The following is a 112,430-nucleotide window of genomic DNA, read 5'->3' as shown; positions in this document are numbered from 1 at the left end:
CTGCCCCCTCACATTTCGTGGCTTCTATCCCTGTGCCGGGGTGCCCGGTGCAGTGACAGCAGCCGCAGCCGGCGCAGCGCCATCTTCCAACCAGTTGTAGTTGGTGGTGCTGAGCAGGATGAAGTGGATGGTGAACGCCAGGACGGCGAGACCAACGTGCAGCGCCACCAGGACGCGGCGGATGCCAAAGTAGAACCAAATTCTCCACATGGTGAATTCCTTCGAATGTTTCGCAGATAGACAGGGTGTCAGCTGAGAGCTGCGGGATCACCCGCGGCGCCCGGCCGAAATCCGGTCTTCGATCAGAGCGGCAGCCAGGGCTTGTTGGCCCAGACCAGCGCATGGGCGACGAGCGCGATCACCACGTAGATGGTGAAGGTGCCCACGAAGCCCTTGTGGATTTCCTGAGCCTCTTCAGGGGTCAGGTGAGTCCCGATGCGTTCATTCATTGGGTTGTCTCCGTTCAGTTGGGTGTGAGTGGGAGCCCGAAGGCCCCCGTCGGCATCCCCGCGTGATCCCCCACGTGGATTGGAGAGCCCCCTGTGGAAGGGGGGCATGGGCTTGTGCCGATGCGGGGATCACCCGCAGCAGCGACAAAGGGTGGTGAAGGGCCGGTTGCATCATCGTCATGCTCCCGTTCCTTCGAGCAGTGCCTCGGCGAGGCAATCTGCCGTAACTGTGGTCTCGCCGCGCTGGCGCGCGGTCCGCTCGGCCGCGTCACGCAAGCGCTTGGCGGCGGAGATGCGGATCAGCACCGGCTGGGCCTCGACAAGCTGGTCGAGCTTGGCCTTGGCGTCATTGTCCCAGGTCAACTGGGCCTCGTTCCTGACCGGCGTCGCATCGACCTTGTCCATGTCGGTGCCGAGCGGGAGGATGTGGAACAGCGCGTCGAACAGCGCATTGCACACTTCCTGCACCAGATAGGTCGCGCCCGAATAGCCCATGAAGGGCGTGCCGGTGTGGCGGCGGATCGCGGCGCCCGGGAAGCTCGCCGGGATATACATCCCGCGCGCGCCGCACTCGGCCATGTACATGCGCTCGTTGTAGCTGCCGAACATGACGAGCGGCGGGTTGGCGCGGATTGCGGCGCGCACGTCCTCGTTCTTCGGCTTCACCCCCGCACAGCGCGAGAAGGCGAAGGCGCAGGGCAGGCCCATGTCGTCCTCGAGGAAGTGGCGAATGCCGCGGGCATAGGTCTCGTTGGCGACGATGCCGAAGCTTGCTGTGCCGAAGAAGTCCTGCGTGACCGAGCGCCACAGGTCCCACAGCGGCTTGATGGTGGTGTGCTTCTCGCGCTCGATGAAGGGCTCGGGATCAAGCCCGAGCTCGGCGGCGAGTGCGCGCAGGAACTTGGTGGTCTGCGACAGGCCGACGGGGGCCTGGAAATAGGGCCGCTCGAGCGTTTCGCACAGGTTGCGGCCGAACTCGCGGTAGAGACACACGTTCGCGTCCGCGTTCGCCAGCTTGGCGATGTCGGCAAGGTGTGTGCCCAATGGGAAGACCACGCCGACTTCCGCGCCGATGCCTTCGACCAGACGGCGGATCTCGGCCAGATCGCTCGGCATGTTGAACATGCCGTAGGAGGGCCCGATGATGTTGACGACCGGCTTCTCGCCCTCGCGGCGTTCGCGGCGGGCGGGCATCTTCTTGGGGCCGAATTCGGTCCACAGCCAAGTCAGCGCGCGGTCGGCGCTCTGCCACTGGTCCTCGTCGATGGTGCGCGGCAGGAAGCGCTTGATATTGGTGCCCTCGGGCGTGACGCCGCCGCCGATCATCTCGGCGATCGAGCCCGTTACCACCACAGCGGGCAGCTCGGGATCGAGGGTCTTCCATGCGCGCTTCATCGCGCCTTCGGTGCCGGTCTTGCCGAGCTCTTCCTCGCCAAGGCCGGTGACGACGATGGGGAGCTCATGCGGAGGCAGGGCGTCGGTGTAGTGCAGCACCGAGGTCACGGGCAGGTTCTCGCAGCCCACCGGGCCGTCGATGATCACCTGCAACCCCTTCACCGCGGTGAAGACGTAGGTGGCGCCCCAGTAGCCGCCTGCCCTGTCGTGATCGAGGACCAAGGTCATGCCTTGCCTCCCGCGCAACGTGACGAGAGCACGACGAAACCAATAAAGCCGTGATCGAGGACGAGCGTCATGTGCCGATCGCCTCCGATGCCTTGCGCGCGGCCTCGTTCAAGGCAGCGTATTTCTTGCGGAACTTGGGCCGGTCGACGGGGAGGTCTTCCCACACGCCCGCGGCATGTTCGGTGCCGACGCCCTCGAAGAAGTCGCGCATCGCATCGAAGCGCGCCTTGTTGCCCATCGCGGCGTTGATGACCGTGGCGAGGCTGCCCGCGCCCGCCGGGCCCATCAGGGGGCGGGCGGAGATCAGGTTGGTGAAATAGAGCGCGGGGATGGCGCGCTGCTTGGCGTGCTGCACCACCGGGGTCGTGCCGATGGCGAGATCGGGGCGGTATTCCTCGACCGCGGCGATGTCCTGTTCGAGGCTCGCGCGGAACTGCACCTGCACGCCGCGCGCCTCGAGCCATTCGCGGTCGGCATCCGACCACTTGGTGCGCGGGCAGGCGGAGCCGACATAGCGCACGTCCGCGCCGCTTTCGACCAGCAGGCGGGCGACCAAAAGCTCGGAGCCTTCATAGCCCGAGACGGTGATGCGCCCCTTGATCGGCATGTTCGCGAGCGCGCCCTTGCAGGCGGCAACCATCGCGTTCTTTACGCCGTCGACCTTGGCTTGCGGCAGGCCCATCACATCGCCCAGCGATTGCAGCCAGGCGGCGGTGCCATCCGCGCCCACCGGGGCCGAGCCGATCACCGGGCGTCCGGCGGCTTCGAATTCGCGGATCGAGGCGGTGTAGAAGGGATGGATCGCGGCGACGACGGCGCAATCGAGCGCGGCATAAAGCTCGCGCCATTCGCGGGTCGGAACCACGGGGCCAGCGGCAAGGCCGAGGGGCGCGAGCATCTGGCCGATCACCACGGGGTCGGCCGGGAACATCTCGCCCAGCAGCGCCACCGAGGGCAGGTCGGAGCGTTCACGCGGGGCGGCCACGGGGCCGGACATCACTTCCTCGCGCGCATATTGCAGCATGGCGCCCGCCAGCACGTCCTTGGCTTCCGCGTGGGTCGGGATGCCGAAGCCGGGGACATCGATGCCGATGATCCTGACGCCGTTGATCTGCTTTCCGAGCAGCCGCAGCGGCACGCCGCTCGCCGTGGGGACGCACAGGTTGGTGACCACGATCGCGTCGTAGTTTTCCGGATCGGCGAGGCCCTCGACCGATTCCTTGATGTCCTCGAACAGCTTGCCGGTGACCAGCGTTTCCGAGGAGAAGGGCACATAGCCAACCGTCCGCCGCGCGCCGTAGAAGTGCGAGGTGAAGGTCAGGCCATAGACGCAGCAGGCCGAGCCCGAGAGCACGGTCGCAGTGCGCCGCATTCTCAGGCCCACCCGGAGTGACCCGAACGCGGGGCACATGGACTGGGGTTGGTCATGCGGGCCGACGGGGTAGTCGGCCGCATATTGATCGAGGATCTCGCTCTTGCCGGCGGCGCGGGCGGCCTCGTTCATGGTGTCCTTCGAGGCGCAGGCGCCCGCACCGGGATCGAGATCGATCCGGTCGGCGGAGCGCTGGGGCGCGTCAAAGGCGGAATGGTCGCTCATGCCTCGTCGTAGACCACTTCGAGGCTCGGGCGGGTTTCGAACACGCCGCCGCGCATGTCGGCCTGGGTCGCAGGAACGAGCTCGACATTGCCGCCGACTACGTCTGCGCTGAACAGGCCGAGCAAGCCGTCCTGATCGAGCGGATTGGGGCGCAGCGGGGGAGCGGTGGCGACATTCTCGGCCAGAGTTTCAAACAGGCTGCCCCATTCGCCGCCGGGGATGCCGATGATCTGGTAATTCGCGCTCTTGCGGCGGATGTCTTCGTTGGCGGGGATCGCGGTCAGAACCGGAATGCCCACGGCCTCGGCGAAGGCATGCGCCTCGCCCGTGCCATCGTCCTTGTTGACGATCATGCCCGCCACGCCGACGTTCCCGCCCATCTTGCGGAAGTATTCGACCGCCTGGCAGACGTTGTTCGCCACGTAGAGCGATTGCAGGTCGTTCGAGCCGACCACGATAACCTTCTGGCACATGTCGCGGGCGATCGGCAGGCCGAAGCCGCCGCACACCACGTCGCCGAGGAAATCGAGCAGTACGTAGTCGAAGCCCCAGTCGTGGAAGCCGAGCTTCTCGAGCGTTTCGAAGCCGTGGATGATCCCGCGACCGCCGCAGCCGCGCCCGACTTCAGGGCCGCCGAGTTCCATCGCGAAGACGCCGTCGCGCTGGAAGCACACATCCTCGATGCGCACTTCCTCGCCCGCGAGCTTCTTGCGGCTGGAGGTCTCGATGATCGAGGGCGTTGCCTTGCCGCCGAACAGGAGGCTGGTGGTGTCGCTCTTGGGATCGCAGCCGATCAGCAGCACGCGCTTGCCCTGCTGGGCCATCATGTAGGAGAGGTTGGCGAGCGCGAAGCTCTTGCCGCTGCCGCCCTTGCCGTAGATCGCGATGATCTGCGTCTCGCTCTTCACCTCGCCGGTGTGGACCGGATCGGGTTCGTGCGAGGCCTCGTCGCGAAGGTTGGCCGCCTGGGTATCAAGCACGGACATCAGCATTCGCTCCAATCGAGAACCATCTTCAGGCAATCGGGATCGCTGAAGGCTTGGGGGTAGGCGTCGAGCGCCTCGCCGGCAGGGCGCCGGTTGGTGACGAGGCCCTTGAGATCGAGCCTCCCGCATTCGATCAGCGCCCGCGTTTCGGCGAGGTCGCCCGGCTGCCATTCGGCGGCGACGCGGAAATGCGCCTCGCGCATGAAGGCGGCGGGGAAGGCGAAGCTGACGCGCTCGGAATAGAAGCCCGCCAGAACGATCTCCCCGCCCTTGGAAAGGCGCATGATGAGATCGTCGATCAGGCCCGCATCACCGCTCGCGTCGTAGATCGCGTGGTAATCGCGGCGCTCGTCGGCGGCGGGGTCGATGACATTGTAGCCCGTGGCACCCGAACGGCGGGCGGGATTGGTTTCCCACACGGTCGGCGCCGCGCCGCCCAATGCCAGCGTCAGCCGGGCGAGAAGACGACCGAGCACGCCGTGGCCGATGATGAGGTCGGGCAGCGCCTCGCGGCGGGCAAAGCCGCCCTTGATCGCGTGTAGTGCCGTCGCCGCGAGGGCACAGAGCACCCCGGCTTCACCGAGGTGCTCGGGGATCGGCAACGCCCGCGCCGACGGCACTATCACGCGGCGCGCGGTGCCCCCGAAGAGGCCGCGCGCATCGGTGTAGCAATTCGCTCCCGGAACGAAGACCCAGTCGCCGATCCGCGCGCGGGCTTCGGGCCCTGCGTCCACGATGCGGCCGACGGATTCGTAACCCGGCACGAGCGGATAGCCGAGGCCCGGGAAGGGCGGCATGCGGCCTGTGAAGAGCAGTTTTTCGGTGCCGGTGCTGATCCCGCTCCAGGCGATCTCGACGAGAACGTCCGAGGCCTCCACCGGCTTCATCTCAAGCGCACGCAGAGCGAGGCGCTCCGGTGCTTCGAGAATGACGGCCAGCGTGTTCATGTCCTCGGTCTCCCCTGAGGTGGAATTCGAGGCGCGAACGCCGAGTCGAAAACCCCGCAGCTACGTTCTCCCAACTGTGTGCTACGCCTTACGTTCCCAACTGTCAAACTGACTGGACAACTTTTCGTCACGCGGTGGCGATAATCACGCTTGCGTTGACCGGTTGCGCGGTTGCGACGAAGCGTGCGGCGGTAAAACCCGCGGCGCGCGTCATGGCGATGATCTCGGCCGGGCTGCGCGGGCGGCCCGATCCCATTGCCCACAGGTAGAGCCCGAAAAACGCCTCCCCCATCGCCTCCGCGCCGGGGATGCGCGCCATCGGCTCGGCGATCAGCAGGCGGCTGCCGGGGGCGAGGCTCTTGCGGATATTGGCGAGGAGGGCCTGCGCAGGCGCATCGTCGTGATCGTGGAGGATCCGGATCAGCGAGACCATGTCATACCCTTGCGGTATAGAATCACTGAAAAAATTGCCCGGATGCGGAGTGACGCGCGCCCGGCCTACCGCCTCGCCGAGCACCTTGGCGCCGGTCTCGACCACCTCCGGCAGGTCGAACAGGCCGAGCTGCAGGTGCGGCCAGGCCGTGCCGATGTGCCGCAGGAAGGCCCCGTGCCCGCCGCCGACATCGAGCAGGCGTTCGACATCGCGGAAAGCCACCGTCGCCAGCACCTCGTCTGCGACGAAGTGCTGCGAGGCGGCCATCAGCTCGGAATACTCCGCCGTATCCTCCCCCCGCTCGGTCGCGCCCTGGAGCGCGCCTGCATAGGTCCAGAAGCGCGAGAGCGACGTCGGCTCGGCGCGGTCGGTGCGCAGCAGCGCCATCGGATCGGCGAGATCGGCATAGAGCAGCCGGTGGTGACGCACCATCGCCTGCACGCCGGGATTGGTCGCGAATACAGCGCCTTGCTCGCCGAGCATCCAGTGATCGGGGGCAGGCTCCTCCGACAGCATCAGTGGGCGACCCGCGCGCAGCAGGGTAAGTGCGGCGGCCTCCGACAGGCCGAGGCGCGGGGCGATCGCGGCGGCGGAGAGCGGCCCGTCCTTCAGCACCTCGAACAGCCTGCCTTCCACATAGGCGCGCAGCACCTGCGAATAGGCAAAGCCCGCCAGAAGGTCGAAGGCCCCCGCCGCGCGGCGCGTCGCGATCCAGCGGATCACCGGCAGGCGCGCGGCCCAGTGCTGGAACTTCGGCGAGGAGAAGACGCGGTTGCGTCTGGCGACATAACCCAGCTTGAGATCGGCCCAGAGGCTCACTTGCGGGGCTCTTTACACATCATATGTCTAAATAATTGGACAGATGGAGCCGTAAGGTCAATGATAATCGCGAGGATCGACGGGAGCGAGGGCAAGTGAACGCGCGAGTCGCCGTGATCGGAGCAGGCATTGGCGGTCTTACCAGCGCCGCCCTGCTGGCTGCGCGCGGCGCGGATGTCACCGTCTTCGAGAAGGAGACCTGGGTCGGCGGCAAGGCACGCCGGGTCGAGGTCGATGGCGCGCCGGTCGATGGCGGGCCGACCGTGTTCACTTACCGGGCCGTGTTCGACGAGATCTTCGCCGCCTGCGGGAACGCGCGGCTCGAGGACCATGTCAGCGTCCGCAAGGCCGAGGTGCTCGCCCGCCATGCGTGGGACGATAGCGGCACGCTCGACCTTTTCGCCGATCCCGAAGCGAGCGCCGAGGCCGTCGGCCGCTTCGCCGGAGCCGAGGCGGCGCGCGGCTACCGCGCCTTCACTGCCGAGGCAGCGCGCATCTTCAACGTGCTCGAGGAGCCCTTCCTGCGCGGCGACAAGGCCAGCACGCCGCTGCCGATGATGTGGCGCATGGGGCTCACCAAGCTCCCCGAGATGCTGGCGATGCGGCCCTTCGACGGGATGTGGAAGGCGCTCGGCGAGCATTTCAAAGACCCGCGCCTGCAACAGCTGTTCGGGCGCTATGCGACCTATTGCGGCTCCTCCCCCTTCAGCGCACCCGCTACGCTCATGCTGATCGCGCATGTCGAGGCGCGCGGCGTGTGGCTGATCGAGGGCGGGATTCATGCGCTCGCCAAGGCGCTGGCGGGTCTGGCCGAGCGGCAGGGTGCGCGGGTCCGCACGGGGGCAGGGGTGGCCGAAGTGCTCACCGCCAGGGGCCGCACCAGCGGGGTGAGGCTCACGAGCGGCGAAGTCGTCCCTGCCGACATCGTGATCTGCAACGGCGATCCATCCGCGCTCGCCACCGGCCGCTTCGGCGAGGCGGCGAGCCGCGCGGTGCCGGCGATCCCGCCCGCCAAACGCTCGCTCTCGGCGCTGGTGTGGTATGCCCATGCCGAGACGCGCGGGTTCGACCTCACCCATCACAACGTCTTCTTCTCGCGCGATTACGCGCGCGAGTTCCGCGAGATCGGCGCCGGGGCCACGCCCTCCGAGCCCACCGTCTATGTCTGCGCCATCGATCGCGGTGCCGACCATCATGCGCCGCCACCAACCGGTCGCGAGCGCCTCCAGATCATCGTCAACGCCCCCGCCGATGGAGACGTTCACACCTATACCCCCGAGGAGAGAGAGCGATGCACGCGAAGCATGATGGCGACGCTCAGGCGCTGCGGCCTGACACTGGAAGACGCCTTCCCGCATCGGCTCATGACCCCGCAGGACTGGGAGCACCTCTTCCCGGCCACGGGCGGCGCCCTCTATGGCAGAGCGTCGCACGGCTGGGCGGCCTCCTTCCAGCGGCAGGGGCCGAAGACCCGTCTGCCAGGGCTCTACTGCACGGGCGGGGCGACCCATCCGGCGGCCGGCGTCCCCATGGCAGCCTTGTCCGGGCAGCTGGCCGCGCGGGTGATCGCGAAGGACCTCGCTTCGACGAGGACATCCCCGCGGGCGGCTACTCCTGGTGGTATGTCGATGCCATCAGCGACGACGGGCAGCACGGGCTGACGATCATCGCCTTTCTGGGCAGCGTGTTCTCGCCCTATTACAAGAAGAGCGGGCGGGGCGATCCGCTCGATCACTGCGCCCTCAATGTCGCGCTCTACGGCCCGCAGGCGCGCTGGGCGATGACCGAGCGGCGGCGCGACACGGTTGCACGCGATGCCTCCAGCCTCGCCATCGGCCCCTCCAACGTGCGCTGGGAGAACGGCGCGCTCACCATCGACATCGTCGAGGGCGACACGCGCCTGTTCGTGCCGTGGCAGCGTCCGGTGCGGGGCACGGTGCGGGTGTTCCCCGAAATGCTCAACCGCGCCGCCTTCGCGCTCGACCGGAACGAGAACCACATCTGGCACTGCCTTGCCCCCTGCGCGCGGATCGAGGTCGCCATGACCTCGCCCGGCATCAGCTGGAGCGGCAAGGCCTATCTCGACCACAACCGCGGGGCCGAGCCGCTGGAGACCGGCTTCAACACCTGGCACTGGTCGAGGGCGCATCTCAAGGAAGGCGCGCTGGTGTGCTACGAGGGCGAGCGGGGGGACGGATCGCTGTTCGCCAGCGCCTTGCGGTTCGACCGCCACGGCGTGCCCGAGCCGGTGGAGCTGCCGCCGATTGCGGCGCTCCCCGACAGCAAGTGGGGCATCACGCGCCGCACCCGCTCCGACATCGGCGTCGCCGAGGTGCGCCGGACATGGGAGGATACGCCTTTCTACGCCCGCTCCGAGCTTGCCTCGCGCTTCCTCGGCGAGGAGGTGGTCGCGGTGCAGGAGAGCCTCGACATGCGCCGCTTCTCCAGCCGCCTCGTCCAGTTCATGCTCCCCTACCGGATGCCGCGCCGCAAGCGCTAGGCGGCGGGCCTGACGGCGTAGAGCCTGCCTTCGCCCGCGACCGGCACGGGGGTCAGCCCGGCAGGGACGGGCATCGCGGGCGGCAGTTCGCCGACGATCCAGACATGGGTGAAGGCCCCGAGCGGCAGCGCGGCGAGCGTGCGCGACAGGGTGCGCGCCGGATCGGCCGGGCAGCCATCGGGCAGCACCGCCTGCGAGGGATCGCGCGCATAGGGTTCGGCAGCGGGATAATGCACCCTGAGCGGGTTCATCCCGGGCACGTCCCACTGGTCGTTGGCGAAGACATTGCGCCGCACCAGCGCGAGGCTGCCGAGGTGGTCGAGCACGGGGAGCGGCCAGCCTGCCTCGCACGGTTTCACCACCAGAAACGCCACCCGCGCGCCTTCCGGCATGGCATCGAGCGCGGGCAGATGCGCGGCGACCTCGCGCTCCTGCGCGCTGTAGGCGAGCCCCGTCGTCACCATCCGCAGCGCGAAGAAGCTGAGCGCGAGCGTGCCCACCACCTGCCGCGCGCGCGGGGTGAGGGCGGCAGGGGAGAGCGCCAGCAGAGCGACGATGAAAGCGTAGGGGGCAAGCCGCATGTCGGCGAAGGCTGATCCGAACACGTTCATCGGCAGGACCATGAAGCCCATCGCGCAGAGCAGCGCCGCAACGCCCATGCGCGGGTTGATCGCTCCCGCATGCCGCCGCGCTGTCCAGTAGATCAGCCCCGCAAGGAACAGCGCTCCGCCAAGGTCGGGCACCATCCAGCGGGTGCGCAGGACCGAGATCAGCCACACCAGCTTCATCCCCGCCGACCAGTCGCCCGTGACCGCTCCGCCGCCCGCATCCGCACCCGCGCGCCACAGCAGCATCGGCACCAGCGGCAGCAGCAGCGGCCAGCACGCGGCAAGGATGCGCAGGACCGCGCGGAAGGGAGGCGTGCGCGCCGCCCAGACCTCGGCGAGCATTGTTGCACCGGCAAGCAGGCCAAGGAACACCCAGCCATAGGTATGGCACAGCCAGATCGCCGCTCCCGCCAGCGCCAGCCACACGCCCGCGAGCACGCCTCGTCCGTCCGCGCGCAGGGTCAGCCATCCCGCAAAGGCGAGCAGCGCCAGCGCCATGCCGAGCGAGAAATTGAGGAAACCGAAGTTGAAGGGATAGCCGTAGATCAGCGGCAGCGCGGCGATGGCGAAGGGCGTGATCCGCCCGTGCACCGCGCGGCTCACCGCCAGCACCCCCGCGCTCGCCAGCAACTGGGTCAGCAGCACCGCGGCGCGCACCGATCTCTCGAGCCCCAGCAGCGGGTGCAGAGCCTCGACCAGCAGATCGCTGCCGAGGTTGCCGATCAGCTTCCAGTCATAGGAAAAGAACGGCTGGAGCGCGGGGCGCTGCGCCAGTTCGGTCTGGATCGCGAAGCGTCCGAGGTGGCCGTAAAGGTCGGTGAGCGGCGGCAGGCCCACCAGCAGCAGCGACGCAAGCGAGGCGAGGCACAGCAGCGCAAAGCCCGCCCATGCCGGTAGCGCGCGGGCGGGGGCGGGGGACGGGAAAGCGGGCGCTTCGGACATCGTCAGGGGATCAGGCGGCGGGGCCTTCACCCTCGCGCTCGGCAGCATCCTTCGCGGCTTTCTCCGCGCGGGTCTTCTTCAGCATCCGGTCCATCTTGAGCCATTGCCACACGCCGAAGGTGATGGCGCCGCCATAGAACAGCACGATCTCGATCCAGCCGTAGTTCATGGCGCTCCCTTGTCTAATGCGCAGCCGCAAGGAAGGCCGCGATGTGAGCGGCCGCCTTAGCGGGATCTTCCTCGTGCGCCAAATGGCCGAGGCCGGGGAGAAGTTCCAGCCGCGCGGCGGGCAGCCAGCTTGCGGCATCGCGCGCCCAATCGGGCGGGATGGCGGGATCGTTGGCGCCGTGGAGCAGCAGCACGGGATTGCGCACCTCAGCCATCCGCTCTCGCAGGGCGGGCAGGTCCCAGTTTGCCATCATCGCCAGCGCCCCGCCCGCATGGCCGGGATGTTTGAGCAGCGTGCGGTAGCAGGCGAGCCCCGCGGCATCGATCCGCGAATGGGTCGAGCGCCACAGGAACTTCTCGGCCCCGCCGACCAGATCGATGCTGCCGGTAAAGATGCGCGGCACCAGCGGGTTGACGAACAGCGTCTTGGCGATGGCCGGGAAGATTTGGGCCATCGCGCCGGGGAAGGGGCGCAAGGCGGCGCTGAGGCCGACGATCGGCCCGCTGTGGCCGTGATCGAGCGCCAGTTGCAGCGCAATCGCCGCGCCAGCGGAATGGCCGATGATGGCGTCCGGCGTCACCTCCAGCGCCTCCAGCACCCGCGCGACCTCACGCGCCATTGCAGGCAGACTCATGGCATAGGCATCGTGCCCGGTGGTAAAGGCGTGACGGGGGAGGTCCATCGCAATGACGTCATGGCTTCGCGCGAGGATCGGCATGAGGCCCCGCCACGAATGGACCGAGGCGCCTGTGCCGTGGAGGAGGAGTAGGGGCGTGCCGGAGCCCATCCGCTGCACATGCCAGCGTGCGCTGCCGGTGCGGATGAACTGGCTTGTCTCGCGGTGGGGCCAGATCAGCCCCTCACGCCCCCAGTCGAGCGCGCTCATGCCGCGCGGGCCGAGGGTTGAACGGCGTCGATCGCCTGCTTGAGCATCCGCGCGTCGGCGCAGGGGAGGGCGAGGAAGCGGCCGTCCAGTGCCTGCGCAAGCGCGGCGCCCTCGGGGCCCGGGCGGGCGGAGATGTCGACCACGAGACTGTCGATCCCCCTTGCGGCGATGGCTCTGGCGGCAGTCTCGGCATCCTTGGCGGCCTGTGGCCTGCCGGGGGAGCCATCGGCGGTGATATTGGCTCTGCCATCGGTGAGGATCACCAACGCGGCGCTCCTCCCCTTGGCGATCACCGCCTCTGCCACCTCGCGCGCGGCGTTGAGCCCGAGCGCCAGCGGCGTCCCCCCGCCGCCGGGCAGTTCGGCCAGCGTCCGGCGCGCGCGGGTCAGGGAGCGGGTGGGAGGCAGCAGCAGCTCGGCCGAGGTGCCGCGGAAGGCGACCAGCGCGACCTCCGAGCGGGTGACATAGGCCTGCGCCAGCATCAGCTCGACCGCGCCCTTGGCCTCGGCGAGGCGAGCCGCTGCCGCTGATCCGCTCGCATCGACCGCAAAGATCGTGACGCGCGCGGCGCGCTCTTCGAAGCGGCGGATGCGCAGGTCTTCCTTGCGCATGATGATCGGGCCAACGGAGGGGGCATCGGCATCTGCGCCCAGTTCGCGCCGCCGCACCGCTTGCCACGGGACGGCGGCACGCAGGGAATCGATCAGCGCCAGCTTGTGCCCCCCGCGCGGCATCCCCGGCCTTGCGCCCAGCGGCTTGCCGCGCGTCGCCGCCTTGCGCTTCTGCCCGGTGCCGCTCGACTGCGCGCGGCGCGGGGCCTTGCCCCCTGCAAGCTGCTCGAGCAGCCCCGCCGGAATCGCGGCCTTGGCCGCCTCGACGAGGATCTCGGAGAGGTTCAGTTCCTGTTGCTGCTGCTCGCCGTCGGACGGGTCGTCATGCTGGCTGTCAGGCGGGGGCGGCTGGTCTTCGGGGGGCGGAGCCTCCTGCTCCTGCGGCGGCAGGCGCGTGGCGCGCGGGGCGAGCACCAGACGCACCGCGCCCGCGAGGTCGCTCTTGTCGATAGCCGAGCGCCCCGCCAGCGCCGCCAGCCCGCGCGCGGTCTCGCCAGCGTGGATCAGGGCGCGCAGGGATTCGACACCCAGCGCATTGGCCGTGGCGGCCAGCGCCGAGAGCGCGGCATCGTCCAAAGGCGCGATATCGGCGAGCGCAGCGCCAGCCGGTGCCAGCGCCACCCCTTGCCAGCGGCGCGAGGCCGAAAGGTCGCACATGAAGGCGAGGCGTTCGGTGAGGCCCGCAGGCGGGGCCTCCTCGGGCTCCACCGCATCGTCGAGCAGGACGAGTGCGGTGCCGCCCTCGTCGAGAGCCTGGGCCAGGCGGCCTGCGATGCTGGCGTCCATCCGCTCGGCCATGCCTGCTATCAGCGCCCCGCCGCGGGCTTCCTCGATCAGCCCGGTCTGACGGACAGGCCGTCCGGCGGAGAGACTGGCGGCAAGGTCGATCCCGCCCAGCAGCCGCTCGTCATCGACATGGCCCGGCAGGCGGCGCAAGGGGAGCGCCTCGGCGAGCGCGGCGACCAGCGCCTCGCGCGCCGGGCTGCTCCCGCGCAGCACCAGTCCCTTGAAAGTGTCGGGCGCCAGAACGAACAGCCGCGCCGCCAGCACCGCATCGTCGAGCGGATCGGCGGCAGCGGCGGGGTGCGGGGTCATCCGAAGAGCTCGGCGATCGCCCGGGTGATGCGCACTGTGGAACCCGTCTCGTCGAGCACATCGCGGCGCAAGCGGTGCCGCAGGGCCGAGGGGGCGATGGCGATCAGATGCTTGCGCGTGACCTTCTTCGCGCCTTCAAGCGCCGCCAGCGCCCGTGCCGCGCGCATCAGGGTGAGCTCGCCGCGTAGACCATCGGCGCCCACCGCAAGGCACAGCTCGGCGGCATCGCGCAGCACCTCCTCGCCCGGCACCAGCTTGGGCAAGCGCGCCTTGCCCTTGGCGACCCTGTTGAGGATCGCCTCGTCCTCGCCCGCCCAGCGCGCGGCGAAGCCCTCCGGGTCGGCCTCGTTCTCGGCGACCAGCTTCATGATCGCGATGCGGGTCTCGATGTCCTTGGGGGTGCGGACCTCGACCGAGAGCCCGAAGCGGTCGAGCAGCTGCGGGCGCAATTCGCCTTCCTCGGGGTTGCCGCTGCCGATCAGCACGAACTTGGCGGGGTGGCGGACCGACAGCCCCTCACGCTCGACCACGTTCTCGCCCGAAGCCGCGACATCCAGCAGCAGGTCGACGAGGTGGTCTTCGAGCAGGTTGATCTCGTCGATGTAGAGGAACCCGCGATGGGCCTTCGCCAGCAGGCCGGGCTCGAACGCCTTCTCGCCCGAGCGCAGCGCGCGTTCGAGATCGAGCGAGCCGATCACGCGGTCCTCGGTCGCGCCCAAGGGCATGTCGACGAAGGGCACGGGGCGCTTCACCAGCTTGCCCTGACCGCAGACGTCGGGATAGCGCGCCTGATCGTCCTTCGAGGCACCATAGGGGCAGCCGTCCGCTGCCATGATCGGCGGCAGCAGGCCCGCAAGCGCGCGCGCCGCGGTGCTCTTGCCGGTGCCGCGGTCGCCGAAGACCATCACGCCGCCAATCGAAGGGTCCACCGCCGCGATCAGCAGCGCCTGTTTCATCTCGTCCTGACCGACGATCGCGGAGAAGGGGAAGCGTGCCATTCCTAACGCTTGTGAACCTTCCGGAGGCTTTGGACAAGCGGAAGTGACAAGCTAGCTGGACAGTTTTGTCTTTCTCCGTTCGCCTCGAGCGTAGTCGAGAGGCCCTTGCGAAGTGTCTCGACTTCACTCGACACGAACGGAGGATGGAGCTTACCGCTTCCCCAGCCGGTTGAGCACCAGCACCGGCAGCAGCCCCGCCGCCAACAGGATCAGCGCCGGGATCGCCGCCTCGACCAGCCGCTCGTCGCCTGCCAGTCGATAGGTGCGGGTGGCGAGGGTTTCGAGGTTGAAGGGGCGCAGGATCAGCGTTGCGGGAAGCTCGCGCAGGGTGTCGATGAAGACCAGCGCCGCGGCGCCAGCGAGGCTCGGGGCGAGGAGCGGCGCATAGATCCGCGCCAGCACCCGTGATGGCCCCGCGCCGAGGCTCCGCGCGGCGGCATCGAGCCCCGGGGGAATGCGCGCAAGGCCCCCGCCGACCGTGTTGTAGGCGACCGTCATGAAGCGCACCGAAAGGGCATAAACCAGCACCGCGCTCGTCCCCGTCAACAGCAGTCCGCCGCTCCAGCCGAGATTGTCGCGGGCAAAGCCGGTAAGCGTGCGGTCGAAGGCTCCCAGCGGCGCGAGCAGGCCCACGGCGAGCAGCGCACCGGGCAAGGCATAGCCGAGCGTCGCCAGCCGGATCGCGCTCGCGGTGAGGCGCGAGCCCGAGCGCGCGCGGGCGAAGGCGAGCAGCAGTGCGGCGGCAAGGCACACCAGCGCAGCAGTCGCCCCGAGCCACAGGCTGCCTTCGAGATAGGCGCCAAGCTCTCCCGCGCCGCCCTGCGCGGTCGGCGCCATGGCGAGGCTCACGAGGTAGCCCGCAGGTAGGACGAAGCCGATCAGCACCGGCACCGCACACAGGATCATCGCCAGCCCCTTGCCCAGCGGCGAGAGGTGCACCAGCGGCTCGGCGTCGCGGCGGTTGGCGAGGCCGTCACGGCTGTCGCTGCGCCCGCGCCGGGTCTGCGCTTCCCACGCCACCAGCGCGATCACGAAGACCAGCATCACGCCCGCGAGCTTGAGCGCGCTCGCCTTGTCGCCCATCGCCAGCCAGCTGCGGAAGATGCCGGTCGAGAAGGTGGGGATGGCGAAGTATTCGGCCACGCCGAAATCGGCGAGCACCTCCATCAGCACCAGTGCGAGGCCGCCCGCGATGGCCGGGCGCGCGGCGGGGAGGGCGACGCGCCAGAACGCCCGTGTTGGCGTGGCCCCGAGGCTGCGCGCGGCGCGGAACTGGGTGAGGCTCTGGGTCGCAAAGGCTGTCCGAGCGAGGAGGTAGACGTAAGGATAGAGCACGAAGCCCAGCACGAAGGCCCCGCCGCCCAGCGAGCGGATGTCGGGGAACCAGTAATCGCCCGCGCTCCATCCCATGCCGGCGCGCAGGGCGCTCTGCACCGGCCCCGCGAAGTCGAGCAGGGCGGCGTAGATATAGGCGGCGAGATAGGCGGGGAGGGCGAGGGGAAGCACCAGCGCCCAGCTCAGCAGGCGGCGGCCGGGGAAGCGGGTCGCGGCGACGAGCCATGCGCAGCCGGTCCCCGTCACCGCGGCGATGGTGCCAGCGCACAGCATCAGCAGCGCGGTGTTGGCGATGTAGGTGGGGAGCACGGTCTCGGCGAGCGCGCCCAGTGTCTCGCCGCCGTCGCCGCCCGTCAGCGCCGCCCAGGCGATCGCGGCGATCGGCAGGCCGACCAGCGCCGCCAGCACCAGCGCAGCCAGCGTCCAGCCGCCCGCGCCGCTTGCCACCCCGCTTGCAGGCGCGCTGGCAGTTCGCCTAAGGCGGCCTACCGATAAATCTGCGGACAGCGCCATTGAGCCTCGAATTTCGTCATATTGCCCATGCTCACGGTGCGGTGCGGGCGCTGGAGGACGTAAGCTTCACCGCGCCCGCGGGGGAGATCACCTGTCTGCTTGGCGCGTCGGGTTGCGGGAAGTCAACACTGCTCGGCCTCGCGGCGGGACTCTTGCGGGTGCAGCAGGGCGAGATCGCTCTGGGGGGCGAGGTGCTGGCGGACAGCGCGCACAACCCCGCGCCCGAGGCGCGCCCGGTGGGGCTGGTGTTTCAGGACGGCGCGCTGTTCCCGCACATGACCCTGCGCGCCAATGTCGCCTTCGGCCTGCCGAGGGAGCGCCGCGGCGAGGCCGATGGCTGGCTCGCCAAGGTGGGCCTTGCGGGCATGGGCACCCGCTACCCGCACGAGCTTTCGGGCGGCCAGCAGCAGCGCGCCGCACTCGCCCGGGCGATGGCACCGGGGCCGCAGGTGCTTCTGATGGACGAGCCCTTCGCCAGCGTCGACATCGTGCTGCGCCGGAGCCTGCGCCGCGAATGTCGCATCCTGCTGCGCGAGGCAGGCTCGACCGTGGTGCTGGTGACGCATGACCCGTCCGAGGCGCTCGACGTGGCTGACCGGATCGCTGTGATGGAGGCGGGCCGCATCGTCCAGTTCGGCACGCCGCAGGAGCTCCACGAAAGCCCCGCCACCGCCAGCGTCGGCGCGATCTTCTCGGGCGCGCAGGTGATCGCCGGGCGGTGGACGGAGGAGGGGCTCGACACGCCCTTCGGCCTGTGGCCGCTCGCGAGCGTCGGCGGCGCGCTGCCTGATGCGCCGCTGCTCGATCTGCTGGTGCAGGCCGACCGGCTGGTGCCCGTGCCCGACATGCGCGGCGGGCGGGTGCGCGATGTCCATCCGCTGGGTGCGAGGAGCCGCGTGCTGCTCGACGGGGCCGACGGCGCGGCGGTGACGGTGGAGACGGCGATGACGGTCGATCCGGCCAAGCACTACAGCGTCCTCCCCGATCCCGAGAGCGTCAGGGCCTTTGCCCGCACATAGGCCTTGCGCGGCGCGCGATAATATTGCAAGTCATTCGCAAATAGCCATGCGAAAGCCTCTCCCCATGAAGAACCTGTTCCTCGCCGCGCTTGCGGGTGTCACCCTCGGCCTGCTCGGCGGCTGTGCCGATGGCGGCGATTCCAAGAGCGAGGCCGTCCCCGTCACCGGCGAGATCAACGTCTATTCCGCGCGCCACTACGACACCGATCTGGCGCTCTACGAGGATTTCACGAGGCAGACCGGCATCAAGGTCAACCGCATCGAGGCCGATGCCGACGCCCTGATCGAACGCATCGCGGCCGAGGGCGAATACAGCCCTGCCGACCTGTTCATCACCGTCGATGCCGGCCGCCTGTGGCGCGCGGAAGAGGCGGGCATCCTCGCTCCGGTCGAATCGAAGGTTCTGGAAGAGCGCATCCCCGCCAGCTTGCGCGATCCGCAGAACCGCTGGATCGCGCTCACCACCCGCGCGCGGATCGTCATCTACAACAAGGCCAAGGGCAAGCCTGCGGGGCTCGAGACCTACGAGGATCTCGCCAAGCCGGAGTTCAAGGGCCGCATCTGCATGCGCTCCTCCTCCAGCGTCTACAACATCGCGCTGCTCGCCAGCATCATCGCGCATGACGGCGAGGCGAAGGCGGGGGCATGGGCCAAGGGCGTCGTCGCCAACTTCAGCCGCGCGCCCCAAGGCAACGACATGTCGAACATCGAGGCGGTCGCGGCGGGCGAGTGCGACATCTCGCTGGTCAACACCTACTACCTCGCGCGCTTCGACACGCCGGAAAAGCGCAAGGTGCTCGACGCCGTCGGCATCATCTTCCCCAACCAGGCGACCACCGGCACCCATGTGAACATGAGCGGCGCAGGCGTGGTCAAGACCGCCCCCAACCGCGCCAATGCGGTCAAGTTCCTCGAATACCTCGCCTCGGACAGCGCGCAGAAGTTCCTCGCGGGCGACAACAACGAATATCCCGCGGCCAAGGGCGTCGCGCCGACTTCGGCGGTGGAGAAGCTCGGCACCTTCAAACCCGACACGCTGCCCGCCTCGCAGATCGGGAAGAACGAGGCCAAGGCGGTCGAAATCTACAACGCCGCGCGCTGGAATTGAGGGCAGGGCGGATTTGCCCGATTTGCGCGCGATCAAGGCCCGCTTTCACGTCCTATCGCTAATCTGTCTTGAAGGGCGCGCGCCACTAGTCCATTTGCGCGCCCGATCCGCTGCCCCTCCCGGGCGGCCCCATAGCTGTATCCGAGGCCCCGCTTGACCCAAACCGCTCTGACTCGCGACCAGTTCACCGAAAGCGCAGCGCTCTCCGTCGAGACCATCACCGATGTCCACCACTGGTGCGACGGGCTGTTCAGCCTGAAGATGACGCGCCCCGCGAGTTTCCGCTTCCGTTCGGGCGAGTTCGTGATGATCGGCCTGCCGGGTGACAACGGCAAGCCACTGCTGCGCGCCTATTCGGTCGCCTCGCCGTCCTATGCCGAGGAGCTCGAATTCCTGTCGATCAAGGTGCAGGACGGCCCGCTGACCTCGCGGCTCCAGCACATTCAGGTCGGCGATCCGATCTACCTCGGCAAGAAGCCGACCGGCACCCTCGTCACCGACGCGCTGCTGCCGGGCAAGCGGCTGTTCATGCTCTCGACCGGCACCGGGCTTGCGCCCTTCATGAGCCTCGTGCGCGATCCCGAGGTCTACCAGATGTTCGAGGAAGTGATCGTGGTGCATTCCGTGCGCAACGTGAACGAGCTCGCCTATCGCGAGCTGCTGGAATCGAAGCTCGAAGGCGATCCGCTGCTCGAGGACGAAGACCGCGCGCGGATGATCTATGTCCCCACGGTGACCCGCGAGCCTTTCCGCACGCAGGGCCGCATCCAGGCACTGATCGACGACGGCCGTCTGTTCGAACAGTCCAAGGGCCCGCAGCGCTTCGTTCCCGACGAGGACCGCGTGATGCTGTGCGGCTCGATGGCGATGATCAAGGACCACGCCGCCGATCTCGAACGCCGCGGCTTCGAAGAGGGCGCGAACAACAAGCCCGGGCAGTTCGTGATCGAACGGGCCTTCGTGGGCTGACGCGCGGGACGGCATAATTCATTGACGGTTCAGTGATTTGGCATCACCTTTGCGCACCGAAGGAGATTGCCATGCTGAACCGTCTCGTTCCCGCTGCCGCCGTGATCGCCGCCGCCCTCGCGCCCGTGGGGGTGCTCGCGCAGCAATATGTCTCGCAGGAGGGCGCGTCTTCCGTGCCCAATTACAGTCTGGTGCAGCTCTCGGTCGATCCCGACAAGGTCCCGGCCGAGGCCTTCAAGGCACAGGTCGACACGATCCGGTCGTGCGATGACGCGGTGAAGGTCGGGGGCGCGCTGGGCGCGGACATCACCCGCAACGCCTATGTGCGCGGCTCGCAACTGCCGATCGACCTTGCTGCGATCCTCAAGAAGCTGCCGACCGGTCAGCCGACCCCGCTGTTCAGCGGCAAGGACGGCCAGCTGCGGGTGCTGGTGATCTGCGGCCGGGCCTGAGGACGGACGGTCGCCCACCGCAGTTGAACCTCGCTCCCGGCGCTTCTAAGGAAGCGCATCGTCACCGGATCGGGGGAGGGGTATGGCCCGCATCATCGCCACATGGCTCGCTGCCCTTGTGCTGGTCGCGCCCGCCGCCGCGCAGCGCGCGCCTGAAGCTCTGCCGGAGGCCGAGCCTGCGCCCGTCATCTACGCGCTGCTCCAGATTTCGCTGAAGCCGGGCAAGGTCGCCTCGGGCGAGTTCCGCTCGCGGATGGAGGCGATCCGTTCCTGCCCCGAAGCCGTCAAGGTCGCCGCCGAACTGGGCGCCGAGGTGGTCCGCAACGCCCGCGTCTCGCCGGAACAGCTCCCGCCCAAGCTGCGCCCGGTGCTCGAAAACCTCCCCGTGGGCCACGCGACCCCCGTCTTCACCGGCAGCGGCAACACCCTGCGCGTGCTGGTGCTCTGCCAGCGGAGTTGAGCGCCTTTCGTCGCCCCGTGCTTGCCGTCCCGGGACCGAACGTCCGCAGGAATGACGGCTACTCGGGCGGAGACTCGATAACGCCGTTTTCGGCAAGCGTTGCGAGCCGCTTGCGCATGTAGGCATAAAAACCTTCGCCACTCGCCCAAGCCGACGTTTGCTTGAGCGAAGTTGGCACAAACACAACGTCCCCGTCCTGATATGACAGACGGCCCGCGACTTCGAAATCCGCCACTGCACTGTGCCCGTCCCAGTCATCACCTGTGGCGTAGAGCGTCGGCACAACGACTGGATCAAGTCTGACATTCATCCCGCAACGATAGTCGGTGAACCACACGCTGCTCCCGTGGGGAGGTGCGCTGATATCGATGATTTCACCGCTCCAATGGACATCCGTCCCCTGCCAGAAATGCCGATTTGCCGGCATCTGGCAGATGCTTGTCGTGTCCGACGCGCAGCCAGCACACGCTATCGCAACTATTCCGATAAAAAATCGCAGATGTTTGAGCGCCATGGCGGCATCCTAGCACTTCTGCTGCTGCCACGCCATTACACCCGCACCTCCCCCAATTTCGCACTTGACCCCCGCGCGCACCCCCTGTTCAATCGTGGCAAATCAAAACCCATTCTCCGGAGAGAACCCCCATGCTCGCGACCTCCTATCGCACCGCCTATAACGAAGACCACGAGGCTTTCCGCGACACCGTCCGCAAGGTCTTTGCCGAGCATCTGACCCCGCACATGGACGAGCACGAGGCGAACGGCATCGTCCCGCGCGACGTGTGGAAGAAGATGGGCGATGCCGGCATGCTGTGCATGACGGTGAAGGAGGAGAACGGCGGGCTCGGGCTCGATTTCGGCTTCAACTGCGTGCTGACCGAGGAGCTGTCCTACCTCGGCTCGTCGGCCGGCTTCACGCTCCAGAACGACATCACGGCGAACTATTTCGAGCGCCTCGGCAACGATGAACAGCGCGCCAAGTATCTCCCCGGCATGGTCAGCGGCGACATCATCACCGCGATCGCCATGACCGAACCGGGCGCAGGCTCCGACCTTCAGGGCACCCGCACCACGGCCAAGAAGGACGGCAACCACCTCGTCATAAACGGCTCGAAGACCTACATCACCAACGGCCAGAACGCCGATTGCGTGATCGTGGTCGCCAAGACCGATCCCGAGAAGGGCGCGAAGGGGATCAGCCTCGTGCTGGTCGACGCCGACACCCCCGGCTTCGAGCGCGGGCGCAATCTCGACAAGATCGGCCAGCACGCCGCCGATACCTCGGAGCTGTTCTTCAACGATTGCCGCGTGCCGATGACCAATATCCTCGGCGCGGAAGGCATGGGCTTCGTGCACCTGATGGAGGAGCTGCCGCAGGAACGGCTCGGCATCGCGGTCGGCGCGCAGGCGGCGGCGCAGAGGGCGTTTGATGAGGCGGTGAAGTTCACCAAGGACCGCAAGGCCTTCGGCAAGACCGTGTTCGAGTTCCAGAACACCAAGTTCACCCTCGCCGACCTGAAGGCCAAGCTGCAGGTGGGCTGGGCGCATCTCGACTGGGCGATCCGCAAGCACCTCGCGGGCGAGCTCACCACCGACGAGGCGAGCGCGGCCAAGCTGTGGCACACCGACCTTCAGTGGGAATGCTGCGACACCGCGCTGCAACTCCACGGCGGGGCGGGCTACATGAACGAATACGCCATCGCGAGGCTGTGGCGCGACGCGCGCGTGACGCGGATCTTCGGCGGCACGAACGAGATCATGAAGGAAGTGATCTCGCGGAGTATCTGAGGTGGCGGCAGGGAAGGGCAGCCTTTCTGTGATGGGAAGTGAGAAATCCGGATCAGGAGCAGCTTATCTGATTGCCGATGTCAGGCTTTATCCCGAGAATGAAGGCGGCAAGACCCAGGCCGTTCTCGACGATTACCGCTGTCCGGTTTTCGCTTCGCGGGACACGAGTGCTGGCGGTTGGGACGTTCGGATGCAGTTCTCGGGCAGCCCCTTCCTACCGGGAACGGAGCGCCGTGTGAATCTCGCCTTCCTTTCGGAGCAAGGCGCACAGGCCATAAAGCACGCTCGCCGATTTTATGTCTGGGAGGGCCGCTTCGTCGGCGAGGGTATCGTTATCACCGGAGATCAACAATGACCGACCCCCTAGACTTCACCGGCAGCCGCATCCTCGTCATCGGCGGGTCGAGCGGGATCGGCAACGGCATCGCCCACGGTTTCCGGCAGCGGGGCGCAAGCGTCACCGTCACCGGCACCCGGCCCGATTTCGGCGACTATCTGGAGGCCGAGGACAGCGACTTTACCGGCCTTGATTACCGCCAATTGGACCTCACCGATCGCGACGCGGCGGGGTGGCTCGCGGCGGAATTCGGCCCGCTCGATGTGCTGGTGCTGTGTCAGGGAACGGTGCGCTACGGGCGGCAGGAATTCACCCGCGAGGGCTGGGACGCGGTGGTCGACATCAACCTCAATTCGGTGATGGACGCCGCACGCGCCTTCCACCCCGCGCTGGCCAAGGCCAAGGGCCGGATCATCATCGTCTCCAGCGTCGCCGCGTTCAAATCGACCATCGGCACGCCCGCCTATGCCGCCTCCAAAGCGGGTGCGGCGAGCCTCACCAAGACGCTGGGCGAAGCCTGGGCGCGCGATAGCATCCGGGTGAACGGCATCGCCCCGGGGCTGGTGCCGACCAAGCTCACGAGCGTGACCACTGACCACCCAGAGCGCCTCGAAGCGAGCCTGAAGAAGATCCCCCTGCGCCGCATGGGCACGCCGGAGGACATGGCTGGCGCCGCCTTGTTCCTCGCCTCGCCGCTCTCCGCCTACATCACCGGCCAGACGCTGGTGGTGGACGGCGGCCTTACCCTCTCCTGAGGAGACACCCATGCAATTCACCCGCCTCGGCCGCTCGGGCCTCACCGTCTCGCGGCTGTGCCTCGGCTGCATGTCCTATGGCGACACCACCAAGGGCTGGCACGGCAACTGGGTGCTGGGGGAGGAAGCCGCGCGGCCGTTTTTCCGCGAGGCGCTGGAGGCGGGGATCAACTTCTTTGACACGGCCAACATCTACTCGGGTGGCACGTCCGAGGAGATCACCGGCAAGCTGCTCGAGGAAATGGCGCGGCGTGACGAGATCGTGGTCGCCACCAAGGCCTTCGGCGTGTGGCGCAACGCCCCCAATTGCGGCGCGCTGTCGAGGAAGGCGCTGATGCAGGCGATCGACGACAGCCTTGCGCGGCTCGGGATGGACTATGTCGACCTGTTCCAGATCCACCGCTGGGACGATGTCACCCCCATCGAGGAGACGATGGAGGCGCTCCACGACATCGTGAAGGCGGGCAAGGCGCGCTACATCGGCGCCTCGTCGATGTTCGCGTGGCAGTTCGCCAAGGCGCAGGAGACAGCGCGCGCCAATGGCTGGACGCGGTTTATTTCCATGCAGAACCAGCTCAATCTCCTCTACCGCGAGGAAGAGCGCGAGATGCTGCCGCTGTGCGCCGATCAGGGCGTGGGGGTGATCCCGTGGAGCCCGCTGGCGCGCGGACGGCTGACGCGGCCCTGGGGCGAGAGCACGGTGCGCAGCGACACCGACGTGGTCGGCAAGGCGCTCTACAAGGCGGAGGACGCGGCGGATCGCGCGGTGGTCGATGCGGTGCAGGCGCTCGCGGCGGCGCGGGGCGTGCCGATGGCAAGCGTCGGCCTTGCGTGGCATCTCGCCAAACCCGGGGTAACCGCTCCGATCATCGGCGCGACCAAGCCCGGGCACATCGCCGACGCTGTCCGCGCGCTCGACATCACCCTTTCGCCGGAAGAGATCGCCCCGCTCGAAGCGCCCTATCGCCCGAAGTTCCCGACCGGCATGGGCATGCCGATGCCTGCAATGGATCAGGTGAGCGTGACCGGCTGAGAGGAAATCCTGCGATTGTGACACACGCCTGAAATCCAGTCACAAACGCGTCACACACCTGCGCCAAGCCTCGGGGGAACACGGGGCACACGCAGCATATGGATGTCGTCAATATCTTCCTGACGAGCGAACTGGGCGAAGGCCTCGAGGACTTCGTTCACGATCAGCGGCGCTTTACCTTCGACCGCCTGGGCGCCGAGGGGCCGAAGCGGCTGGTCGAGGGGCCGATGTGGGCCTTCGTCGACTGGGTGATGCCCGATCTCGCCGGGCTCGAGATGTGCCGCCGCCTGCGCGCCGATCCGCGCACGGCCGAGGCCCATGTGACGATGGTGCTGGAGGAGGACGACCCCGAGGACCGCCGCCGCGCACTGAGGGCGGGGGCGGATGATTACGTCATCGGCCCGCTCACCCGCACCGCCGTGCTCGACCGGGTGCTGGCGCTGCAATCGCGCACCAGCGAGCGGCAGGCGACGCGGCGGCTGGAGCTTGGCGCGCTCACGATCGACATGGCCGCGCTCCAGGCGCGCTGGAACGAAGTCCCGGTGGTACTGCGCCCCAACGAATTCCGCCTGCTGCGCTTCCTCGCCGAGAACCCCAACCGCGTGCTGACGCGCGAGGATCTGATCGCCGGGCTCGGCAAGCGCGAACCCCCGATCGACGAGCGCACGGTCGACGTGTGGGTCGGGCGGCTGCGGCGCGCGATCAAGGCGGCGGGCGGCGGCAACCCGCTGCGCACCGTGCGTTCGCTGGGCTACGTCTTCGATCTCACCTGATCGCGTAACCGCCCCGCAGCGGGCCGATTGTTGCCCGTCTTGAAGAATCGCTGAAACTTTTTTCGCGCTGGCCTATGTCAGACGCGATAATGAGTCACATTCTTCTTCAGCAAAAACAATGATTTGACCCGTCAGATTACAAGAAAATTACAATGTTTCAGTTTTGTTGCATCGGCTGACCGAAAGCGTCATTCTCTCTCATGTTCCAGAGGGAGACCCGCCGATGCTTACCGCTTTCGCGCTTGTGCTGATGTCCGCCGCCGCCCCTGCCGAAGCTGCCGTTGCCGCAGCCGAGCCGCAGCTGGCCGCCGAAATTCTCGTTGCCGGCGAACCGTCCGAGGCGATCGCCAGGCTCGAGCGCGAGCTGGCCTTCGCGCCCTATGATCCGGCGATCCTGATCAATCTCGGCGTTGCCTATGCGCAGGCCGGTGACGAGGCCCGTTCGCGCGAGGCGTTCAAGGCCGCTGCGGCGGCTTCGGACAGCGTGCAGCTGGTGACTGCCAACGGCACCGAGATGGACTCGCGCTCGCTCGCCCGCCGCGGCCTCAGGATGCTCGAGAACGGAGATCTCGCCGCCAACACCGCCAATGCGCCCGCGCGCCTGACGCTCAGCCGCTGACAGCGTAGCCCGCAACGAAAAGGCGGCGCCTTCCGCGAGGAGGGCGCCGCCTTTCGTTTGCCTGTCGCCGGGCGATCAGAAGCGCAGCGTGGTCTCGATCCCGAAGGTGCGCGGCAGTGCGAAGTTGCCGTAATCGCCCAGGATATTCGACTTGTTGCCAACCACCAGCGCGTTGGGCACGCCCGAGATCTGCGTCACCTGCACGCTCGGCAGGCTGTTCGAGGGATCCCGGCGGAACAGGTACTGCTCGTCGAACAGGTTGCGCGCCCAGACGCTGATCTGGAGCCGCGCGCCGCTGTCGCCCATCGACAGGTCGGCAAGGCTGATGCGGCCGTTGACGATGAACGAGGCATCGGCCTTGTCGGCGAAGCTGTCGAAGGTCTGGGTCGCCTGGTTGTAGGCGGCATCGACGTGGAAGCGCAGTTCCGCGCCCGCGCCGCCGATCGGCAACTTGTAATCGACCGAGCCGCTCGCCGCGTTGCGCGGGGTGTAGACGATGTAGAACTTCTGCGGAACCACGGTGCGGTTGCCGGTCAGCGAACCGTCCGAACGGCGCTCTTCATACACCACGTCGATCAGCGGAATGTCGGTGTAGGTGTACGCGTAGCTGGCGTTGAAGGTCCAGCGGTCGGTCGGGCGCCAGGTCAGGTCGGCTTCGACGCCGCGGATCTTGGTGGTGCCGGGCGCGTTGATCGTGACGAGATTGTTGAAGTTGCCCGTCGCGGTCGGCTGGATCGTCGAGAGGTCGACCTGGCTGTCGGTGCGGTCCATGATGTAGCCCGCCACGTTGAAGCGCACGGTGCGGTCGAACAGGTCGGTCTTGAGGCCGATTTCGTAGGACTTCACCTCTTCCGGATCGAAGGCCTGGTAGTTCGAGGTGCGCGAGGATGCGCCGCCCGAGCGGTAGCCTTCGGCGAACTTGGCGTAGAGGTGGACGTCCGGGTTCACGTCATAGGCGACCGTGACCATCGGGTTGAAACGCTTCCACGTCTCGTCGAGCGGGGTGTAGCCGTTGCGGATCGCGGCGGCGGTGTTGGTGCGGTAGTTGATCCCGCGGCTGAACAGCAGTTCGCCTTCCTTCTTGTCGATGGTGTAACGGCCGCCCACGGTGATGTGCAGCGGATCGATCGGGGTCCATTCGACCTGGCCGTAAGCCGCATAGGAGCGCGAGCGGACCTGCGAGGCGCGGTCGATCGACTGGCAGCCCGGCTGCCAGCCGAACCCGTTCGAACCGATGCACGGATCGAGCACGACATAGTTGAAGCCGCTGGTCTGGCCGGCGGTGGTGTAGCCCTGGATCGCCATCGAGTTGGGGGTGGCGGCGGAGTCGCGCACGTTCTCGATGAAGTAGAACAGGCCCGCGACATAGTTGAAGTTGCCGACGCTGCCGACCGCCTGGAGCTCCTGGCTGAACTGGCGCTGGTAGAGCTCGGCGACCGAATAGCGGCTGAAGTTGCAAGCGCTGCCGGTGCAGCCCGGCGCGGGCAGGGGCACGCGGTGCGCGCCGCCGGCGTTGTCGTTCTGGATCGCGTCGACGCCGCGCCATGCGGTGATCGAGCGCAGCTGGATCTCGTCGGCGATGTCCCACTTGAAGTTGTTGGTGTAGCCGAAGGTCTTGTCGGTGCTGGCCGCCTGCGGCACGCCGATATCCGCGACGCGCTGGATGCGGTCGCCGACGATCTGCACGCCGGGGAGCACGGGGCGCAGGTTGCCCGAGGTGCCGGTGAAGGCCGTGCCCGGGGTGTTGCACGCCGGTGCGACCGAGATCGGCTGCGGGGCGGCATTGGTGCCGCCGCTGACGCAGCCGCGCGGGTTGTAGTTCAGCAGCTGGCTGTAGAACGGCGAGTTGCGGTCGGTCGCGTAGTCGAAGGCGAAATCGTTGGTGATGGTCGAGGTCGGCTGCCAGCGGACCGCGGCGCGCACGCCCTTGCGGTCATAGAAACCCCAGCCGACGGCGCCGACCAGCGGGTTTTCGGTGACCGCGCCCTGCTTGGCCATGATCCCGTCGAGCTTGATCGAGAAGCCGGCGATTTCGGGCAGGTCGATATGGGCCGAGATGTTGCTGGTGCCGAGGTTGCCGATGCCAGCGGTGATGCGGCCGCCGAATTCGCCCGAGGGGGCCTTCGAGACGAGGCTGAGCGCGCCGCCTTCGGTGTTGCGGCCGAACAGGGTGCCCTGCGGACCCTTGAGCACTTCGACGCGCTCGAGATCGAACAGGCCGGCGTTCATGCCGTGCTGGCGGCCGAGGTAGACGCCGTCGACATAGATGCCGACGCCCTGCTCGCGCGCGGGCTGGTTGGCGTCGAGCGGCACGATCCCGCGGATGCCGATGGTGAGCGCGGTCTGGCGCGATTCGAACGGCTGTACGCGAAGCGAGGGGACCGAACCGTCGGCGAGGTCGAGCAGCGAGAGGACGCGGCGTTCCTGGAGGTTCTGCGCGGTGACGACCGAGATCGAGACCGGGGTCTTCTGGAGGTTCGTCTCGCGCTTGGTTGCGGTGACGATGATGTCTTCGAGGCCGTAGGTGACGTCCGATTCGGCCGCGGCGTCATCCTGCGGCTGCGCGGCGGCATCCTGTGCGAAGGCGGGTGCGGCGGCGCCCATCAGGCAGGCGGCCAGCGCCAGTCGCGATACGTTGCTGATCATAAGGTTTCCCCTGTCACGGTTTCGTCGTTGGTGTTGGCGGGCCGCTAGAACCCCCCAGTGACAGGCGAGTGACCGCTTGGTGACAGTTTGGCGTCAGGTGCGAATTCGTGGTGGAGAAGTGCCTTTCGGCCACACCCGGGCGGCGAGATGGGCGGCTGCGGGGCTTTCCCGATGGCGAATCCGCGCCGCTTTTGACACATGCTCGAGGCTGTCACGGGTCGCTCATTTAGGTTAGACCCGCGTGGGCTTCAGGAGGGTCGAGGGATGATTCTCTCCGCGGCGTGCCGCCTTGTGATTGTTGCTGCCGCGCTGGCCGGACCGGTCGGGGCGCGCGCGGACGTGCTCGAAGTCGGGCCGGAGGGCGCGCACTGGGTGGCCGGGCCGCTGGCGGGGCAGCCTGTGGGGCAGTCCCCTGCCGCACCAACTGCTGCCGCGCCCGCCGCCGTGCCGGTGCTCGACGCGCAGTGGGGCGAAGCGCCGCCGGTTCCCGAATATGCCGTCGCCGATCCCGCGCGCCACGCGCAGGCCATCCCCCCGCGCTACGCCGCCAAGATCGCCGAGCTTTCGGTGCGCTACGACCTCTCCCCCGCGCTGATCGAGGCGGTGGTGTGGCAGGAAAGCCGCTGGAACGAGAACGCGGTCTCTCCCGTCGGCGCGCAGGGTCTTGCCCAGCTGATGCCGGGCACCGCGCGCTATCTCGGGGTCGACCCGTCCGATCCTTTCGCCAATCTCGAGGGCGGGGCGCGCTACCTGCGCGAACAGCTCGACCGCTTCGGCGGCGATCTCGAAAAGGCGCTGGCTGCCTACAACGCCGGACCGGGGCGGGTGGAACGATCGGGGGGTATCCCGAATATTCGCGAGACTCGGGAATATGTTGCCGCCATTATCGGCCGACTTTCCAATTATTCGCGCGTCGACGGCAGGTGAGCCCGGCCGTTTACCGCGTATTGACCATTGCTGACCACCACGAGTTCCATGATGCACAAGCTTTTGCGCCCAGACTTCCCGCTTTACCGCCGCGCCCTCGCCGCGCTGGCCTTCGCGCTCGCGCCGTCGGCCGCCTTCGCGCAGAACGCCGATCCGGCAGGCTCCGGCCCGATCAACAATGCGCTGCTGTGGCTCCAGGGCACGCTGCTCGGCACGGTGGCGACCACCGTCGCGGTGATGGCGGTGGCGGCGATCGGCTTCATGATGCTCACCGGCCGGATGAACTGGCGCTTCGGCGCGACTGTCATCATCGGCGTCTTCATCCTGTTCGGCGCGACCACCATCGTCGCCGGCATCCAGGCCGCGGCCGGCTGATGGCCGAGCTCGTCCGCCATCCCGTCCACCGCGCGCTGACCCGCCCGCAGATGTTCGCCGGCGTGACGATGAACTTCTTCATCATCAACATGATGGTGACGACGATCGCCTTCCTGATCCTCAAGAGCTTCTGGATCATCCCGGTGCCGCTGGTGATGCACGGCATCGGCTACTTCGCCTCGCTCAGGGAGCCGCGCATCTTCGACCTGTGGATCACCAAGGTCTCCAAGTGCCCGCGCGTCCCCAACTTCAAGCGCTGGGGGTGCAATTCCTATGCCCCGTAAATGGATCGGCGCCGCCGCCTGGAGCGCGAAGGAAGCCCGCGTCGGCGACCGCCTGCCCTATGCCCGCCTGATCGACGAGAGCACCGTGCTGCTGCGCGATGGCTCGGTGATGAGTGCGATCCAGGTGCCCGGCCTCCTGTTCGAGACCGAGGACAGTGACGCCCTCAACGCCCACGCCGCCACGCGCGAGGTGATGCTGCGGAGCACGCTCGATGCGCGCTTCGTGATGTACCACCACGTCATCCGCCGCCGGGTGGAGGTGGAGCTCGAGGCGGAATTCCCCGATCCCCTCTCGCGCCATATCGACGCGCGCTGGAAGCAGCGGCTGGCGGGCGGATCGCTGTTCATCAACGACCAGTTCGTCACCCTGATCCGCCGCCCCGCGCGCGGCAAGACGGGTCTGCCCGAGCGCCTGTCGAAGATGTTCTCCCGCGCCGGACAGGACGAGCCCGAGGCCGACCCGCGCGACCTGCGCAGCCTCAAGGCCGCGATCACCGGCCTTGTCGCCTCGCTCCAGCAATATGGCGCGGCGGTGCTGGGGGACTATCAGGCGCCCGGCAGCAGCGGCACCAATTCGGAAATGCTCGAGCTCCTGAGCGCGCTCTACAATGGCGAGATGCGCCCCGTGCGCCGCCCCTCTCCCGAAACCGACATCGGCCACATGCTCCCCTATCGCCGCGCCTCCTTCGGGCTCGACGCGATGGAGCTGCGCGGCAGCGCTGCCCCCGATTTCGCCGCGATCCTCGGCCTCAAGGACTACCCCGAGGCGACTTCGCCCGGCCTGCTCGACAATCTGCTGCGCCATCCCTTCGAGATGGTCGTCACCGAAAGCTATGCCCCCAACGAGCGCACCACCGCCAAGGAGCGGATCGACTTGGCGCTCAGGCGCTCGCGCTCGGTGGACGAGGAAGCCGCGGCCGAGCGGGCCGACATGCTCGCCGCGCGCGATGCGCTGGGGAACGGCGCGGTGGGCTTCGGTGACCACCACCTCACCGTGCTGGTGCGCGCGCCGACGCTCCCCGCATTGGACGATGCCGTCGCCGCCTGTGCCGCCGCACTCGCCGATACCGGCGCGATCGCGGTGCGCGAGGACACCAATCTCGAACCCGCCTTCTGGGCGCAATTCCCGGGGAACGAGGAATACATCGTCCGCCGCGCGCTGATCTCCTCGGCCAACATGGCAGGCTTCGGGTCTTTCCACGGCTTCGCGCTCGGGCAGGCGAGCGGCAACCACTGGGGCGATGCCGTGACCCTGCTGGAGACCACCAGCGCCACCCCGTTCTTCTTCAATTTCCACCACGGCGATCTCGGCAACTTTTCTGTGATTGGCCCGAGCGGGTCCGGGAAAACGGTCGTCATGAATTTTCTGGCCGCACAGGCGCAGAAGTTCAGGCCGCGCACCATCCTGTTCGACAAGGATCGCGGCGCGGAGTTGTTCATCCGCGGGATCGGCGGGCGCTACGACCGGATCAGCCCCGGCGCGCCGACCGGCTTCAACCCGCTCTCATTGTCCGATACCCCTGCCAACCGCGCCTTCCTGCGCGACTGGCTCGCCGTGCTGCTGAAGGCCGAAGGGCCGGAAGAATTCGCCACGATCAGCGCTGCGGTCGATGCGACCTATGCCAATGATCCTTCGCTGCGGCGCCTGCGGCACTTCAAGGAGCTGCTGGCGGGCAGCCGCCGCCCGACGCCGGGCGATCTGGCCGACCGGCTCGCTGCGTGGATCGGTGAAGGCGAGCACAGCTGGCTGTTCGACAACGCCCGCGACCTGCTCGATCTCGAAACCCGCGTGCTGGGCTTCGACATGACCGCGCTGCTCGAAAACCCGCGCCTGCGCACACCGACCATGATGTACCTGTTCCACCGCATCGACGAGCGGCTGGACGGGCAGCCGACCATGATCCTGATCGACGAGGGCTGGAAGGCGCTCGACGACGAGGTCTTCGCCGCGCGCATCCGCGACTGGCTCAAGACGCTGAGGAAGCGCAACGCGCTGGTGGGTTTTGCGACGCAATCCGCGCGCGATGCGCTCGACAGCCGCATCTCGACCGCGCTGGTCGAACAGACCGCGACGATGGTGTTCATGCCCAACAGCCGCGCGCGGGCAGAGGATTACTGCGACGGCTTCGGCCTCACCCCGCAGGAATTCGCGGTGATCCGCGCGCTGCCGGCGCATTCGCGCTGCTTCCTCGTGCGCCAGCCCGATGCGAGCGTGGTGGTCCGCCTCGACCTGTCGGGCGCGCCGGAGGTGCTGACGATCCTCTCGGGCCGCGAGAGCGCGGTGCGGCGGCTCGATCTGCTGCGCGAGGCGGTGGGCGATGCGCCTGCCGACTGGTATCCGCAGCTCACCGGCAGACCGTGGCCCGATGGGCCGGGTGACCCCGAGGAAGACAGCATGTGGCAGGCCGCCGAATGAGCGCGACCTGCGACTATGCCGCCCAGGCGATCGACAGCGGCGTCTCCGCAGCCCTGACCGCAGTCGACTGCATCGCCAGCGGCATGAGCGAGCAGGCCTTCAACCGCCTGTTCGGCACCGAGGGGCAGCTGACCCTCACGCTGACGCTGGTGCTGGTGATCTATGTCGCGGGCTTCGGCCTGTCGCTGATGCTGGGCCGCTCGAACCTCGGCGTGCGCGCGCTGATCCCGAAGATGATCACGCTCGGCCTCGTGGTCGGTTTCTCCACCAGCTACCTCGCCTTCTCGACCGTGTTCTACAACTTCTTCATCGGCGGGCCGGACCAGATCGCGGGCATCCTGACCGGATCGGGGGGCGAAAGCGCGACGGCGGTGTTCGCGCAGAAGCTCGATGTGGTGTTCCTCAGCGTGCAGCAGGCCAGCGGGGAGACGAAGGACATCAGCGCCTTCTCGCCGCCGGGGATGATGTGGATCGGGGCGATGCTGCTGTTGCTGGGCACCGTCGGCCTGCTGGTGACCGCGCGGATCGCGCTGGCGCTGCTGCTTGCGGTCGGGCCGATCTTCGTGGTGCTGGCGCTGTTCGAAGGCACGCGCGGGCTGTTCACCGGCTGGCTCAAGGGGCTGACGATGATGGCGCTGGCGCCGCTGTTCGCGGTGCTGGGCGGGTCGATCATGCTCGAACTTGCGGTGCCGGTGTTGCAAGCGCTCACCAAGGTACCCGGGCAGATCGACCAGCAGGCGGCGATGGCGTTCTTCCTCGTGGGGGCGGTGCACATGGCGCTGATGCTGATGGCGCTGAAGGTGGCGGGCACGATGGTCGCGGGCTGGCAGGTGTTCGGCCTCGTGCCGTCGCGCGGGCGGGAGCGTACGGGCGATGGCCCGCGGCCGGCTCCGGTGCCGCAGCCGGTGGCGCCGCCGGTCGTTCCGCGCAACGTCCCCCTGGCCGCGCTTGCCCCCGTCTCGACCCCCTCCAGACCCCTTCCAGACCCCCTCCAGACCCCGCTTGCGGCCAACGACACGGGGCTTGCCGGCCCTGTTTCACGTGAAACACGCGTGCTGCTGGCGGGCGGGGAGGGCGGATCGCTGGCGCCTCTGGGGTCCTCTGCCACCCGCACCCGCGGGATCGGCAACCGCTTCCGCACCGCCTCTGCCGGCAAGCCCGCTCCCGGCCCTGCCGCCCCCCCACCGGAGACCTACCGATGACCCGCGCCGTGCTCCTCGCCGCGCTCGCGCTGAGCCTCGCCGCGCCGCTTGTCGCGCAGGATAGTCGCTTGAAAACGCTCGTTTATAACGAGAACGCCGTGGTGCGGATCGAAGGCATGGTGAAAGTCCAGACCACCATCAAGTTCGGCCCCGACGAGGTGATCGAGAATGTCGCGATCGGGGATTCGGCGGCGTGGCAGGTGCAGCCCAACAAGGCACAGACGATCCTCTTCGTGAAGCCGCTCGATCCGGTCGCGCGCACCAACATGACGGTGGTGACCGACAAGCGCACCTATCTCTTCGATCTGGTGGCTTCTCCCAAGAATTCAGCGCTTTACGTGATGCAATTCCGCTATCCCGATCTCGAGAGGAAGGCCGAGGAAGCCCGTCTCGCCGCCGCAGCCGAGGCCGAGGCACAGGCCCGGCGGGTGGTCGAAGCGCCCGCGGAAAGCGGCTCGGCGACTGCAACCGCGAGCTATGTGGTCAGCGATCCGGCGCAGCTCAATTTCGCCTGGGCGAGCGCGGGCAAGCGCGACCTGTTCCCCGCGCGCGCCTACGACGATGGCGACACGCTGTACCTCAGCTGGCCGCAAGGCGTTGCAATTCCTGCGATTCTCGTGACCAATGCGGAAGGGCAGGAGGGCCCGGTCAACTACACTGTGCGCGGCGAGACCGTGGTGGTCGAGGGCGTTCCGGCGCGGGTGATCCTGCGCTCGGGCCGCGACACGGCGACACTTACCAACACCGGCCCGGCAAGGCCCGCCGCGCGGCAGGCGGGGCTCGACCGGGGCCAGCCCAAGAAGGAATCCAACTGATGCGACTGGCGATGCGTTTGCCGCCGAAGAAGGGCGAGGGCACAAGCGGCGGCGATCCGCGCGAGCGGGAATCGGCGGAAATCATCGACTTGGCGAGCCGCGCGGCCTTCCCGGCGGTGACCGATCGCAAGGCCAAAGGCGACGGGCTCCAGCTCGCCGCAGGGGTCGCGATTGTAGGACTGCTCGGCGCGGTGACGTTCTGGGCGATGAACGCCGCGCGCACGACGCCGCCGCAGGGGGTGGGCAATCCCGCGGTCACCGCACCAGCGGCAGCGCCCGTCGCGCTGCAACCCGTGACCGATCCGGCCCAGATACCCGCGCCCGCTGCGCCCGCCGCCCAGCCCGGCGTCGCCCCCGCGCCGATCTACGCGGTGAACCCGGCGATGATCCCCGGCGCGGCGATCAATCCCTACGCAAGCCCGCTCCTGCCCTTCGACGCGAGCACCTCGCGCAGCGTCCGCGCGGCCGAGGCGCCGGTTGGCGCGCCTCCCGGAATGCCGGTCGCCGAACCCGCCGGCACCGGCGGCGCTGCGGCCTTCGCGAGCCGCGTCGGCGGGGTCGGCGGGGCGCCCGCCAAGGCCCGTGCGATGGCCAATCCCTCGACCACCGTGACCGAGGGCACGCTGATCCCCGCGATCCTCGAGACCGCGATCAACACCGACGTCCCCGGCTATGTCCGCGCCGTGGTGAGCCAGGACGTGCGCAGCTTCGACGGCAAGCGCATCCTCATCCCGCGCTCCTCGCGCCTGATCGGTCAGTATCAGGCGGGCGTAGAGCAGGGCCAGCGCCGCGCCTATGTGATCTGGACGCGGCTGATCCGGCCCGATGGCGTCTCGGTCAGCCTCGCCTCGCCGGCGGTCGGTTTCGACGGGACGACGGGGCTGGAGGGCGACGTCAACACCCACTTCTTCCAGCGCTTCGGATCGGGGCTGCTGCTCTCGGTCGTCGGCGGGCTCAGCGCGGTTGCCACCGGCGGGATCGGCGGCGGATTGGTCGGCGCGGGCGCGCAGGGGGCGGCCAATTCGGCGGTGCAGTCGAACGGGCAGATCAGCCCGACGATCACCGTGCCGATGGGCGAGCCGATCCGTGTCTTCACCGCGCGCGATCTCGATTTCACCGCGGTCGGCTGAGGCTCGTGAGCGCCGACATCCACCGGCTGGCGGCTGACGAGGAGGACGCTCCCGCGCCGCCCGCGGCCGAGCGCAGCGTCTATCTCGACGCCTATCTCGCGCCCTTCCGCCGCTGGCTCGAGCGCGACACCGTGACCGAGATCATGGTCAACCGCCCGGGCGAGGTGTGGATCGAGGACGCCGCACAGCCGGGAATGCGGCGCATCGCAACGCCCGAGATCGACGACCGGCTGGTCCAGCGCCTCGCCGAACAGGTGGCGCGGGTCTCGCATCAGGGCATCAACCGCGAGCATCCGCTGCTCGGCGCGACCCTGCCTGATGGCGCGCGGGTGCAGTTCTGCGGGCCGCCCGCAGCGCGCAAGCACTGGGTGATGGCGATCCGCCGCCACCGCCGGCTCGACCTGCCGCTTGATGCCTATGACGCAGGGCCGCTCGCGGGCGAGGCGCACGTCGCCATGCCCGATCCGCAGAGCGCGCCGATTGCCTATCTGCGCGCCGCGATCGCCAAGCGGCGCACGATCCTGATCTCCGGCGGCACCAGCACCGGCAAGACCACCTTCCTCAACGCCATGCTCGGCGAAATCCCGCCCGAGGAACGCGTGGTGCTGGTCGAGGATACCCCCGAGCTCAAATTCCCCGGCGCCAATGCGGTCGGTCTGGTCGCGGTCAAGGGCGAGCTAGGGGAGGCCAAGGTCACCGCCAACGAACTCCTGCAAGCCGCGCTCCGCCTGCGCCCCGACCGCATCGTGCTCGGCGAATTGCGGGGCAGCGAGAGCGTCAGCTTCCTGCGCGCGATCAACACCGGGCACCCGGGCAGCTTCTCGACGATCCACGCCAACTCCCTAAGAGGCGCGCTCGAACAGCTGGCGCTCATGGTAATGCAGACCGGCATCGGCCTCACCCGCGCCGACACCATCGCCTATGCCGCGAGCGTGATCGACGTGATCGTCCAGCTGGGCCGCGACGCGACCGGCAAGCGCGGGATCACGGCCATCGCGGAGAGCCGGGATCTGGTTTGAGGGTCCTGCCTGACATTGGTGTGACAACGCCGGCTTCCTGATTTACACCGCCCGTTCAAGTGAACATGGCGCGGCATGCCCAGCGCCCGGAACAGGAAAGCGATGTCTACGTCACCGACCCACCGCCACGATACGTCCGCTCCGGCGGGAGCGGTGCAGATGGCGACCCTCGCCCCTGACGAATCGCCCTATTTCAACCGCGAGCTTTCGTGGCTCCAGTTCAACCAGCGCGTTCTGGCCGAGGCCTGCAATGCGGCCTATCCGCTGCTCGAACGCCTGAGGTTCCTGTCGATCTCGGGCAGCAATCTCGACGAGTTCATGATGATCCGCGTCGCCGGCCTCGTGGGGCAGGTGCAGCGCGGGCTCGACACCCCCTCGATCGACGGGCGGAGCCCCACCCAGCAACTGGCTGCGATCCGCGAGAAGCTCGCGGACCTGTCGCAGCAGCAGCAGGCGATCTGGCGCGAACTGCGCGCGGGACTGTCCGAGGCCGATATCCACGTGGCCGACGAGGAGCGCGTCAGCCCCGCCGCGCACAAGTGGCTCAAGCGCTACTTCCTCAACGAGATTCTGCCGATCATCACCCCGCAGGCGCTCGATCCGGCGCACCCCTTTCCCTTCGTGCAGAACGAAGGCCTCGGCCTGCTCTTCACCCTGACCCGCAACGCCACCGGCGAACAGCTGATCGAGATGGTGCTGATCCCCAGCGCGCTCCCCCGCTTTGTGCGCGTCCCCGATGAGGTGACCAGCGCGGATGGCGGCAAGGGCGGGGCGCTCTACATCTCGATCGCGCGGCTGATCCAGCGCTATGCCGGAGAGCTGTTCCCCGGCTTCACCATCCAGGGCGACGGGCTGTTCCGCGTGCTGCGCGACAGCGATATCGAGATTGCCGAAGAGGCCGAAGACCTCGTGCGCACCTTCCGCAGCGCGATCCAGCGACGGCGGCGCGGCCAGGTGATCCAGCTCGAGATCGACGAGGATTTCGACCCCGCAGCCGAGGCCCTGCTGCTCGACCAGCTCGGCATCAACGAGGCGGCGCTGATCAAGACCGACGGGATGATCGGGGTCGATGGCCTTGCCGAAATCGTCCGCGAAGACCGGCCCGACCTCAAGTTCGACGCCTATTCCCCGCGCTTTCCCGAGCGTATCCGCGAGCATGACGGGGACGCCTTCTCCGCCATCCGCGAGAAGGACATCATCGTCCACCACCCCTACGAAAGCTTCGAGGTGGTCGTCGATTTCATCCGTCAGGCCGCCGCCGATCCCGAAGTGGTGGCGATCAAGCAGACGCTCTACCGCGCGGGCTCGCAGTCGGCCGTCGTCGGCGCGCTGATCGAGGCGGCCGAGGCGGGCAAGTCGGTCACCGCGGTGGTGGAGTTGAAGGCGCGCTTCGACGAGGAGCAGAACCTCCAGTGGGCGAGCAAGCTCGAACGCGCCGGGGTCCAGGTGATCTACGGCTTCACCGACTGGAAGACCCACGCCAAGGTCGCGATGGTGGTGCGGCGCGAGAACGACAGCTTCCGCACCTATTGCCACCTCGGCACCGGCAACTACCACCCCGTCACGGCGCGGGTGTACACCGACCTCAGCTTCTTCACTGCCGATCCCAAGCTGGGCCGCGATGTGGCGAAGATGTTCAACTTCGTCACCGGCTATGTCGAACCCCACGCGCTCGAACGGATGCACATCGCGCCGATCGACCTGCGCGAGGAAATCTACGCGCGGATCGATACCGAGATCGCGCACGCGCAGGAGGGCAAGCCCGCCGCGATCTGGATGAAGTGCAACCAGCTGACCGACGAGGGCGTGATCGACCGGCTCTACGCCGCAAGTCAGGCGGGCGTGCAGGTGGAGCTGGTGGTGCGCGGCATCTGCTGCCTCAGGCCCGGCATCGCGGGGCTGTCAGAGAACATCCGCGTCAAATCCGTCATTGGCCGCTTCCTCGAGCACAGCCGTATCTATGCTTTCGCCAACGGCCACCCGCTGCCGAGCGCCCATGCGGCGGTGTTCATCGCCTCTGCCGACATGATGAGCCGCAACCTCGATCGCCGGGTCGAGACGCTGATCCCGATCCTCAACCGCACGGTGCACGATCAGGTGCTCCAGCAGGTGCTGCTCGCCAACATGCTCGACAGCGAGCAGAGCTGGTGGCTGCATCCCGACGGCAGCTATTCGCGGGTCGAGGTGGAGGAGGGCAAGGCCTTCAACTGCCACCGCTACTTCATGACCAACCCTTCGCTTTCGGGCCGCGGCGGCGCGCTGGAGGCGGGTGCGGTGCCCAAGCTCTCGCTGCGCCGGGGGGCGGTGGCATGATCTGGGGCAGACGGCGGCGCGAAAGCCGCGAGGGGTCGCTCGGCAACCCCAATGGCGAGCGCGCGATCATCGACATCGGGTCGAACACCGTGCGTCTGGTGGTCTATGGCGGCACCATGCGCGCACCCACGGTGGTGCTTAACGAGAAGGTGACCGCCAAGCTCGGACGCGAGATCGCGGCGACCGGACGGCTCGCCGACGAGGCGATGGCGATGGCGCTGCGCGGCCTCAAGCGCTTCGTGCTGCTGCTCGCTGACCTCGGGATCAAGGACATCGAGACCGTAGCAACCGCCGCGGTGCGCGATGCCGCCAACGGCCCCGAATTCGCCGAACAGCTGCGCGCGATCGGGCTCAGCCCGCGGGTGATTTCGGGCGAGGAAGAGGCGCTGCTCAGCGCCCACGGCGTGATCGGGGCCTTTCCTGATGCGCGCGGGATCGTCGCCGACCTTGGCGGGGGGAGCCTCGAACTGGTGCGGGTGGCTGACGGGCGGACCGACAGCGCCAGCACCCTGCCGCTCGGCACGCTGCGCCTGCCCGACCACCGCGGGAAAAACAGGGGCGATATGCGCAAGTCGCTCGACAAGGTGATCCGCAAGGGCGGCTGGGACCTGTCCGGCCGTGCGCCTGCCGAGAACGGCGCGCTCTATCTCGTCGGCGGCACATGGCGGGCGATGGCGGTCTACGCGATGGCCGCGCAGGCCTATCCGCTGAGCGATCCGCACGGCTTCACCCTCGATGCTGCCGCCGCGCAGGCGCTCGCCGTGACGCTGGCGGGAAGCGAGAGCGACGTGCTCAAGAGCCGCGAGCGGATTTCCTCGATGCGTGCCGAGAAGCTCCCCGATGCCGCCGTGCTGCTTCAGGCGCTGCTGGCGCGGCTGGCGCCGGAGAAGGTGGTGTTCTCCTCATGGGGCCTGCGCGAGGGGCTGCTCTACGACCGACTGCCCGATCACACCAAGGCGCAGGATCCGCTGCTCGCGGGCGTCGCGGTGTTCGCATCTGGGCGCGGGACGGCGCCGACGCTGGCGACGCGGATGGCGGCCTGGACGCTCGACGCCGCGCCCGCCCGCGCGCATGGTTCCGAGCGGCTGCGGCTGGCGGCGACCATGCTCGCGCTCGCGGCGATGCAGATCGAGCCCAACATCCGCCTGCCGCAGGCAATCAACTGGGCGCTGCACAAGCGCTGGATCGGGGTCGACGGGAAGGGCCGCGCGATGCTCGCCGCGGCGATCGCTGCCAACGGCAACCAGCAGGCGCTCCCGCCCGAGGTGCGCGCGCTCGCCAGCGAGGACGCGATCGAGGAAGCGGTGCGCTGGGGCCTCGCCCTGCGCCTCGCCCGCCGGCTGGGCGCGCAGTCGCCGCGCTCGCTCGAGGCAAGCCGCCTGAGGGTCGAGGGGGGCACACTGGTGCTCGAACTCGCCAAGAGCCACGAGGCGCTGTTCGGCGCGCCAACCGAGAAGGACATGAAGCTGCTCGCCGGCCGGCTGGGCCTTGGCTGGCGGGTCGATGTGGTGCCGGAGATCGTGCTCTAGGCGCGCTTTTCCTCGCTGCCGAAGGGCGAGAAGTTGGTGTCGATGTCGAACAGGTCGACGCCTTCGGCCTTCTTGAGGCGGTTCACCACCACATAGGTCACCGGCGTCAGCACCGCTTCCCACGTCACCTTCAGCGCCCAGTTGGTGACCATCACTGTCAGCACCGCGTCGGTCGTCCAGATGCCGTAGAAGGCGACCGGGTAGAAGATCAGGCTGTCGACCGCCTGGCCGAACACGGTCGAGCCGATGGTGCGGGTCCACAGCATCCGCCCCTTGGTCCAGACCTTCATCTTGGCGAGCACGAAGGAATTGACGAACTCGCCTGCCCAGAAGGCGGTGATCGAGGCGACCACGATGCGCCAGGTGCTGCCGAACACGCTTTCATAGGTGCTCTGGCAGATCGCCCCGCCGGGGATCGCGGCATTGGCGGTGGAGGTGAGCGGACGCTCACCGCCGAAGCCGGTCGCGGCGCATTCCCACCCGTCGAACGGGGGCAGGGCGGTGACGACATAGGACATGAATGCAAGGAACAGCATCGCCGCCGTCCCCACCCAGATCACGCGCCGCGCGCGGGCGAAGCCGTAGATTTCGGTCAGCACGTCGCCGATGACGTAGCCCAGCGGGAAGAACAGGATTCCTGCGCCATAGATGAAGGTGCCATCGGGCGCGGGCCACATCCCTTCGGGCCAGAACGGCACATCGACATAGGTAAGCTTGGCCGCGCCGATGATGTTCGACAGCAGCAGGATAGTGACGAAGCCCGCCATCACCAGATCGTAGAAGCGGAAGGTCACCGGCGCGCGAGCCGTGGCGACGATCCCGTCGGTGGGATCGCGGTCGAAAGCTGCGGCAGGATCGAGGGCGGGATCGGTCGAAGCGGTGTTTTCCATCGCCGGCACGGTTAGCGCGTTTCCCTTGGCCCGCAAAGCGCGCTATTGGCGGTGCCGCGTGCGCGCCCGTAGCTCATCTGGATAGAGCGCGAGACTTCTAATCTTGAGGCAGCAGGTTCGAGTCCTGCCGGGCGCGCCACTACGCTCAGGGGGGACATGGTGGACGGCTTCTGGTCATGGTCGCTGATCGCGGTGGTGCCGGTGCTTCTGGCGGCGATGATCGCGGGGCACGAGACGGGGATGCGCCTGCACGGGCGGCTGCGGGCCGGCGAAGACGAGGGCGTCAGCAGCGACGAGGGCTTCATCCTGTCGGGCGTGCTCGGATTGCTGGCACTGCTGATGGGCTTCTCCTTCTCGATGGCGCTGAACCGTCTGGAAGACCGCCGCGACCTGATGCTGAGCGAGACCAGCGCGGTCGGCTATCTCGCGATGCTGGCCGAGGGGCTTCCGCCCGAACAGGCGGGTGCGCTCAAGGCTGATCTGAAACGCTACGCCGCCGCGCGGCTGACGGCGGCCGAGCTTCCCGATGGTCCCGAGCGGTTGAAGGCAGAACAGCAGGCGGCCGATCTGCGCGCGCCCGTCGCAGCGGGCGTCCGCGCCGTGCTGCGGCAGGGCACATCGGGCCCGCACGCCGTGGCGCTGGCAGCGGCTTACGATACGCTGGAGGATACCGCCGTGCGGCGTCAGGCGCTTACCCAGGCGCATTTGCCCGCGCGGGTGCTGTGGCTGCTTGCTGCCTATGCGGTCATATCGGCGGCGATGCTCGGCTATGCGCTCGCCGGATCGCGCGCGCGGCACCGCGTCGCCTCGACCACGCTCTACCTGCTGATTGCGCTCGCTTTCGGCGTGATCCTCGATCTCGACCGCCCGCGCGCCGGGGCCATCGTGGTCGATCAGACGCCGTTCGAACAGACGGTGCAGTCGCTCGGCAGGTGAGGGCGGCGCGCAGGGGACAAGCCCTCGCGCGCCGCCACGCCTTCACATCATCAGAACGCGTAGCTCAGACGCGCATAGAGGAACCGTCCGTTGAAGCCGAAAGGCGAGAAGGACGAGTAGGGCAGGAAGTAGTTGTTGACCGACAGGTTCGCCGGCTGGCCGGTCAGCGGATCGGTCGCCCGGCCGGTGGGGTTCACCGTCGGATACTGGTCGAAGACGTTGTTCGCGCCGACCGCCAGCTCCAGACCCTCGGCGATCCCGCCTTCGGGGCGCAGGCGGAATTCGATGTCGGTGATCCAGCGCGGGGCGAGCAGCAGGTCGTTGATCGGCGTCGCGCCGGGCGAGAAGACCTCGCCAAAGCGGTTGGTGCGCACCGTGGCGCTCAGCCAGTTCCACTCCCAGTCCGCGCCGAGGTTGATGCGGTCACGCGGCTGGCCGCGCTCGATGCGCAGGGATTCGAGCCGCCCGAACAGGTCGATCCCCGGCACCTGTGCGAGGCTGCCCGGCGTGGTGCGGCGCGCGGTGATGTCGACATCGTTCCAGTTGTAGCCCGCCGTCAGCGAGAGCGAGCCGAGGTCGCCGAGGCCGGTGCGGTAGGTCGCGATGGCATCGAAGCCGCGGGTGCGGGTGTCGATCCCGTTGAAGAAGAACCGCGCCGCCGAGATGCTGGTGAAGCCCGCGTCATTGAGGATCTGCGCGATCCCGCGGCCCGGGTTCGATCCGTTGGGCACGCCGGCCGCGTCGCGGTTGGCGGTGAGGTTGTCGGTCAGCACGATGCGGTCGTCGATGTCGATCTGGTAGTAATCGAAAGTGACGTCGAGCCCGTCGACCATATCGAACACCGCGCCTGCCGACCACGAGACCGATTTCTCGGCCTTGAGCGGGGTTGCGCCGAGCGCCACGGCGACCGGGTTGTTGACCGGCAGGGTCACCGCATCGACCAGCACACCGCCGATGTTGTTGGTGGCGGCCGCGGCGAAGAACTGCTGCTGGAGCGAGGGTGCCCGGAAACCGGTCGACACCGCTCCGCGCAGGGCAAAGCCGTCGATGATCTCGAGGCGGCTCGCGATCTTGCCGTTCAGGGTCGAGCCGAAATCGGTGTAATCCTCGAAACGGCCCGCAGCCTGGATGTTCCAGCCCGCGGTGATGTCGGCATCGATTTCGGCATAGAGCGAGACGTTCTCGCGGCTGTTGGGGATGGTCACGTCGACCCCGCCGATGCGCGGCTGGAAGCCGGGGAAGACCTGGCTGCCCGGCGCGGCGAAGGCGGTTGCGGCCTGTCCGGTGATGAAGGAATTGTTGGTCCCCACCCGCACCGGCCCGGCGCGGTAGCTGTCGGGCTCGCCCGCCGTGAGCTGGTATTCCTCGCGCCGCCACTCGGCCCCGAAGGACACCGTCAGCGCTTCGATCCCGCCGATCTCGATGTCGCGGCTGATGTCGAGATTGCTCATCAGCTGGCTGTAGGCGATGCCGCCCGCGTCGAATTCGGTCGGGCTGGCCGCGCCGAGCGAGGCGTTGAGCGTGTCGGTGATGAAGAAATCGGTGTCGTTCTGGCCGTAGGACATCGAAAGGTCCCAGTTCCAGCCGCCGAAGTCGCCTTCGAGCCCGCCGACGATGGCGAAGTCCTTGGTGTCGGTGTTGATCAGCGGCAGGAAGCCGTCGGGGTAGATCGCCAGCACGTTGCGGTTGTCGGCGGCGCGGCGGTAGAAGCCGGCGGATTCCGCGTCGCGCGTGCCGTAGCTGCCGAAAGCGTAGAAGCTCACCTGATCATCGAGCGGCACACCCATGTTGACGACGATGTTGAGGTCTTCGGTCTTCGGGTCGCCGTAACGGTGGTTGCGACGGTCGAAGGCGAGCTCGCGCGCATCGAGAGCGCCGCTTTGCGCGTAATTACGCCGCGGATCGTAGCCTGCGCGGTTGGTGTCATTGCGGTCGCGGTATTCGGCGGTGATGTTGATGAAGCCCTCAGGGCCAAGCGGCAGGCCGATGTTGCCGCCCACCGTCAGCACCCCGCCATCGGTCACCTTGAGATCGCGGCCGGTGTTGTTGAGCTGGAGCACGCCGTCGGCGGTCAGGGTCGGGGTCTGGCCTGCGGTCCCGTTGACGCCGGTGACTTCCTTCACGCCTTCGAGCCGGGTGTTGAACCCGCCGTAGTTGACGAAGAACCGCCCGCCCTTGCGCGCATCGTTGAGCTGGAAGTTGATCACCCCGGCAATCGCGTCAGAGCCGTATTGCGCCGCCGCGCCATCGCGCAGCACTTCGACGCGGCCGATGGCGGAGGAGGGGATCTGGTTGAGATCGACGGCGGTCGACCCGCGCCCGACCGAACCGTTGAGGTTGAGCAGCGCCGCCACGTGACGGCGCTTGCCGTTGATCAGCACCAGCGTCTGGTCGGGCCCGAGACCGCGCAGCGTGGCCGGACGGATCGCGTCGGTGCCATCGGTGATCGAGGGCTGGGGGAAGTTCAGCGAGGGCACGAGATCGCGCAGCAGGCGGGCGGTTTCGACCAGGCCCGATGCGCGCAGCTGTTCGGCGGGAATGACGTCGATCGGCACCGGGCTGTCGGCGACGGTACGATTGGCGCGGCGGGTGCCGGTGACGATCAGCACTTCGCCGCTGTCGACGTAATCATCGGCCACTTCGGTCGCGCTGTCCTGCGGGGCGACGGCGGCGGGCTGCTCGCTCTCGGCAGCCTCGGCGTTTTCGCCAGCATGGGCAGGAGCGGCCAGCGACAGCAGCGCCGCGCCGAGCGCCAGCGATGAAGCGGATTGGAGGTTGGTGGTGAAATTTCGCATGGTTGAACCCCTATTATTGTTCTTCGAGCATGAGAGGGCTTCCCGCCGGGCGCGACCCCGCACGGCAAGCTTGCACCCGATCCTCCTGCGCAGGCCTCCCTCCCGAGGCGTCCGCTTTGATGGACCGATATATCGTGTCGCGCGCAGGTCCGGACCCTGCCGGAGCGGGCCATTCCCTTGCGCATCCTGTTTCAGCTGAGCGCGACCCGTGCGCCATGCTGGCGCTGCAAATCTTGCGCGAAGGGTTCAGGGGGTCAATGTCAAATGCGCAAAAACAATCGCAAGGCGCATACATCTTGCGCCCTGTATTGAATTTGCAACAGTGCCCGCGCGCCGCGTGCCGGTCAGCCGCGCATGGTGCCGTCGGGGTTCAGCGCCACGCTCCGCCCGCTGGCCGCCGCGGCGTAGATCGCCTCCATCAGCCGCAGATCGCGCAGGCCCATCTCGCCCGGAGTGAGGACAGGCGTGCCCTCGCGGATCGCGGCCGCAAGGTGATCGAGCATCGCGGCGAACTGCACTTCGGGATCGCCCGGCTCCAGCGGGCGGGCGGTGCCTCCGGTCTCCAGAACCAGCGCGTTGGGGCCATAGCCCGTCGCCGGCTGCATCCGCAGCGCGCCATGGGTGCCCCGCGCCTCGACCATGTTGATCCCTGCCGAATCATAGGAGGTGACGATCTGCGCTACCGTGCCGCTCGGGAAGTGCATCTGCACCGCCACATGGGCAAAAACCTCGGAAAAGCGCGGGTCGCCTTCGGGCCGGAAGGTCGAGGCGCTGAGGCGGTCCGGCATCTCGCCCGACAGGTAGAGCGCGGCCTGGAGCCCGTAGATGCCGTAATCCTCGAGCGGGCCGCCGCCGGTCTGCGCACGGGCGATGCGCCAGTTGGTCGCGGGCGTTGCCGGGCCGAGGCGGTAGGAATGCTCGGTGCGGATCAGCCGCAGGTCGCCCAGCGCGCGCGTTCTGGTCAACTCCATCGCGGCGCGGTTGTAGGGCTCGAAATGGCAGCGGTAGCCGACCATCAGCTTCTTGCCCGCGCGCTCGCTCGCGGCGATCATCCGCGCGCACTCGGCCGCCGAAAGCGCCATCGGCTTTTCGCACATCACGTGCTTGCCGGCGGCAAAGGCGCGTTCGGCCCACTCTGCGTGAAGGCCGGTGGGCAGGATGATGTAGACCGCCTCCACCTCGCGGTTGGCGGCGATGTCGGCGAAGTTCTCGTAGGAATAGCGTGCCTCTGCCGGCACCCCGTAAGCCTCGCCCACGCGGGCGAGCTTTTCGGGGTTGCCCGAAACCAGCGCGGCGATGTGGCAACGCTGCGACTGGGCGAAGCGCGGCATGATCTGCTTGAGGGCATAGTCGCCGAGCCCGATGATCGCATAACCGACGCTGCCCGGACGCGGGGCGGGCGGGGCTGAGGAGGGCAGCGTGACACCATCGGGCAAGGGCTGACCCTGCGCCGCCGGGGCCGGACCCTGCGCCAGCGCACCGCTCGACGCCATGGCTGCGGCAGCCACGGTGCCCGCCTCGATCACCTGCCGTCTCGTCATGCCGCGCTCTCCCATCGCACCTTACGCCTCGTAAGCCCCGTCCACCCGGCGCAGCACCGCGCTCGGCCCGTCGAGCAGCACCTTGGGGAGCAGCGCGGCGGGGATGTCCTGATAGCTCACGGGACGCAGAAAACGGTCGATCGCGAGCGTGCCGACCGAGGTGCTGCGCCCGTCCGAAGTCGCTGGGAAGGGGCCGCCATGCACCATCGCGTGGGTCACTTCGACGCCCGTCGGCCATGCATTGGCGATGATCCGCCCGGCCAGACCTTCGAGGATCGGCATCAGGGCGCGGGCCGCATTGTAATCGGCGGGCGCCATGTGGAGCGTGGCGGTGAGCTGGCCTTCCATCCCTTCTAGGATCGCAGCAAGCTCGTCCATGTCGGCGCAGGTGACGATGATCGAGGAGGGGCCGAACACCTCGTGGCCGAACGCGGGATTGGCGCGGAAATCCGCGCCGCTGACGGTGAAGACATGCGCCCGCCCGCAGGCAGCGGAACCGTCGGCGCCGGTGCCGACCAGCGTGGCGCCCTGTCCGGCGATGGTTTCGATGCCCTTGGCATAGGCGCTCCGGATGCCGGCGGTGAGCATGGTCTGTGCGGGCACGCTTTCGAGCGCGGCGGCAGCGGCGGCGATAAAGCGCTGCGTTGCCTCGCCCCCAAGCGCCAGCAGGATGCCCGGATTGGTGCAGAACTGCCCCGCACCCAGCGAAAGCGATTCGACATAGGCGGCACCCAGCGCCTCTGCGGCTTCCTCGAGACGGGCGGGCATCAGCACCACCGGATTGACGCTGCTCATCTCGGCATAGACCGGAATCGGCACGGGCCGCGCGGCGGCGTGGCCCATCAGCGCGATCCCGCCTGCGCGCGATCCGGTGAAGCCGACGGCGGTGATGCGCGGATCCTTGACCAGCGCCTCGCCCAGCGCATTCTCGGTGCCGTTCACGAGGCTGAACACGCCTTCGGGCAGCCCGCTCTCGCGGATCGCTGCGAGGATCGCGCCCGCGACCAGCTCGGAGGTGCCGGGGTGGGCGGGATGGCCCTTCACCACCACGCAGCATCCCGCCGCGAGCGCCGAGGCGGTGTCGCCGCCCGCGACAGAGAAGGCGAGCGGGAAGTTTGAGGCGCCGAACACCGCGACCGGACCGAGCGGCACCTTGCGCATGCGCAGGTCCGGCTTGGGAAGCGGCGCGCGGTCGGGGATGGCGTGATCGATCCGCAGGCCCTGCCAGCCACCGTTCTCGACCTCCTCGGCAAAGAGGCGCAACTGGCCCACGGTGCGCCCGCGCTCGCCATTGAGGCGTGCTTCGGGCAGGCCGCTTTCAAGCATCGCGCGCTGCGTGAGGGTTTCGCCCAGCGCATCGATCTTCGCGGCGACGAGGCGCAGGAAGGCGGCACGTTCCGTGTGCGGCAGGGCGGCATAGGCGGGTTGCGCTGCGGCAGCGGCGGCGCAGGCATCGGCGATGTCCGCTGCCGTCCCTTGCGCGAAAGCCGGCTCCAGCGCCGCGCCGGTCGCGGCCTCATACGCCGTGAAGTGCGCCGCACCCGTGCGCCATGCGCCCGCTACCAGATTGCTGCCCGTCAACATTGCCACTCTCCCGAACGTTCCGAATCTCTCTGTGAAAACGCGGCTTGCCATAGCGCGATTTTCAGTGAAAGGTAGCGCTACCATAAATGGCGTGGGTTGCAACACACCAGCCGGGGAGAGGGATCTTGGATACCAAAGGGGCAGGCGCCAACATGGCGCTGATTTCCGCAATCGTGGCCGTGGCGACGATCGGCGGCTTGTTGTTCGGTTATGACAGCGGTGCGGTGAACGGGACGCAGGCGGGCCTGAAGGAGGCCTTCGCGCTCGACGATGCGGGGCTGGGCTTCACGGTCGGCTCGCTGCTGATCGGGTGCGCGGCGGGGGCGTTCCTTGCCGGACGGCTCGCCGACGCGCTGGGCCGCAAGCGGGTGATGGTCGTCGCCGCGCTGCTGTTCCTGATCGGAGCGATCGTGCAGGGCGAGACCGCCAGCCACACGCTGTTCGTGATCGCGCGATTTGCGGGCGGCATGGCGGTGGGCGCGGCCTCGGTGCTGTCGCCGCTCTATATCTCCGAGGTGGCCCCGGCCAAGATCCGCGGACGGCTGACGACGGTGCAGCAGGTGATGATCATCACCGGGCTGACGGCGGCCTTCCTCGTCAACTATTTCCTCGCGCAGGCAGCGGGCGATTCGCTCGGCGAGGTTGGCGGGATGCCCGCGTGGCGCTGGATGTACCTCGCGCAGGCGGCCCCGGCAGCGGTGTTCCTGGTGGCGCTGCTCTTCATTCCGGAGAGCCCGCGCTACCTCGTCAACCGCGGCCGCGACGACGAGGCGCGCGGCGTGCTGACCCGCCTGTTCGGGGCCGAAGAGGCGACACGCAAGGTGGGCGAGATCCGCGCCTCCTTCGCCGAAGACCATCGCCCGAGCCTCAAGGACGTGATGGCGCCGGGCACGATCTTCCGCCCGATCGTCTGGGCGGGGATCCTGCTGGCGACCTTCCAGCAGTTCGTCGGCATCAACGTGATCTTCTACTACGGCGAGACGCTGTGGCGGCTCGCGGGGGTCTCGGAGGAAGTCGCGCTGGAGCGCAACATCATCTCCGGCCTCGCCTCGATCGCGGCCGTATTCGCGGCGCTGGTGCTGATCGACCGGATCGGGAGAAAGCCGCTGCTGTTGATCGGCTCGGCCGGCATGGCGGCGACCCTGGGCGCGATGACCTGGGCCTTCTCGGGCGCGGGCACCGATGCGGCGGGCAACCTTTCGCTGAGCGAGAGCGCCGGCTGGATCGCGCTGGTTGCGGCCAACCTCTACGTCATCTTCTTCAACTTCAGCTGGGGCCCGGTGATGTGGGTGATGCTGGGCGAGATGTTCCCCAACCAGATGCGCGGCTCGGCCCTCGCGGTGGCGGGGCTGGCGCAGTGGGGCGCGAACTATGCCGTGGTGCAGACCTTCCCCGGTATGGCGAGCGGCCTTGGCCTGGCGCCCACCTACCTGTTCTACACAATCAGTGCCGCGATCAGCTTCGTCCTCGTCCAGAAATTCATCGTCGAGACGAAGGGCAAGGAGCTGGAGGAGATGGTCGGCTAGGCCGCAGGGTGATAGCGTGGGGACCATGATGGGAGATGCACCAAGCCCTGTCCGCGTTGTCGTCCTCGGCGGCGGCACGGCGGGATGGATGACCGCGGCGGGGGTGGCCAAGCTGCTCCCCGGCATCGCCAGCGTCCAGCTGGTCGAGAGCGAGGAGATCGGCATCGTCGGGGTGGGGGAGGCGACGCTTCCCCACATCCGCGGCTTCGTCGAAAAGCTCGGGATCGACGAGGCGGCCTTCATGAAAGCCACCCACGCGACCTACAAGCTCGGGATCGACTTCCGCGATTTCGGCCGGATCGGCGAAAGCTACATCCACCCCTTCGGCTCTTTCGGCGAGGAAGTGGCCGGTGTCGGCTTCCACCACTGGTGGCTCGAGCTGTCCCGCCACGGCATGGCGCGCGAGATCGGGGACTATTCGCTGGCAGTGGCGGCGGCCAAGGCTAACCGATTCCGCCCGCCCGCGCAGGACGACAGCCTCGCCTCGACCTATGGCTACGCCTACCAGTTCGACGCGACGCTGTTCGGCCCCTTCATGCGCGACTTCGCGCGCGGCATTGGGGTGGAGCGGCACGAGGGCCGCGTGGTCAGCGTCGAGCGCGACGGGCCAAGCGGCAATGTCACCGCGCTGATCCTTGCCGATGGCCGCCGGATCGAGGGCGATCTGTTCGTCGATTGCTCGGGCTTCCGTTCGATCCTGCTGGGGCAGGAGCTGGGCGAAGAGTGGGAGGACTGGACGCACTGGCTCCCCTGCGACCGTGCCGCCGCGATGCCCTGCACCCATGCGACGCAGGACCTGCGCCCCTACACCACGGCCACCGCCATGCCCGCAGGCTGGCGCTGGCAGATCCCGCTCCAGCACCGCATGGGCAACGGCTATGTCTTCTCCTCGGCGCACATCACCGAGGAACAGGCCTGCGAGGCGATTATCGCGGCTGCCGAGGGCACGCCGCTGGCAGACCCCCGCATCCTCAAGTTCCGCCCCGGCCGCCGCTCGCGCTCGTGGAGCCACAATGTCGTCGGCGTCGGGCTGGCGAGCGGTTTCCTCGAACCGCTGGAATCGACCTCGATCTACCTCGCCCAGATGGCGATCACCTATCTGATCGAGCTGTTCCCGGTGGGCGGCACCATCGACCCGCGCGACCGCGACGAGTTCAACCGCCTGGTCGACATGGAATATGACCGCGTGCGGGACTTCCTGATCCTCCACTACCACGCCACCACCCGCGACGATTCCGAGTTCTGGAACCACGTGCGCACGATGCAGGTGCCCGACAGCCTCGCCGGCAAGCTCGAGCTGTGGCGCAGGGCGGGGCGGATCGAGAAGTATTCCGACGGGCTGTTCTACGATGCAAGCTGGATCGCGGTCTACGTGGGGCAGGGGATGATGCCCGAGGCCCATGATCCGCGCGCGGCGATGATCGCGCCCGATGCCCTGGTGCGCGCCACCGAGCGTCTGCGGATGGCGGTGACGGGCGAAGTCGCGACCATGCCCGGCCACCGTGACTACCTGATGCGCGAAGCCGCACGCCTCGCCGAAGCGGCATGAGCTTGCCCCGCGAGCCGATGCGCCGCGTCGTCGTCGCGGGCGGCGGGCAGCTTGGCGTGATCGCCGCCATTGCGCTGCGCCGTGCGCTGCCTGCCACCGAAGTGGTCGTGATCGGCACTCCGCCGAGCCCCGCCGCCTTCGCCGATACCTCGGTGACGGCGATGCCCTTCACCAACAAGCTGCACGACCGGCTGGGGATCGACGAGGAGCACATCGTCACCCGCGCGGGCGGCTCCTACCGTCTGGTCACGCGCTATGCCGGATGGGACGGGGAGGGGCCGGGCGGCGTCGTTGCCTATGGCGAGGCGCTCGATCCCGCCCTGAAGACCGCCTTCGCGCGCGACTGGGGCGCGGTGCGGCTGCCGGGCGCGGGCGCGCCGCCGGCGGGGAGCCTTGCCGAAGTGCTCGCCGCCGCGGGCCGGTTCGCACCACCCCCGCCGGGCGAGCCGACGCCGATCTCCTCGGTCGACTACGCCCTGCGCTGGAACCCCGCCGCCTACCGCGCCCTGCTGATCGCGCAGGCCGAGGCGCTCGGGATCGGCTATGTGCAGGGGACGATCGACCGGCTCGAACCGGGCGAGGGCGACGCTATCCGCGCCATCGGCATTGCCGGGCAGGGGATGATCGAGGCCGACCTGTTCCTCGATTGCAGCGGGCCGCAGGCGAGCCTCCTCGCCGCGCACCCGCGCTTTGCCTTCACCGACTGGTCGGCCACCCTGCCGACGCGGCACGTCTACCTTGCCGCGCCCGCTGCGCCGGTGCTCGCGCTGGAGGATCGCCTCACCCTGACCCGCGCGGGCTGGGTGAGCGAGGTCGCGGGGCTCGACGGGCTGTACCGGATGCTCGGCACCCCCGCGCCGCTCCCGCGCGCTGAGGTCGAGGCGCTGCTGGGCGGGCGGGCGATGGGCGCTGTTGCGCTGACCCCCGGCCGGGCCGAAGCGCCGTGGATCGGCAATATCGTCGCGCTGGGCGATGCCGCCGCGCGCTTCGAGCCGCTGGGGCCGCTCCACCTCGATCTCGCCCACCGCCAGCTCGCGCTGCTGATCGAGATGCTGCCGGGCCGCGACATCGCCCCGCTCGAGCGCGACGAATACAACCGCCGCTCGGTGCTGATGATGGAGGGCGTCCACGAAGTGCTCGCCATGCACTTTGCCGGCCCTGCCGCGCAGGCGGTGTTCGGCGCGCGCGACTTGCTGGGGCGGGTGGCGGCGGTGATCGACCAGTTCGCAAGGCGCGGCCGCATCCCGTTCCGCGAGGAGCTGCCCTTGCTGGGGCAAGAGCAGTTCGCGCTGCTCGTCGCGCTCGGCTGGAGCCCGGGCCTGCCGCCTGCTGCCCACGCCGCCGATGCCGCGATCGAGGCGCGCGCCCGTGCGGCCTTCGAAGCCGAAGCGCAGGCCGCGCTCGCCTTTGCGCCGCCCTACGACCAGTGGCTCGCCCGCGCCTTGCAGGCTAAAGCGAGTTCCGGATGATCTCTTTCATCTGCGCGAACAGCCCGCGCGAGGGCGGGCCGATCACGCCCTTGGCATGGGGCGGCAGATGCGCCGAAGGATCGCCCGCGCTCTCGAACACGTAGTAGTCGATGATCCCGCGCCACACGTCCTTCTGTTCGGGCGGCAGGTGGCGGAAGGCGAGCATGGCGTGGAGCAGCGCCTCGTAGGGGCTGCCGATCCCGTCGGGCTGGCCGGGCGTCCACCAGTAATTGACCAGCATCGAGACCGGCGAGAGGCTCTCGACCGCGTGCCACCAGCCATAGGGAATATAGATCGCGTCCCCCGGTTGGAGCGTCCCCGATTGCGCGTGCTGCGCAGCCTCGGCGAAGCGCGGGTAGCGAGCAAGGTCGGGGGCGTGGGGATCGACCATGCTCACCGGAATGCCCGCCGGGGTCAGCTCGAAGGGGCCGGGGTAGAGGTTGTCGATATCCTCGGGCGGAAACAGCGTGAACCGCCGCTCGCCCGCTACGCAGCAAGCGACATTCTCCTTGGCGTCGTAATGCGTGCCGACCTGGATGCGGTTGCCGATCCAGATCTTGGCCGGGACATCGGGCAGCAGCGCCAGCCGGTTGTCGCGCACGAAGCCGGGGAGCAGGCTTGCAAGGTCCTCCGATTGCACCGCCATCGCGGGCGGATCGGGCATCGCGGCGACCTGCCCGAGGTCGCGCAGGAACACCTCGAAGCGCCCGCTCGCGCGGACGAAGTTGAGGCGGCTCATGTCGGGCGTGTAGAAGAACCGCCCGCGTTCCGAGGGCGGGGCGGCGATGGCCTGCACCGGGCGGGCCGAGGGTTCGCGGGTGAGGTAGGCGATGATCGCAGCGTCGCCTTCGCGCGCCGCGGCGACCGCGGGCCAGTCCGCTACCAGGCCGCGCAGCACCACCGGGCGCGCGGCGGCGCGGATCGCGGCGAAGGCCGCCGCATCGACCGGGCCGGTCACTTCTACAAGCGGGGCGGGAGCGGGAAGACCGGTCACGCGGTGAGGTAATCCGACGGCGCAATCGCTCCGCCATTCTGGCGCAGGAATTCCGCCTGCGTGGGCAGCTGCGCCGCGGTCTGCGCAATCGCGCCGCGGATATGGGCGAGGCGCGTTGTAGTCTCCTGCGCGTCGAGCATCCATGCGGCGGGATGATAGCCCTGCGGCTCGACCCCCTGGCTCAGCATCACTGACAGCCAGCTGTCCTCGGTGAACAGCTCGTTGTTCTCGCGGATGATCCGGCCCGAGGAGCGGAACAGCTCCAGCTTGTCGGCCAGACTGTCGGGCGGGGGGAGGTTGCGGCAATAGCGCCAGAACTCGGAATCGTCCCGCTCGCTCGCACGGTAATGCAGCACGAGGAAATCGCGGATGTTGCGATATTCGCGCGCGGTCTCGAGGTTGAAGCGCCCGATCTCGACGGGCGAGAAGCTCGTATCGGGAAACAGCGCCATCAGCCGCGCGATGCCCGATTGCACGAGGTGGATCGAGGTCGATTCAAGCGGTTCGAGAAAGCCGCCCGCAAGGCCGAGCGCGACCACGTTCTTGTCCCATGTCCGCGCGCGGTGGCCCGCGGTGAAGGCAAGCTGGTTGGGATCGGCGAGCGGCTTGCCGTCGAGGTTCGCCAGCAGCAGATCGGTCGCTGCCTGACGGTCGATATGGGCCGAGGAGAACACATGCCCGTTGCCGATGCGGTGCTGGAGCGGGATGCGCCATTGCCATCCGGCGGGTCGTGCGGTGGAGCGGGTGAGCGGCTCGTTCGCGCCGCCCAGCTCGCAGGGGATCGCCACCGCGCTGTCGCAGGGCAGCCACTTGCTCCAGTCGGTGAAGGGGACGCCCAGCGTCTGCCCCAGCAGCAGCGAGCGGAAGCCCGAGCAGTCGATGAACAACTCGCCCGCGATTTCGCGCCCGTCTTCGAGCACGACCGAGGTCACGAAGCCGGTCTCGCTGTCCTGCTGCACGCGCGTGATCCGCCCCTCGACCCGCACCGCGCCCGCGCTTTCCGCATAGCGCCGCAGGAAGCGGGCATAGCGTCCCGCATCGAACTGGAAGGCATAGGACAACTTAGAGAGGGGCGAGCGCGGATTGTCGGGGCGCGGCCAGCCGAACCTGCCGGCCTTGGCCGCGACCGCCGCAATCGAATAATCGTCGATCCGCGCGGTCTCGCCCAGCTGTGCCCCGCGCAGGAAGAAGTGCTGGAACTCGATCCCCAGCATGTCGAGCCCGAAGCTGCCGAAGGGGTGGACATAGCTGTGCCCGGGGCGCAGCCAGTCGACGAATTCGATGCCCAGCTTGTAGGTCGCGCGGGTCTCGCGCATGAATTCCATCTCGTCGAGGCCGAGCAGACGGTTGAAGCCGATGATCTGCGAGATCGTCGCCTCGCCGACGCCGACCGTGCCGATGACCTCGCTTTCGACCAGCGTGACCGACAGCCCCGGCATTGCCCCGAGCACGCGGACCATCGCGGCCGCCGTCATCCATCCGGCGGTGCCGCCGCCGACAATGACGATCTTGGTGACGGGCGGGGCGCTCATGCCACCACCTGCTGCGGCATCACCGGTGCCTCGTGCCAGCTGCCCGACTGGCGCAGGAAATCCTCGTGCGAGGGCAGCCTTGCGGCGACATCGGCATAGGCCGCGCGCATCTGCGCCATCGCGGCGGCTACCTTGGCCTCATCCAGAGTGTCGACGATCGGGTCATGCGTCTCGGGCCAGATGTTCTGCCCCAGCATCACCGCGATCCAGCTCGGCTGGGCGAAGAGCTCGGCATTTTCGCGCAGCACCCGCCCGCGATGCTGCCACAGCGCCATCTTGCGGGCGAGGCTGTCGGGGATGCTCATGTGCTTCACATAGCGCCAGAACTCGGAATCCTCGCGCTGGGTCGCCTTGTAATGGAGGATGATGAAGTCGCGCACATCCTCGAACAGGTCGCGCATCCCGCGGTTGTATTCGTCGCGCTCGACCGGGTTGATCGGGGTGTCGGGAAACAGCGCGAAGAGGCGCTGGATGCCGTTCTGGATAAGGTGGATCGAGGTGGATTCGAGCGGCTCGATGAAGCCCGACGAAAGGCCCAGCGCCACGACATTGTGGTTCCACGCTTTTCGCCGCATCCCGGTGAGGAATTTGAGGCCGCGCGGCTCGCCGATGGGGGCGGCCTCGAGGTGGTCGAGCAGGATCTCGCGCGCCTCGGTCTCGCCCATGAAGGCGCTGGAATAGACGTGGCCGTTGCCGGTGCGGTGCTGGAGCGGGATGCGCCATTGCCACCCGGCGGAATGGGCGGTCGAGCGGGTGAAGGGATCGGGCGGGCCGCGCCTGGCGCTGGGCACCGCGAGCGCGCGGTCCATCGGCAGCCAGTGGCTCCAGTCCTCGTAGCCGGTTTCCAGCGCCTCCTCGATCAGCAGGCCGCGGAAGCCCGAGCAATCGATGAAGAGGTCGCCCGCGATTGTGGCGCCGCTCTCCAGCGTGACGCTGGCGACATTGCCGGTCTCGCCGTCGCGGGTGACGTGGGCAATCGTGCCCTCGATGCGGGTGACGCCCTGACATTCTGCGAGGCGGCGCAGGAAGGCGGCATAGAGCCCGGCGTCGAAGTGATAGGCATAGGCGATCTCGCGCACGACTGACTGCGCGGTAGCGGCGGGCCGGGCGAATCGGCCCATGCGCGCCGCCGCTGTGCTCATCGAATAGGCGCCGATATCGCCTGCGACAGCCGCGCCCGAGCGCGCGTGTTCGCGCAGCCACAGCTGGTGGAAGGCGATGCCGTGGAGCGACTGGCCGTATTCGCCGAAAGGATGGAAATAGCGGTCGCCGATGCGGCCCCAGTTGACGAAATCGATCCCCAGCTTGGCCGTGCCGCGCGTCTCGCGCAGGAATTCGGCCTCGTTGATGTCGAGCATCGCATTGAAAGAACGGATCGGCGGGATCGTCGCCTCGCCCACGCCGACGGTTCCGATGGCATCGGATTCGATCAGCGTAACCGTGCGCTGGCCGTCGTTGAAAAAGCGCGAGAGTGCTGCGGCCGCCATCCAGCCGGCGGTACCGCCGCCGACGATCACGACCCGCGCGAGCCGTCCCGCGTTACCGATACCATTGCTCTCTCTCATCCCGTTCCGATCCTATCGCAGCGGGGCGTTGTTGGCAAATTGCCACACTTCCCCTGCAAAAATGCGCAGGCCTATTGTCAAGGCTCCCCACCCTCGATAAGCCATGCTCCCACAACAGGGCAAGCTATCTGCGAATAAATGATAGCGCTAACATGGGGAGGGATCTTATGCGCACTTCGATGCAGCCTCACGGCGTTCGGGCGGGTGGCCGCCAGCCGTGGTACAAGAGCGCGCTGCGCGCGGGGGCTTCCGTCCTCGTCGTCAGCAGCGCCATCGGCGCCAGCGCTGCCTACGCACAGGACCAGGCCGAAGCCGGAGCGCAGGACACCGCCACGGTCGAAGAGCCCGAGGGCGAAATCATCGTCAGCGGCCTGCGTGCCTCGCTCGCCAACGCCCAGAACGTGAAGCGCAACGCCGATACCGTCGTCGACGCGATCACCGCGCAGGACATCGGCGCGCTGCCCGACCGCTCGGTGACCGAAGCGCTCCAGCGCGTCCCCGGCGTCGCCATCAACCGCTTCGCCGGCTCGAACGACCCCGACCACTTCTCGGTCGAAGGTTCGGGCGTCGTCGTGCGCGGTCTCAACTTCGTGCGTTCGGAATTCAACGGCCGTTCGGCCTTCGCCGCCGGTGTGGGCGGGCAGGCGCTGAACTTCGCCGACGTCCCAGCTGAATTGCTCGGCTCGGTCGTGATCAGCAAGAACGCCACCGCCGAGACGATCGAGGGCGGTCTTGCCGGGACGGTCAACCTCAACACCCGCAAGCCGTTCGACAACAACGGCCTCAAGGTCGCCTTCTCGGCGGAAGCCAACTACGGCGACTTCCGCAAGGAATGGACGCCGACCCTGTCGGGCCTGATCAGCAACACCTGGGACACCGACAAGGGCCGCTTCGGCCTGCTCGCCAGCGCCTCCTATTCGCGCATCAAGAGCCGCGCGGACGGCTTGCAGATCGCCAACTACCAGACCCGTGACGGCACGCTGGTGAACGCCGCCAACACCGATGGTGTGCGCGTCTGCCGCAATCCGCTGCCGAGCGGTTCCAACACCTTCACCCTGCCGCCCGCGGGCGCGGCCTGCGGCAACTTCGGCGCTGCCGGGGCCGACGGCTTTGCCGATTACGCCGCGAGCCGCGTCGCCCCTGTCGGCGGCCAGTTCCGCACCCAGGAATTCGACCGCGAGCGCAACGGGATCGCGGTCTCGGGCCAGTTCGAATCGATCGACGGCAAGACCCTGATCACGGCCGAGTTCATCCGCTCGTCCTCGACCAACAAGTGGGGCGAATACACCTTCGAAACCGCCCCTGACCTTGCCGAGTATTCGACCTATCCGCTCGGCTGCCAGCAGAACGATGCCGGTCCCAACCGCATCAATCCGGGCGGCACGCTGGGCGATCCCACCGCGCGCGCGCAGTGCCCGGTCGGCGGTTTCACCGACTACATCTACAACGAGGACGGCCTGTTCCAGTCGGGCTACATCGTCAACGCCTCGAACGGCTGGCGCGGCAACCCGGGCACCTCGCCCTTCGTGCCGATCGGCGGTCTGCAGCAGTCGCTCGCCCGCCGTCAGGTTGAGGACAAGATCACCAACGAGGACTACTCGATCAACCTGCGCACCGAGCTGACCGACCGCTTCACGGTCGAGATCGACGCGCAGTACGCCACCTCGCGCAAGCAGAACCTCGACTTCAGCGTCTTCGGTTCGTCCTTCGCCGACCAGGAGCTCGACATCTCGGGTGGCCTGCCGGTGATCATCCCGCACAAGCCGCAGTTCCTCGGTTACACCTGGTCGACCCCGGACGCAGCGCTCGCCAATGCGACAGACGAGCAGTACTTCACCGATCCGCGCTTCCAGTTCTGGCGGGCGGCGATGGACCACATCGAAGACTCGACCGGCAAGCAGTACGCCTTCCAGGCCGACATGGCCTACGAGTTCGACGACGACTCCTTCCTGCGCAAGGTGAAGTGGGGCGCGCGCTATCAGGACCGCGACCAGACCGTCCGCTATACCACCTACAACTGGGGGATGCTGAGCGAGACGTGGTCGGGCAACCGTCCGGTCAACTTCGCCGACACCCCGGCGGATTCGAGCGTGCGCTACGATTTCCCGAACTTCTTCCGCGGGCAGGTCGCAGGCCCTCCGGGTGCGTTCTACTACGGCGGTGACCTGACCGGGGACTATGCCGGCTCGGTCGCCTTCTTCCAGTCGGTCCAGGGGCAGGCCCGCGCACTCGGCGCCTCGCCCACCTGGGTGCCCGCCGCCGCGCGCCAGAATGCCCTGACCGGAACGCCCTATCTCCCGGGCGAAATCCAGCCGATCGCCCAGCAGGACTCGGCCGCATACCTCCAGCTCGAATTCGGCAGCGACGATCTGCTCGGGCCGGTGCGCCTGTCGGGCAATATCGGTCTGCGCTATGTCGATACCTCGATCCGGTCGGAAGGCTCGATCGGGGTGCCGAGCCAGCAGGCGCTCAACATCCAGGATCCCTTCTCGGTCCGCTGTGCTGCCGTGGTGCCGCCCGGCGCGCCTCCCGGCACGTTGCCGCAGACGCCGGGCGGGGTCTGCAACCTCGGCGCGGCGGGCTACGCTCAGCTCCAGACCTTTGCGGGCAACGGCGCGAGCGCGTTCGACGTCGCCAATGTCAGCTATGATTTCTGGCTGCCGAGCCTCAACCTGAAGTTCGGCCTGTCGGAGGACGTGATCCTGCGCTTTGCCGGATCGAAGGTGCTGACCCGGCCGGACAACTCCTATGTCCGCAACTTCCTCAATATCGGTCTGGGATCAAGCGGGGAGCTGACGGCCGAAGCGGGCAACCCCTTCATCAAGCCGGCCACCGCATGGCAGTTCGACATCAGTGCCGAATGGTATTTCGACACGGTCGGCTCACTCACGCTGAACGGCTTCTACAAGGACATCAGTGACTTCTTCTATCAGGAGATCACCCGCCGCGAAGTCACCAGCAACGGGATCACCCGCGAAGTGCTGGTGCGCGGTCCGGCGAACTTCGGTGGCAAGGGCAAGATCAAGGGCTTCGAGCTGGCCTACCAGCAGACCTACGACTTCCTGCCCAAGCCGCTCGACGGGCTCGGGGTGGCGGCCAATTACACCTACATCAAGTCGAGCGGCCTGCCGAACACCTTCCTCAACACCGGCGAGCCGGTGAACCCGTCGACCGTGCCGCCGGGCAATCTCCCGCTGGAGCAGCTCTCGAAGCACAACATCAACGCCACGGTGTTCTACGAGAAGGGCCCGATCAGCTTGCGTGCGGCCTACAACTGGCGTTCGCGCTTCCTGCTGACCCCGGCGGACGTGATCTTCCCGTACTACTCGATCTTCAACGAGGCGACCGGGCAGCTCGATGCGTCGATCTTCTTCAACGTCACGAAGAACATCCGGGTCGGCGTGCAGGGCGTGAACCTGCTCGACGAGATCACCAAGACGACCCAGGCCTATACCGGCAACCGCGAGAACCTCGCCCCGCGTTCGTTCTTCATGAACGACCGGCGCTTCTCCTTCATTGTGCGGGGCAACTTCTAAGGCTCCCCGCTGCAGGAAGCGAGCTCCCCAGGGAAAGGGCTCTCCGGCACACGCCGGGGGGCCCTTTTCTCATTGTCCGTTGTGACGGAGCGCCGCTGCGTGTGACGGGCGCAAAAAAAGAGGCCCGGGACTGGCCCGGGCCCTCAGGGGGAAACCGTCGGCGAGAGGATCAGCCGGCGGCAGTGAACACGTTGGCGAGCGCGGTGCGCAGCGGCTTGGCGCGATAGGAACTGTCGTAAGGTGTGCCGCGCACTTCCAGCCCGTCGTCGCGCTTCGAAGGTCCGAAGCCCTGGAGCCAGTTGAACCGGTCGACCATGCCCCACGCCAGCACGTCGTCGAGATGCGCGGCGTAATCGAACATCACCTCGAAATAGCGCCGCGCGAAATCAGCGACCTTGGCGTCGCGCGTGGCGATGTCGGCGGGGAGCGCCTTGTCCTTCACGTCGAACTCGGTGACGAGCAGGCGGTAGCCCATGCCGGTCACCTCGTCGAGGAACCGCCGCCACTCGCGCTCGGCATAGGGGCCGACGCCGGTGGCCGGATCGATCGCGAAGATCTCGATATGCGACTGGATCCCCAGCGCATCGACCGGGGTGCCGCGCTTGCGGAAACCTTCGAGCAGGCGCAGCACGTCGGCACAGTGCCGCGCGTGCTGCGGCTCCCAGCTCATGTAGTCGTTGTAGACCAGCTGTGCCTTGGGGTCCTCCGCGCGGGCGGTGTGGAAGGCGAGGTCGAGCACCGCTTCGGGGCTGCCCATCGCGCGGCTGAGGCTGGTCTCGATGGTGGCATTGCGATCATGGTCGATCGCCTCGTTCACCACGTCATAGCTGGCGATGATGCCCTTGTAGCGGCGCATCACGGTCTGGATATGCTCGGTGAGGATGCGCTCGGCCTCCCGCACCGGCGTGGCGCCGAAATCGTAGGTGTTGAGCCAGTTCGGGAACCACTGCGGGCGGTGCCACAGCAGGGTGTGCCCGCGCACCGCGAGCGCATTGGCCTGCGCCCAGCGGACGATCTCGTCCATCCTGTCGAAGCTGTAGACCGTCGGCGCGGGGCGCACGGCCTGCCACTTCATCTCGTTCTCGGGCACGACGATGCCGCATTCGCCCTTCACGATGGCCGTGTAGTCCGGGTTCTGGATCGAGCCGGCATTGGTCGTCCCGGGGGTCGAGGCGATCGCGCTGCCGAAGCGGCGCTTGCCCTTGGCCGCGAGCGTGTTGAGCCCCGGCACCGGCGCGCCGACGGGGCCGGCGGGCGGGGCGGGGGGCGTGCTGACGGGCGCCGGAGCGGGAGACGACCCGCCGCCACCGCAAGCCGCCAGCTGCAATCCCGCCAGCGTCGTGCCCATCACTTCCAGTGCATGGCGGCGCGTGATCGTCACGGGCGCACCTCCAGCTTGACGGTCTGGAGCTCGGCCGAGTTGGCACCGGTCATGATCGCGAAGGTGCCCGGTTCGGTCACGCGCTTCATGTCTTCATTCCACATGGCGAAGGCGCGCGGTTCGATGGCGATCGCAACGTCACGGGTCTCGCCCGGTTGCAGGGTCACGCGCTTGAAGCCGACCAGTTCCTTGACCGGCCGCGTGACCGAGCTGATCTCGTCGCGCAGGTAGACCTGCACCACCTCGTCGCCCGCGCGCTTGCCGGTATTGGTGACCCGCACCGTCACCGTCACGCCGTCACCCGGCTTGATGGTGCTTGCGGAGAGCACCGGCGGGGCGAGGCTGAAGGTGGTGTAGCTGAGGCCCCAGCCGAACGGGAACAGCGGCGTCACCTCGTCGAACAGGTAGCCGCGCCGCGCCGAGGGCTTGTAGTTGTAGAAGTTCGGCAGCTGGCCGACATTGCGCGCGGTCGAGACCGGCATCTTGCCGCCGGGGTTGACCTTGCCGGTCAGCGCATCGGCAATTGCGGTGCCCTGCTGCTCGCCCGCATACCACGTCTCGAGGATCGCATCGGCCTCGGCGGCGATGGTCGGATAGCTCGGCGGGCGGCCGTTGATGAGCACCACCACGACCGGCTTGCCGAGCGCCTTCATCGCCTTGAACAGCTCGTTCTGCTCCCCCACCAGATCGAGGCTGGTGCGATCGCCGAGGTGATTGGCGGCCCAGCCTTCGCGGCTGGTCTTCTCGGTATCGCCGATGAAAAGGACGATGGTGTCGGCGGCCTTGGCCACCTCGACCGCCTCGGCAATGCGCTGGCGGTTCTTCTCGGGGTTGGCGAGCACGACCTTGTCGTCCCACCAGTCGCTGTCGCCATCGATGATCTCGACACCCAGCGCGTGGACGACATTCGCCTTGCCCGCCACTGCTGCGCGGATGCCTTGAAGCGGCGTGACGCTCGCGCGCGGCTCGCCGTAATAGCCGCCGAGGCGGGCGACGTCGGCATTGGGGCCGATCACCGCGATGGTTGGCTTCTTCGCCGAAGGGCTGTCGGGCAGAGCCAGCGGCAGCGCGCCGTTGTTCTTGAGCAGCACCAGCGAGCGGTCCGCCGCCAGCTTGGCGAGCGCGACGCCGGCCGGGCCGTTCGAGGTTTGCGCCTTGGCGGCATCGGGCCAGGGGTTCTCGAACAGGCCGGCGTTGAACTTCATGGTGAGCAGGCGGCGCACGGCATTGTCGATCGCCGCCATTGGCACGCGGCCTTCCTTGACGCTCGCGGCGAGGTTCTTGAAGCCCGCGCCTTCGGGCAGGTCGACATCGACGCCCGCCTTCAGCGCGATCTCGCCCGCGCCCGCGAAATCGGGGGCGATGTGGTGGATGCGGGCCATGTCCTCGATGGCGTAGTAGTCCGAGACGACCGCGCCCTCATACCCCCACTCGCCGCGCAGCACGTCCTGCAGCAGCCACTTGTTCGCGTGGCTCGGCACCCCGTCGATCTCGTTGTAGCTCGCCATCACCGCGTCGATCTTGGTGCGCTTCACCACCTGTTCGAACGGCGGGAAGAACATCTCGCGCAGCGTGCGCTCGCTGATCTGGGCGGGGGCGACGTTGTTGCCGCTCTCGGGCTGGCCGTGGCCAGTCATGTGCTTGAGGGTCGCCATCACCTTGCCCGGCGCGAGCTTGCGGGTGGTGCCGCTGCCCATCAGCCCCTCGACCGAGGCAACGCCCATCTCGCCGACGAGGAAGGGGTCCTCGCCGAAGGTTTCCTCGATGCGGCCCCAGCGCGGGTCACGCGCGACGTCCACCACGGGGGAGAGGACCAGGTGGACGCCGCGCGCGCTGGTTTCCTCGGCGATCAGCGCGTTGATGTCGCGGATCAGGTCGGGGTCCCAGCTGCTCGCAAGGCCGATCGCCTGCGGAAAGGCGGTCGCGTCCTTGGCGGCAAGGCCGTGGAGCGATTCCTCGTGGAACAGGATCGGAATGCCGAGGCGGGTCTTCTCCATCGCCCACTTCTGCGCGGCGATCACATAGGCGACCGAATCGGCGATGTTGCGCCGCCCGATCTGGCGCGGCGAGCCGGGGCCGGAGCGGTCCGAGGGCCGCGCGATCTGGCCGATCCCGTCGGGATAGACGCTCGCGGCCTTGGCGGGATCGAACACGTCGCCTTCGCCCTGGATCGCCTTCTTGCTGTCCCACACGGTGATGATCTGGGCGATCTTCTCTTCCAGCGTCATGCGGGCGAGCAGGTCCTCGACGCGCTGTTCGACGGGGAGGTTTGCGTTCCAGTAGGGCGCGTCCTTCATCGCGCGCACGACCTTGATGGCGGCGGGCTTGTTCTGCGCTTGAGTCGCTTCGCCCGCGACCATGCCGAACGCCGCCAGACACACGCCAGCCGCCAGCGCGGCCCGCTTGATCCCCTTCATGTGATGTCCCTCTCCTGCCACGCCGGCTTGACTGCCCGGCCAACTGTGGTAGCGCTACCATGATGAGAGGGAGAGGGCTTGTCAACCGGCTTGCTGTGATTGTTGCTGCGCTGCTGGCGGCGGCCCCTCTGCATGCGGAGGACGGCTACGCCCTGTGGCTGCGCCATGCGCCGCTCGAGGGTGAGGCGCTTGCGGCCCTGCGCGCCGAGGCGCCGATCGTGCCAGTAATCGTCGACCGCGCGGACAGTCCGACACTCGCAATCGCCGAGACCGAACTGCGCCGCGGGATCGCCGGTCTGCAAGGGCACGACCGTCCGCGACTCACCGCCGATTCGACCGAAATCATCCTCGATTGCGGCACAACGCGCGGGGACGGCGCGGCGGGCTTCGTGATCGCGCCCGAACGGATCGAGGGCCGCCGCGCGGTGCGGATCGCGGCGGCGGATCATGTCGGCTGCCTCTATGGCAGCTTCGCGCTGCTGCGCGCTTTGGGGGAGGGCACACCGCTGTCCGAAATCCGGCGCGACGAGGCCCCCGCCATGCCGCTCCGGATGCTCGACCACTGGGACAACCCCGATGGCCATGTCGAGCGCGGCTATGCCGGCCGCTCGATCATCGACTGGTGGCACCTGCCCGATAAGCTCGACCCGCGCCTCGTCGACTATGCCCGCGCCAATGCCAGCATCGGCATCAACGCCGTCGCGGTGAACAACGTCAACGCCAAGGCCTTCATGCTGGAGCCGCGTTACATCGCCAGGCTCGCGCGGCTGGCCGACGCATGGCGGCCCTATGGCATCCGCGTGTTCCTCTCCGCGCGCTTTTCCGCGCCGATGGAGCTGGGCGGGCTTCCCACCGCCGACCCGCGCGATCCCGCCGTCAAGGCATGGTGGCAGGCCAAGGCGGACGAAATCTACGCCGCCATCCCCGATTTTGGCGGGTTTCTGGTGAAGGCGAACAGCGAAGGCCAGCCCGGCCCGCAGGACTATGGCCGCAGCCATGCCGAGGGCGCCAACATGCTCGCCGCTGCCCTCGGAGACCGGGGCACGGTGATCTGGCGCGCCTTCGTCTACAGCCCCGAGGACACCAGCGACCGCACCGCGCAGGCCTATGCCGAGTTTCAACCGCTCGACGGGCAGTTCGCCCTCAACGTCATCCTTCAGGTCAAGAACGGCGCGCTCGATTTCCAGCCGCGCGAGCCGTTCCATCCGCTGTTCGGGGCCATGCCCAGGACCCGCGTGATGCTCGAGGCGCAGATCACCCGCGAATATCTCGGGCAGGCGAGCGGGATCGCTTACCTCGCGCCGCTGTGGAAGGAGGTGCTGGAGGCGCAGACAGGGCGGGGCGGCAGCGTCGCGCAGATCACCGCGCCGGTCGGCATGGCCGGCGTCGCCAATGTCGGATCGGACCGCAACTGGACGGGCACGCATTTCGATGCCGCCAACTGGTACGCCTTCGGCCGACTTGCGTGGAACCCCGCGCTCTCGTCCGAAGACATCGCCCGCGAGTGGGCGGCGCAGACCTTCACGCGCGACGATCAGGCGCTCGGCACCATCGCCGCGATGATGCTCGGGAGCCGCGAGACCGTGGTGGACTACACCGGCCCGCTCGGCCTTGCGCATCTGATGGGCACCGGACACCACTATGGCCCCGCGCCTTGGGTGTGCGATCTCGGGCGGGCGGACTGGAACCCCTGCTATTACCACCGCGCCGACAAGGGCGGGATCGGGTTCGACCGGACGGCAGCGGGCTCCAAAGCGCTGGCGCAATATGCTCCCGCCATCGCCGCAAACTGGAGCGATCCTGCCACCACCGACCCGCGCTACCTGTTGTGGTTCCACCACCTGCCGTGGAGCCACCGCCTGCCCTCGGGCCGCACGCTGTGGGAGGAACTCGCCGCGCGGTATGACGCGGGTGTCGCAGGGGTGGACCGCATGGCCGCCGCCTGGGCGAGCCTCGCCCCCGCCATCGATGCCGAACGCCACGCGGCCATCACCGCCGACCTCGCGATCCAGCGCAAGGAGGCCCGCTGGTGGCGCGATGCCTCGCTTGCGTACTGGCAATCGGTCAATGGCCTCGCGCTTCCACCTGGCACCGCACCGCCGGCCGAGCCGCTCGCCGCCTACAAGCTGCGGGCTTTCCCCGAGGCACCCGGCCAATGAGACGCGCCCTCACGCCGCCGATGATAGCGCATATCATCCAGCTTGCCGCCACTCGGTCCGTCGCAGTATGGCCCTCGCCATGACCAAGCAGGCCGAACCGCTCGCCCAATCCGCAACCCCCGGTCGCAAGCGCGCCGCCCGGCGTTCCAACGCCGCGCCCACGATTACCGATGTCGCGCGCGAGGCGCAGTGCTCGCCGATGACGGTGAGCCGCGTGATCAACGGCGAGGAGAACGTGCGCGAGGACACCAAGCAGAAGGTGCTGGGGGCGATTGCCAAGCTCAACTATGTCCCCAACCGCGCGGCCCGATCGCTCGCGGCGGGATCGCAGCTGCGCATCGCGCTGCTGTTCGACAACCCCTCGGCCTCCTACCTCTCCGAGTTCCTGATGGGCGCGCTGGACGAGGCGAGCCGGCGCGACATCTATCTCGTGGTGCAGGCCTGCGAGGACACGGCCGAAGCGCAAAAGGTCATCAAGAAGCTGCTCGACGGCGGGATCGAGGGCTACATCCTCCCCCCGCCGCTGTGCGACGACCAGAGCGTGCTCGATCTGATCCGCTCGAGCGGCGGGATCGCGGTCGCGGTCGGCCCGGGCCGCGCGAGCGGCAGCCACGGGGCGGTGCTGATCGACGAGTTCCAGGCCGCCTACGACATGACGCGGCACATCATCAGCCTCGGCCATGAACGCATCGGCTTCATCATCGGCAACCCCGAACAGGTCGCCTCGGGCCGCCGCCTGCTGGGCTATCGTTCGGCGATGAAGGACGCCGGGCTTCCGATCGACGAGAGCCTGATCGCGCAGGGGCAGTTCACCTACCGCTCCGGCATGGTCGCGGCCGAGAAGCTGCTCGGCATCGCGCATCCGCCGACGGCGATCTTCGCCTCGAACGACGACATGGCCGCCGCCACCGTCGCGATGGCGCACCGCCGCCATCTCGACGTGCCCAACGACATCACGGTCTGCGGCTTCGACGATACCGAGCTGGCGAGCTCGATCTGGCCCGAGCTCACCACCATCCGCCAGCCGATCCGCGAGATGACCGCCGAGGCCGTCGCGATGATCGCCCGCGTCCACAAGCAGCGCCCGCGCGCCGCGCGTGCCAAGGCCGAGCAGCTGACGCTCGCCTACCAGCTGATCCGCCGCAATTCCGACGCGGGGCCCAGCCTTGCGTCCTCCTTCAGTAAGCCACCCGGGACTTCATGACAGACAAAGCCTCACCCCGCCGCCTGCGCTCGCGCGACTGGTTCGACAACCGCGAACGCATGGACATGACGGCGCTCTATCTCGAACGCTTCATGAATTACGGGGTGACGCCCGAGGAACTGCAAAGCGGCAAGCCGATCATCGGCATTGCGCAAAGCGGCAGCGACCTTTCCCCCTGCAACCGCATCCATGTCGATCTCGCCAAGCGCACGCGCGACGGGATCCGCGATGCGGGCGGGATTCCCATCGAATTTCCCGTCCACCCGATCTTCGAGAACTGCCGCAGGCCGACCGCGGCGCTCGACCGCAATCTGCTCTATCTCGGCCTCGTCGAACTGCTCAACGGCTATCCCTTGGACGGCGTGGTGCTGACCACGGGCTGCGACAAGACCACGCCCTCGCAGATCATGGCGGCCTCGACCGTGGACATCCCCGCCATCGTCCTGTCCGGCGGCCCGATGCTCGACGGCTGGCACGAGGGCGAGCTGGTCGGCAGCGGCACCGTCATCTGGCGCAGCCGCAGGAAGCTCGCTGCGGGCGAGATCGACGAGGACGAATTCCTGAACCGCGCCACCAGCAGCGCGCCCTCTGCCGGGCACTGCAATTCGATGGGCACGGCGAGCACCATGAACGCGGTCGCCGAGGCGCTGGGGCTCTCGCTCACCGGCTGCGCCGCGATCCCCGCGCCCTATCGCGAGCGCGGGCAGATGGCCTATCGCACCGGCCGCCGGATCGTGGAGATGGTGCTCGAAGACCTGAAACCCTCCGACATCCTGACGCGCGAGGCCTTCGAGAACGCGATCGCCACCGTCAGTGTCATCGGCGGCTCCTCCAACGCGCAGCCGCACATCATGGCGATGGCCGCCCATGCGGGGGTGCCGCTCGAGACCGGGGTGTGGCAGGCGCATGGCTATGACCTGCCGCTGCTCGTCAACATGCAGCCTGCGGGCAAGTATCTGGGCGAGCGCTTCCACCGCGCAGGGGGCGTGCCCGCGGCGATGTGGGAGCTGCTGCAGGCGGGCAAGCTCCACGGCGAGGTGCTGACCTGCACCGGCCGGACGATGGCCGAAAACCTCGCCGGCGCCGAAAGCCCCGACCGCGAGATGATCCGGCCCTTTGCCGAACCACTGATCGACAAGGCGGGGTTCATGGTGCTTTCGGGCAACCTGTTCGACTTCGCGATCCTCAAGACCAGCGTGATCGGCGAGGCCTTCCGCGCCCGCTATCTCTCGCGCCCCGGCTCAGAGGGCGTGTTCGAGGCGCGCGCGATCGTGTTCGACGGGTCGGACGATTACCACCACCGCATCAACGACCCTTCGCTCGCGATTGACGAGGACTGCATCCTCGTCATCCGCGGCTCGGGCGTGATCGGCTGGCCGGGGAGCGCCGAGGTCGTCAATATGCAGCCGCCAGACGCGATGATCCGCGCCGGCAAGCCGTGGCTGCCGACGCTCGGCGACGGGCGGCAATCGGGGACGAGCGACAGCCCCTCGATCCTCAACGTCAGCCCCGAAAGCGCGGTCGGCGGGGGGCTCAGCTGGCTGAGGACGGGCGACATCATCCGTGTCGATCTCAACCAGAGGCGCTGCGATGCGCTGGTGGACGAGGCCGAAATCGCCCGCCGCCGCGCGGAGGAGACCATCCCGCCGGTGCCCGAAAGCCAGACCCCGTGGGAGGAGCTCTACCGCGAGAAGACCGGGCAGCTCGCCGAAGGGGGCGTGATGGACTTCGCGCTCAAGTATCGCGGCACGGCGCGCAAGCTGCCGCGGCACAACCATTGAGGGGAACGGATATGCGCCTGCTGCTACCGCTCGCCGCGCTCCTCGCCGCCGCGCCGCTCGCCGCCGAGGACGCGCCCGGCAGCAACCCGCTGTTCCGCGACCGCTTCACGGCCGATCCGGCCCCGCTGGTCGTCGGCGACACGCTGTGGCTCTACACCAGCCACGACGAGGCGGCCGATGGCGAGATGTTCAACATGAAGGACTGGCTCGTCTGGTCGACCACGGACATGCGCCACTGGACCGCGCACCCGCCGATCATGAAGCTCACGGACTTCGCATGGGCCTCGCACGATGCCTGGGCGGTGCAGGTGATCCAGAAGCACGGCCGCTTCTGGATGTATGCGCCGGTCGAGCACGACAAGACCAAGCCGGGCAAGGCGATCGGCGTGGCCGTGGCGGACCGCCCCGAGGGGCCCTTCGTCGATGCCAAGGGCTCCGCGCTCATCAGCAACGACATGACCCCCAAGGGCACCCACAGCTGGGAGGACATCGACCCCACCGTCTTCACCGACGACGACGGCACCACCTGGATCGCGTGGGGCAACCGCCAGTGCTACATCGCCAAGCTCGGCGCGGACATGATCAGCATCGACGGGCCGATCACCGAGATCACCCCGCCGCATTTCGAGGAAGGGCCGTGGCTGCACAAGCGGGGCGGCCTCTACTACCTCACCTATGCCTCTCTGGACCGCAGCGACCACAAGGACGAGCGCATCTCCTATGCCACCGCGCCCGCGATCACAGGCCCGTGGACCTATCGCGGCGAGCTGACCGGGTCGGGGGAGGGGAGCTTCACGATCCACCCCGGCATCGCCGAGTTCAAGGGCCAGTGGTACATCTTCCTCCACAACGCGACGCTCACGGTGAACGGCCAGAAGGGCGCGATGGGGCGGCGCGCGGTAACGGCGGAGTATCTTGCCTATGACGAGAACGGGCTGATGCGCCGCGTCACCCAGACCAAAGCCGGGGTGACCGCCCCGCCGCCCTAGGCGGTAGCGCGGGCGATGTGGGTGCGGATCACGTCGAGCATCCCGGCATCGCTGTCGAACACCCCGTACCAGCCCTGGGGCTCGTGCGGGGGATCGCCCATATAGGCGCGGTCGCCGTCCCTGAAGCGGAAGTCGGGATGGGCGGTGCGCGCCTCGCCGTTCCACGCCCAGAAATTGCTGCCCGCGATCACGCCGCCATTGGCCCAACTGGCCTCGACCGCGCCGTAGATCAGGCGGTAGTAATCCTCGCGGAAATGCGTGCCGGCCGAGGGCGCATAGGCCTCGCCATCGCGGGGGAAGCCGAATTCCTCGATAACCAGCGGCTTGCCGAGATTGTCTGCGATGCGGACGTGATCGGCGATATAGGCTTCGACCTTGCGGCGGCCCTCGGGCCATGTGCCCGCCAGATCGTCGCCCTTCACCCAGCTCCAGTTCAAGGGCCAGATATGCGCCGTGACGTAGTCGATGGCGGCGTGCGCCTCGGCCACCAGTGACGCATCGCCATTGGTTGCCATCGTCCCTTCCTGTCCGAGGCTGACGAGGTGCTGCGGCGCGCCTGCGCGGATCAAGGCGGCGGTATCGGCGGCCCATGCGCAATAGGCCGCGCGGTTCGCGGCAATCGCGGCGTCGCTCCCGCCCGGGCGCGGTTCGTTGGCGAGCTGCCACGCCATGATCGCCGGGTCCTCGGCATAGGCAAGGCCGGTCACCGTGTTGCGCCGCCCGAGCAGCCGCGCGACATGCTCGCGGTAGCGCGCCACGGCGCTCCGGTTGGCATAGAAGGCCGCGGTCGCATCGGCGAAGGCGGGCCAGGGGTGCGCGGGATCGCCCATGTCGATGTAGCGCCCGGTGGAGCGGTGGAGCAGGGTTTGCAGGCCGCCCGACCACTCCCAGAAGTTCGAGAGCACCAGCACCGCGGTCATGCCGCGCTTGGCAATCTCGGCGAGTGCGAAGTCGAGCCCCGCGAGCAGCGCTGCGTCGATGCTGCCGTCGGCACGGGTGAAGCCGGGCTTGATCGAATTCTTCAGCGGGCCTTCTTCCGCCGCCGCCATGATCCGGAGGTTGTTGATCCCGAGCGCCGCCAGCCGGTCAAGCTCGCGCACCAGCCGCGCGCGGTCGCCATAGTCGGTATCGGCGCCGAGCCACGCCGCATACCACAGGTTCGCGCCGGTGATCCGGTAGGGCTTGCCGCCGCGCATCAGCTTCGTGCCCTCGCGCGTGACGAAGTCAGGGGAGGGCGCGGCGCTGGCGGCGTGTCCCCCGGCCGCCAGCGCCAGCGCGCCCGCCGCCGAACCCGCAAGGGTCTCGCGGCGGGTCAGCTTCACGGCTGGATCGCCAGCTCGAAGGCCGGGATCGGCATGCCCGCGCCATCGACGAGGTTGACCACCGGCGCATCGGCCCAGGCATAGCGCACACGGGTGGGCGTCATGCCGTCGGGAATGGCGAGCAGCAGCTGGCCGCCCTCGGCCCGTGCAATGACCCATTGGCAGGAGCCGGCCTCGGCACCGCACAGCTCCACGCCGAGCGGGATCGGCCCGCCCTCGACGGTGAGCGCGCCTTCGAGGCCGGTAAAGCTGACCGTGACCCTGCCGCCCTCGCGCACCGCGGTGGCGGGCATCGGCATCGCGCGGCCATTGAACGCCGCGGCCAGCCGCTTGCCGAGGTCGTTCTTGTTGGCGGGGTGGATGTCGGTCGGCTCGCCGATGTCGATCGCGGTGACGAGCGCGGCGTTGGCGTCGGCGGCAACGCCCTTGCGCTGCTCGTCACGCAGTTGCGCCCAGCCGGATTCGCCCGGAGCCGAGCGCCGCTCGCCGAAGTCGGCAAGCTGCACCACCAGCATCTTTGCCTGACTGCCGAACTGGCGGCGCCATCCGGAAAACAGGGTCTTGAGCTTGGCGTCATAGGCGGCTTGGCCGACATCGCTCTCGCCCTGATACCATGCGACGCCCGCGAGCTTCATCCTGCCCAGCGGCGCGATCATCGCGTTGTGCATCACGCCAAGGCCGGCATTGGCATCCCACGGCGCGCGCGGGGGCACGTCGGTGACGGCGGTCTGCGCGTATTCCCAATCCGCGCCCAGAGGCACCTTGCTGCCGTTCGCCGCGGTGAAGGCGAGGCCCTCGGGCCCGGCGAAGAAGCCGCCGGTGTCCCACATGTTGTTGGCGGCGATCAGGATCTCGTTCTTCCCCGCCTTCAGCAGCTTGGCGGGCACGCGATAGGTGCGCTCCACCCCCCAGCCGAAGGTGTAGCCGACCGGCTCGCCATTGACGAAGGTGAGATCCATGTCGTCGATCGCGCCGATCGCGAGGCTGCCTTCGCCCTTGGCCTGTTCGGGGGTGAGGGTGATGATCTTGCGCAGCCACACATTGGCGCGCGGATTGGTGTCGAGCCCGGTGCCCTTCCATTCGTTCCAGAAGGAGAACTTGGGGATCGGCTTCCAGTCGAGCAGCGCGGAGTTCTTCCACGGCTCGCGGCCGTTATCGGCCTTGCGCCACCAGTCGAACCACTTGGGCACGAAGGCGAGGGCGGCGGCATAGGGATCGCGGGCGTAAAGCTTCAGCAGATCGAGCTGGGCTGCCCCCTCGAGCTCGGCTGCGCCTTGTGGATCGTACCACGCGCGCGCGGCGCTGCCGCCCCAGTTCGAATGGATGAGGCCCACGGGAACCGCGGGGTCTTTCTTGCGCAGCGCCTTGGCCATGTAGAAGCAGGCGGCGGAGAATTCCGCGACGCTCTCGCTCGTCGCCGCCTTCCAAGCGAGCGGTGCGGCAAGCCGGGTCTGCGGCACCGGCGCGGTGGTCTTGGGGACCATCACCAGACGGATGCCGTCATCGCCTGCGAGCCGCAGCTGGTTCCAGACATCGAGCGCGCGATTGACCGAAAGTTCCATGTTGGACTGGCCGGCGCAGAGGAAAACATTGCCGATCAGGATGTTGTTGTAGGTTGTTGAGCCGCTCGGGTCGCTGATCGTCAGCGTGACGGGAGCCGCGCTGTTGGATTGTTGGGGAAGCGTGACGGAAAAGGCGCCAGAGGCGTCCGAAACCGCGCTCGCCCGGCTCTCGCCCAGCCTTGCCTCGACCTTGACCCCCGCCAGAGTGCGCCCGGACAGGGTCAGCTCGGTGCCGCTCTGGAGCACCATATTGTCCCCAAAACCGGCATCGAGCACCGGGTTGGAAAGTGCAGGGGAGGCTGCCAGCGTCGCAAGAATGGCGGGCAAGAGCTTGTAATGGCGGCGGATCATCCGAGCCTCGCGCGGGTCTGGGCAAAGCCTTGAACCGGCGCGGGGAAGGCGAACAGGCTCCCCGAAAGCGGCTTTGCGGCCATGTCCTGTTGGGTCATGTTCTTGGTGGCGGAGGTGACGTAGGCGGTTTTGAGGTCCGCCCCGCCGAACGCCATCTTGGTGATGTCGCGCGCGGGAATCGCGATGGTGGCGACCAGCGTTCCATCGGGCGCAAAGCGGGCGACATGCGAGCCGAGATAGAGCCCGGTCCAGACATGATCCTCGGCATCGACCACCGGGCCATCGGGATAGGCCTCGGGGAAGAGCGCGCCGGTGTCGGCGAACAGGCGGGCCTCGCCCACGCCTGCCTCTGACAGGTCGGCGACGAAGATCTTTTTCGCTGATGTATCCGTGAAATAGATGCGGGTGCCCGAGGCGTTGACCGCGGGGCCGTTGGTGATGGTGATCCCGCTCGGCCCCGCCGCGCGCACTTCGCCGCGGTCGAAAACGTAGAACCGGCCGGAGGGTGCGCTTTCCGCATCGTCCATCGATCCGAACCACACGCGGCCCCAGGGATCGGTGCAGGCATCGTTGAGGCGGTTGCCGGAGGGCTCTCCGGGAACGTCGCAAAGCTTTGCAAAGACGCCGCTTTCCGGCGCGAAGGTGTAGAGCCCGTCCTTGAGGCCGCAAAGCAGCGGGCCTTCCTCGGTCGGGATCGCCCAGCCGATCTGCGCCGGCGCCTCGGTATAGGCATTGCTGCCGCTCGCGGGGTCGAAGTGCCACAGCCGGTGGCGCTTGATGTCGACGAACCAGACGATCCCGCGCTCCGCATCCCACAGCACGCCTTCGCCCAGCTTGGCGTCGGCCGCGAGGACGGCGGTCACCTCGGGGGTCATCGCCATCCGGCATCCACCCAGTAATTGTGGCCCGTGCAGTAGCGGGCATCGTCGGAAGCGAGGAACAGCGCCATCGCCGCGATGTCGACCGGCTGGATCCGCCCGTCAAGGCATTGCGCCGCCACGATTTCCGCCTCGCCCTCAGGGGAGTACCACTTCATCTGGCGCGGGGTCTGGACGTTGCCGGGGACGATGGCGTTGACCCGGATATTGTCGCGCCCGAGCTCGCGCGCGAGGCTGCGGGTCAGCCCCTCGATCGCGGCCTTGGCGGTCTGGTAGACAACGAGGTCCTTCAGCCCGAGGTGCCAGCTGATCGAGCCCATGTTGACGATCGAGCCCCCGCCCGCCGCGCGCATCGCAGGCAGCACCGCCTTGGCAGCGAAGAACTGGTGCTTGAGGTTCACCGCCATCCGCTCGTCCCAATAGGCCGGGGTGATGTCGTCGAGGGTGTGCCGGTCATCGCTGGCGGCGTTGTTGATCAGCACATCGCACCCGCCGAGCTGGCTGAGCAAGGCGGCGATCTTCTGACCGTAATCATCGCAATCGGTGATGTCGCAGCGCAGGAAGCGGGGCGGGATCTCGGCATCCGCGAGCCGCCGCATCAGCGCCTCGCTCGGCGCGTCCTGGATGTCGACGAAGCCGACTGCCGACCCCTGCCGGGCGAAGGCTTCCACCATCGCCTCGCCGATGCCCGATCCGCCTCCGCTGACGATCACCCGCTTGCCCGTGAGGCTCGGATAGATCGCGCTGTGCACGCCGGCGCTGCTCGATTGCGCATCCAAGTTCCTGTCTTCCCCATCCCATCGGCGCCCGGGATGATCCCCGTCCGGTGCGCCTGTGTCAAATCGTCGTGTGCGGTCAGATCCGGTCGATCAGTCCGCGTTCCGCAAGGTTCCTGGCAAAGGCCGAAAAGCCCATTGTCCAGGCCGGCGCATCGCGCGAGGTCGTAACCGGATTGCGCAAGGCACCGAGCTTGCCAGAACGGATCGTCACCACGTCGCCCACCTTGTGCGTGAAGCCCGCACCCGGCGTATCGCGATCCTGCGTCGGCGCGAACAGCGTGCCGCAGAACAGCACGAACCCATCGGGATAGTGGTGCTCCGACAGGCACTGCGCGACGAGATCGAGCGGATCGCGGCTGATCTGGCTCATGTCGTTGCGCCCTTCGAGGAGGTAGCCCTCCGGTCCCTCGATGGTGAGCTCCACGTCGGCGGTGCGGACATCGTCGATGGTGAAGCTCCCGTCGAACAGGCGGATGAACGGCCCGACAGCGCAAGAGGCGGTGTTGTCCTTCGCCTTCGACAGCAGCAGCGCCGAGCGGCCTTCGAAATCGCGCAGGTTCACGTCATTGCCGAGCGTCGCGCCGACCACCTCGCCATGCGCGTCGCACACCAGCACGACTTCGGGCTCGGGGTTGTTCCAGTGCGAATCCGACCGCACACCCACGGGCGCACCGGTGCCGACTGCCGAGAGCACGGGGGCCTTGGAGAAGATCTCGGCATCCGGCCCGATCGCGACCTCGAGATATTGCGACCACATGCCTTCCTCGATCAGCGCGGCCTTAAGTTGCGCCGCGGCCTCGCTGCCGGGCACGACCGAGCGGATTCCCGCACCGACCTTTTCCTCGAGCTGCGCCCGGATCGCGGCGGCGGCGGAGGCATCGCCGCGGGCGCGCTCCTCGATCACGCGCTCGATGGCGGAGAGGGCAAAGGTGACGCCGCTGGCCTTGATGCATTGCAGGTCGATGGGGGCGAGCAGGCTCCACCCCTCGGGCAGGCCATCCTCGACCGCGCCGAGTTCGACCCCGCCGTCGAAGTGCTTGCGCGCGACCGCGCCGGCGACCGTGCTGACGGTGCCTGTGAGATCATACAGCGTGCCATTGCGGATCGCGATGACGCTCGGCCCCTCGGGCGAGAGCGCCCGGCCGATGAAGTGCCCTTCGCGGAAATCCGCGGGCAGACTTTCCAGAATCCCTTCGGCCATTTCTGGCTCTTGCCTCCCTCAGTGATAGCGCTACCATAAGCGCACAATTGCGGGGCGGCAAGCCCCCAACGAGCACAATGAACGGGAGGGAGAGTTATGAAAACCAAGGCGGCAATGCTGGCGGGCGCGCTTGTCTGGGCAGGAATGGCGCAGGCCGCTGCGGCGCGCGATGTCGTCGCGCGCTTCGACTGGCTGGCCTATGATTCGCCGCCCGAGGCCGCCGTGCCGGAGGGGCAGTATCGCAATCCGGTGCTGCCCGGCTTCCACCCCGATCCCTCGATCGTGAAGGTGGGCGGCGATTTCTACGCCGTCACCTCGACCTTCAGCTGGTATCCCGGCCTGCCGATCCTCCACAGCACCGATCTGGTGAACTGGCGGATCATCGGCAACGCGATCGACCGGCCGGGGATGCTCGACTTCAGCGGCATCGGCACCAACCGCGGGCTGTTCGCCCCGGCGATCACCCACCACGACGGGCGCTTCTGGATCGTCAACACCTGCATCGAATGCGGCGGCAACTTCGTCATCACCGCCGACAATCCCGCAGGGCCTTGGAGCGATCCGGTGTGGCTCGGCTTCGGCGGGATCGATCCTTCGCTGCACTTCGAGGCCGATGGCACCGCCTGGATCGTCTATAACGATGCCCCTCCCGGGCCGCCCGAATACGAGGGCCACCGCGCGATCTGGCTCCAGCAGTTCGATCCGCAGGCGCTGAAAATGCTCCCCAAGCGCGTCCTGCTGCGCGACAAGGGGGTCGATCCGGCGAAGAAGCCGATCTGGGCCGAGGGGCCGCACATCTACAAGGTGGGTGAGTGGTATTACCTCCTTACCGCCGAGGGCGGCACGGCGGACCAGCATTCGCAGACGATCTACCGTTCGAAGGCCTTGCAGGGCCCCTATGAGCCCGGGCCCGACAATCCGATCCTCACCCAGCGCGATCTGCCCGCGGGCCGCCCCGACAGGGTCGAGGCGACGGGCCATGCCGATATCGTGCAGCTCGACGATGGCAGCTGGTGGGGCGTGTTCCTTGCCACGCGGCCTTTCGCGGAGCAATCGACGCTGATGGGGCGCGAGACCTTTCTGCTGCCGGTGACGTGGAAGGATGGCTGGCCGCGCTTCCTCGCCAAGGGCACGCCGGTGCCGCTGCAGCGCGCCGCGCCGGGGCTTCCCGCCTCCGCGCCTTCGGCCTGGGCGACATGGCGCGAGGAATTCCACGCGCCGCTGTCGGACGAGTGGATCGCTCTGCGCACCCCCGGCGCCGCGCCGCAGTGGGAGGTGCGGGACGGCGCCCTGCAGGTCACCGCAGGCCCCGCGCCGGCGGGCGGCCTCGGCAAGCCCGCCTTCACCGGCCGGCGTCTGCGCCATCACGAGGCGACCTTCACCACCCGCCTCGATTTCACTCCCGAGCGTCCCGGCGATTTCGCCGGTCTGCTCGCCTTCATGGACGAGACCCACTTCCTCGTCGCAGGCAAGGAGAAGGGGCGGATCGTGGTGCGGCTGCGCACCGCGGCGGGCGACTGGGCCGGGGGCAGGGAGATCGCGGCGATGCCGTTCGAGGGCGATGGCCCGGTGGAGCTCCAGCTCTCGCTCAAGGGCGGCACCGCAGCGGTCTTCGCCCGGCCCGCGGGGTCGGACACCTGGCGCAGGGTCGGCGGCCCGATCGATGTCGAGCCGCTCGCCTCGGTCCATGCCGGGCTGTTCACCGGGCTTGTCGTGGGCCCCTATGCCTACTCCCCCGGCCCCTGAAAGCCGGGCGGGAGAGGCGGGAGCGCGGGGGCGGGTCTAGTTCTTCTTGAAGATGTAGACCGGCCCCACCTCGATGGTCTGCGCGGCGGCGGCAAAGTGCAGCGTCACATTGGCATCGCCCGCGCCGAAGCCGCGGGTGGCGGTGAAGGGCAGCTGGATCATCTGCCACTTGGTCCCCAGCTTGAAGGCCTTGTCGCCGAAGCCCTCGTAAGGCGGCGTTCCGCTCTGGAGGCGGGCATAGACCAGCCCCATGCCGTCATCCGTCTGGGCGCTGATCGTGCGCCCGATCACCACCGCGACGAGCTGGTCGCCTTCCTTGACCTCCGGCACGATCGGCACGCCGGTGACGAGATCCCAGCGGTTCTCGCCGACCTTGGTGGTGGTGAAGCGCGTTGCCTTCTGGAGCCAGATCTCGGGCACGTCGAGCCCTTGCCAGCTCCCGCCCGCGCCGCCGTGCCCCCAGGCACGGTTGGTCGGATCATTGACCAGCTGGCCCAGAGCGCGGATCGCGTCGGGCATCTCGATCCCGGCCGCATCCTTGAGCGTGGGCGCGGCGGCGGTCTGGGTGGTCTGGATGCTCGCGGCGTTCTTGACGACGATCGCCTGGCCGATCTCGAGCTTCTGCTTTGCCCCCGCCAGTTGCAGCGTCACGATCGCATCGGCCTTGCGCAAGCGGCGCGTGGCGCGGGCGGTGACTTCGTACCACTGCCAGTCCGACCCCACGAGCACGGTGGTATCGCCGAAGCCGTCATAGGGGGCGACGTTCTCCTGGAAGCGCACGCCGATGGTGCCCTTGCCGTCCGACCGCTCGGAGCTGACCGTGCGGGCGTAGAAGCCGATCGTGACCTGCTCCCCGCTGGCGACATCGTCGATCAGGGGCACGTTGGCCGAGCTGGTGTAGGGGAAGCTGCCGCGGCTCTTGAGGTTGAACACCCGCGCCGCGCCGCCGCCGGGGATGTCGGCCGACTGGCGCGCACTCGCTTCGAGTTCCGGGCCATAGGTTGCCCAGTCGATGCGGGTGGGATCGTTGATGAGATCGCCGGGCACCTGATCGTCGAAGGCGGCCAGCTCCGGCGGCAGCTTGGACTTGTGCGACGATGAGGAGGGCGAGGGCGCCTGCGCCGCGGCCGCCGCAACTGGAGGCGCGGGCGGGGCGACGGTGTTGTCCTTCAGCCCGATCGCGCCGCGCAGGCCCGGCAGCCATTCGCCCTTCTTGTGATCGAAGAAGGGGAAGGTGTTGGTATAGGCCCACATGCACATCCCGATACCGGTCGGTGCGAAGGCATCGTGGATGGTGCGGTGATACTTCACCCGGTCGGCGAGCGGGATGTGCCCGTCATAGGCGCCGACCTCGCCCATGAATGGGGTCTTGCCGGTGCGCGCGATATAGGTGCGGATCGCCTCGACATCGCGGGCAAGCTGCGCGGTATCCTCGGGCAGAGGGAAGGCGCGGCCGACGGGCGGCATATCGGGCTTGGTCCATTCCGCGCCCTGATGGGTGTAGAGGAACGGATCGTAGTAGTGGAAGGTAGGATGGATGTTCGCATCATCCGGCAGCGGCAGGGTCTCCAGCGACTTGATCCCGCTCCAGTTCTCCCCGCCGATGATCACCGCGCGGGTGGGGTGGAGCTTCCTCACCTCGGCAAGCGCCGGGGCGAGGGTCTTGAGCAGGTTTGAATGGTTGAGGTTCTTGTGCGGCTCGTTCTCGAGCTCGAACCACAGCGTGTCCTCGGGATAGCCCTTGAAGCGCTCGGCGATCTGCTTCCACACGCCGCCGTGCCACGCCGCGACCCCGGCCGGATCGTCATAGATCGGGTCGAAGTGGTGGCTGTTGAGGATCACGTTGAGCTTGGCCGCCAGCGCCCAGTCGACGATCTGCTGCACGCGGTCCATCCATGCCGGATCGACGGTATAGGGCGGCTTGTTGCTCGACTTGTTATGCCAGCGCACCGGCAGGCGGATGGTATTGAAGCCGGCATCGGCGATGCGCTGGAGGTCTTCCTGCCGCACCGGCACGCCGCCCCAGCTGCCTTCGCGCTCGGCCTCCAGCGTGTTGCCGAGGTTTATGCAGGTGCCCACCGGCAGCGGTTTCGTGACGGCGGCGGGCGCAGCGGCGGCCACCGGCGCAGTCATCGGGGCAAGGGTCAGCGCCGCCAGCGGCAGCAGCGAAACGAAAGCCTTGAGATTCATCGGTCTCTCCGTCGGTTCGGCTCTAACGGCCTATTCGGTTTCCGCCTGCCTCAGCGGCACGGCAGGATCTGCTCCGCATCATTGCCGAGACGCACTTCGGCGATGGCGAAATCGGCCTTGCCCTCGGTTTCGAGGACGAAGGGCCGGTTGAGCTGCGCCACGTCTGCGCCCTTGTCGCGCAGGCACTTCAAGGGGATGCCGTAGCGCACATAGCCGGCAGTCGCGGGCAGGGTGACGGGGGTGAAGCCCTCGCTGCCCGGGCCCTTCACGCCGAGGCGCGCGGCGGCGGGGCTGTCCCACACCCGCAGCGTTACCAGCACCATGACATCGCCATTGGTCTCGCGCGCGAGGTCGACGGTCTCGAACTTGCCGAGATTGACGCTCGCCTTGCCGCCCGCGATGGCGAAGCGGCGCGCGCCCTCCTGCACCTTGTAGTTCTCCGCGGTCACCCGTGCCCGGCCGCCGAGCGCGTCGGCTGGAACGGTGGTGACGCGGGTCTCGACCTCGTCACCCGTGCCCGAGACCCACAGCGACCAGCGCGCCGCGGGATTGCCCGCGCTGAACCAGGTGCGCGCGTCGCCGCCGACCGCGCTCGCATCGAGCTCGGGCAGGGTCTGCCACTTGCCCGCGCGGGTGCGGTAGTCGAGGCCGTAGCCGAAGGGATAGAGCGCCCCGTCGGCAATCTGCGCGGTGCGCGGCCAGGCAGCGGGGAGCTTGCCGGAGAAATCGAAGCGCGGCTTGCCCGCCGTGTCGCCCACCAGCACATCGGCGATCCCGCCGCCCTCGCTGCCGGGCAGCCAGGCGACCACGAAGGCATCGGCGGCGTTGAGCGCGGGGTTCACATAGAGCGGCCGTCCGGTGACCATCACCGCGACCACCGGAATGCCCTGCGCCTGCAACTTCTTCATCGTGGCGAACGGCGCGGTCAGCTCGGGATCGAGCACCAGCGCCGCACGGTCGCCCTGGAATTCGGCATAGGGCGTTTCGCCGAACACCACCACGGCGGCATCGGGCTTGTCGGTGTAGCTGCCATCGGGGGAAAGCACGGCGCTGCCGCCGCCCGCCTCGACCGCCTGCTTCAGCCCGCCCCAGATCGAGGTCGCGCCGGGGAACTGGCTGTTGTTGAGCCCCGTGCCCTGCCAGGTGATCGTCCACCCGCCCGCCTGCCGCGCGATATCATCCGCGCCGTCGCCCGCCACCAGCAGGCGCTTGCCCGGCGCGAGGGGGAGCACGCCCTGGTTCTTGAGCAGCACCAGCGACTTCCTGACCGCCTCGCGTGCCACCGCGCGGTGTTCGGGTGCGCCGAGGAGGTCGTACTGGCCGGAAAAAGGCCGGTCGGAGGGCTTGCCTGCCTCGAAGAGCCCGAGCCGCGCCTTCACGCGCAGGATCCGCGCCACGCCCTCGTCGATCCGGCTCATGGGGATTGCACCCGATTTCGCGCGGGCGAGGAGGTCATTGTAGATCGGCTTCCACGTGTCGGGCGCCATGTACATGTCGATGCCCGCCATGAGCGCCTGCGGGCAGGCCTCGTTCGTGCAGCCCGCCACCTGACCATGGGCGTTCCAGTCGGACACGACGAAGCCGCCGAAATCCATCCGCTCCTTGAGCACGCCGGTCACCAGCGAGTGGTTGCCGGTCATCTTGACACCCTGCCAGCTCGAGAAGCTGACCATCACCGTCGCCACGCCCTCGGCGATCGCGGGGCCATAGGGCTTGCCGTGAATGTCGCGCAGCTGCGCCTCGGTCGCCGAGCTGTCGCCCTGGTCGACCCCCTTGTCGGTGCCGCCATCGGCAAGGAAGTGCTTGGTCGAGGCGATGACGTGCGGACCGGCGAGCAGGTTGTCGCCGCTCGGCGGGCCCTGAAGCCCGCGCACCATCGCGCCGACATAGGACGCGACCAGATCGGGGTCGGAGGAATAGCCCTCGTAGGCGCGGCCCCAACGGAAATCCTGCGGCACGGCGACGGTGGGCGCGAAGGTCCATTCCTGCCCGGTGACGCGGATTTCCTTGGCGGTGATCGCGCCGATCTTCTCGATCAGCGCGGGATCACGCATCGCGCCGAGGCCGATATTGTGCGGGAACAGCGTCGCGCCGATGATGTTCGAGTGGCCGTGGACCGCATCGGTCCCCCAGATCATCGGGATGCCGACCCCGCCATCGGACTTGTCGACCGAGGCGAGGTAGAAATCGTCGGCCGCCTTCAGCCAGTCCTTGGCGGGCGAGAGGTCATTGCCGTTGGGGCCGGAATTGCCGCCCACCAGCAGCGAGCCGAGCTTGTATTTGCGGAAATCGTCCGGCGTCACGCAGCACAGGTCCGCCTGCACCAGCTGGCCGACTTTCTCCTCGACCGTCATGCGCGCGATGAGGTCGGCGATCATTTTCTCGTGATCGGCGTGGACGGGGACGGGGTAGGTATAGGCGGGCCACTGGTCGGGATGCGCCGTGCCCGGGGGCGCTGCGGGGGGCGGGGCCGGCGTTTCGGCGATGGCGACGGTGGCAAGGCTCGCCGCTGCGAGCAGGCCTGCCACGAGGCAAGCGCGTGTGGGGGCCTTATGGCCAGTCATGTCCCTCTCCCGCGGCGATTGTGGTCGCCGTTCCCCGCGTCTTTGCGAACGCTAACATTGATGTTGGAAAATCTGCGGCGGGAAGTCAATCGGGCAACGAGACGATGTATCGCTAACATCGGATGGTTCGCGGTAAATCTCTGCAAATATGCGATAAATAATAAGAAAAATTCAAATTAGTAAAGCAAATTTAGTTATGGTAACGCTACCATGCGATCGGAGTGTGGAGGCAGCCCGATTCGCCTGTCAGCCTTAGCCGCGGGCGACCGTCTCCAGCAGTTCGCCGGTCACCGGGTAGCCGGCATCGGCAAGGATCGTCAGCCACGGCTTGCCGTCCTGCTCCACGACCTGCGGCATGATCGTGCGCACCGGGATCGCTTCGGCCTGTGCGCGCGCTTCGGCGAAGCTGGCGAACAGGGCGAGGCGTTCGAGGTTGCGGCGGGTGGGGAAGATCAGCTTGATCTCGCCGCGCTCCGCCGCATCGAGCGCGCCCTGCGCCGAGGTCCAGAACAGGTGGGTGTTTTCCGACTGGTCGATCGACACGTCGACCGCGCCCGTCCCCAGATCGGCGAGGTAGAAGCGCGTGTCATAGACCCGCGAAATGTTCTCGTTCTTGGGAAACCAGCGCGCGAAGGGGACGATCTGCGCGAGGTCGAGCCGCCAGCCGAACGCCTCGAGCACCGGGGCGAGTGCGCCGCTCTCGGCCAGCATCGCGCGCGCTTCGGCGGCGCGGGCCGCGTCGATGTCGCCCGCCAGCCCCAGCGCGAGGCCGGTCTCCTCCAGCGTCTCTCGCACGGCGGCGATCTGGTGGGCGGCCTCGTCGGGATCGAGCCCGTGCTCGCCCGCTAGCGCCTCGGCGAGGGCATAGTCCTCCGGGTCCACCCGTCCGCCCGGGAACACCGCCATACCGCCCGCGAAGGTCATGTTGCGCGAGCGCACGGTCATCAGCACCTCCGGCGCGCCGCCTTCGGGGGCGTGGCGGAAGATGATGATGGTGGCGGCGGGAATGCCAATCGGCGCGGAATCGGTGCTCATTGCGGCAAAGGATGGCCGCAGGGCAGACGCTTGCCAAGGGGGGAGGCGTAAACCTGCCGTTTTACGCAGGTGTTGTCGGGATGTTTTACAACCCGGCTGACGGGGCGGGGCGGCGGGCCGCCAAAAATGGCGGAATTCCGCGCTTTGTCAAGTTTGGCACGCGCCATGCATATTAAGCGGCGGTCCCAAATGGTCTTTGACGAGAGGCGCGACCCTTCCTGGTCTCCGGGTTGCGCCTCCCCGAAAACGAAAGAGCGCTCCGCACTGGTCCTGCGGGGCGCTCTTTTCTTTTGTGCGCCTCAAGCGCCGGGCGGCGGACGTCCGTCCGCCTTGGCTACCTCCGGGGGCCCGACCCCTGCGGGGCCACCCCTCCGGGCGCGCGTTCGCGCTTGCGGCGCTTCGCGCCGTTGCATTGCTAAGAAAGAGGGATGCGCGGGTATCGGTCGCGCTAGCGACCGCAAGGCCGAACGGCCGCCCGCAGCGACAGGGCCTTCAGGCCCCGTGAGCGAGGATTTCGCAGCCCGGAGGTGCTGCGGAAAACAAAAAATCAAACCTTCGCCGCGCCGCTCTCATCAAGGAGCTGCTGCAATTCGCCCGCCTCGAACATCTCCATCATGATGTCGCTGCCGCCCACGAATTCGCCCTTCACGTAGAGCTGCGGGATCGTCGGCCAGTCGGAAAAGCTCTTGATGCCCTGGCGGATTTCCATGTCCTGCAGCACGTCGACGCTTTCGTAGGCGACGCCGCAATGGTCGAGGATCGCCACCGCGCGGCTGGAGAAACCGCATTGCGGGAAGAGCGGGGTGCCCTTCATGAACAGCACCACGTCATTGGCGGTGACGAGATCGGAAATGCGGGTGTTGACGTCGGACATCGGTGGATTGCCCCTTGGCAATGAGTGTTTGGTTGAGTGGTTACTTGGGGACCACGGTGGTCACTTGCAAGGCGTGCAGCACACCGCCCATCCGCCCGCCCAGCGCGTTGTAGACCAGCTTGTGCTGCGCCACGCGGCTGAGGCCGGCGAATTGCGGCGCGGTGACGGTCGCGGCCCAGTGATCGTCGTCGCCCGCAAGGTCGCGCAGCTCGACCACCGCGCCGGGCAGGGCGGCGGTGATCGCCTCGGTGATCTCGCGCGCGGACATCGGCATGGGTTCAGACCTCGCCCAAAAGCTGGCGGCGCGCCTCGATCGCCAGTTCGGCGAGCTTGGCGCGGATATCGGCTTCGGAGATGTCGATCTGCGCGGCGGTGAGATCGCCGAGGAGCTTCCTCACCACGTCCTCGTCGCCCGCTTCCTCGAACTCGGCCTGGACCACCGCCTTGCGGTAGGAGTCGGTTTCCTCGGGGGTGAGCGTCATCAGCCCGGCGGCCCATTCGCCTAGCAGGCGGTTGCGGCGGGCGAGAATGCGGAAGGCGGTTTCTTCCTCGAGCGCGAAGTGGGCTTCCTCGGCGCGCTCGCGGTCCCTGAAATCGGTCATGTGTGTGTCCCTTCGGATACGATCCAAGGGGAGCGATAGAGGCGGGCGCGCGCGGCTTCAAGGGGCCGCGCGCGCTGGCGCTCAATCCATCGTCACCACGAGCTTGCCGACCGCCTCGCGCGCTTCGAGCTTGGCGATGGCGTCGCCGGCCCGCTCGAGGGGGAAAGTCTCGCTGACCAGCGGGTCGATCTTGCCGGCCTTCATCAGGTCGAACAGCTCGTTCACCTGCGCGTGGAAGCCCTGCGGGTCGCGCGCGGTGAAGGCGCCCCAGAACACGCCGCAGATGTCGCAGGATTTGAGGAGCGTGAGATTGAGCGGCATCTTGGCGATCCCAGCCGGGAAGCCGACCACCAGGAAACGGCCCTCCCACGCGATAGCGCGCAGCGCAGGCTCGGAATATTGCCCGCCGACGATGTCATAGACGATATTCGCGCCGTCGGGGCCGCAGGCCTTCTTGAAGGCATCGGCGAGGGCTTTGGAAGCATCCTTGTCCATCGCCTCGCGCGGGTAGATCACGACCTCGTCTGCCCCGGCCTTGCGGGCGACTTCGCCCTTGGCTTCCGAGGACACGGCAGCGACCACGCGCGCGCCAAACGCCTTGCTGAGTTCGATCGCCGAAAGGCCCACACCGCCCGCCGCGCCGAGGATCAGCACGGTGTCACCGGCCTTGATATGGCCGCGGTCCTTGAGGCCATGGATGGTGGTGCCATAGGTCATCAGCAGGGAAGCGGCCTTCTCGAAGGAGACGCCGTCGGGCACCTTGAACATCCGGCCCGCGGGCACGACGACCTTCTCGGCAAGGCCCCCGTTGCCGATCCCGGCGAGCACCTTGTCGCCCACCGCATAGCCTTCGACGCCTTCGCCCACAGCCTCGATCACGCCCGAAATCTCGCCGCCGGGGCTGAAAGGCCGCTGCGGCTTGAACTGGTACATGTCGCGGATGATCAGGCCATCGGGATAGTTGATCGCGCAGGCCTTGACCGCGACGAGCACCTCTCCCTTGCCCGGGGTGGGGGCGTCGACCTCGTCCAATGTCAGGGTTTCGGGCCCGCCGGTCTGGTGGGTGCGAATGGCTTTCATTGTGTCCTCTCCCGGTATGGTAATTCTATGCGGCCTGGGTGCCGCGCATCAGCCACGGCTGGGCGGAGGTGCGCTGCGCCTCGAACCCGCCGATCGCCTCGCCCCGCGCCATCGTCAGCCCGACCTCGTCTAGGCCGTTCAGCAGGCAGTGCTTGCGGAACGGGTCGATCTCGAAGGTGAAGCGGTCCTGATAGGGGGTGGTGACGGTCTGCGCTTCGAGATCGACGGCGATCTCCAGCCCCTCGCGCGCGACTTCGAGCAGCCGGTCGACCGCTTCCTGCGGCAGCACCACGGGCAGGATGCCGTTCTTCACCGCATTGCCCGAATGGATGTCGGAAAAGCTCGGCGCGATCACCACGCGGATGCCGAGGTCGAGCATCGCCCAGGCCGCGTGCTCGCGGCTCGATCCGCAGCCGTAATTGTCGCCCGCAATCAGGATCGGCGCGCCTGCGTAGGCGGGATCGTCGAAGACATTGCCGGGCTCGGCTCGCAGCGATTCAAACGCGCCTGCGCCCATTCCCTCGCGGCTGACGGTCTTGAGCCATTTGGCCGGGATGATGATGTCGGTGTCGACATTCTTGAGGCCGAGCGGATAGGCGCGGCCTTCGACGCTGGTGAGGGGCTGCATGGGCTTGTGTCCTTAGTCCGTCTGGGGCGGCTCGCCCGAGGGGATCGGGCCCGGCTGGGTCGGCTCGGAGGGCTTCTTCTTGCGCTTACCCGCATAGAGCAGCGCTGCGGCGACGGCCGCCGATCCGATGGCACCCGCAGCAGCAATCGCGGCGTTGCGGGCGGTGTTGTTCTTGGGCTTGTCGGTCATGGTTTCCAGATGGTCCCAGTTGCGGCCTTACGCAAGCACAGAGCGGCGATTGGCGGGTGATGCGAGGCCTGTGCCCGTGGCGAAGAGGATCGCGGCGAGCTCGCCCCGCGCGGCTTTGCCGCCCTTGATCACGTACTCGGTCTCGTCCGGCAGCAGCAGCGTCAGCGCGACGAGACGGATGGCCACGCCCGGCGCGAGCGTGCAGCGCGCCGGTCGATCGGGCACCTCGATCCCCACCAGCGCGCCGACGCTACCGCGCGCGGTTACCCAGCGCTCGGGCGTGCTTTCGGGCGCGGGAAGCTCCATCGAGATGACCCCGTATCTTTCGAGAACGCCATTTATCCCGCCCATATCGGCCACGTTCCGGGCGAAGTTCTCGATCAGCTGGAACTGCCAGCTGCGCTTCACCGCTTCGAAGGCGGCGCCGGCAAGATCGGGGCATTCGATAAAGACCTCGCAGCCGAAACCGGGTTCGGCGCTGTCGGTGCCGGTGAAGAGATCGCTGAGACCGTCCGATGCGATGAGCGTGCTGCCCTTTGGCCGCGCGACGAGATAGGACTGCCGGGTGGTGGGCCACGCCGGGGCGCCCTGGAATTCGGGGCTGACGAGGTAGCCGATCACGTCGTCATCGACCGGGCCGAGTGCAGACCACGCATTGCGGCGCGCGGCGGCAAAGGCGGCGTAGCGCGGATCGTCCAAGCTATTGCCCTGCGCCAGCACCGGACGGGCAAGGCCTGCCACGGCTGCGGCGAATGTGCCGGCGATGATGGTCCGCCGGGTCGGCATCACACCAGTTCGCGCACGTCGGCGAGCCGCCCGGTGACCGCGGCGGCGGCGGCCATCGCCGGCGAGACGAGGTGCGTTCGCGCGCCCGGGCCCTGCCTACCAACGAAGTTGCGGTTGCTGGTCGAGGCGCAGCGCTCGCCCGCGGGCACCTTGTCGGGGTTCATGCCGAGGCAGGCCGAGCAGCCCGGCTCGCGCCATTCGAAACCGGCTTCGGTGAAGATGCGGTCGAGGCCTTCTTCTTCCGCCTGGGCCTTTACGAGGCCGGAACCCGGCACGACGATCGCCCAGCGCACATTCTCGGCCTTGCGGCGGCCCTTGAGCACTGCAGCGGCGGCGCGCAGGTCCTCGATGCGGCTGTTGGTGCAGGAGCCGATAAAGACGTTCTGGATCGGCACCTGCGTCATCGGGGTGCCGGGAGTGAGGCCCATGTAGTCGAGCGATTTCTGCGCGGCGACGCGCTTGCTCTCGTCGGCGAAGTCCGCGGGGTGCGGCACCAGCCCGCCGATGGGCACGACGTCCTCGGGGCTGGTGCCCCAGGTGACGCTGGGTTCGACATCGGCGGCTTTGATCGTCACCGACTTGGCGAAGGCCGCGCCGTCATCCGAATGGAGCGTGCGCCAATAGGCGACCGCCGCGTCCCATTCCGCGCCCTTGGGGGCCATCGGGCGGCCCTTGAGATAGGCGAAGGTGGTATCGTCTGGCGCGATCAGGCCCGCGCGCGCACCGGCCTCGATGCTCATGTTGCAGACCGTGAGGCGCTCCTCGATGGTCATGCGCTCGAACACGCGGCCGCGGTATTCGATCACGTAGCCGCTGCCGCCTGCCGCGCCGATCTTGCCGATGATGTGGAGGATCAGGTCCTTGGCGCTGACGCCCGGGCCGAGATCGCCCTCAACCCGCACTTCCATCGGCTTCGATTGCTGGAGCAGCAGCGTCTGCGTGGCAAGAACGTGCTCGACCTCGCTCGTCCCGATTCCGAAGGCGAGCGCGCCGAGGCCGCCGTGGCAGGCCGTGTGCGAATCCCCGCAGACGATGGTGGTGCCGGGCAGGGAGAAGCCCTGCTCGGGGCCGACGACATGGACGATCCCCTGCTCCTTCGCGGTCGCGGGGATATAGCGGATGCCGAAGGCAGGCGCGTTGACTTCGAGCGCGGCGAGCTGGGCGGCGCTTTCAGGGTCGGCAATGGGGACGGGTTTGCCTGCGCTGTCGAGCCGTGCGGTGGTGGGGAGGTTGTGATCGGGCACGGCCAGCGTCAGCTCGGGGCGGCGCACCGGGCGCCCAGCGACCTTCAACGCCTCGAATGCCTGCGGGCTGGTGACTTCATGCACCAGATGGCGGTCGATATAAATCAGCGCCGTCCCGTCATCGCGCGTCTCGACGACATGCGCGTCCCAGATCTTTTCGTAGAGGGTGCGGGGGCGGCTGGCCATGGGCGGTTCCATCGGTTGGAGGGGCAAGGGTGCGACCCGAAACGAGACGCCCATAATCCTGTTCCGCGAGCCGTGGCAAGATTGCGGCAATTTACCGGGCTTCAGCGGTAGAATTTGTCATAATCTTGCGCTAGTTTACATTTATGTCAGCAAGCGAATCTCCTGCCCGCCCGTTTTTCCACCCGATCACCGTGGCGGTCGAGGACATCGACTTCATGGGCCACGTCAACAATGCGCGCTACCTCAACTGGGTGCAGGATGCGGTGCTGGCGCATTGGCGCGGGATCGCTCCGGCCGAGGATGTGGCGTCGAAGGCGTGGGTCGCGCTCAAGCACGAGATCACCTACCGCAAGCCCGCCTTCCTCGAAGACGCGGTGATCGCGCAGACCGTGCTCGAGCGCTTCAACGGCGCGCGCGCGTTCTATTCGACGCTGATCAAGCGCGGCGAGGAGGTGCTGGCCGAGGTGCAATCCTCGTGGTGCTGCATTGACGCCGCCACCCTGCGCCCGGCGCGCATCGGTGAACATCTGCGCGAGTTCTTCTTCCCCAAGGGGGAGTGACACGGTAGGCTGCCTGCGTCCCGCGAGCCGGGGCAGAAGGGACGCAAATCGTGAACAGGTTCAAGGCTTTCGCCATTCTCGCCGCCGGCCTCGCGCTGGCCGCGCCGCCGCTCGCCGCGCAGGATGCCGCCGCTCCCAAGCCCGCCCCCACGCTGACCGCCGCCGAGGAGGCCGCGGTGCAGCAGGCGCTCGATCTGGGATACAAGCTCCACGCCTACGATCAGGCCGCCTGGCACGGGACCGACGCGGCGCTTGAGGACCTGTCCGAGGCGGACAAGCGCGGGATCGGAGGCTGGATCGTCAACGAGGTGGACGATGGCTGGGAGACGGTGTTCTTCCGCCCCGTCGCGGGCGGCGGCTTCGAGGCGGCGTGGAGCGGGGTCTATGACGGCGAGACCGTCACCCGCCGCATGACCTATGCGGCCGGCGAAAGGCCGCTGACGGCATCCGAAGTGACCCAGGTCGAGGCCGTTGCCCTGATGCGCAAACAGAAGGTCGAACGCTGCGCCGCCAGCCGCTTCAACACCGTGGTCTTCCCCACCGGCAAGCCCGACGGCGGCTTGTACGCCTATCTCCTCACCCCGCAGGAGAAGACCGGCGCGATCCCCTTCGGCGGGCACCACCGCTTCGAGATCGTGAACGGCACAATCAAGGACCGCCGTTCCTTCACCCAGTCTTGCCTCACCATGAAGACCGCGATGGAGGAGGGCAAGGATGGCCGCGCGGAATCGCTGATGGTCACCCACCTGCTCGACCCCGTCCCGACCGAGATCCACGTCTTCTCGGTCTATGCCGCACAGATGCCCGTCTATGTCCTGACCCAGAGCAACGAGCGGGTGTGGGTGGCCGAGGTCTCCGGCGGTCAACCGCGCATCCGCGTGATCCGCTAGGCCGGCACGAGCGCGCCCGCCCTCCGCCCCGTCACTCCCCGAAAGGGAAGGGCGGGAGCGCGGGCAGGCGTTCGAGTGCACCCTCTTTCAGCGCCATGTGACGGCTGATCCGGGCGTAGTGCGATTTCATCACCAGGTTCTGCACCGTCGCCGGGTGGAGCGGCTCGCTGAAGGCGACCCCGGCTTTGCCCTCGGCGCACCAGATGACGTAAGCGGCAAGCGCTTCGAGCCCGGAGATCTTGATCGAGTGAAGGCGGTCGCGCACCAGATCCTGCCCCTTGGCGAAGCGGATCATGCAGCCTTCTTCCGAAATGTCGGTCACCAGCGCGGCGCAGGTCATCCCGCTCGAATCCGAAAGGTCTGCGGCCAGCTCGATCCCGCGCCGCAGCGCCCAGCGCCGGTCGGCGACAAATTCGCTGGACGGTCGGATGATGCTCATGGCCGGCACCCGCTTGCGGCGCGCCTGTGCGAGCCGCCCGCCCCATCTTCCCTTTGACACTGCCCCTCGTTCGGCATTCGCTCTCTCCCCTGCCGGAAGCGCGCGAAGATGCCGCGAGTCTGATCCGTGTCCCTAAAGTGGATCAGTTTTCCGCCATCCCGGCGAGCGCGGCGGGCCGCGCCGCGCCGGTACCAGACGGCGCGCGGTAATCCAGCACATCGCCGAGGCTGAGCGGGTTCGCGCGCAGATCGGGGTGCGGGGAATAGCCGTCGAGCCATTCGTCGCGGTCGATGATGTCGCGCGCGAAGCTCAGGCCGAAGAACCGGCGCGGGGTGGCCGAGCGGTTGTCGGGCCCGGCATGGAGCAGGTCGCTGCGATAGATTATCACCGTGCCCTTGCGCGGCGCGGTCTGCACCGCGTGGAACATCCCCGGCAGCGTCTTGCGGCGACGGAATAGCTGCCACAGCGTCTTCGGCCCCAGCATCGCCAGGCTGAACTGGCTGTTCTTGCCGAGCACGAAGCGCAGCAGGTTGGGCTGGTGATCGTCCCACCTGGCCGAGAACACGCGGTCCCGCAGCTCTCCGGGTGCGAGCGGGGCGGTGTCCGAAGTGCGCATCAGCCACAGCTTGGCAAGGTTGTGCATCAGCACGCGGATATTCGCCTGCCGCCGCCACAGCTCCATCAGGGCGTACGCCTGCCCGCCATGCCGCTTCTCCGCCCCGCCGAACTTGTGTGTGCCGGGGACGAACAGAGTGCCGCCCTGCTGCTCGGTGATATCCTCCACCGCCGCGATCAGGCTGATGACGCCGGGCGGGTCGCGGTGGATATACTGGTGCGAGGAGCCGAGGTAGCTCGTCAGGGTGATCACCTCGAGCAGCGGGTGCGTGCGGCCGCAATATTCGGTGAAGACGCCCTCCAGCCGCCGGGTCAGCCGGCTGGCGAAGTCCATCACCGGCGTGCTCGCGGGCAGGGCGCAGAAATCGCGGCGCAGGTAGCGGTTGTCGACCTCGCTGGCGAAGGTGCACTTGTCGCGGCCCGGGTCCTCGATCGTCTGGCGGATCAGGCCCAGCCCCTCGTCCGCCTCGGCCTCGGACATCAGGCCTGTGAGGATCACGAGACCGTGGCGGTCGATCATGCCCAGCGCCGCGGCAAGGCAGGGCGCGGCGAGGCGGCCGTCCGCATCCAGCTCGGCCCGCACCTCATAGGCGGACGTGTCGCTTGAAACCTTCAGACCCTTCATGCCGGTGACCCCTGTTGCACGCGCCCGGATGTAAGCGGCCAAGGCGAGCGATTCGAAGGGGTTGAAGGCTCCGCGTCCCGTTGGCGGACAGGTTTTCGCGCGGCGGTTAACGCCGCCGCGCCGCGGCTTGCGCCGGGGCGCGAATGGGCCGACACTGGGCGCGCAGGTGCAATCGAGCGGAGGGGAGCCAATGGTCAAGGCAGTGTGGAACGGCGTCGTGATCGCCGAAAGCGATGCGACGGTGGTGGTCGAGGGCAATCACTATTTCCCGCCCGCCGATGTGCGCGCGGAATACCTCGTCCCGAGCAGCACCCGCACCACCTGCCCGTGGAAGGGCGTGGCCTCCTACCATTCGCTGCAAGTGGAGGGCGCGACCAATCCCGATGCCGCGTGGTACTATCCCGATCCCAAGCCCGCCGCCGCCGAGATCGCGGGGCGCATCGCCTTCTGGAAGGGCGTGCGGGTCGGGTGATCCGCCGCGCGCCAAACGCAATTGCGCCCGCGCGCCAGACTTCTATACGCAACCCCATGCCGCCTGCGCCCGTATCATCCGGGATGAACCCGCATTTCGCCCTTCCCGAGCGGAGCTTCCAGCGCGCCATCGGCCTTGCGCTTGCGCTGGCGATTGCCGGCAGCTGGCTGTCGATCCACGCCTATGCGATGTTCGTGTTCGAGCTTTCGTGGACCAACTGGCCGCTCGCGCTGGTGATGGCGGCGGTGCAGTGCTGGCTATCGGTCGGGGTCTTCATCGTCTGCCACGATGCGATGCACGGCACGCTGGTGCCCGGCCGCCCGGCTGTGAACGGCGCGATCGGCACGGTGCTGCTGGCGCTCTATGCAGGCTTCGGCTGGAAGCATCTGCGCGATGCGCATCTCACCCACCACAAGCTGGCGGGCCATGCGGGCGACCCCGATTTCGACGAGAACAACCCCGGGGATTTCTGGCGCTGGTATGCGACCTTCTTCCGCCGCTATTTCGGCTGGCAGTCGATCCTGTTCGTCCACACCGTGGTCGGGATCTACTGGCTGGTGCTGGATATCCCGATGGTGCAGATCGTGATGCTCTACGGGCTGCCTGCGCTCGCGTCCTCGCTCCAGCTGTTCTACTTCGGCACCTTCCGCACCCACCGCCATCTGCCCGGCGCCGGCGAGAGCGGGGGCGGTTTTGCCGACCATCACAACGCCCGCTCCGATGATTTCGGCACGCTGGCGAGCCTCGCATCCTGCTTCCATTTCGGCTATCATCTCGAACACCACCGCCGCCCCGACGTGCCGTGGTGGGCGCTGCCGGCCGCGCGCCGCGCCGGGGTGGGCCGTGTTGAACTGACCGAGAAGGTACCCGCATGAGCTGGCTCGAGCCCGCCGCTACCGTCCTTGCCGCGCTGATCGGCATGGAGCTGTTCGCGTGGTACGCGCACAAGTACATCATGCATGGCTGGGGCTGGGGCTGGCACCGCGACCATCACGAGCCGCACGACAACGTGCTGGAGAAGAACGATCTGTTCGCGGTGGTGTTCGGCACGATCAACGCCGCGATGTATATCTTCGGCTCGCTCTACTGGGACTGGATGTGGTGGACCGCAGTCGGGATCACGCTCTACGGGGTGATCTACACGCTGGTGCATGATGGCCTCGTCCACCAGCGCTACTGGCGCTGGGTGCCGCGCAAGGGCTACGCCAAGCGGCTGGTGCAGGCGCACAAGCTCCACCATGCGACGATCGGGAAAGAGGGCGGGGTGAGCTTCGGCTTCGTCTTCGCGCGCGATCCGGCCAAGCTCAAGGCCGAGCTGAAGGCGCAGAAGGAAGCGGGCCTCGCCGTGGTGCGCGACAGCGCCGGTGCGGGCGGCGACGATGCCTTCGAGGTGGTCGGCCGGAATATGTGAGCGCGCTTGAACGGCGGAGCGGACCTCTCGGGCAAATGGGACGGCGTCTATGCCTATCCCCCGGTCGCCGAGGCCGGGCCGGTGACGCCCTTCGTTGCCGAGATTGCCGATAGTGGCGGGCACATCAGCGGCACGATCATCGAGCCCAACGAGTTCCGCCCCGAAACGGCGTACGCGACGCTCGAAGGTGCGCGTTCGGGCAACCGGGTCGATTTCCTCAAGATCTACCACGGCGCAGGCGAGGAATATGACGAGCCGGTCGCCTATGCCGGAAGCCTGAGCGATGACGGGAATGTCATTACCGGCCGCTGGATCATGGCGGAGTGGAGCGGCCCCTTTGAAATGGTGCGCCAGATCGAGGTGAAGTTGTCGGCCGAGGCCGCGGTCGAGGCAGAAGTCTGAACAGGCGGGAGAGCGTCCTCGCCGACTCCTGCCAGACCCCTCTCAGACCCCCTCCAGACCCCCGCCAGCGCGGTCCAGCCCCGTTTCGGCGCGGTCCAGAGGCAGTTCAGCAGAGCCGTTTCACGTGAAACATTGCCCGGCGGGGCTTACCCGGCGGCGATCCTCGCGGCATGTTCCTTCACCAGCGCGATCATGTTGGGCACGCCCTGGGTGCGGTTGCTGGAAAGCTGGTTCCTGAGATCGAAGGGGGCGAGCGCGCCCATCACGTCCATCGCTGCCACCTCGGCGGCGGGCCGGTCCTGCACCGCGGCGATGACGAGGGCGACGATCCCCTTGGTGATCGCGGCATTGCTGTCGGCTAGGAAATGGAGCCGCTCGGCCTCCGAGCCGGCGGGGTAGACCCATACAGAGGCCGAGCATCCGCGCACCAGCGTGGCGTCGGTCTTGAGGGCATCGGGCATCGGCTCGAGGCTGCGGCCAAGCTCGATCAGCAGGCCGTAGCGCTCGTCGCCTTCGAGGAATTCGTACTCCTCGAGAATGTCGGAAAGGGTGCGCATGGGCCGCCCTTAAACGGGGCGGGGCTCCAACGCAAAGGGGGTCTCAGCCGGCGAGGCCACCCGGGCGGGTGAGGGCGTAGTAGATCACGTAGAACCAGCTGAAGAAGCCGTGGATGATCGCCCAGACGATCGACTTGTTGACGCTCCAGCTGATCGCGACGGCGATCGCGGTCCCGAGGCTGATGCCGGCCTGCGCGGCGGTGCCCTTCGCGCTGCTCACAGCTCCACCCCGCTGGCGATGGCTTCGAGCTTGCGGATTCTCTCTTTGAGATCAGCCAGTTCGATCCGCGCGGTGCCCATGCCGGAGCCTTCCTCGCCCGGGGTTCGGGGCAGGGCGCGGTCAAGCTCCTGGCGCTTGAGGTCGAGCCAGCCGTGCCAGGCGCGCAGCAGGGCTGCGGCGATCACGACAAGGCCGATAAGGCCGCCGCCGGTCAGCACCAGCGTGGGATCGAGAAGGGGCGCCATCATTCGCTCGGTTCCTTCTTCTGTGCGGGAATGGTCCGCAGGGCTTCGATTTCGGCGGCGATCCGCGCCTGTTCGCGCGCGTCGCCGGAGTTGGCATCGGTGGCGATCCGCTCGAGCACATGGATGCGCTCGCGCAGCTCGTCGATCTCGCGGCGTGCGGCATCGAGCGCGGCCTGGGCGGCGCCGTCGTCGCGCGGGGCGAGGCTCTGGTTGCCGTACTTGTCGCGGACGATCCCGGCCTTGGCCCGGGTCATCGAGACGACGCCCCAGATCAGCATCGCCATGATCGCCACGATCGCCCAGCTGCTCATGATGCAGTCACCTCGATAACCTTTGTCTCGCGGCGCAGTGCCTCGATCTCGTCGGCGAGAAGGTTGCCACGGTCGGTGGCGATCCGTTCGAGCACCCGCAGGCGATCCTCGATCTGCTGCTGGCGCTCGGCGATCTCGCGTACGACCGGACCTGCGGCGCCTTCGTCGGGAAGGGCGTGGCGCTGCCGCCGGCCGCTCATGACCTTGTCGACAATCCCGTTGAGGCTCATGCCGATGATCAGGGCGAGGGCGATGATCGTCGTCGCGATGATGGCCGATTCAGGCATCAGGCCTTCCCCTTGTCCTTGAGCCCTTCCAGCGCGCGGTCGCGCAGGGCGTCGATCTCGGCACCGAGGTGGTAGCCGCCGTCAGTCACGATCCGCTCGACATTGGCGAGGCGGTCCTTGATGCTGCCGAGCTCGGCGCGCAGTTCGGCGTTTTCCTGGGTCAGCAGGGTGACGCGGTGCGCAGTCTCCTTGTCGGAGCCGGGCTTGAGCGACTGGCCCCACATCCCCTCGAGCGGATAGCCGTTCTTGATCTTCATCCGGGTGGTCTGGAACGAGGCCAGGATCCCCAGTGCGCCGAGTGCAAAGGCACCGGTGATGATGTAGCCGAGGTAGGGCAGCAGGACGTCGATGTTCTCCATCACACGCGCTCCTTCTTCGTCAGGCCGAGCGGCACGCCGCCGTCGTCGCGCAGGGCTTCGATCTCGGCCGCGAGCGAGTAGCCGCGGTCGGTGACGATCTTCTCGAGCACCACGAGGCGGTCCTGCATGGCATCGACCTTCTCGTGGAGCGCCTTGTTCTCGGCCTTGAGACGCAGGGTCTCGCCATTGTCGGGCTTGGCGGTCTTGCCGCCCCACTCGTCCTCGAGCGGGTAGCCGTGCTTGGCGCGGATCCAGTTGTTGGCGAGCCAGCCGAGGGTGCAGATCAGCACGATCGTGCCGATGAAGCCGGGTCCATCATGAAACATCACACGCGCTCCTTGTTCTCGAGGCCGAGCGGGATGCCGGCGCCCAGGTCGTCCACCCGGCGCTGGTCGCGCAGCGCTTCGATCTGGGTGGCGATGTCGTAGCCGCGATCGGTGACGATGCGCTCGAGCACCTGCACCCGGTCTTCGAGCCGCGCGATCTGGCTCGCGTATTGCGCGGCCTTCTCGGCGGTCTTCTCGGCGGTGGCGCCGACCTGCAGTTCGGCCATCTTCTGCTGGTGCTTGGTCCAGAGCGCGATCACCGGGATCATCAGAGCGATGATCGGGATCATCAGTGCAATCATGCCTTCCATGATTTCAGTCCCCTGTTCTTACGGGTATCGGGTTAGCGCAGCCGCTCGATCTCGGCGGTCAGGCGCGGGTTGCTGCTGACGTAATGGGCTTCGACAGCGGCCAGGCGGCGGTCGATGTCGCGGAAGCTCGCCTTGATCTCGCGCGCGGTGCGGCGCGGGCTCTGGCGGACGCCCTGCCAGTACTTCTTCTCGCTCTCGTCGCGGTAGAGGTAGGGCGGCTTCTTGTTCAGGAGGAAGCCGGCGATGAAGTAGGCGAAGATCGACGAGCCGCTGGTGACGAACAGCGATCCGATGGCGATCAGCCGGATCCAGAACACGTCGACCCCGGTGTAATCGGCGATCCCGGCGCAAACCCCCATGAGCTTGCCATTGTGCTTGTCGCGGTAGAGCGTGGTGCGGGGGCTGTTCACGAGCGGGTTCCTTTCTTCTCGGCAATCAGCGCTTCGAGTTCGCGCAGCTGCTGGTTGTCCTTTTCCTGATCGGCGATCAGGCGGCGGGCGGGGGCAAAGCCCGGGTCGTCGCTGGCAACCAGCCGCTCGACCGTGTCCATCCGCTCGTCCAGTCGCTTGGCGAGGTTGTAGAGCTCGTCGAGCAGCACCTCGTCATCGGCGGTGATGGTGGGGGCGGTCTTCCACTTGGTCATGTAGTGCAGCACCAGCCAGGGCAGGCCGATGAACAGTGCTACGATGGCCATGACACCTTCGATTTCCATGGCTTATTCCCCCTTGCTGTCGGTTTTGCCGAGCGCCTTCTTCATGGCGGCGAGTTCGTCGTCGATCGCGTCCGAACCGGCGAGCGCTGCGATTTCATCGGCGAGCGACGGCGGGCCGTCCTCGGCGATGCGCAGCGCATCGGCGCGGCCCTCGGCATAGTCGACGCGGCGTTCGAGCTGGTCGAAGCGCGCCAGCGCCTCATCGGTGCGCTCGGTGCTCATGAGGGTGCGCAGCTTGACGCGGTTCTCGGCGCTTTCGAGGCGCGCGGCGATCGCGGTCTGGCGGCTGCGGGCCTCGCGCAGGCGGTGCTGCAGCTTGGCGATGTCTTCCTCGTAGGCGCGCAGGGCGTCGTCGAGCACGGCGATCTCGCTCTTGAGCTGGTCGGCCATGTCGCTGGCCTTCTTCTTTTCAACGAGGGCGGCGCGGGCGAGATCTTCGCGATCTTTGCTCAGAGCGAGCTGTGCCTTTTCGCCCCAGTCGGCCTGGAGCCGGTCGAGCTTCACGCAGTGGCGGTGCATTTCCTTCTGGTCGGCGATGGTGCGCGCGGCGCTGGCGCGGACTTCGACCAGGGTTTCCTCCATCTCGAGGATGATCATGCGGATCATCTTCGAGGGGTCATCCGCCTTGTCGAGCATGTCGTTGAAATTGGCGGCAATAATGTCGCGGGTACGGCTGAAAATGCCCATGAAGGCTACTCCATCGAGAAACGAATTGACCCGGTCGAGCGGAGCGACTCGCTCCTCGCCCGAGGGGGTGACTGCCCGGCGAGATTGCGACGGGCCGGGGTTGCGGCGCAAGGCTTCGATTTCCTCGTCGAGCCGGGACAGCCGGCCTGCCGAAAGCAGGCGGGAAGGTTGGGCCGGAGCATCGCCGAACAGCGCATCGCGGGTGGGCGTCGCGGCGCGATCGGCATCGGCAGGGGGGACAGCCTGCGAGGGGCGCTCCGGCCCGAGGGGGTCAAAGGGATCGCCCACCTCAGGCGATCTCGATCACGGCGCCGGCTTCGCTGGCGGGGTGTGCGAGCGGGGCGGCGTTGGCGGCACCGGGCTGAAGCTGCGAGGACAGCGCGATCATCATCACCATGGCGGCGATGCTGGCGATTGCAGCGTGTCCGAGCTTGGAGCTCCAGAAGCTGGCCTGGCTGGCATTGCGGTCGATCATTGTGGGCCTCCCGTGTGGTCTTCGTGGCGTTGCCCGGTATTTTGCACGGGGCGTGCCAAACCGCAGGAATGGCGGAAATGCGCCATTTTTCGCTCGGGAGTGTCAAATGCTGTTGGTCTCTATTGCCAAGCATTGGGGATTTTCACTATAGTTTGGACATGAAGCTCGAGAGCCAGTTCATCGGCCAATCCGGGGCCTTCCTCGACGCGGTCGAACGCGCCTCCCGCGCCGCGGCCATGAACCGCCCCGTACTTGTGATCGGCGAGCGCGGGACGGGTAAAGAACTGATCGCCGAACGCCTTCACCGCCTGTCGAGCCGCTGGGACGAACCGCTGGTGACGATGAACTGCGCAGCGCTCCCTGAAACCCTGATCGAGGCCGAGCTGTTCGGGCACGAGGCCGGCGCCTTCACCGGAGCGACCAAGGCCCGCGCCGGACGGTTCGAGGAGGCTGACCACGGTACGCTGTTCCTCGACGAGCTGGGCACGCTCAGCATGGGCGCGCAGGAACGCCTGCTGCGCGCGGTCGAATATGGCGAGGTGACCCGCATCGGCGCCTCGCGTCCGATCCGGGTCGATGTGCGCATCGTGGCGGCGACCAACGACGATCTGCCTGCGCTGGCGGCGGCGGGCGAATTCCGTGCCGACCTGCTCGACCGACTGAGCTTCGAGGTCATCACGCTCCCGCCCCTCAGGGTGCGCGAGGGCGATATCGGCGTGCTCGCCGAGTATTTCGGTCGCCGCATGGCCGCCGAGCTCGAATGGGACCGCTGGCCGGGCTTCGCGCCGCACGTGATGGATGCGCTCGAGGATCATCCCTGGCCGGGCAATGTGCGCGAACTGCGCAATGTGATCGAGCGCGCGGTCTATCGCTGGGACGTGCCCGACATGCCGATCGCGCACGTCCAGTTCGATCCCTTCGACAGCCCCTGGCGCCCGCGCCCGCCGGAACACCGGCGCAGCAGCACTGCGGCCGGAGCGTCTGCCGTCACCACGGGGGGAGCCCCGACAATGCCCGCAGCCACGAGCTTCGATGCAGTGGAAGACCTGCGCGCCGCCGTCGACGCGCACGAGCGCGCGATCCTTGCCCATGCGCTCGGCAAGCACCGCTGGAACCAGCGCCAGACCGCAAGGGCGCTCGGCCTGACCTATGACCAGCTGCGTCACTGCATCCGCAAGCATGCGCTGATGGAAGGGCAGGACTGACGCCTTCTAACGGATTTGAAAGTCTTTTCGATTATTGCTGTCTCGGGGCTTACAAAACCGGGACACCATGCAGTTGCTTTGCCACGATTTCTTCCCGAATCCGCACGACCCGCGTCGCGCCGCGGGCGGGAAGATTTGCATGACGAACAATGCTGACAGCGGGGTGGCCCATGCGGCCTGACCTTTCGCCCGGTCCGCGTCACCCTTTGCCAGCGGCGCCCGCATCGGGTAGACTGGCGCCGGTCGCACGTACATCCGCCCATGACGGGCCGGGCGAGACCCCGGTCGCCGGTCTTGCGCGGGATTGTCTGCGGGGTGAACAGGTCATGGGGGACCCGACGCCGGAGAAGGAAAACGGGCCGATTGTGCCCGTGGGGCGCCGTTCGGCGCCGCGGCTGCGGCTGAGCTTGCCGGCCCAGCTTGTGGCGGTCGAGAAGGTGCACACCTGCATTCTCCTCAACCTTTCCCGCACCGGCGCGCAGGTCGCCATTCTCGATGCCATGCGCGAGGGCGAGGGCGCGATCCTGCGCTGCGGCGTGATCAACCACTTCGCGATCGTCACCCGCACCGAATTCGGCCTCAATGCGCTTGAATTCGACGAGCCGCTCACCGACCAGATCGTCCTCGAGATCCGTCGCTATCACGAGAATTTCGAGGAGCGCGAAAAGCGCGCGCTGATCGAGACCGCGCGCAAGTGGGTGACCGGCGATACGGACGACGACCGCGCGATCTGATCCGCCGCGCCGCCCAGCGCCCACGCAGAATTCCCTAGCCTCGGCCCATCCCGATCTTTACGTGCCCCGCGCCATGACCGCGCGGTTATGGTGGCCCTGCCTGTCCCGACTCCCGGCCCCGAAGAACCGACTGCTGTCGGCCGGCGCGGCTCGGCGCGCCTGCGGCTTGCGATCCCGGCGCGGTTCGTTTCGATCTATTCGACGCAGCCCTGCGTGCTGCTCGATATCTCGCGCACGGGCGCAAGGCTCGCGCTGCCCGGACCGCTGGCGCGCAACCAGTCGGGCTTCATCGAACTCGGGCGGCTAGAGGTGTTCGGCACCATCGTGCGCATGGAGAAGGGCCCCGACGGCGGGGTCAACGCGATGGCTTTCGACGAGCCGATCGCCAAGTCGCTGGTGCTGGATATCCGCAAGTTTGCGGAGGACTTCGAACTGCGCGAGCATCAGGCGCTGCGTGACCAGGTGCGCCGCTGGGTGGCGGGCGAACCCTGAGGGGTTGCGGCGCGAACGCGCTTGCCAAATCGGACAAAGCCGACTAGAGGCACCGGCAATCCCGGCATTGTCGAGACAAGGTTTGGATGCTGGCGCCTCCGGGGGCCGGCCCGAAACCGCGTTTCCGCCATGCCGACAGCCACTGCGACTCCGCAAACGAAAGACCTGATGGCCGATATCGCGCGCCTTACCCAGCTGATCGAACCCGAGGCGACCGCGCTCGGCTTCGAGCTGGTGCGCGTCGCCTATCTGCCGTCCGAGGCGGGTGATGGCGGCATGGCGCTCCAGATCATGGCCGAGGACCCGGCGACGGGCCAGCTGGTGATCGACCAGTGCGCCGCGCTCTCGCGCCGCATCTCCGACGCGATCGACGCGGCCGAGGAAGCGGGCGAGGAACTGATCGAGGGCGCCTATCACCTCGAAGTCAGCTCGCCCGGCATCGACCGGCCCCTGACCCGCGAAAAGGATTTCGCCAACTGGGCGGGCCACGAGGTGCGGATCGTCATGGACAAGGGCTATGCCGGCCAGCGCGTCAACAAGGGCGTGCTCGGCGGGCTCGAGGATGGTATGGTCCTCGTCAAGGAGGTGAAGGCCGGCGATGTGCGCCTGCCGCTCGCCGAAATTCACACGGCAAGGCTCGTCCTCACCGACGCGCTGATCGCCGCCACCCGCCCGCTCGATACCAGCGGTGTGGACGAACTTATCGAAGACCCTGAAACTTCCGACCTAGAAGAAAAGGCAGACGACTGATGGCCAGCGCCATTTCCGCCAACAAGGCCGAACTCCTCGCGATCGCCAACGCGGTCGCCTCGGAAAAGATGATCGACAAGTCGATCGTCATCGAGGCGATGGAAGAGGCGATCCAGAAATCCGCGCGCAACCGCTACGGCGCGGAGAACGACATTCGCGCGAAGCTCGATCCGCTGACCGGCGATCTGACGCTGTGGCGCGTGGTCGAGGTGGTCGAGGAGGTCGAGGACTACTTCAAGCAGGTCGATCTCAAGCAGGGCGAAAAGCTCCAGCCGGGCGCCAAGGTCGGTGACTTCATCGTCGATCCGCTGCCCCCGGTCGATCTCGGCCGCATCGACGCGCAGTCGGCCAAGCAGGTGATCTTCCAGAAGGTCCGCGATGCCGAGCGCGAGCGCCAGTACGAGGAATTCAAGGACCGTCAGGGCGAAGTCATCACCGGCGTGATCAAGTCGGTCGAATTCGGCCACGTGATCGTCAACCTCGGCCGCGCCGAGGGCGTGATTCGCCGCGACCAGCAGATCCCCCGCGAAGCCGCCCGCGTGGGCGAGCGTGTCCGCGCGCTGATCACCAAGGTCGAGCGCAACAACCGCGGGCCGCAGATCTTCCTCAGCCGCGCGCACCCCGACTTCATGAAGAAGCTGTTCGCGCAGGAAGTGCCCGAAATCTACGACAACATCATCGAGATCAAGGCCGCCGCCCGCGACCCGGGCAGCCGGGCCAAGATCGGCGTGATCAGCCGCGACAGCTCGATCGACCCGGTCGGCGCCTGCGTCGGCATGAAGGGCAGCCGCGTGCAGGCCGTCGTGCAGGAACTCCAGGGCGAGAAGATCGACATCATCCCCTGGTCGGAAGACACCGCGACCTTCGTCGTCAACGCGCTCCAGCCGGCCACGGTCAGCCGCGTCGTGCTCGACGAGGATGATGGCCGCATCGAAGTGGTGGTGCCCGACGATCAGCTCAGCCTCGCGATCGGCCGCCGCGGCCAGAACGTGCGTCTGGCGAGCCAGCTCACCGGCCACCAGATCGACATCATGACCGAGGAAGAAGCTTCCGAGAAGCGCTCCAAGGAATTCGCCGAGCGTTCGAAGATGTTCGAGGAAGAACTGGACGTCGACGAAACCCTCTCGCAGCTGCTGGTCGCCGAAGGCTTCGCCGAGCTGGAGGAAGTGGCTTACGTCGACCTCGCCGAACTCGCGAGCATCGAAGGCTTCGACGAGGAACTGGCCGAGGAACTCCAGAGCCGTGCCCTCGAAGCGCTCGAACGTCAGGAAGCCGCGCATCGCGAAGTGCGCCGTGGTCTGGGCGTCGAAGATGCGCTCGCCGAAATCCCGCACCTCACCGAAGCGATGCTGGTCACGCTCGGCAAGGCCGGGATCAAGACTCTCGACGATCTCGCCGATCTCGCCACCGACGAGCTGATCGCCAAGAAGCGCGAAGCGCCGCGCCGCCGGAACAACACCGACGGCCCGCCGCAGCGTCGTCCGCAGCGCGAAACCGACAAGGGCGGCGTGCTGGGCGAGTATGGCCTCTCGGAAGAGCAGGGCAACGAGATCATCATGGCCGCGCGCGCGCACTGGTTCGAAGACGAAGATGTCTCCGGGCCGACCGAGGAGGCCGCCGATGCGGACTCCACCCAATGAGCGCCTGACGTCCGACATCGTCGAGCCGTCGCTCCCCGGTAAAGCGGGGAGCGAGCGGCGCTGCATCCTCTCCGGGGACACCTCGGCGCGGGAAGGGCTGGTGCGTCTGGCGATATCGCCTGACGGGCTGGTGCTGCCTGACGCCGCGGCCAAGGCCCCCGGGCGTGGTGCGTGGATCGGCGTGACCCGCGCGGAGCTTGAAGAAGCGCTGGCCGAGGGCCATCTGAAGAAAGCCCTGATGCGCGCCTTCAAGGGTGCGCCTCTCACCATTCCCGATGATCTGCCGGCGCGGATCGAGGCGGCGCTGGCGCGGCATCTGGCCGACCGGCTGGGGCTCGAACTGCGCTCAGGCAACATCGTGATGGGCTCGGCCCGGATCGAGGAACAGGCCCGCAGCGGGCGGATCGCCGTGCTGCTGCACGCCAGCGACTCCAGCGCGGACGGGCGCCGCAAGCTCGATCAGGCCTGGCGCGTGGGCAATGATGCCGAAGGATCGGGCCAGCGCGGCACGGTCTTGCCCCTAGACCGCCATGCGCTGTCTGTGGCATTGGGCCGCGACAACGTGGTCCACCTGGGAGTTGCCGGCCATCCCGGCGATATGCGCGCAGGCGACCGCGTGCTCCAGGCGGTGACCCGGCTGGTGCAATATGCCGGGGACAATCGGGCGAGCGAGACGAACGAGACAGGCCGGGATGCTTCCGGCGACGCCGATCTGCCGGAAGGCGGGGCGGCGCATATTGATGAATACGTGAAGGACTGACGAGCGATAATGAGCGACGACAACGACAACCAGCGCGTCCGTAAACCCCTGGGCCTCAAGCGCTCGGTGGATGCGGGCGAGGTCAAGCAGACCTTCAGCCACGGCCGCACCAACAAGGTGGTGGTCGAGGTGAAGCGCCGCCGCGTGCTCGGCAAGCCTGGCGAGGCCGCTCCGGCGGCTGCGCCCGAACCGGTCGTGGCTGCCCCGCCGCCGCCCCCTCCGCCGCCGCCTGCTCCCCCGCCGCGCCCCGCGCGTCCGGCCCCGGCCGGCGAGACCCCGCAGGAGCGCGTGAAGCGCCTCCAGCTCGAAGCCGAGGAAGAGCGCCTGCGTCTCGCCGAGGAAGCGCGCAAGCGTGAGGAGGCCGAGGCCCGCGAGCGCGAGGAAGAAGAGCGTCGCCGCGCCGAGGAAAACCGCCGCGCCGAGGAAGAAGCCGAGAAGCAGCGCGCCGAAGCGGCCACCGCCGCGCCGGTTGCCGAGCCTGCGGCTGAAGCCGCCGACGCGCCGGAAGAAGCCGCGCCTGCCGCCCGCAACGACACCGCGGTTCCGGCCGCACGCCGCTTCACGCCCGTCGAACGGCCCGAGGTCAAGCGTCCGGCACCCGAGGTCAAGGGCAAGAAGAAGGACGACGGCAAGCGCGCCGCGCCCGCCGACGAGGGCAAGGACAACCGCCGCTCGGGCAAGCTCACCGTCACCCGCGCATTGAACGAGGACGAAGGCCGCCGTGCGCGCAGCCTCGCCGCGCTCAAGCGTGCCCGTGAGAAGGAACGCCGCGGTCAGGGCGGCCCCAGCAAGCCGCGCGAGAAGCAGGTCCGCGATGTGGTCGTCCCCGAGGCGATCACCGTCAGCGAGCTCGCCAACCGCATGGCCGAGAAGGGCGCCGACCTCGTGAAGGCGCTGTTCAATATGGGCATGATGGTCACGGTCAACCAGACCATCGACCAGGACACCGCCGAGCTGCTGGTCGAGGAGTTCGGCCACAACATCACCCGCGTCTCCGCAAGCGATGTGGACATCGACACCAGTGCCGATGAAGATCCCATCGAGACGCAGAAGCCGCGTCCGCCGGTGGTGACGATCATGGGCCACGTCGACCACGGCAAGACCAGCCTGCTCGATGCCCTGCGCGGTACCGACGTTGTGAAGGGCGAGGCCGGCGGCATCACCCAGCACATCGGCGCCTACCAGATCACCACCAAGGACAAGTCGAAGATCACCTTCCTCGACACGCCGGGCCACGCGGCCTTCACCGAAATGCGCATGCGCGGGGCGAACGTCACCGACATCGTCATTCTGGTGGTCGCGGGCGATGACGGGCTGATGCCGCAGACGATCGAGGCGATCAACCACACCAAGGCGGCCGGCGTGCCGATGATCGTGGCGATCACCAAGTCGGACAAGCCCGAGTTCAACCCGCAGAAGATCCGCGAGCGCCTGCTCGAGCACGAGATCGTCGTCGAGGCGATGTCGGGCGAGGTGCAGGATGTCGAGGTTTCGGCCAAGACCGGCGCGGGCCTCGACAAGCTGATCGAGGCGATCAACCTCCAGGCCGAACTGCTCGAGCTGAAGGCCCGCCCCGACCGCGATGCCGAGGCGACCGTGATCGAAGCCCAGCTCGACAAGGGCCGCGGGCCGGTTGCGACCGTGCTCGTCACCCGCGGGACGCTGAAGCGTGGCGACACCTTCGTGGTCGGCACGCAAAGCGGCAAGGTCCGCGCGATCGTCGACGACAAGGGCCAGCAGCTGAAGGAAGCCGGCCCCTCGATGCCGGTCGAAGTGCTCGGCCTCGGCGGTGTTCCCTCGGCCGGTGACAACCTCACCGTGGTCGAGAACGAACAGCGCGCCCGCGAAGTCGCCAAGTACCGTCAGGAACTCGCGACCGAGAAGCGCACGGCGCTTGCGCCCACCAACTTCGACACGATGTTCAACAACCTCGCCTCCAACGTCATCGAATTCCCGGTGGTGGTGAAGGCCGACGTGCAGGGCTCGGTCGAAGCGATCGTCAACGCGCTCCACAACCTCTCGAACGACGAGATCAAGGTGCGCGTGCTCAACGCAGGCGTGGGTGCGATCACCGAGAGCGACGTGCTGCTGGCGGGGGCCTCGAAGGCCCCGATCATCGGCTTCAACGTGCGTCCCAACGCCAAGGCGCGCGAGCTGCTGAAGCGCGATAACGTGCGGATGATGTATTACGACGTCATCTATCACCTCACCGATGCCATCGCCAAGGAGATGGCGGGCGAGCTCGGGCCGGAGCGGATCGAAACCGTCGTCGGCCGTGCCGAGGTCAAGCAGGTCTTCCCGGCGGGCAAGAAGGACAAGGCAGCCGGTCTGCTCGTGCTGGAAGGCGCGATCCGCAAGGGGCTGTTCGCGCGTCTCACCCGTCAGGACGTCATCGTCTCGGCCACCAAGATCGCCTCGCTGCGGCGCTTCAAGGACGACGTGGACGAAGTCCGCACCGGTCTGGAGTGCGGCGTGGTGCTCGAGGATACGAACGACATCAAGCCGGGCGACAACCTCGAAGTCTTCTCGGTCGAGGAGCGTGAGCGGACGCTGTGATAATCTCCCCTCCCGCTTGCGGGAGGGGTTGGGGGTGGGCAAGTGCGACCGCTCGCATGCCCACCCCGCTGCGACTAGCCAGCATGCTGGCAAGTCTCGCGCCCCTCCCGCCAGCGGGAGGGGGAAGGGAGTTCGATGAGCCTGACAGATCCCCACTACCCTCAGGATGCCGGGCAGTCGCCGCACACGGCGCTGCTCGGCTCGGAGTTCGTCAGCTTCGACGAGACGACCCAGACCGCGACCATGCGCTTCACCGTGAAGCGCGAGGTCTGCACCTGGCGCGGGGGCGTGCAGGGCGGGCTGGTTGCGGGCTATCTCGATGACGTGATGGGCTATGCCTATGTCGCGGCCACCGGCGGCGTCATGGCGCCGCTCAACCTCGACATATCCATGAGCCTCATCCGCCTGATCCCCGAGGGTGCGACCATCATCGGCACCGGCCGCGTCGTGAAGGCCGGACAGCGCGTGGTGTTTCTCGAGGGCGAATTGCGGGGCGAGGACGGGACGATCTATGCCCGCTCGACCTCCACAGCGATCCCCACGCCGCGCCCGACACCCGAAGTCACGGGGCTCGAACGCTGATGGCCAAGGCTCCCTTCACCGCCGAACAGCAATCGGTCCGCGTCCTCAAGGTGGGCGAGCGGGTGCGGCATATCCTGTCGGAACTGCTCGCGCGCGGCGAGGTGCATGACGATGTGGTGAGCGCCTCGCACATCTCGGTCACCGAGGTACGGATGACACCCGACCTGCGCCATGCGACCGCCTATGTGAAGCCTTTGCTTGGGGCAGACGACGACGACATTGTCCACGCCCTGCGCCAGAACACCGCCTTCCTCCAGCGCGAGGTCGCCCAGCGCCTCGGCCTCAAGTTCGCGCCCAAGCTGCGCTTCCGCAAGGACGAGAGCTTTGCCGAGGCCGACCGGATCGAGGCCCTCCTGCGCGACCCCAAGGTACTGCGCGATCTCGACGACGAGGGCGAGGACGAGGACTGACGCCCTAGCGCGGCACCATCCGCGCGCGCAGCGTGATGTCGACCTGGTTGCCGACAATCAGCTGGTAGGCCTTCATCCCGAATTCGCGCCGGTCGATGGTGGTGGTGCCGGTGAAGCTCACGGGCTTGCCCGCCTGCGCCACCGGATCGGCATCGAAGGTCACCGCAAGGCTCGCGGGTCGGGTGACGCCGCGTGCGGTCAGTTCGCCGGCGACGACACCTTTCGTGGCGCTCGCAAGTTTCAGCGAGCGGCCGACGAAGTGGATCGTGGGATATTTGTCGACCCAGAAGAACTTCTCTCCCCGCAGCCGGGCGAGGGTGACGCTGTCGGGCGCCTGGATCGCGGTCGCATCGAAGGTCACGTCGATCACCGCCTTTTCGGGGGCGCCGGGGACTATCGTGACCGCGCCCTCCATCCGCGGGAACTTCGCGGTCTTGCTGGACAGTCCGAAGAAGGGAACCTTGGCCGAGACATTGCTCGCCGAGGCATCGAGCGTGTAGCGCTGCGGCACGCTCGCGGCGTGGGCCAGCGTCACGGCGGCGGCGAGCAGCGGGAGCATCAGGGCCCGGAGCAGGGTGCGCAGCGTCATCATCACCTCTCCTATACGCATCAGCGGGGCAAAAGGTTCACATCCGCGCTCGCCCGCAGCGCGGCAAACAGTTAGGCAGCCCCGATGGCCAAGCTCTACTTCTACTACGCCAGTATGAACGCTGGCAAATCCTCGCATCTGCTGCAAGCCGATTTCAATTATCGCGAACGCGGGATGGCTACTATGCTGTGGACCGCGGCGCTCGACAGCCGCTCGGCGGGGATGGTGAGGAGCCGCATCGGGCTGGAGAGCGATGCGCACAAGTTCACCCCCGAAACCGACCTGTGGGCGGTGATCAGCGCCGCACACAAGGTGCAGCCGCTCGATTGCGTGCTGGTGGACGAGGCGCAGTTTCTCGAGCCGGCGCAGGTGTGGCAGCTGGCGCGACTGGCGGACGAGGCGGGCATTCCGGTGCTTTGCTATGGATTGCGTACGGACTTTCAGGGCGCGCTGTTCCCCGGCTCGGCGGTGCTGCTCGGCATTGCGGACGCGCTCGTCGAGCTCAAGGCGGTGTGCCACTGCGGACGCAAGGCGACCATGAACCTGCGGGTCGATGACAGCGGTGCTGCCGTGAAGCAGGGCCAGCAGACCGAGATCGGCGGCAATGACCGCTATGTGGCGCTCTGGCGCAAGCATTTCTCGCAGGCCCTGAACGGATGAGCGCGCGAATGAGCGGGGTGCCGCTTTCCGGCTGGCTGATCCTCGACAAGCCGCGCGGGATGGGCAGCACCCAAGGCGTGAGCGCCGTCAAGCGCGTGCTGCGGCAGAGCGGCTATGCCAAGACCAAGGTCGGCCACGGTGGCACGCTCGATCCGCTGGCCGAGGGCGTGCTGCCGATCGCGCTTGGCGAGGCGACCAAGCTGGCCGGGCGGATGCTCGACAGCGACAAGATCTACGCCTTCACGCTCGCGTTCGGCGAGGAGACCGACACGCTCGATACCGAGGGGCCGGTGATTGCGGCCAGCGACGTGCGTCCGACACTGGCCGAGGTCGAGGCGGTGCTGCCGCGCTTTACCGGCCCGATCGAACAGGTGCCGCCCGCTTACTCGGCGCTCAAGGTCGATGGCCAGCGGGCCTATGATCTGGCGCGCAGCGGGCAGGCGGTGGCGCTGAAGTCGCGCAGCGTGGTCATTCACTCCCTCATTATCCGTCATGCTGAACTTGTTTCAGCATCCATTTCTCCGCGGGCACCCACTGCGCGGGAGGTGGAATGGACCCTGAAACAAGTTCAGGGTGACGACCTGTTGAGTGAAGTGACGCTGGAAGCCCACGTCACCAAAGGCACCTACATTCGTTCCCTCGCACGGGACCTCGCCCATGCCCTTGGCACCTGCGGCCACGTCACCTATCTCCGCCGCATCAAGGCGGGGCCCTTCCGCGAGGAACAGGCGATTTCGCTGGACAAACTGGAGCAAGCCGCTAAGGGCGCAGGCCTTGAACACCTCCTCCTGCCGCTGGAGGCAGGGCTGGACGACATCCCGGCCCTAAGCCTCGACCAGACAAGCGCGCAGGCGGTCCGACAGGGCCGGGTGCTGTCTGGCATGCCCCAATCATCCGGGCTCTACCTTGCGAAACTGGGCTCTGTCCCGGTCGCGCTGATGGAAATCACGGATGGGACGGCCACGGTCGTCAGGGGTTTCAACCTTCCCGATGTCGCTGAGTAAGAGAGAAAAAATATGTCGGTGACCGCCGAAAAGAAGCAGGAAGTCATTGCCGCGAACGCCCGTGATCCCAAGGACACCGGCAGCCCGGAAGTCCAGGTCGCGATCCTCACCGAGCGCATCCGCAACCTCACCGAGCACTTCAAGGATCACCACAAGGACAACCATTCGCGCCGCGGCCTTCTCATGATGGTCAACAAGCGTCGCACGCTGCTCGCCTACCTCAAGAAGAAGGACGTCGAGCGCTACAACGCCCTGATCCAGAAGCTGGGTCTGCGTAAGTAAGAGTTTCGCAGGAAGGCGGCTCGATGGGCCGCCTTTCTCGCATTTGGGGCCAGCGGACATCCGGTCCGCCATGCCTTGGGGCCGAAAGAGCGCCCCCAACCGGACCGGGACGGTTCTTTCCCCGGCACATGAGGCCCCGCCCGGCAATGTGGCCGCGCGGGTCAGAAGGAAAACCAATGTTCGACACGAAAACCGTATCGCTGGAGTGGGGCGGAAAGACCCTCACTCTGGAAACCGGGCGCATTGCCCGTCAGGCCGATGGCGCCGTTCTGGCCACCTATGGCGAAACCGTGGTGCTGTGCGCGGTGACCGCCGCCAAGAGCGTCAAGGAAGGGCAGGACTTCTTCCCGCTCACCGTCCACTATCAGGAAAAGTTCTCGGCTGCCGGGCGCATCCCCGGCGGCTTCTTCAAGCGTGAACGCGGCGCGACCGAGAAGGAAACGCTCACCAGCCGCCTGATCGACCGTCCGATCCGTCCGCTGTTCCCCGAAGGCTTCTACAACGAGATCAACGTGATCGCGCAGGTCCTGTCGTTCGACGGCGAGACCGAAGCCGACATCGTCGCGATGATCGCGGCTTCGGCTGCGCTGACCATCTCGGGCGTGCCCTTCATGGGCCCGATCGGTGCCGCGCGCGTCGGCTATGTCGACGGCGAATACACGCTCAATCCGAAGCAGGACAAGGCGCTTGCCGAAGGCCGTCTCGACCTCGTGGTCGCCGCGACCGACAAGGCCGTGATGATGGTCGAATCCGAAGCCAAGGAACTGACCGAGGAAGAAATGCTCGGCGCCGTCATGTTCGCGCATGACGAGATCCGCAAGGTGATCGGCGCGATCGTCGATCTGGCCGAGAAGGCCGCCAAGGATCCCTGGGAGGTCGACCTTTCCGACAACACCGCCGACATCAAGGCGAAGCTCAAGGAGCTGGTCGGTGCCGATATCGCTGCGGCCTACAAGCTCACCGACAAGTCGGCGCGCTCGAACGCGCTGAACGAGGCGTGGGCCAAGGCCAAGGCGGCGTTTGCGGACGAAACCCCGCAGACCCAGATGGTCGCGATCAAGACCATGAAGAAGGTCGAAGCCGACATCGTGCGCACCGCCATCCTCAAGGAAGGCAGCCGCATCGACGGCCGCAAGCTCGATCAGGTGCGTCCGATCGAAGCCATCGTCGGCTTCCTGCCGCGTACCCACGGCTCGTCGCTGTTCACCCGCGGCGAGACCCAGGCGATCTGCACCACCACCTTGGGCACCAAGGACAGCGAGCAGATGATCGACGGTCTGGAAGGCCTGTCCTATTCCAGCTTCATGCTGCACTACA

The 112,430-nt window shown here is 67.8% G+C and carries 107 protein-coding genes and 1 tRNA gene (1 of these 108 cut by a window edge); 53 read left to right on the top strand and 55 right to left on the bottom strand.

What is annotated here, in order from left to right:
- Window positions 1-24 precede the first annotated feature (24 nt).
- The 7 genes from pufA to BZF57_RS08260 all read right to left on the bottom strand — a co-directional run bounded on the left by pufA (window position 25) and on the right by BZF57_RS08260 (window position 6,854).
- Entirely contained in the window at window positions 25-210 is a 186-nt protein-coding gene (gene pufA, locus BZF57_RS08290) for a light-harvesting antenna LH1, alpha subunit (RefSeq protein WP_086736649.1), read from the bottom strand.
- Window positions 211-302: 92 nt separating this feature from the next.
- On the bottom strand, window positions 303-449 hold the full coding sequence (pufB, locus tag BZF57_RS08285; RefSeq protein ID WP_086736647.1) for a light-harvesting antenna LH1, beta subunit: 147 nt from the start codon (window positions 447-449) through the stop codon (window positions 303-305).
- Window positions 450-626: 177 nt separating this feature from the next.
- Complete coding sequence (bchZ, locus tag BZF57_RS08280) at window positions 627-2,072, bottom strand: chlorophyllide a reductase subunit Z (protein ID WP_086736645.1); 1,446 nt, start codon at window positions 2,070-2,072, stop codon at window positions 627-629.
- Window positions 2,073-2,139: 67 nt separating this feature from the next.
- The gene (gene bchY, locus BZF57_RS08275) at window positions 2,140-3,669 is read right to left on the bottom strand and encodes a chlorophyllide a reductase subunit Y (protein ID WP_143738422.1); all 1,530 of its coding nucleotides are present in this window, start codon (window positions 3,667-3,669) and stop codon (window positions 2,140-2,142) included.
- Window positions 3,666-4,661, bottom strand: coding sequence for a chlorophyllide a reductase iron protein subunit X (locus BZF57_RS08270; protein WP_419180106.1), 996 nt, complete (start codon window positions 4,659-4,661; stop codon window positions 3,666-3,668). Before BZF57_RS08270 ends, bchY begins: the two co-directional genes overlap by 4 nt.
- Window positions 4,655-5,602 carry a chlorophyll synthesis pathway protein BchC gene (bchC, locus tag BZF57_RS08265; RefSeq protein WP_086736642.1) on the bottom strand — a complete coding sequence of 316 codons (948 nt, stop codon included), beginning with the start codon at window positions 5,600-5,602 and terminating at the stop codon, window positions 4,655-4,657. Before bchC ends, BZF57_RS08270 begins: the two co-directional genes overlap by 7 nt.
- A 127-nt stretch (window positions 5,603-5,729) precedes the next feature.
- A complete protein-coding gene (locus tag BZF57_RS08260) occupies window positions 5,730-6,854 on the bottom strand; it encodes a methyltransferase (RefSeq protein ID WP_086736640.1) in 1,125 nt (374 codons plus the stop codon).
- Window positions 6,855-6,949: 95 nt separating this feature from the next.
- Between BZF57_RS08260 and crtD the strand changes: the two genes are divergently transcribed.
- Window positions 6,950-8,515, top strand: a complete 1,566-nt coding sequence (crtD, locus tag BZF57_RS08255) for a 1-hydroxycarotenoid 3,4-desaturase CrtD (RefSeq protein ID WP_086736638.1) — start codon at window positions 6,950-6,952, stop codon at window positions 8,513-8,515.
- 23 nt (window positions 8,516-8,538) lie between these two features.
- Window positions 8,539-9,354 carry a hydroxyneurosporene dehydrogenase gene (locus tag BZF57_RS08250; RefSeq protein ID WP_086736635.1) on the top strand — a complete coding sequence of 272 codons (816 nt, stop codon included), beginning with the start codon at window positions 8,539-8,541 and terminating at the stop codon, window positions 9,352-9,354.
- Here BZF57_RS08250 and BZF57_RS08245 read toward each other — a convergent pair.
- The 6 genes from BZF57_RS08245 to BZF57_RS08225 form a co-directional block, all read right to left on the bottom strand.
- Window positions 9,351-10,904 (bottom strand): hypothetical protein, encoded by a 1,554-nt coding sequence (locus tag BZF57_RS08245; RefSeq protein WP_143738420.1) that lies wholly within the window; start codon window positions 10,902-10,904, stop codon window positions 9,351-9,353. The two genes, BZF57_RS08250 and BZF57_RS08245, sit on opposite strands and share 4 nt — an antisense overlap.
- A gap of 10 nt (window positions 10,905-10,914) precedes the next feature.
- Entirely contained in the window at window positions 10,915-11,073 is a 159-nt protein-coding gene (locus BZF57_RS21085) for a hypothetical protein (RefSeq protein ID WP_156076240.1), read from the bottom strand.
- Window positions 11,074-11,086: 13 nt separating this feature from the next.
- Window positions 11,087-11,959, bottom strand: coding sequence for an alpha/beta fold hydrolase BchO (gene bchO, locus BZF57_RS08240; RefSeq protein ID WP_086736631.1), 873 nt, complete (start codon window positions 11,957-11,959; stop codon window positions 11,087-11,089).
- Window positions 11,956-13,665, bottom strand: coding sequence for a magnesium chelatase subunit D (locus tag BZF57_RS08235; protein WP_086736629.1), 1,710 nt, complete (start codon window positions 13,663-13,665; stop codon window positions 11,956-11,958). Before BZF57_RS08235 ends, bchO begins: the two co-directional genes overlap by 4 nt.
- Entirely contained in the window at window positions 13,662-14,663 is a 1,002-nt protein-coding gene (gene bchI / locus BZF57_RS08230) for a magnesium chelatase ATPase subunit I (RefSeq protein ID WP_086736627.1), read from the bottom strand. The genes BZF57_RS08235 and bchI overlap by 4 nt, the downstream gene beginning before the upstream one ends.
- A 150-nt stretch (window positions 14,664-14,813) precedes the next feature.
- Entirely contained in the window at window positions 14,814-16,445 is a 1,632-nt protein-coding gene (locus tag BZF57_RS08225; protein ID WP_240505899.1) for an ABC transporter permease, read from the bottom strand.
- A gap of 65 nt (window positions 16,446-16,510) precedes the next feature.
- Here BZF57_RS08225 and BZF57_RS08220 point away from each other — a divergent pair, with 65 nt between their 5' ends.
- The 5 genes from BZF57_RS08220 to BZF57_RS08200 all read left to right on the top strand — a co-directional run bounded on the left by BZF57_RS08220 (window position 16,511) and on the right by BZF57_RS08200 (window position 20,519).
- Entirely contained in the window at window positions 16,511-17,530 is a 1,020-nt protein-coding gene (locus BZF57_RS08220) for an ABC transporter ATP-binding protein (protein WP_240505898.1), read from the top strand.
- 46 nt (window positions 17,531-17,576) lie between these two features.
- A complete protein-coding gene (locus BZF57_RS08215; RefSeq protein ID WP_240505897.1) occupies window positions 17,577-18,638 on the top strand; it encodes a Fe(3+) ABC transporter substrate-binding protein in 1,062 nt (353 codons plus the stop codon).
- A gap of 153 nt (window positions 18,639-18,791) precedes the next feature.
- Window positions 18,792-19,607, top strand: coding sequence for a ferredoxin--NADP reductase (locus BZF57_RS08210; protein ID WP_086736621.1), 816 nt, complete (start codon window positions 18,792-18,794; stop codon window positions 19,605-19,607).
- A 71-nt stretch (window positions 19,608-19,678) separates the two neighbouring features.
- A complete protein-coding gene (locus BZF57_RS08205) occupies window positions 19,679-20,059 on the top strand; it encodes a peptidylprolyl isomerase (protein ID WP_086736618.1) in 381 nt (126 codons plus the stop codon).
- Between the two features lie 82 nt (window positions 20,060-20,141).
- Window positions 20,142-20,519: a hypothetical protein gene (locus BZF57_RS08200; RefSeq protein ID WP_086736616.1), complete on the top strand. Its 378-nt coding sequence runs from the start codon at window positions 20,142-20,144 to the stop codon at window positions 20,517-20,519.
- A gap of 58 nt (window positions 20,520-20,577) precedes the next feature.
- Here the strand turns inward: BZF57_RS08200 and BZF57_RS08195 are convergent, their stop codons facing one another.
- Window positions 20,578-21,033: a hypothetical protein gene (locus BZF57_RS08195; protein WP_086736614.1), complete on the bottom strand. Its 456-nt coding sequence runs from the start codon at window positions 21,031-21,033 to the stop codon at window positions 20,578-20,580.
- Between the two features lie 131 nt (window positions 21,034-21,164).
- Between BZF57_RS08195 and BZF57_RS08190 the strand changes: the two genes are divergently transcribed.
- The 6 genes from BZF57_RS08190 to BZF57_RS08165 all read left to right on the top strand — a co-directional run bounded on the left by BZF57_RS08190 (window position 21,165) and on the right by BZF57_RS08165 (window position 25,824).
- Window positions 21,165-22,307: an acyl-CoA dehydrogenase family protein gene (locus BZF57_RS08190; RefSeq protein WP_086736612.1), complete on the top strand. Its 1,143-nt coding sequence runs from the start codon at window positions 21,165-21,167 to the stop codon at window positions 22,305-22,307.
- 1 nt (window position 22,308) lies between these two features.
- Entirely contained in the window at window positions 22,309-22,662 is a 354-nt protein-coding gene (locus BZF57_RS08185; RefSeq protein ID WP_086736610.1) for a hypothetical protein, read from the top strand.
- Complete coding sequence (locus BZF57_RS08180) at window positions 22,659-23,399, top strand: SDR family NAD(P)-dependent oxidoreductase (RefSeq protein WP_086736608.1); 741 nt, start codon at window positions 22,659-22,661, stop codon at window positions 23,397-23,399. Before BZF57_RS08185 ends, BZF57_RS08180 begins: the two co-directional genes overlap by 4 nt.
- A 10-nt stretch (window positions 23,400-23,409) precedes the next feature.
- On the top strand, window positions 23,410-24,432 hold the full coding sequence (locus tag BZF57_RS08175; protein ID WP_086736606.1) for an aldo/keto reductase: 1,023 nt from the start codon (window positions 23,410-23,412) through the stop codon (window positions 24,430-24,432).
- A gap of 98 nt (window positions 24,433-24,530) precedes the next feature.
- Window positions 24,531-25,205: a response regulator transcription factor gene (locus BZF57_RS08170; protein WP_086736604.1), complete on the top strand. Its 675-nt coding sequence runs from the start codon at window positions 24,531-24,533 to the stop codon at window positions 25,203-25,205.
- A gap of 223 nt (window positions 25,206-25,428) precedes the next feature.
- The gene (locus tag BZF57_RS08165; RefSeq protein ID WP_086736602.1) at window positions 25,429-25,824 is read left to right on the top strand and encodes a hypothetical protein; all 396 of its coding nucleotides are present in this window, start codon (window positions 25,429-25,431) and stop codon (window positions 25,822-25,824) included.
- A gap of 75 nt (window positions 25,825-25,899) precedes the next feature.
- Here the strand turns inward: BZF57_RS08165 and BZF57_RS08160 are convergent, their stop codons facing one another.
- Window positions 25,900-28,470, bottom strand: a complete 2,571-nt coding sequence (locus BZF57_RS08160) for a TonB-dependent receptor (protein WP_086736600.1) — start codon at window positions 28,468-28,470, stop codon at window positions 25,900-25,902.
- Window positions 28,471-28,734: 264 nt separating this feature from the next.
- On the opposite strand from BZF57_RS08160, the gene BZF57_RS08155 reads away from it, so the two are divergent.
- The 10 genes from BZF57_RS08155 (at window position 28,735) to BZF57_RS08110 (ending at window position 40,480) form a co-directional block, all read left to right on the top strand.
- Window positions 28,735-29,397 (top strand): lytic transglycosylase domain-containing protein, encoded by a 663-nt coding sequence (locus BZF57_RS08155; protein ID WP_086736598.1) that lies wholly within the window; start codon window positions 28,735-28,737, stop codon window positions 29,395-29,397.
- A gap of 48 nt (window positions 29,398-29,445) precedes the next feature.
- Entirely contained in the window at window positions 29,446-29,772 is a 327-nt protein-coding gene (locus BZF57_RS08150) for a TrbC/VirB2 family type IV secretion system protein (protein ID WP_240505896.1), read from the top strand.
- The gene (locus tag BZF57_RS08145) at window positions 29,772-30,056 is read left to right on the top strand and encodes a VirB3 family type IV secretion system protein (RefSeq protein ID WP_086736596.1); all 285 of its coding nucleotides are present in this window, start codon (window positions 29,772-29,774) and stop codon (window positions 30,054-30,056) included. Before BZF57_RS08150 ends, BZF57_RS08145 begins: the two co-directional genes overlap by 1 nt.
- Complete coding sequence (locus BZF57_RS08140) at window positions 30,046-32,472, top strand: VirB4 family type IV secretion/conjugal transfer ATPase (RefSeq protein ID WP_086736595.1); 2,427 nt, start codon at window positions 30,046-30,048, stop codon at window positions 32,470-32,472. The genes BZF57_RS08145 and BZF57_RS08140 overlap by 11 nt, the downstream gene beginning before the upstream one ends.
- Window positions 32,454-33,674, top strand: coding sequence for a TrbL/VirB6 family protein (locus BZF57_RS08135; protein ID WP_338029870.1), 1,221 nt, complete (start codon window positions 32,454-32,456; stop codon window positions 33,672-33,674). The genes BZF57_RS08140 and BZF57_RS08135 overlap by 19 nt, the downstream gene beginning before the upstream one ends.
- Window positions 33,671-34,489 (top strand): TrbG/VirB9 family P-type conjugative transfer protein, encoded by an 819-nt coding sequence (locus BZF57_RS08130; RefSeq protein ID WP_086736591.1) that lies wholly within the window; start codon window positions 33,671-33,673, stop codon window positions 34,487-34,489. The genes BZF57_RS08135 and BZF57_RS08130 overlap by 4 nt, the downstream gene beginning before the upstream one ends.
- Window positions 34,489-35,619 (top strand): TrbI/VirB10 family protein, encoded by a 1,131-nt coding sequence (locus BZF57_RS08125; RefSeq protein ID WP_240505895.1) that lies wholly within the window; start codon window positions 34,489-34,491, stop codon window positions 35,617-35,619. Before BZF57_RS08130 ends, BZF57_RS08125 begins: the two co-directional genes overlap by 1 nt.
- A 5-nt stretch (window positions 35,620-35,624) precedes the next feature.
- On the top strand, window positions 35,625-36,638 hold the full coding sequence (virB11, locus tag BZF57_RS08120) for a P-type DNA transfer ATPase VirB11 (RefSeq protein ID WP_143738418.1): 1,014 nt from the start codon (window positions 35,625-35,627) through the stop codon (window positions 36,636-36,638).
- A gap of 159 nt (window positions 36,639-36,797) precedes the next feature.
- The gene (locus BZF57_RS08115; protein WP_086736589.1) at window positions 36,798-38,951 is read left to right on the top strand and encodes an RNA degradosome polyphosphate kinase; all 2,154 of its coding nucleotides are present in this window, start codon (window positions 36,798-36,800) and stop codon (window positions 38,949-38,951) included.
- The gene (locus BZF57_RS08110; RefSeq protein ID WP_086736587.1) at window positions 38,948-40,480 is read left to right on the top strand and encodes a Ppx/GppA phosphatase family protein; all 1,533 of its coding nucleotides are present in this window, start codon (window positions 38,948-38,950) and stop codon (window positions 40,478-40,480) included. The genes BZF57_RS08115 and BZF57_RS08110 overlap by 4 nt, the downstream gene beginning before the upstream one ends.
- On the opposite strand, the gene BZF57_RS08105 is transcribed toward BZF57_RS08110, so the two are convergent.
- The gene (locus BZF57_RS08105) at window positions 40,477-41,370 is read right to left on the bottom strand and encodes a queuosine precursor transporter (RefSeq protein WP_086736585.1); all 894 of its coding nucleotides are present in this window, start codon (window positions 41,368-41,370) and stop codon (window positions 40,477-40,479) included. The genes BZF57_RS08110 and BZF57_RS08105 overlap by 4 nt on opposite strands.
- A gap of 62 nt (window positions 41,371-41,432) precedes the next feature.
- Here BZF57_RS08105 and BZF57_RS08100 point away from each other — a divergent pair.
- Window positions 41,433-41,509 (top strand) — tRNA-Arg (locus tag BZF57_RS08100).
- 17 nt (window positions 41,510-41,526) lie between these two features.
- Window positions 41,527-42,306 (top strand): bestrophin-like domain, encoded by a 780-nt coding sequence (locus BZF57_RS08095; RefSeq protein ID WP_086736583.1) that lies wholly within the window; start codon window positions 41,527-41,529, stop codon window positions 42,304-42,306.
- Between the two features lie 50 nt (window positions 42,307-42,356).
- Here BZF57_RS08095 and BZF57_RS08090 read toward each other — a convergent pair whose 3' ends face one another.
- The 3 genes from BZF57_RS08090 to BZF57_RS08080 all read right to left on the bottom strand — a co-directional run bounded on the left by BZF57_RS08090 (window position 42,357) and on the right by BZF57_RS08080 (window position 48,226).
- Window positions 42,357-45,101, bottom strand: coding sequence for a TonB-dependent receptor plug domain-containing protein (locus BZF57_RS08090; RefSeq protein WP_086736581.1), 2,745 nt, complete (start codon window positions 45,099-45,101; stop codon window positions 42,357-42,359).
- Between the two features lie 344 nt (window positions 45,102-45,445).
- On the bottom strand, window positions 45,446-46,642 hold the full coding sequence (locus BZF57_RS08085; protein ID WP_240505894.1) for a Gfo/Idh/MocA family protein: 1,197 nt from the start codon (window positions 46,640-46,642) through the stop codon (window positions 45,446-45,448).
- A gap of 21 nt (window positions 46,643-46,663) precedes the next feature.
- Window positions 46,664-48,226 carry an aldehyde dehydrogenase (NADP(+)) gene (locus tag BZF57_RS08080; RefSeq protein ID WP_086736577.1) on the bottom strand — a complete coding sequence of 521 codons (1,563 nt, stop codon included), beginning with the start codon at window positions 48,224-48,226 and terminating at the stop codon, window positions 46,664-46,666.
- A 125-nt stretch (window positions 48,227-48,351) separates the two neighbouring features.
- Between BZF57_RS08080 and BZF57_RS08075 the strand changes: the two genes are divergently transcribed.
- From BZF57_RS08075 to BZF57_RS08065, 3 genes are read left to right on the top strand one after another with little or no spacing between them, the layout of a single operon-like run.
- Complete coding sequence (locus tag BZF57_RS08075) at window positions 48,352-49,752, top strand: sugar porter family MFS transporter (protein ID WP_276206606.1); 1,401 nt, start codon at window positions 48,352-48,354, stop codon at window positions 49,750-49,752.
- A 25-nt stretch (window positions 49,753-49,777) separates the two neighbouring features.
- Window positions 49,778-51,301 (top strand): tryptophan halogenase family protein, encoded by a 1,524-nt coding sequence (locus BZF57_RS08070; protein ID WP_086736573.1) that lies wholly within the window; start codon window positions 49,778-49,780, stop codon window positions 51,299-51,301.
- Entirely contained in the window at window positions 51,298-52,770 is a 1,473-nt protein-coding gene (locus tag BZF57_RS08065) for a tryptophan 7-halogenase (protein WP_086736571.1), read from the top strand. The genes BZF57_RS08070 and BZF57_RS08065 overlap by 4 nt, the downstream gene beginning before the upstream one ends.
- On the opposite strand, the gene BZF57_RS08060 is transcribed toward BZF57_RS08065, so the two are convergent.
- The 3 genes from BZF57_RS08060 to BZF57_RS08050 are packed head-to-tail and all read right to left on the bottom strand — an operon-like array spanning window position 52,751 to window position 56,861.
- Entirely contained in the window at window positions 52,751-53,764 is a 1,014-nt protein-coding gene (locus BZF57_RS08060; RefSeq protein WP_086736569.1) for a cupin-like domain-containing protein, read from the bottom strand. The two genes, BZF57_RS08065 and BZF57_RS08060, sit on opposite strands and share 20 nt — an antisense overlap.
- Window positions 53,761-55,296, bottom strand: a complete 1,536-nt coding sequence (locus BZF57_RS08055; protein WP_086736567.1) for a tryptophan halogenase family protein — start codon at window positions 55,294-55,296, stop codon at window positions 53,761-53,763. The genes BZF57_RS08060 and BZF57_RS08055 overlap by 4 nt, the downstream gene beginning before the upstream one ends.
- On the bottom strand, window positions 55,293-56,861 hold the full coding sequence (locus tag BZF57_RS08050; protein WP_086736565.1) for a tryptophan halogenase family protein: 1,569 nt from the start codon (window positions 56,859-56,861) through the stop codon (window positions 55,293-55,295). Before BZF57_RS08050 ends, BZF57_RS08055 begins: the two co-directional genes overlap by 4 nt.
- A gap of 167 nt (window positions 56,862-57,028) precedes the next feature.
- On the opposite strand from BZF57_RS08050, the gene BZF57_RS08045 reads away from it, so the two are divergent.
- Entirely contained in the window at window positions 57,029-60,397 is a 3,369-nt protein-coding gene (locus BZF57_RS08045; RefSeq protein WP_240505893.1) for a TonB-dependent receptor, read from the top strand.
- A 169-nt stretch (window positions 60,398-60,566) separates the two neighbouring features.
- On the opposite strand, the gene BZF57_RS08040 is transcribed toward BZF57_RS08045, so the two are convergent.
- Both BZF57_RS08040 and BZF57_RS08035 read right to left on the bottom strand, forming a co-directional pair.
- Entirely contained in the window at window positions 60,567-61,778 is a 1,212-nt protein-coding gene (locus tag BZF57_RS08040; protein WP_240505892.1) for an endo-1,4-beta-xylanase, read from the bottom strand.
- Window positions 61,775-64,195, bottom strand: a complete 2,421-nt coding sequence (locus BZF57_RS08035; protein ID WP_420810180.1) for a glycoside hydrolase family 3 N-terminal domain-containing protein — start codon at window positions 64,193-64,195, stop codon at window positions 61,775-61,777. The genes BZF57_RS08040 and BZF57_RS08035 overlap by 4 nt, the downstream gene beginning before the upstream one ends.
- Window positions 64,196-64,254: 59 nt before the next feature.
- Between BZF57_RS08035 and BZF57_RS08030 the strand changes: the two genes are divergently transcribed.
- From BZF57_RS08030 to BZF57_RS08015, 4 genes are all read left to right on the top strand, one after another.
- The gene (locus tag BZF57_RS08030; protein WP_086736561.1) at window positions 64,255-66,354 is read left to right on the top strand and encodes an alpha-glucuronidase family glycosyl hydrolase; all 2,100 of its coding nucleotides are present in this window, start codon (window positions 64,255-64,257) and stop codon (window positions 66,352-66,354) included.
- Between the two features lie 79 nt (window positions 66,355-66,433).
- Entirely contained in the window at window positions 66,434-67,558 is a 1,125-nt protein-coding gene (locus tag BZF57_RS08025; RefSeq protein ID WP_086737095.1) for a LacI family DNA-binding transcriptional regulator, read from the top strand.
- On the top strand, window positions 67,555-69,339 hold the full coding sequence (locus BZF57_RS08020) for an IlvD/Edd family dehydratase (RefSeq protein ID WP_086736559.1): 1,785 nt from the start codon (window positions 67,555-67,557) through the stop codon (window positions 69,337-69,339). The genes BZF57_RS08025 and BZF57_RS08020 overlap by 4 nt, the downstream gene beginning before the upstream one ends.
- Before the next feature lie 11 nt (window positions 69,340-69,350).
- Window positions 69,351-70,328 (top strand): glycoside hydrolase family 43 protein, encoded by a 978-nt coding sequence (locus BZF57_RS08015; protein ID WP_086736557.1) that lies wholly within the window; start codon window positions 69,351-69,353, stop codon window positions 70,326-70,328.
- Here the strand turns inward: BZF57_RS08015 and BZF57_RS08010 are convergent.
- From BZF57_RS08010 to BZF57_RS07990, 5 genes are all read right to left on the bottom strand, one after another.
- Window positions 70,325-71,650 (bottom strand): glycoside hydrolase 5 family protein, encoded by a 1,326-nt coding sequence (locus BZF57_RS08010; protein WP_206073225.1) that lies wholly within the window; start codon window positions 71,648-71,650, stop codon window positions 70,325-70,327. The two genes, BZF57_RS08015 and BZF57_RS08010, sit on opposite strands and share 4 nt — an antisense overlap.
- Window positions 71,647-73,563, bottom strand: coding sequence for a sialate O-acetylesterase (locus BZF57_RS21510; protein WP_086736554.1), 1,917 nt, complete (start codon window positions 73,561-73,563; stop codon window positions 71,647-71,649). Before BZF57_RS21510 ends, BZF57_RS08010 begins: the two co-directional genes overlap by 4 nt.
- Entirely contained in the window at window positions 73,560-74,444 is an 885-nt protein-coding gene (locus tag BZF57_RS08000) for an SMP-30/gluconolactonase/LRE family protein (protein ID WP_086736552.1), read from the bottom strand. The genes BZF57_RS21510 and BZF57_RS08000 overlap by 4 nt, the downstream gene beginning before the upstream one ends.
- The gene (xylB, locus tag BZF57_RS07995) at window positions 74,435-75,193 is read right to left on the bottom strand and encodes a D-xylose 1-dehydrogenase (RefSeq protein ID WP_086737091.1); all 759 of its coding nucleotides are present in this window, start codon (window positions 75,191-75,193) and stop codon (window positions 74,435-74,437) included. The genes BZF57_RS08000 and xylB overlap by 10 nt, the downstream gene beginning before the upstream one ends.
- Window positions 75,194-75,296: 103 nt before the next feature.
- A complete protein-coding gene (locus BZF57_RS07990; RefSeq protein WP_086736550.1) occupies window positions 75,297-76,421 on the bottom strand; it encodes a fumarylacetoacetate hydrolase family protein in 1,125 nt (374 codons plus the stop codon).
- A gap of 96 nt (window positions 76,422-76,517) precedes the next feature.
- Between BZF57_RS07990 and BZF57_RS07985 the strand changes: the two genes are divergently transcribed.
- Complete coding sequence (locus BZF57_RS07985; protein ID WP_086736548.1) at window positions 76,518-78,167, top strand: glycoside hydrolase family 43 protein; 1,650 nt, start codon at window positions 76,518-76,520, stop codon at window positions 78,165-78,167.
- 36 nt (window positions 78,168-78,203) lie between these two features.
- On the opposite strand, the gene BZF57_RS07980 is transcribed toward BZF57_RS07985, so the two are convergent.
- The 11 genes from BZF57_RS07980 to leuC form a co-directional block, all read right to left on the bottom strand.
- The gene (locus tag BZF57_RS07980; protein WP_240505891.1) at window positions 78,204-80,357 is read right to left on the bottom strand and encodes a cellulase family glycosylhydrolase; all 2,154 of its coding nucleotides are present in this window, start codon (window positions 80,355-80,357) and stop codon (window positions 78,204-78,206) included.
- 50 nt (window positions 80,358-80,407) lie between these two features.
- The gene (locus BZF57_RS07975; protein ID WP_086736546.1) at window positions 80,408-82,921 is read right to left on the bottom strand and encodes a glycoside hydrolase family 3 protein; all 2,514 of its coding nucleotides are present in this window, start codon (window positions 82,919-82,921) and stop codon (window positions 80,408-80,410) included.
- Between the two features lie 252 nt (window positions 82,922-83,173).
- Window positions 83,174-83,956 carry an NUDIX hydrolase gene (locus BZF57_RS07970; RefSeq protein ID WP_086736544.1) on the bottom strand — a complete coding sequence of 261 codons (783 nt, stop codon included), beginning with the start codon at window positions 83,954-83,956 and terminating at the stop codon, window positions 83,174-83,176.
- A 547-nt stretch (window positions 83,957-84,503) separates the two neighbouring features.
- Window positions 84,504-84,830: a Grx4 family monothiol glutaredoxin gene (gene grxD / locus BZF57_RS07965; protein WP_086736542.1), complete on the bottom strand. Its 327-nt coding sequence runs from the start codon at window positions 84,828-84,830 to the stop codon at window positions 84,504-84,506.
- Window positions 84,831-84,870: 40 nt separating this feature from the next.
- Window positions 84,871-85,104 carry a BolA/IbaG family iron-sulfur metabolism protein gene (locus BZF57_RS07960; protein ID WP_073973561.1) on the bottom strand — a complete coding sequence of 78 codons (234 nt, stop codon included), beginning with the start codon at window positions 85,102-85,104 and terminating at the stop codon, window positions 84,871-84,873.
- A 4-nt stretch (window positions 85,105-85,108) separates the two neighbouring features.
- Window positions 85,109-85,432, bottom strand: a complete 324-nt coding sequence (locus tag BZF57_RS07955; RefSeq protein WP_086736540.1) for a DUF1476 domain-containing protein — start codon at window positions 85,430-85,432, stop codon at window positions 85,109-85,111.
- A gap of 81 nt (window positions 85,433-85,513) precedes the next feature.
- Window positions 85,514-86,512, bottom strand: a complete 999-nt coding sequence (locus BZF57_RS07950) for an NADPH:quinone oxidoreductase family protein (protein WP_086736538.1) — start codon at window positions 86,510-86,512, stop codon at window positions 85,514-85,516.
- Between the two features lie 25 nt (window positions 86,513-86,537).
- On the bottom strand, window positions 86,538-87,140 hold the full coding sequence (gene leuD / locus BZF57_RS07945) for a 3-isopropylmalate dehydratase small subunit (RefSeq protein WP_086736536.1): 603 nt from the start codon (window positions 87,138-87,140) through the stop codon (window positions 86,538-86,540).
- A 12-nt stretch (window positions 87,141-87,152) separates the two neighbouring features.
- Window positions 87,153-87,329: an LPXTG cell wall anchor domain-containing protein gene (locus BZF57_RS07940; RefSeq protein ID WP_086736533.1), complete on the bottom strand. Its 177-nt coding sequence runs from the start codon at window positions 87,327-87,329 to the stop codon at window positions 87,153-87,155.
- A gap of 27 nt (window positions 87,330-87,356) precedes the next feature.
- Window positions 87,357-88,115 carry a hypothetical protein gene (locus BZF57_RS07935; protein WP_086736532.1) on the bottom strand — a complete coding sequence of 253 codons (759 nt, stop codon included), beginning with the start codon at window positions 88,113-88,115 and terminating at the stop codon, window positions 87,357-87,359.
- A complete protein-coding gene (gene leuC, locus BZF57_RS07930) occupies window positions 88,115-89,545 on the bottom strand; it encodes a 3-isopropylmalate dehydratase large subunit (RefSeq protein WP_086736531.1) in 1,431 nt (476 codons plus the stop codon). Before leuC ends, BZF57_RS07935 begins: the two co-directional genes overlap by 1 nt.
- A 143-nt stretch (window positions 89,546-89,688) precedes the next feature.
- Between leuC and BZF57_RS07925 the strand changes: the two genes are divergently transcribed.
- Together BZF57_RS07925 and BZF57_RS07920 are read left to right on the top strand one after the other, a co-directional pair.
- Window positions 89,689-90,105, top strand: a complete 417-nt coding sequence (locus BZF57_RS07925; protein WP_086736529.1) for an acyl-CoA thioesterase — start codon at window positions 89,689-89,691, stop codon at window positions 90,103-90,105.
- Window positions 90,106-90,155: 50 nt separating this feature from the next.
- Complete coding sequence (locus BZF57_RS07920; protein WP_086736527.1) at window positions 90,156-90,995, top strand: hypothetical protein; 840 nt, start codon at window positions 90,156-90,158, stop codon at window positions 90,993-90,995.
- A gap of 31 nt (window positions 90,996-91,026) precedes the next feature.
- Here BZF57_RS07920 and BZF57_RS07915 read toward each other — a convergent pair whose 3' ends face one another.
- Both BZF57_RS07915 and BZF57_RS07910 read right to left on the bottom strand, forming a co-directional pair.
- A complete protein-coding gene (locus tag BZF57_RS07915) occupies window positions 91,027-91,434 on the bottom strand; it encodes a hypothetical protein (RefSeq protein WP_086736525.1) in 408 nt (135 codons plus the stop codon).
- Between the two features lie 142 nt (window positions 91,435-91,576).
- Window positions 91,577-92,674, bottom strand: a complete 1,098-nt coding sequence (locus BZF57_RS07910) for a phytanoyl-CoA dioxygenase family protein (protein ID WP_086736523.1) — start codon at window positions 92,672-92,674, stop codon at window positions 91,577-91,579.
- A gap of 190 nt (window positions 92,675-92,864) precedes the next feature.
- Here BZF57_RS07910 and BZF57_RS07905 point away from each other — a divergent pair, with 190 nt between their 5' ends.
- The 4 genes from BZF57_RS07905 to BZF57_RS07890 are packed head-to-tail and all read left to right on the top strand — an operon-like array spanning window position 92,865 to window position 94,959.
- On the top strand, window positions 92,865-93,146 hold the full coding sequence (locus BZF57_RS07905; RefSeq protein WP_086736521.1) for a DUF427 domain-containing protein: 282 nt from the start codon (window positions 92,865-92,867) through the stop codon (window positions 93,144-93,146).
- Between the two features lie 56 nt (window positions 93,147-93,202).
- The gene (locus BZF57_RS07900) at window positions 93,203-94,021 is read left to right on the top strand and encodes a fatty acid desaturase (protein ID WP_240505890.1); all 819 of its coding nucleotides are present in this window, start codon (window positions 93,203-93,205) and stop codon (window positions 94,019-94,021) included.
- Window positions 94,018-94,557, top strand: coding sequence for a sterol desaturase family protein (locus tag BZF57_RS07895; protein ID WP_086736516.1), 540 nt, complete (start codon window positions 94,018-94,020; stop codon window positions 94,555-94,557). Before BZF57_RS07900 ends, BZF57_RS07895 begins: the two co-directional genes overlap by 4 nt.
- 6 nt (window positions 94,558-94,563) lie before the next feature.
- Complete coding sequence (locus tag BZF57_RS07890) at window positions 94,564-94,959, top strand: hypothetical protein (protein WP_086736515.1); 396 nt, start codon at window positions 94,564-94,566, stop codon at window positions 94,957-94,959.
- A 146-nt stretch (window positions 94,960-95,105) separates the two neighbouring features.
- Here BZF57_RS07890 and BZF57_RS07885 read toward each other — a convergent pair whose 3' ends face one another.
- Genes BZF57_RS07885 through BZF57_RS07835 form a run of 12 tightly spaced genes read right to left on the bottom strand, consistent with a single transcriptional unit; the run spans window position 95,106 to window position 99,449 of the window.
- Window positions 95,106-95,516, bottom strand: coding sequence for a SufE family protein (locus BZF57_RS07885; protein WP_086736513.1), 411 nt, complete (start codon window positions 95,514-95,516; stop codon window positions 95,106-95,108).
- Window positions 95,517-95,559: 43 nt separating this feature from the next.
- A complete protein-coding gene (locus tag BZF57_RS21310; RefSeq protein WP_169712940.1) occupies window positions 95,560-95,736 on the bottom strand; it encodes a hypothetical protein in 177 nt (58 codons plus the stop codon).
- Window positions 95,733-95,984, bottom strand: coding sequence for a hypothetical protein (locus BZF57_RS07880; protein WP_086736511.1), 252 nt, complete (start codon window positions 95,982-95,984; stop codon window positions 95,733-95,735). The genes BZF57_RS21310 and BZF57_RS07880 overlap by 4 nt, the downstream gene beginning before the upstream one ends.
- Window positions 95,981-96,292, bottom strand: coding sequence for a hypothetical protein (locus tag BZF57_RS07875; RefSeq protein ID WP_086736508.1), 312 nt, complete (start codon window positions 96,290-96,292; stop codon window positions 95,981-95,983). Before BZF57_RS07875 ends, BZF57_RS07880 begins: the two co-directional genes overlap by 4 nt.
- Window positions 96,289-96,579 (bottom strand): hypothetical protein, encoded by a 291-nt coding sequence (locus BZF57_RS07870; RefSeq protein ID WP_086736506.1) that lies wholly within the window; start codon window positions 96,577-96,579, stop codon window positions 96,289-96,291. The genes BZF57_RS07875 and BZF57_RS07870 overlap by 4 nt, the downstream gene beginning before the upstream one ends.
- Window positions 96,579-96,938, bottom strand: a complete 360-nt coding sequence (locus BZF57_RS07865) for a hypothetical protein (protein ID WP_086736504.1) — start codon at window positions 96,936-96,938, stop codon at window positions 96,579-96,581. The genes BZF57_RS07870 and BZF57_RS07865 overlap by 1 nt, the downstream gene beginning before the upstream one ends.
- On the bottom strand, window positions 96,938-97,264 hold the full coding sequence (locus BZF57_RS07860; RefSeq protein WP_086736502.1) for a hypothetical protein: 327 nt from the start codon (window positions 97,262-97,264) through the stop codon (window positions 96,938-96,940). Before BZF57_RS07860 ends, BZF57_RS07865 begins: the two co-directional genes overlap by 1 nt.
- Window positions 97,264-97,575, bottom strand: a complete 312-nt coding sequence (locus BZF57_RS07855; RefSeq protein ID WP_169712939.1) for a hypothetical protein — start codon at window positions 97,573-97,575, stop codon at window positions 97,264-97,266. The genes BZF57_RS07860 and BZF57_RS07855 overlap by 1 nt, the downstream gene beginning before the upstream one ends.
- Window positions 97,576-97,607: 32 nt before the next feature.
- Window positions 97,608-97,985 (bottom strand): envelope stress response membrane protein PspC, encoded by a 378-nt coding sequence (pspC, locus tag BZF57_RS07850; RefSeq protein WP_086736499.1) that lies wholly within the window; start codon window positions 97,983-97,985, stop codon window positions 97,608-97,610.
- Window positions 97,982-98,287 (bottom strand): envelope stress response membrane protein PspB, encoded by a 306-nt coding sequence (gene pspB, locus BZF57_RS07845; protein ID WP_086736497.1) that lies wholly within the window; start codon window positions 98,285-98,287, stop codon window positions 97,982-97,984. Before pspB ends, pspC begins: the two co-directional genes overlap by 4 nt.
- Before the next feature lie 3 nt (window positions 98,288-98,290).
- Window positions 98,291-99,262 carry a phage shock protein PspA gene (pspA, locus tag BZF57_RS07840; RefSeq protein ID WP_420810179.1) on the bottom strand — a complete coding sequence of 324 codons (972 nt, stop codon included), beginning with the start codon at window positions 99,260-99,262 and terminating at the stop codon, window positions 98,291-98,293.
- Between the two features lies 1 nt (window position 99,263).
- Window positions 99,264-99,449, bottom strand: coding sequence for a hypothetical protein (locus BZF57_RS07835; RefSeq protein WP_086736495.1), 186 nt, complete (start codon window positions 99,447-99,449; stop codon window positions 99,264-99,266).
- Window positions 99,450-99,607: 158 nt separating this feature from the next.
- Between BZF57_RS07835 and pspF the strand changes: the two genes are divergently transcribed.
- The 9 genes from pspF (at window position 99,608) to rbfA (ending at window position 108,578) form a co-directional block, all read left to right on the top strand.
- Window positions 99,608-100,654, top strand: coding sequence for a phage shock protein operon transcriptional activator (gene pspF, locus BZF57_RS07830; protein WP_086736494.1), 1,047 nt, complete (start codon window positions 99,608-99,610; stop codon window positions 100,652-100,654).
- A gap of 326 nt (window positions 100,655-100,980) precedes the next feature.
- The gene (locus BZF57_RS07825) at window positions 100,981-101,388 is read left to right on the top strand and encodes a PilZ domain-containing protein (protein ID WP_086736491.1); all 408 of its coding nucleotides are present in this window, start codon (window positions 100,981-100,983) and stop codon (window positions 101,386-101,388) included.
- A gap of 90 nt (window positions 101,389-101,478) precedes the next feature.
- Window positions 101,479-101,880, top strand: a complete 402-nt coding sequence (locus tag BZF57_RS07820; protein ID WP_162290965.1) for a PilZ domain-containing protein — start codon at window positions 101,479-101,481, stop codon at window positions 101,878-101,880.
- Window positions 101,881-102,048: 168 nt separating this feature from the next.
- Window positions 102,049-102,630, top strand: coding sequence for a ribosome maturation protein RimP (gene rimP, locus BZF57_RS07815; protein ID WP_086736487.1), 582 nt, complete (start codon window positions 102,049-102,051; stop codon window positions 102,628-102,630).
- A complete protein-coding gene (nusA, locus tag BZF57_RS07810) occupies window positions 102,630-104,270 on the top strand; it encodes a transcription termination factor NusA (RefSeq protein WP_086736485.1) in 1,641 nt (546 codons plus the stop codon). Before rimP ends, nusA begins: the two co-directional genes overlap by 1 nt.
- A complete protein-coding gene (locus BZF57_RS07805) occupies window positions 104,251-105,030 on the top strand; it encodes a DUF448 domain-containing protein (RefSeq protein WP_086736483.1) in 780 nt (259 codons plus the stop codon). The genes nusA and BZF57_RS07805 overlap by 20 nt, the downstream gene beginning before the upstream one ends.
- Window positions 105,031-105,039: 9 nt before the next feature.
- Window positions 105,040-107,586, top strand: coding sequence for a translation initiation factor IF-2 (gene infB, locus BZF57_RS07800; protein WP_086736481.1), 2,547 nt, complete (start codon window positions 105,040-105,042; stop codon window positions 107,584-107,586).
- 135 nt (window positions 107,587-107,721) lie between these two features.
- Window positions 107,722-108,168, top strand: a complete 447-nt coding sequence (locus BZF57_RS07795) for a PaaI family thioesterase (RefSeq protein ID WP_086736479.1) — start codon at window positions 107,722-107,724, stop codon at window positions 108,166-108,168.
- A complete protein-coding gene (gene rbfA / locus BZF57_RS07790; protein WP_086736477.1) occupies window positions 108,168-108,578 on the top strand; it encodes a 30S ribosome-binding factor RbfA in 411 nt (136 codons plus the stop codon). Before BZF57_RS07795 ends, rbfA begins: the two co-directional genes overlap by 1 nt.
- Window positions 108,579-108,582: 4 nt before the next feature.
- Here the strand turns inward: rbfA and BZF57_RS07785 are convergent, their stop codons facing one another.
- The gene (locus BZF57_RS07785; RefSeq protein ID WP_086736475.1) at window positions 108,583-109,170 is read right to left on the bottom strand and encodes a YceI family protein; all 588 of its coding nucleotides are present in this window, start codon (window positions 109,168-109,170) and stop codon (window positions 108,583-108,585) included.
- Between the two features lie 81 nt (window positions 109,171-109,251).
- Between BZF57_RS07785 and BZF57_RS07780 the strand changes: the two genes are divergently transcribed.
- The 4 genes from BZF57_RS07780 to pnp all read left to right on the top strand — a co-directional run.
- A complete protein-coding gene (locus BZF57_RS07780; RefSeq protein WP_086736473.1) occupies window positions 109,252-109,827 on the top strand; it encodes a thymidine kinase in 576 nt (191 codons plus the stop codon).
- Between the two features lie 8 nt (window positions 109,828-109,835).
- Entirely contained in the window at window positions 109,836-110,831 is a 996-nt protein-coding gene (gene truB / locus BZF57_RS07775) for a tRNA pseudouridine(55) synthase TruB (protein ID WP_086736471.1), read from the top strand.
- Between the two features lie 12 nt (window positions 110,832-110,843).
- Window positions 110,844-111,113: a 30S ribosomal protein S15 gene (rpsO, locus tag BZF57_RS07770; protein ID WP_086736469.1), complete on the top strand. Its 270-nt coding sequence runs from the start codon at window positions 110,844-110,846 to the stop codon at window positions 111,111-111,113.
- Window positions 111,114-111,289: 176 nt separating this feature from the next.
- Window positions 111,290-112,430 carry the 5' portion of a polyribonucleotide nucleotidyltransferase gene (pnp, locus tag BZF57_RS07765; RefSeq protein ID WP_086736467.1) on the top strand. It continues 1,157 nt past the right edge of the window, so 1,141 of the gene's 2,298 nt are visible here — the first part of the coding sequence; its start codon is at window positions 111,290-111,292; its stop codon lies beyond the right edge, outside the window.

It is taken from the genome of Erythrobacter colymbi (assembly GCF_002155685.1).
GTDB lineage: Bacteria > Pseudomonadota > Alphaproteobacteria > Sphingomonadales > Sphingomonadaceae > Erythrobacter > Erythrobacter colymbi.
Note: the sequence above shows the minus strand (reverse complement) of the source record. Positions and strands in the feature narration are given on the sequence as shown.

Excerpts from the sequence above, each read along its gene's own strand:
- pufA (WP_086736649.1), bottom strand. The coding sequence starts at position 210 with ATGTGGAGAATTTGGTTCTACTTTGGCATCCGCCGCGTCCTGGTGGCG.
- pufB (WP_086736647.1), bottom strand. The coding sequence starts at position 449 with ATGAATGAACGCATCGGGACTCACCTGACCCCTGAAGAGGCTCAGGAA.
- bchZ (WP_086736645.1), bottom strand. The coding sequence starts at position 2,072 with ATGACCTTGGTCCTCGATCACGACAGGGCAGGCGGCTACTGGGGCGCC.
- bchY (WP_143738422.1), bottom strand. The coding sequence starts at position 3,669 with ATGAGCGACCATTCCGCCTTTGACGCGCCCCAGCGCTCCGCCGACCGG.
- BZF57_RS08270 (WP_419180106.1), bottom strand. The coding sequence starts at position 4,661 with ATGCTGATGTCCGTGCTTGATACCCAGGCGGCCAACCTTCGCGACGAG.
- bchC (WP_086736642.1), bottom strand. The coding sequence starts at position 5,602 with ATGAACACGCTGGCCGTCATTCTCGAAGCACCGGAGCGCCTCGCTCTG.
- BZF57_RS08245 (WP_143738420.1), bottom strand. The coding sequence starts at position 10,904 with ATGTCCGAAGCGCCCGCTTTCCCGTCCCCCGCCCCCGCCCGCGCGCTA.
- BZF57_RS21085 (WP_156076240.1), bottom strand. The coding sequence starts at position 11,073 with ATGAACTACGGCTGGATCGAGATCGTGCTGTTCTATGGCGGCGCCATC.
- bchO (WP_086736631.1), bottom strand. The coding sequence starts at position 11,959 with ATGAGCGCGCTCGACTGGGGGCGTGAGGGGCTGATCTGGCCCCACCGC.
- BZF57_RS08235 (WP_086736629.1), bottom strand. The coding sequence starts at position 13,665 with ATGACCCCGCACCCCGCCGCTGCCGCCGATCCGCTCGACGATGCGGTG.
- bchI (WP_086736627.1), bottom strand. The coding sequence starts at position 14,663 with ATGGCACGCTTCCCCTTCTCCGCGATCGTCGGTCAGGACGAGATGAAA.
- BZF57_RS08215 (WP_240505897.1), top strand. The coding sequence starts at position 17,577 with ATGCGAAAGCCTCTCCCCATGAAGAACCTGTTCCTCGCCGCGCTTGCG.
- BZF57_RS08205 (WP_086736618.1), top strand. The coding sequence starts at position 19,679 with ATGCTGAACCGTCTCGTTCCCGCTGCCGCCGTGATCGCCGCCGCCCTC.
- BZF57_RS08200 (WP_086736616.1), top strand. The coding sequence starts at position 20,142 with ATGGCCCGCATCATCGCCACATGGCTCGCTGCCCTTGTGCTGGTCGCG.
- BZF57_RS08195 (WP_086736614.1), bottom strand. The coding sequence starts at position 21,033 with ATGGCGCTCAAACATCTGCGATTTTTTATCGGAATAGTTGCGATAGCG.
- BZF57_RS08190 (WP_086736612.1), top strand. The coding sequence starts at position 21,165 with ATGCTCGCGACCTCCTATCGCACCGCCTATAACGAAGACCACGAGGCT.
- BZF57_RS08180 (WP_086736608.1), top strand. The coding sequence starts at position 22,659 with ATGACCGACCCCCTAGACTTCACCGGCAGCCGCATCCTCGTCATCGGC.
- BZF57_RS08175 (WP_086736606.1), top strand. The coding sequence starts at position 23,410 with ATGCAATTCACCCGCCTCGGCCGCTCGGGCCTCACCGTCTCGCGGCTG.
- BZF57_RS08170 (WP_086736604.1), top strand. The coding sequence starts at position 24,531 with ATGGATGTCGTCAATATCTTCCTGACGAGCGAACTGGGCGAAGGCCTC.
- BZF57_RS08165 (WP_086736602.1), top strand. The coding sequence starts at position 25,429 with ATGCTTACCGCTTTCGCGCTTGTGCTGATGTCCGCCGCCGCCCCTGCC.
- BZF57_RS08160 (WP_086736600.1), bottom strand. The coding sequence starts at position 28,470 with ATGATCAGCAACGTATCGCGACTGGCGCTGGCCGCCTGCCTGATGGGC.
- BZF57_RS08155 (WP_086736598.1), top strand. The coding sequence starts at position 28,735 with ATGATTCTCTCCGCGGCGTGCCGCCTTGTGATTGTTGCTGCCGCGCTG.
- BZF57_RS08150 (WP_240505896.1), top strand. The coding sequence starts at position 29,446 with ATGATGCACAAGCTTTTGCGCCCAGACTTCCCGCTTTACCGCCGCGCC.
- BZF57_RS08145 (WP_086736596.1), top strand. The coding sequence starts at position 29,772 with ATGGCCGAGCTCGTCCGCCATCCCGTCCACCGCGCGCTGACCCGCCCG.
- BZF57_RS08140 (WP_086736595.1), top strand. The coding sequence starts at position 30,046 with ATGCCCCGTAAATGGATCGGCGCCGCCGCCTGGAGCGCGAAGGAAGCC.
- BZF57_RS08130 (WP_086736591.1), top strand. The coding sequence starts at position 33,671 with ATGACCCGCGCCGTGCTCCTCGCCGCGCTCGCGCTGAGCCTCGCCGCG.
- BZF57_RS08125 (WP_240505895.1), top strand. The coding sequence starts at position 34,489 with ATGCGACTGGCGATGCGTTTGCCGCCGAAGAAGGGCGAGGGCACAAGC.
- BZF57_RS08115 (WP_086736589.1), top strand. The coding sequence starts at position 36,798 with ATGGCGACCCTCGCCCCTGACGAATCGCCCTATTTCAACCGCGAGCTT.
- BZF57_RS08110 (WP_086736587.1), top strand. The coding sequence starts at position 38,948 with ATGATCTGGGGCAGACGGCGGCGCGAAAGCCGCGAGGGGTCGCTCGGC.
- BZF57_RS08105 (WP_086736585.1), bottom strand. The coding sequence starts at position 41,370 with ATGGAAAACACCGCTTCGACCGATCCCGCCCTCGATCCTGCCGCAGCT.
- BZF57_RS08095 (WP_086736583.1), top strand. The coding sequence starts at position 41,527 with ATGGTGGACGGCTTCTGGTCATGGTCGCTGATCGCGGTGGTGCCGGTG.
- BZF57_RS08090 (WP_086736581.1), bottom strand. The coding sequence starts at position 45,101 with ATGCGAAATTTCACCACCAACCTCCAATCCGCTTCATCGCTGGCGCTC.
- BZF57_RS08085 (WP_240505894.1), bottom strand. The coding sequence starts at position 46,642 with ATGACGAGACGGCAGGTGATCGAGGCGGGCACCGTGGCTGCCGCAGCC.
- BZF57_RS08080 (WP_086736577.1), bottom strand. The coding sequence starts at position 48,226 with ATGTTGACGGGCAGCAATCTGGTAGCGGGCGCATGGCGCACGGGTGCG.
- BZF57_RS08070 (WP_086736573.1), top strand. The coding sequence starts at position 49,778 with ATGATGGGAGATGCACCAAGCCCTGTCCGCGTTGTCGTCCTCGGCGGC.
- BZF57_RS08065 (WP_086736571.1), top strand. The coding sequence starts at position 51,298 with ATGAGCTTGCCCCGCGAGCCGATGCGCCGCGTCGTCGTCGCGGGCGGC.
- BZF57_RS08055 (WP_086736567.1), bottom strand. The coding sequence starts at position 55,296 with ATGAGCGCCCCGCCCGTCACCAAGATCGTCATTGTCGGCGGCGGCACC.
- BZF57_RS08050 (WP_086736565.1), bottom strand. The coding sequence starts at position 56,861 with ATGAGAGAGAGCAATGGTATCGGTAACGCGGGACGGCTCGCGCGGGTC.
- BZF57_RS08045 (WP_240505893.1), top strand. The coding sequence starts at position 57,029 with ATGCGCACTTCGATGCAGCCTCACGGCGTTCGGGCGGGTGGCCGCCAG.
- BZF57_RS08035 (WP_420810180.1), bottom strand. The coding sequence starts at position 64,195 with ATGAAGGGGATCAAGCGGGCCGCGCTGGCGGCTGGCGTGTGTCTGGCG.
- BZF57_RS08030 (WP_086736561.1), top strand. The coding sequence starts at position 64,255 with ATGATGAGAGGGAGAGGGCTTGTCAACCGGCTTGCTGTGATTGTTGCT.
- BZF57_RS08025 (WP_086737095.1), top strand. The coding sequence starts at position 66,434 with ATGACCAAGCAGGCCGAACCGCTCGCCCAATCCGCAACCCCCGGTCGC.
- BZF57_RS08020 (WP_086736559.1), top strand. The coding sequence starts at position 67,555 with ATGACAGACAAAGCCTCACCCCGCCGCCTGCGCTCGCGCGACTGGTTC.
- BZF57_RS08015 (WP_086736557.1), top strand. The coding sequence starts at position 69,351 with ATGCGCCTGCTGCTACCGCTCGCCGCGCTCCTCGCCGCCGCGCCGCTC.
- BZF57_RS21510 (WP_086736554.1), bottom strand. The coding sequence starts at position 73,563 with ATGATCCGCCGCCATTACAAGCTCTTGCCCGCCATTCTTGCGACGCTG.
- BZF57_RS08000 (WP_086736552.1), bottom strand. The coding sequence starts at position 74,444 with ATGGCGATGACCCCCGAGGTGACCGCCGTCCTCGCGGCCGACGCCAAG.
- BZF57_RS07990 (WP_086736550.1), bottom strand. The coding sequence starts at position 76,421 with ATGGCCGAAGGGATTCTGGAAAGTCTGCCCGCGGATTTCCGCGAAGGG.
- BZF57_RS07985 (WP_086736548.1), top strand. The coding sequence starts at position 76,518 with ATGAAAACCAAGGCGGCAATGCTGGCGGGCGCGCTTGTCTGGGCAGGA.
- BZF57_RS07980 (WP_240505891.1), bottom strand. The coding sequence starts at position 80,357 with ATGAATCTCAAGGCTTTCGTTTCGCTGCTGCCGCTGGCGGCGCTGACC.
- BZF57_RS07975 (WP_086736546.1), bottom strand. The coding sequence starts at position 82,921 with ATGACTGGCCATAAGGCCCCCACACGCGCTTGCCTCGTGGCAGGCCTG.
- BZF57_RS07970 (WP_086736544.1), bottom strand. The coding sequence starts at position 83,956 with ATGAGCACCGATTCCGCGCCGATTGGCATTCCCGCCGCCACCATCATC.
- grxD (WP_086736542.1), bottom strand. The coding sequence starts at position 84,830 with ATGTCCGACGTCAACACCCGCATTTCCGATCTCGTCACCGCCAATGAC.
- BZF57_RS07960 (WP_073973561.1), bottom strand. The coding sequence starts at position 85,104 with ATGCCGATGTCCGCGCGCGAGATCACCGAGGCGATCACCGCCGCCCTG.
- BZF57_RS07955 (WP_086736540.1), bottom strand. The coding sequence starts at position 85,432 with ATGACCGATTTCAGGGACCGCGAGCGCGCCGAGGAAGCCCACTTCGCG.
- BZF57_RS07950 (WP_086736538.1), bottom strand. The coding sequence starts at position 86,512 with ATGAAAGCCATTCGCACCCACCAGACCGGCGGGCCCGAAACCCTGACA.
- leuD (WP_086736536.1), bottom strand. The coding sequence starts at position 87,140 with ATGCAGCCCCTCACCAGCGTCGAAGGCCGCGCCTATCCGCTCGGCCTC.
- BZF57_RS07940 (WP_086736533.1), bottom strand. The coding sequence starts at position 87,329 with ATGACCGACAAGCCCAAGAACAACACCGCCCGCAACGCCGCGATTGCT.
- BZF57_RS07935 (WP_086736532.1), bottom strand. The coding sequence starts at position 88,115 with ATGCCGACCCGGCGGACCATCATCGCCGGCACATTCGCCGCAGCCGTG.
- leuC (WP_086736531.1), bottom strand. The coding sequence starts at position 89,545 with ATGGCCAGCCGCCCCCGCACCCTCTACGAAAAGATCTGGGACGCGCAT.
- BZF57_RS07925 (WP_086736529.1), top strand. The coding sequence starts at position 89,689 with ATGTCAGCAAGCGAATCTCCTGCCCGCCCGTTTTTCCACCCGATCACC.
- BZF57_RS07915 (WP_086736525.1), bottom strand. The coding sequence starts at position 91,434 with ATGAGCATCATCCGACCGTCCAGCGAATTTGTCGCCGACCGGCGCTGG.
- BZF57_RS07910 (WP_086736523.1), bottom strand. The coding sequence starts at position 92,674 with ATGAAGGGTCTGAAGGTTTCAAGCGACACGTCCGCCTATGAGGTGCGG.
- BZF57_RS07905 (WP_086736521.1), top strand. The coding sequence starts at position 92,865 with ATGGTCAAGGCAGTGTGGAACGGCGTCGTGATCGCCGAAAGCGATGCG.
- BZF57_RS07900 (WP_240505890.1), top strand. The coding sequence starts at position 93,203 with ATGCCGCCTGCGCCCGTATCATCCGGGATGAACCCGCATTTCGCCCTT.
- BZF57_RS07895 (WP_086736516.1), top strand. The coding sequence starts at position 94,018 with ATGAGCTGGCTCGAGCCCGCCGCTACCGTCCTTGCCGCGCTGATCGGC.
- BZF57_RS07885 (WP_086736513.1), bottom strand. The coding sequence starts at position 95,516 with ATGCGCACCCTTTCCGACATTCTCGAGGAGTACGAATTCCTCGAAGGC.
- BZF57_RS07880 (WP_086736511.1), bottom strand. The coding sequence starts at position 95,984 with ATGATGGCGCCCCTTCTCGATCCCACGCTGGTGCTGACCGGCGGCGGC.
- BZF57_RS07875 (WP_086736508.1), bottom strand. The coding sequence starts at position 96,292 with ATGAGCAGCTGGGCGATCGTGGCGATCATGGCGATGCTGATCTGGGGC.
- BZF57_RS07870 (WP_086736506.1), bottom strand. The coding sequence starts at position 96,579 with ATGCCTGAATCGGCCATCATCGCGACGACGATCATCGCCCTCGCCCTG.
- BZF57_RS07865 (WP_086736504.1), bottom strand. The coding sequence starts at position 96,938 with ATGGAGAACATCGACGTCCTGCTGCCCTACCTCGGCTACATCATCACC.
- BZF57_RS07860 (WP_086736502.1), bottom strand. The coding sequence starts at position 97,264 with ATGTTTCATGATGGACCCGGCTTCATCGGCACGATCGTGCTGATCTGC.
- BZF57_RS07855 (WP_169712939.1), bottom strand. The coding sequence starts at position 97,575 with ATGGAAGGCATGATTGCACTGATGATCCCGATCATCGCTCTGATGATC.
- pspB (WP_086736497.1), bottom strand. The coding sequence starts at position 98,287 with ATGGAAATCGAAGGTGTCATGGCCATCGTAGCACTGTTCATCGGCCTG.
- BZF57_RS07835 (WP_086736495.1), bottom strand. The coding sequence starts at position 99,449 with ATGATCGACCGCAATGCCAGCCAGGCCAGCTTCTGGAGCTCCAAGCTC.
- pspF (WP_086736494.1), top strand. The coding sequence starts at position 99,608 with ATGAAGCTCGAGAGCCAGTTCATCGGCCAATCCGGGGCCTTCCTCGAC.
- BZF57_RS07825 (WP_086736491.1), top strand. The coding sequence starts at position 100,981 with ATGGGGGACCCGACGCCGGAGAAGGAAAACGGGCCGATTGTGCCCGTG.
- rimP (WP_086736487.1), top strand. The coding sequence starts at position 102,049 with ATGGCCGATATCGCGCGCCTTACCCAGCTGATCGAACCCGAGGCGACC.
- nusA (WP_086736485.1), top strand. The coding sequence starts at position 102,630 with ATGGCCAGCGCCATTTCCGCCAACAAGGCCGAACTCCTCGCGATCGCC.
- BZF57_RS07805 (WP_086736483.1), top strand. The coding sequence starts at position 104,251 with ATGCGGACTCCACCCAATGAGCGCCTGACGTCCGACATCGTCGAGCCG.
- infB (WP_086736481.1), top strand. The coding sequence starts at position 105,040 with ATGAGCGACGACAACGACAACCAGCGCGTCCGTAAACCCCTGGGCCTC.
- BZF57_RS07795 (WP_086736479.1), top strand. The coding sequence starts at position 107,722 with ATGAGCCTGACAGATCCCCACTACCCTCAGGATGCCGGGCAGTCGCCG.
- rbfA (WP_086736477.1), top strand. The coding sequence starts at position 108,168 with ATGGCCAAGGCTCCCTTCACCGCCGAACAGCAATCGGTCCGCGTCCTC.
- BZF57_RS07785 (WP_086736475.1), bottom strand. The coding sequence starts at position 109,170 with ATGATGACGCTGCGCACCCTGCTCCGGGCCCTGATGCTCCCGCTGCTC.
- BZF57_RS07780 (WP_086736473.1), top strand. The coding sequence starts at position 109,252 with ATGGCCAAGCTCTACTTCTACTACGCCAGTATGAACGCTGGCAAATCC.
- truB (WP_086736471.1), top strand. The coding sequence starts at position 109,836 with ATGAGCGGGGTGCCGCTTTCCGGCTGGCTGATCCTCGACAAGCCGCGC.
- rpsO (WP_086736469.1), top strand. The coding sequence starts at position 110,844 with ATGTCGGTGACCGCCGAAAAGAAGCAGGAAGTCATTGCCGCGAACGCC.